General features: G+C 71.9%; 102 protein-coding genes, 3 tRNA genes, 1 pseudogene and 1 riboswitch (1 of these 107 only partly in view). Of the genes and pseudogenes, 44 read left to right on the forward strand and 62 right to left on the reverse strand.

Translation table 11 applies throughout. The features are described from left to right. The 9 genes from ptsP to KIK05_RS17120 form a co-directional block, all read right to left on the reverse strand. On the reverse strand, positions 1–1,368 hold the 5' portion of the coding sequence (gene ptsP / locus KIK05_RS17080) for a phosphoenolpyruvate--protein phosphotransferase (RefSeq protein WP_214411713.1). Its footprint begins 306 nt before the window's first position; 1,368 of the gene's 1,674 nt are visible here — the first part of the coding sequence; its start codon is at positions 1,366–1,368; its stop codon lies off the left edge, out of view. A gap of 86 nt (positions 1,369–1,454) precedes the next feature. Continuing rightward, the gene (locus tag KIK05_RS17085) at positions 1,455–1,739 is read right to left on the reverse strand and encodes an HPr family phosphocarrier protein (protein WP_214411714.1); all 285 of its coding nucleotides are present in this window, start codon (positions 1,737–1,739) and stop codon (positions 1,455–1,457) included. Between the two features lie 284 nt (positions 1,740–2,023). Continuing rightward, complete coding sequence (locus tag KIK05_RS48880; RefSeq protein ID WP_214411715.1) at positions 2,024–3,064, reverse strand: zinc-dependent dehydrogenase; 1,041 nt, start codon at positions 3,062–3,064, stop codon at positions 2,024–2,026. Then, positions 3,061–3,525, reverse strand: a complete 465-nt coding sequence (locus KIK05_RS17095; RefSeq protein ID WP_214411716.1) for a PTS mannitol transporter subunit IIA — start codon at positions 3,523–3,525, stop codon at positions 3,061–3,063. Before KIK05_RS17095 ends, KIK05_RS48880 begins: the two co-directional genes overlap by 4 nt. Then, entirely contained in the window at positions 3,518–3,826 is a 309-nt protein-coding gene (locus KIK05_RS17100; protein ID WP_214411717.1) for a PTS lactose transporter subunit IIB, read from the reverse strand. The genes KIK05_RS17095 and KIK05_RS17100 overlap by 8 nt, the downstream gene beginning before the upstream one ends. A 5-nt stretch (positions 3,827–3,831) precedes the next feature. Then, positions 3,832–5,088 carry a mannitol-specific PTS transporter subunit IIC gene (gene mtlA, locus KIK05_RS17105; protein WP_214411718.1) on the reverse strand — a complete coding sequence of 419 codons (1,257 nt, stop codon included), beginning with the start codon at positions 5,086–5,088 and terminating at the stop codon, positions 3,832–3,834. A 60-nt stretch (positions 5,089–5,148) separates the two neighbouring features. Further along, the gene (gene pfkB, locus KIK05_RS17110; protein ID WP_214411719.1) at positions 5,149–6,090 is read right to left on the reverse strand and encodes a 1-phosphofructokinase; all 942 of its coding nucleotides are present in this window, start codon (positions 6,088–6,090) and stop codon (positions 5,149–5,151) included. Further along, entirely contained in the window at positions 6,087–6,848 is a 762-nt protein-coding gene (locus KIK05_RS17115) for a DeoR/GlpR family DNA-binding transcription regulator (RefSeq protein ID WP_214411720.1), read from the reverse strand. Before KIK05_RS17115 ends, pfkB begins: the two co-directional genes overlap by 4 nt. 183 nt (positions 6,849–7,031) lie before the next feature. Further along, positions 7,032–7,667, reverse strand: a complete 636-nt coding sequence (locus tag KIK05_RS17120; protein WP_250562938.1) for a hypothetical protein — start codon at positions 7,665–7,667, stop codon at positions 7,032–7,034. Positions 7,668–7,814: 147 nt separating this feature from the next. Between KIK05_RS17120 and KIK05_RS17125 the strand changes: the two genes are divergently transcribed. Continuing rightward, positions 7,815–8,927: an N-acetylglucosamine kinase gene (locus KIK05_RS17125; protein WP_214411721.1), complete on the forward strand. Its 1,113-nt coding sequence runs from the start codon at positions 7,815–7,817 to the stop codon at positions 8,925–8,927. A gap of 115 nt (positions 8,928–9,042) precedes the next feature. Here the strand turns inward: KIK05_RS17125 and KIK05_RS17130 are convergent, their stop codons facing one another. Next, positions 9,043–10,740, reverse strand: coding sequence for a glycoside hydrolase family 10-like protein (locus tag KIK05_RS17130; protein ID WP_214411722.1), 1,698 nt, complete (start codon positions 10,738–10,740; stop codon positions 9,043–9,045). Between the two features lie 264 nt (positions 10,741–11,004). Between KIK05_RS17130 and KIK05_RS17135 the strand changes: the two genes are divergently transcribed. Then, positions 11,005–12,498 (forward strand): glycoside hydrolase family 3 protein, encoded by a 1,494-nt coding sequence (locus KIK05_RS17135; RefSeq protein ID WP_214411723.1) that lies wholly within the window; start codon positions 11,005–11,007, stop codon positions 12,496–12,498. Positions 12,499–12,586: 88 nt separating this feature from the next. Then, the gene (locus KIK05_RS17140) at positions 12,587–13,498 is read left to right on the forward strand and encodes a MurR/RpiR family transcriptional regulator (protein ID WP_214411724.1); all 912 of its coding nucleotides are present in this window, start codon (positions 12,587–12,589) and stop codon (positions 13,496–13,498) included. Positions 13,499–13,524: 26 nt separating this feature from the next. Here KIK05_RS17140 and KIK05_RS17145 read toward each other — a convergent pair whose 3' ends face one another. From KIK05_RS17145 to KIK05_RS17190, 10 genes are all read right to left on the reverse strand, one after another. Continuing rightward, the gene (locus KIK05_RS17145) at positions 13,525–13,959 is read right to left on the reverse strand and encodes a hypothetical protein (RefSeq protein WP_214411725.1); all 435 of its coding nucleotides are present in this window, start codon (positions 13,957–13,959) and stop codon (positions 13,525–13,527) included. 147 nt (positions 13,960–14,106) lie between these two features. Next, on the reverse strand, positions 14,107–14,274 hold the full coding sequence (locus tag KIK05_RS17150; protein ID WP_214411726.1) for a hypothetical protein: 168 nt from the start codon (positions 14,272–14,274) through the stop codon (positions 14,107–14,109). A gap of 173 nt (positions 14,275–14,447) precedes the next feature. Continuing rightward, positions 14,448–15,161 carry a hypothetical protein gene (locus KIK05_RS17155; protein ID WP_214411727.1) on the reverse strand — a complete coding sequence of 238 codons (714 nt, stop codon included), beginning with the start codon at positions 15,159–15,161 and terminating at the stop codon, positions 14,448–14,450. 182 nt (positions 15,162–15,343) lie between these two features. Further along, positions 15,344–18,424 (reverse strand): glycosyl hydrolase 2 galactose-binding domain-containing protein, encoded by a 3,081-nt coding sequence (locus KIK05_RS17160; protein WP_214411728.1) that lies wholly within the window; start codon positions 18,422–18,424, stop codon positions 15,344–15,346. A gap of 94 nt (positions 18,425–18,518) precedes the next feature. After that, positions 18,519–19,577, reverse strand: coding sequence for a hypothetical protein (locus KIK05_RS17165; RefSeq protein ID WP_214411729.1), 1,059 nt, complete (start codon positions 19,575–19,577; stop codon positions 18,519–18,521). Between the two features lie 123 nt (positions 19,578–19,700). Beyond that, positions 19,701–20,675 (reverse strand): helix-turn-helix domain-containing protein, encoded by a 975-nt coding sequence (locus KIK05_RS17170; RefSeq protein WP_214411730.1) that lies wholly within the window; start codon positions 20,673–20,675, stop codon positions 19,701–19,703. A gap of 48 nt (positions 20,676–20,723) precedes the next feature. After that, positions 20,724–21,467 carry an SDR family NAD(P)-dependent oxidoreductase gene (locus KIK05_RS17175; protein WP_214411731.1) on the reverse strand — a complete coding sequence of 248 codons (744 nt, stop codon included), beginning with the start codon at positions 21,465–21,467 and terminating at the stop codon, positions 20,724–20,726. Then, entirely contained in the window at positions 21,464–22,531 is a 1,068-nt protein-coding gene (locus KIK05_RS48885; RefSeq protein WP_214411732.1) for a 2,3-butanediol dehydrogenase, read from the reverse strand. The genes KIK05_RS17175 and KIK05_RS48885 overlap by 4 nt, the downstream gene beginning before the upstream one ends. Further along, positions 22,528–23,826, reverse strand: a complete 1,299-nt coding sequence (locus KIK05_RS17185) for an MFS transporter (RefSeq protein ID WP_214411733.1) — start codon at positions 23,824–23,826, stop codon at positions 22,528–22,530. The genes KIK05_RS48885 and KIK05_RS17185 overlap by 4 nt, the downstream gene beginning before the upstream one ends. Before the next feature lie 34 nt (positions 23,827–23,860). Beyond that, positions 23,861–24,394 carry a 2,4'-dihydroxyacetophenone dioxygenase family protein gene (locus KIK05_RS17190; protein WP_214411734.1) on the reverse strand — a complete coding sequence of 178 codons (534 nt, stop codon included), beginning with the start codon at positions 24,392–24,394 and terminating at the stop codon, positions 23,861–23,863. A gap of 241 nt (positions 24,395–24,635) precedes the next feature. On the opposite strand from KIK05_RS17190, the gene KIK05_RS17195 reads away from it, so the two are divergent. Beyond that, positions 24,636–26,171, forward strand: a complete 1,536-nt coding sequence (locus KIK05_RS17195; protein ID WP_214411735.1) for an alpha/beta fold hydrolase — start codon at positions 24,636–24,638, stop codon at positions 26,169–26,171. A gap of 201 nt (positions 26,172–26,372) precedes the next feature. After that, the gene (locus tag KIK05_RS17200; RefSeq protein WP_214411736.1) at positions 26,373–28,214 is read left to right on the forward strand and encodes a serine hydrolase domain-containing protein; all 1,842 of its coding nucleotides are present in this window, start codon (positions 26,373–26,375) and stop codon (positions 28,212–28,214) included. Between the two features lie 68 nt (positions 28,215–28,282). Here KIK05_RS17200 and KIK05_RS17205 read toward each other — a convergent pair whose 3' ends face one another. The 5 genes from KIK05_RS17205 to KIK05_RS17225 form a co-directional block, all read right to left on the reverse strand. After that, on the reverse strand, positions 28,283–31,450 hold the full coding sequence (locus tag KIK05_RS17205; protein ID WP_214411841.1) for an ATP-binding protein: 3,168 nt from the start codon (positions 31,448–31,450) through the stop codon (positions 28,283–28,285). After that, positions 31,450–32,112, reverse strand: a complete 663-nt coding sequence (locus KIK05_RS17210; protein ID WP_214411737.1) for a hypothetical protein — start codon at positions 32,110–32,112, stop codon at positions 31,450–31,452. Before KIK05_RS17210 ends, KIK05_RS17205 begins: the two co-directional genes overlap by 1 nt. Continuing rightward, positions 32,112–32,993: an endonuclease domain-containing protein gene (locus tag KIK05_RS17215; protein ID WP_214411738.1), complete on the reverse strand. Its 882-nt coding sequence runs from the start codon at positions 32,991–32,993 to the stop codon at positions 32,112–32,114. The genes KIK05_RS17210 and KIK05_RS17215 overlap by 1 nt, the downstream gene beginning before the upstream one ends. Before the next feature lie 343 nt (positions 32,994–33,336). Next, positions 33,337–34,443: a glycoside hydrolase family 12 protein gene (locus tag KIK05_RS17220; RefSeq protein WP_214411739.1), complete on the reverse strand. Its 1,107-nt coding sequence runs from the start codon at positions 34,441–34,443 to the stop codon at positions 33,337–33,339. An 89-nt stretch (positions 34,444–34,532) separates the two neighbouring features. Continuing rightward, positions 34,533–36,059 carry an SDR family oxidoreductase gene (locus tag KIK05_RS17225; protein ID WP_214411740.1) on the reverse strand — a complete coding sequence of 509 codons (1,527 nt, stop codon included), beginning with the start codon at positions 36,057–36,059 and terminating at the stop codon, positions 34,533–34,535. Between the two features lie 181 nt (positions 36,060–36,240). On the opposite strand from KIK05_RS17225, the gene KIK05_RS17230 reads away from it, so the two are divergent. Next, complete coding sequence (locus KIK05_RS17230; protein WP_214411741.1) at positions 36,241–36,957, forward strand: rhomboid family intramembrane serine protease; 717 nt, start codon at positions 36,241–36,243, stop codon at positions 36,955–36,957. Between the two features lie 21 nt (positions 36,958–36,978). On the opposite strand, the gene KIK05_RS17235 is transcribed toward KIK05_RS17230, so the two are convergent. Continuing rightward, positions 36,979–37,398 (reverse strand): VOC family protein, encoded by a 420-nt coding sequence (locus tag KIK05_RS17235; RefSeq protein ID WP_308249962.1) that lies wholly within the window; start codon positions 37,396–37,398, stop codon positions 36,979–36,981. A gap of 30 nt (positions 37,399–37,428) precedes the next feature. Between KIK05_RS17235 and KIK05_RS17240 the strand changes: the two genes are divergently transcribed. Together KIK05_RS17240 and KIK05_RS17245 are read left to right on the forward strand one after the other, a co-directional pair. Continuing rightward, a complete protein-coding gene (locus KIK05_RS17240) occupies positions 37,429–37,914 on the forward strand; it encodes a MarR family winged helix-turn-helix transcriptional regulator (RefSeq protein WP_214411742.1) in 486 nt (161 codons plus the stop codon). After that, entirely contained in the window at positions 37,911–38,177 is a 267-nt protein-coding gene (locus KIK05_RS17245) for a DUF4031 domain-containing protein (protein WP_214411743.1), read from the forward strand. Before KIK05_RS17240 ends, KIK05_RS17245 begins: the two co-directional genes overlap by 4 nt. A gap of 73 nt (positions 38,178–38,250) precedes the next feature. Here the strand turns inward: KIK05_RS17245 and KIK05_RS17250 are convergent, their stop codons facing one another. Then, positions 38,251–38,868: an HD domain-containing protein gene (locus KIK05_RS17250; protein WP_214411744.1), complete on the reverse strand. Its 618-nt coding sequence runs from the start codon at positions 38,866–38,868 to the stop codon at positions 38,251–38,253. A 21-nt stretch (positions 38,869–38,889) separates the two neighbouring features. Beyond that, the gene (locus KIK05_RS17255) at positions 38,890–39,540 is read right to left on the reverse strand and encodes a hypothetical protein (protein WP_214411745.1); all 651 of its coding nucleotides are present in this window, start codon (positions 39,538–39,540) and stop codon (positions 38,890–38,892) included. A gap of 270 nt (positions 39,541–39,810) precedes the next feature. Between KIK05_RS17255 and KIK05_RS17260 the strand changes: the two genes are divergently transcribed. The 5 genes from KIK05_RS17260 (at position 39,811) to KIK05_RS17280 (ending at position 45,956) form a co-directional block, all read left to right on the forward strand. Continuing rightward, complete coding sequence (locus KIK05_RS17260) at positions 39,811–40,734, forward strand: NADP-dependent oxidoreductase (protein WP_214411746.1); 924 nt, start codon at positions 39,811–39,813, stop codon at positions 40,732–40,734. Positions 40,735–40,973: 239 nt separating this feature from the next. Continuing rightward, the gene (locus tag KIK05_RS17265) at positions 40,974–41,438 is read left to right on the forward strand and encodes a cupin domain-containing protein (protein WP_250562939.1); all 465 of its coding nucleotides are present in this window, start codon (positions 40,974–40,976) and stop codon (positions 41,436–41,438) included. A 120-nt stretch (positions 41,439–41,558) separates the two neighbouring features. Beyond that, the gene (locus KIK05_RS17270) at positions 41,559–42,149 is read left to right on the forward strand and encodes an HD domain-containing protein (protein ID WP_214411747.1); all 591 of its coding nucleotides are present in this window, start codon (positions 41,559–41,561) and stop codon (positions 42,147–42,149) included. Between the two features lie 198 nt (positions 42,150–42,347). Beyond that, positions 42,348–43,316, forward strand: a complete 969-nt coding sequence (locus tag KIK05_RS17275) for an acetylxylan esterase (RefSeq protein WP_214411748.1) — start codon at positions 42,348–42,350, stop codon at positions 43,314–43,316. Between the two features lie 147 nt (positions 43,317–43,463). Beyond that, complete coding sequence (locus KIK05_RS17280) at positions 43,464–45,956, forward strand: DEAD/DEAH box helicase (protein WP_214411844.1); 2,493 nt, start codon at positions 43,464–43,466, stop codon at positions 45,954–45,956. 39 nt (positions 45,957–45,995) lie between these two features. Here the strand turns inward: KIK05_RS17280 and dusB are convergent, their stop codons facing one another. Beyond that, complete coding sequence (gene dusB / locus KIK05_RS17285; RefSeq protein WP_308249963.1) at positions 45,996–47,111, reverse strand: tRNA dihydrouridine synthase DusB; 1,116 nt, start codon at positions 47,109–47,111, stop codon at positions 45,996–45,998. A gap of 131 nt (positions 47,112–47,242) precedes the next feature. Between dusB and KIK05_RS17290 the strand changes: the two genes are divergently transcribed. From KIK05_RS17290 to KIK05_RS17315, 6 genes are all read left to right on the forward strand, one after another. Next, positions 47,243–47,902: an ACT domain-containing protein gene (locus KIK05_RS17290; protein WP_214411749.1), complete on the forward strand. Its 660-nt coding sequence runs from the start codon at positions 47,243–47,245 to the stop codon at positions 47,900–47,902. A gap of 111 nt (positions 47,903–48,013) precedes the next feature. Then, positions 48,014–48,086: transfer RNA gene (locus KIK05_RS17295), tRNA-Gly, on the forward strand. Between the two features lie 30 nt (positions 48,087–48,116). Then, a tRNA-Cys gene (locus tag KIK05_RS17300) sits at positions 48,117–48,187 on the forward strand. Positions 48,188–48,207: 20 nt separating this feature from the next. Further along, positions 48,208–48,282, forward strand: a tRNA-Val gene (locus KIK05_RS17305). A 223-nt stretch (positions 48,283–48,505) separates the two neighbouring features. Next, entirely contained in the window at positions 48,506–49,063 is a 558-nt protein-coding gene (locus KIK05_RS17310; protein ID WP_214411750.1) for an NADPH-dependent FMN reductase, read from the forward strand. Between the two features lie 89 nt (positions 49,064–49,152). Continuing rightward, a complete protein-coding gene (locus KIK05_RS17315) occupies positions 49,153–49,542 on the forward strand; it encodes a winged helix-turn-helix transcriptional regulator (protein WP_214411751.1) in 390 nt (129 codons plus the stop codon). Positions 49,543–49,599: 57 nt separating this feature from the next. On the opposite strand, the gene KIK05_RS48890 is transcribed toward KIK05_RS17315, so the two are convergent. Both KIK05_RS48890 and KIK05_RS17320 read right to left on the reverse strand, forming a co-directional pair. After that, positions 49,600–49,956 carry an AAA family ATPase gene (locus KIK05_RS48890; RefSeq protein WP_308249964.1) on the reverse strand — a complete coding sequence of 119 codons (357 nt, stop codon included), beginning with the start codon at positions 49,954–49,956 and terminating at the stop codon, positions 49,600–49,602. 118 nt (positions 49,957–50,074) lie between these two features. Next, positions 50,075–51,070, reverse strand: a pseudogene (locus tag KIK05_RS17320) (AAA family ATPase); the annotation flags it as partial. A gap of 214 nt (positions 51,071–51,284) precedes the next feature. Between KIK05_RS17320 and KIK05_RS17325 the strand changes: the two are divergent. Further along, complete coding sequence (locus KIK05_RS17325; protein WP_214411752.1) at positions 51,285–51,776, forward strand: CBS domain-containing protein; 492 nt, start codon at positions 51,285–51,287, stop codon at positions 51,774–51,776. Positions 51,777–51,791: 15 nt separating this feature from the next. On the opposite strand, the gene KIK05_RS17330 is transcribed toward KIK05_RS17325, so the two are convergent. Then, on the reverse strand, positions 51,792–53,036 hold the full coding sequence (locus KIK05_RS17330) for an MFS transporter (protein WP_214411753.1): 1,245 nt from the start codon (positions 53,034–53,036) through the stop codon (positions 51,792–51,794). A gap of 217 nt (positions 53,037–53,253) precedes the next feature. Here KIK05_RS17330 and KIK05_RS17335 point away from each other — a divergent pair, with 217 nt between their 5' ends. Further along, the gene (locus KIK05_RS17335; protein WP_214411754.1) at positions 53,254–54,114 is read left to right on the forward strand and encodes a LysR family transcriptional regulator; all 861 of its coding nucleotides are present in this window, start codon (positions 53,254–53,256) and stop codon (positions 54,112–54,114) included. Positions 54,115–54,582: 468 nt separating this feature from the next. Next, positions 54,583–55,404, forward strand: coding sequence for an SDR family oxidoreductase (locus KIK05_RS17340; protein ID WP_214411755.1), 822 nt, complete (start codon positions 54,583–54,585; stop codon positions 55,402–55,404). A 63-nt stretch (positions 55,405–55,467) separates the two neighbouring features. Here KIK05_RS17340 and rnhB read toward each other — a convergent pair whose 3' ends face one another. The 4 genes from rnhB to KIK05_RS17360 form a co-directional block, all read right to left on the reverse strand. Further along, positions 55,468–56,217, reverse strand: coding sequence for a ribonuclease HII (rnhB, locus tag KIK05_RS17345; RefSeq protein ID WP_214411756.1), 750 nt, complete (start codon positions 56,215–56,217; stop codon positions 55,468–55,470). A gap of 91 nt (positions 56,218–56,308) precedes the next feature. After that, entirely contained in the window at positions 56,309–57,700 is a 1,392-nt protein-coding gene (locus tag KIK05_RS17350; RefSeq protein ID WP_214411757.1) for an FAD-binding oxidoreductase, read from the reverse strand. A gap of 297 nt (positions 57,701–57,997) precedes the next feature. Further along, on the reverse strand, positions 57,998–58,264 hold the full coding sequence (locus KIK05_RS17355) for a hypothetical protein (protein WP_214411846.1): 267 nt from the start codon (positions 58,262–58,264) through the stop codon (positions 57,998–58,000). Positions 58,265–58,509: 245 nt separating this feature from the next. Continuing rightward, on the reverse strand, positions 58,510–59,250 hold the full coding sequence (locus KIK05_RS17360; RefSeq protein ID WP_214411758.1) for an SRPBCC family protein: 741 nt from the start codon (positions 59,248–59,250) through the stop codon (positions 58,510–58,512). A 240-nt stretch (positions 59,251–59,490) separates the two neighbouring features. On the opposite strand from KIK05_RS17360, the gene KIK05_RS17365 reads away from it, so the two are divergent. The 4 genes from KIK05_RS17365 to KIK05_RS17380 all read left to right on the forward strand — a co-directional run bounded on the left by KIK05_RS17365 (position 59,491) and on the right by KIK05_RS17380 (position 64,374). Beyond that, complete coding sequence (locus KIK05_RS17365) at positions 59,491–61,263, forward strand: bifunctional metallophosphatase/5'-nucleotidase (protein WP_214411759.1); 1,773 nt, start codon at positions 59,491–59,493, stop codon at positions 61,261–61,263. 164 nt (positions 61,264–61,427) lie between these two features. Next, the gene (locus tag KIK05_RS48895) at positions 61,428–62,663 is read left to right on the forward strand and encodes a cytochrome P450 (protein ID WP_308249965.1); all 1,236 of its coding nucleotides are present in this window, start codon (positions 61,428–61,430) and stop codon (positions 62,661–62,663) included. A 127-nt stretch (positions 62,664–62,790) separates the two neighbouring features. Next, entirely contained in the window at positions 62,791–63,870 is a 1,080-nt protein-coding gene (locus tag KIK05_RS17375; protein ID WP_214411761.1) for a sporulation protein, read from the forward strand. Between the two features lie 132 nt (positions 63,871–64,002). After that, the gene (locus KIK05_RS17380; RefSeq protein WP_214411762.1) at positions 64,003–64,374 is read left to right on the forward strand and encodes an STAS domain-containing protein; all 372 of its coding nucleotides are present in this window, start codon (positions 64,003–64,005) and stop codon (positions 64,372–64,374) included. Positions 64,375–64,398: 24 nt separating this feature from the next. On the opposite strand, the gene KIK05_RS17385 is transcribed toward KIK05_RS17380, so the two are convergent. The 3 genes from KIK05_RS17385 to KIK05_RS17395 form a co-directional block, all read right to left on the reverse strand. Then, on the reverse strand, positions 64,399–66,282 hold the full coding sequence (locus KIK05_RS17385; protein ID WP_214411763.1) for an ABC transporter ATP-binding protein: 1,884 nt from the start codon (positions 66,280–66,282) through the stop codon (positions 64,399–64,401). Positions 66,283–66,378: 96 nt separating this feature from the next. Then, on the reverse strand, positions 66,379–67,392 hold the full coding sequence (locus KIK05_RS17390; protein WP_214411764.1) for a cytochrome d ubiquinol oxidase subunit II: 1,014 nt from the start codon (positions 67,390–67,392) through the stop codon (positions 66,379–66,381). Beyond that, positions 67,392–68,858, reverse strand: a complete 1,467-nt coding sequence (locus KIK05_RS17395) for a cytochrome ubiquinol oxidase subunit I (protein ID WP_214411765.1) — start codon at positions 68,856–68,858, stop codon at positions 67,392–67,394. The genes KIK05_RS17390 and KIK05_RS17395 overlap by 1 nt, the downstream gene beginning before the upstream one ends. 353 nt (positions 68,859–69,211) lie before the next feature. Here KIK05_RS17395 and KIK05_RS48140 point away from each other — a divergent pair, with 353 nt between their 5' ends. Then, positions 69,212–69,337, forward strand: a complete 126-nt coding sequence (locus KIK05_RS48140) for a hypothetical protein (RefSeq protein WP_284681342.1) — start codon at positions 69,212–69,214, stop codon at positions 69,335–69,337. Positions 69,338–69,534: 197 nt separating this feature from the next. On the opposite strand, the gene KIK05_RS17400 is transcribed toward KIK05_RS48140, so the two are convergent. Further along, positions 69,535–71,571 (reverse strand): DUF1996 domain-containing protein, encoded by a 2,037-nt coding sequence (locus KIK05_RS17400; RefSeq protein ID WP_250562941.1) that lies wholly within the window; start codon positions 71,569–71,571, stop codon positions 69,535–69,537. 270 nt (positions 71,572–71,841) lie between these two features. Between KIK05_RS17400 and KIK05_RS17405 the strand changes: the two genes are divergently transcribed. Then, positions 71,842–72,276 (forward strand): hypothetical protein, encoded by a 435-nt coding sequence (locus KIK05_RS17405; RefSeq protein WP_214411766.1) that lies wholly within the window; start codon positions 71,842–71,844, stop codon positions 72,274–72,276. Next, positions 72,273–72,779, forward strand: coding sequence for a hypothetical protein (locus tag KIK05_RS17410; RefSeq protein ID WP_214411767.1), 507 nt, complete (start codon positions 72,273–72,275; stop codon positions 72,777–72,779). The genes KIK05_RS17405 and KIK05_RS17410 overlap by 4 nt, the downstream gene beginning before the upstream one ends. A gap of 94 nt (positions 72,780–72,873) precedes the next feature. On the opposite strand, the gene KIK05_RS17415 is transcribed toward KIK05_RS17410, so the two are convergent. Together KIK05_RS17415 and KIK05_RS17420 are read right to left on the reverse strand one after the other, a co-directional pair. After that, the gene (locus KIK05_RS17415) at positions 72,874–73,065 is read right to left on the reverse strand and encodes a ferredoxin (protein ID WP_214411768.1); all 192 of its coding nucleotides are present in this window, start codon (positions 73,063–73,065) and stop codon (positions 72,874–72,876) included. A gap of 13 nt (positions 73,066–73,078) precedes the next feature. Beyond that, positions 73,079–74,278 (reverse strand): cytochrome P450, encoded by a 1,200-nt coding sequence (locus tag KIK05_RS17420; RefSeq protein ID WP_250562942.1) that lies wholly within the window; start codon positions 74,276–74,278, stop codon positions 73,079–73,081. A 117-nt stretch (positions 74,279–74,395) separates the two neighbouring features. On the opposite strand from KIK05_RS17420, the gene KIK05_RS17425 reads away from it, so the two are divergent. From KIK05_RS17425 to KIK05_RS17440, 4 genes are all read left to right on the forward strand, one after another. Next, a complete protein-coding gene (locus KIK05_RS17425) occupies positions 74,396–75,031 on the forward strand; it encodes a TetR family transcriptional regulator (protein ID WP_214411769.1) in 636 nt (211 codons plus the stop codon). Between the two features lie 258 nt (positions 75,032–75,289). Beyond that, the gene (locus tag KIK05_RS17430; RefSeq protein ID WP_214411770.1) at positions 75,290–78,214 is read left to right on the forward strand and encodes a helix-turn-helix transcriptional regulator; all 2,925 of its coding nucleotides are present in this window, start codon (positions 75,290–75,292) and stop codon (positions 78,212–78,214) included. Positions 78,215–78,324: 110 nt separating this feature from the next. After that, positions 78,325–79,425 (forward strand): alpha/beta fold hydrolase, encoded by a 1,101-nt coding sequence (locus tag KIK05_RS17435; RefSeq protein ID WP_214411771.1) that lies wholly within the window; start codon positions 78,325–78,327, stop codon positions 79,423–79,425. Between the two features lie 71 nt (positions 79,426–79,496). Beyond that, a complete protein-coding gene (locus KIK05_RS17440; RefSeq protein ID WP_214411772.1) occupies positions 79,497–81,863 on the forward strand; it encodes a GMC oxidoreductase in 2,367 nt (788 codons plus the stop codon). 83 nt (positions 81,864–81,946) lie between these two features. On the opposite strand, the gene KIK05_RS17445 is transcribed toward KIK05_RS17440, so the two are convergent. Continuing rightward, positions 81,947–82,579 (reverse strand): DUF4142 domain-containing protein, encoded by a 633-nt coding sequence (locus KIK05_RS17445; RefSeq protein WP_214411773.1) that lies wholly within the window; start codon positions 82,577–82,579, stop codon positions 81,947–81,949. A 159-nt stretch (positions 82,580–82,738) separates the two neighbouring features. On the opposite strand from KIK05_RS17445, the gene KIK05_RS17450 reads away from it, so the two are divergent. Both KIK05_RS17450 and KIK05_RS17455 read left to right on the forward strand, forming a co-directional pair. Beyond that, entirely contained in the window at positions 82,739–83,293 is a 555-nt protein-coding gene (locus KIK05_RS17450; protein WP_372455595.1) for a sigma-70 family RNA polymerase sigma factor, read from the forward strand. Beyond that, positions 83,290–84,138, forward strand: coding sequence for an anti-sigma factor family protein (locus KIK05_RS17455; protein ID WP_214411774.1), 849 nt, complete (start codon positions 83,290–83,292; stop codon positions 84,136–84,138). The genes KIK05_RS17450 and KIK05_RS17455 overlap by 4 nt, the downstream gene beginning before the upstream one ends. A gap of 149 nt (positions 84,139–84,287) precedes the next feature. Here KIK05_RS17455 and KIK05_RS17460 read toward each other — a convergent pair whose 3' ends face one another. Further along, positions 84,288–85,784 carry an NADH-ubiquinone oxidoreductase-F iron-sulfur binding region domain-containing protein gene (locus tag KIK05_RS17460; protein ID WP_308249966.1) on the reverse strand — a complete coding sequence of 499 codons (1,497 nt, stop codon included), beginning with the start codon at positions 85,782–85,784 and terminating at the stop codon, positions 84,288–84,290. Then, on the reverse strand, positions 85,781–86,365 hold the full coding sequence (locus tag KIK05_RS17465; protein ID WP_214411775.1) for a ferric reductase-like transmembrane domain-containing protein: 585 nt from the start codon (positions 86,363–86,365) through the stop codon (positions 85,781–85,783). Before KIK05_RS17465 ends, KIK05_RS17460 begins: the two co-directional genes overlap by 4 nt. A 463-nt stretch (positions 86,366–86,828) precedes the next feature. Between KIK05_RS17465 and KIK05_RS17470 the strand changes: the two genes are divergently transcribed. Next, positions 86,829–87,575 (forward strand): GNAT family N-acetyltransferase, encoded by a 747-nt coding sequence (locus KIK05_RS17470; protein WP_214411776.1) that lies wholly within the window; start codon positions 86,829–86,831, stop codon positions 87,573–87,575. A 20-nt stretch (positions 87,576–87,595) separates the two neighbouring features. Here KIK05_RS17470 and KIK05_RS17475 read toward each other — a convergent pair whose 3' ends face one another. Together KIK05_RS17475 and KIK05_RS17480 are read right to left on the reverse strand one after the other, a co-directional pair. Next, complete coding sequence (locus tag KIK05_RS17475) at positions 87,596–88,003, reverse strand: LuxR C-terminal-related transcriptional regulator (RefSeq protein WP_372455596.1); 408 nt, start codon at positions 88,001–88,003, stop codon at positions 87,596–87,598. Next, a complete protein-coding gene (locus tag KIK05_RS17480; protein ID WP_214411777.1) occupies positions 88,000–88,389 on the reverse strand; it encodes a RidA family protein in 390 nt (129 codons plus the stop codon). Before KIK05_RS17480 ends, KIK05_RS17475 begins: the two co-directional genes overlap by 4 nt. Before the next feature lie 66 nt (positions 88,390–88,455). Here KIK05_RS17480 and KIK05_RS17485 point away from each other — a divergent pair, with 66 nt between their 5' ends. Next, complete coding sequence (locus KIK05_RS17485; protein ID WP_250562943.1) at positions 88,456–89,058, forward strand: CGNR zinc finger domain-containing protein; 603 nt, start codon at positions 88,456–88,458, stop codon at positions 89,056–89,058. A 155-nt stretch (positions 89,059–89,213) separates the two neighbouring features. On the opposite strand, the gene KIK05_RS17490 is transcribed toward KIK05_RS17485, so the two are convergent. Both KIK05_RS17490 and KIK05_RS17495 read right to left on the reverse strand, forming a co-directional pair. After that, positions 89,214–89,861 (reverse strand): response regulator, encoded by a 648-nt coding sequence (locus KIK05_RS17490; protein WP_214411778.1) that lies wholly within the window; start codon positions 89,859–89,861, stop codon positions 89,214–89,216. Beyond that, the gene (locus KIK05_RS17495; protein ID WP_214411779.1) at positions 89,852–91,099 is read right to left on the reverse strand and encodes a sensor histidine kinase; all 1,248 of its coding nucleotides are present in this window, start codon (positions 91,097–91,099) and stop codon (positions 89,852–89,854) included. The genes KIK05_RS17490 and KIK05_RS17495 overlap by 10 nt, the downstream gene beginning before the upstream one ends. Positions 91,100–91,298: 199 nt before the next feature. Between KIK05_RS17495 and KIK05_RS17500 the strand changes: the two genes are divergently transcribed. Then, positions 91,299–92,780, forward strand: coding sequence for an acyltransferase family protein (locus tag KIK05_RS17500; protein ID WP_308249967.1), 1,482 nt, complete (start codon positions 91,299–91,301; stop codon positions 92,778–92,780). Positions 92,781–92,790: 10 nt separating this feature from the next. Here KIK05_RS17500 and KIK05_RS17505 read toward each other — a convergent pair whose 3' ends face one another. From KIK05_RS17505 to KIK05_RS17515, 3 genes are all read right to left on the reverse strand, one after another. Further along, the gene (locus KIK05_RS17505; protein ID WP_443729121.1) at positions 92,791–93,660 is read right to left on the reverse strand and encodes a phosphotransferase; all 870 of its coding nucleotides are present in this window, start codon (positions 93,658–93,660) and stop codon (positions 92,791–92,793) included. Continuing rightward, positions 93,552–93,824, reverse strand: coding sequence for a hypothetical protein (locus KIK05_RS17510; RefSeq protein ID WP_214411781.1), 273 nt, complete (start codon positions 93,822–93,824; stop codon positions 93,552–93,554). Before KIK05_RS17510 ends, KIK05_RS17505 begins: the two co-directional genes overlap by 109 nt. A gap of 113 nt (positions 93,825–93,937) precedes the next feature. Beyond that, positions 93,938–94,381: an ATP-binding protein gene (locus KIK05_RS17515; RefSeq protein WP_214411782.1), complete on the reverse strand. Its 444-nt coding sequence runs from the start codon at positions 94,379–94,381 to the stop codon at positions 93,938–93,940. A gap of 149 nt (positions 94,382–94,530) precedes the next feature. Between KIK05_RS17515 and KIK05_RS17520 the strand changes: the two genes are divergently transcribed. Together KIK05_RS17520 and KIK05_RS17525 are read left to right on the forward strand one after the other, a co-directional pair. Next, entirely contained in the window at positions 94,531–95,355 is an 825-nt protein-coding gene (locus KIK05_RS17520) for a helix-turn-helix domain-containing protein (protein ID WP_214411783.1), read from the forward strand. Continuing rightward, positions 95,345–95,551: a DUF397 domain-containing protein gene (locus KIK05_RS17525; protein ID WP_214411784.1), complete on the forward strand. Its 207-nt coding sequence runs from the start codon at positions 95,345–95,347 to the stop codon at positions 95,549–95,551. Before KIK05_RS17520 ends, KIK05_RS17525 begins: the two co-directional genes overlap by 11 nt. 225 nt (positions 95,552–95,776) lie before the next feature. On the opposite strand, the gene KIK05_RS17530 is transcribed toward KIK05_RS17525, so the two are convergent. The 6 genes from KIK05_RS17530 to glgA all read right to left on the reverse strand — a co-directional run bounded on the left by KIK05_RS17530 (position 95,777) and on the right by glgA (position 101,567). Then, positions 95,777–96,643 carry a GNAT family N-acetyltransferase gene (locus KIK05_RS17530; RefSeq protein ID WP_250562944.1) on the reverse strand — a complete coding sequence of 289 codons (867 nt, stop codon included), beginning with the start codon at positions 96,641–96,643 and terminating at the stop codon, positions 95,777–95,779. Positions 96,644–96,792: 149 nt separating this feature from the next. Further along, positions 96,793–97,797, reverse strand: coding sequence for a HEAT repeat domain-containing protein (locus KIK05_RS17535; protein ID WP_214411785.1), 1,005 nt, complete (start codon positions 97,795–97,797; stop codon positions 96,793–96,795). 6 nt (positions 97,798–97,803) lie between these two features. Continuing rightward, a complete protein-coding gene (locus KIK05_RS17540) occupies positions 97,804–98,472 on the reverse strand; it encodes a HEAT repeat domain-containing protein (RefSeq protein ID WP_214411786.1) in 669 nt (222 codons plus the stop codon). A 193-nt stretch (positions 98,473–98,665) separates the two neighbouring features. Further along, on the reverse strand, positions 98,666–99,358 hold the full coding sequence (gene pgeF, locus KIK05_RS17545; RefSeq protein WP_214411854.1) for a peptidoglycan editing factor PgeF: 693 nt from the start codon (positions 99,356–99,358) through the stop codon (positions 98,666–98,668). Between the two features lie 340 nt (positions 99,359–99,698). Then, positions 99,699–100,328 (reverse strand): DUF4232 domain-containing protein, encoded by a 630-nt coding sequence (locus KIK05_RS17550; protein ID WP_214411787.1) that lies wholly within the window; start codon positions 100,326–100,328, stop codon positions 99,699–99,701. Positions 100,329–100,388: 60 nt separating this feature from the next. After that, positions 100,389–101,567: a glycogen synthase gene (glgA, locus tag KIK05_RS17555; protein ID WP_214411788.1), complete on the reverse strand. Its 1,179-nt coding sequence runs from the start codon at positions 101,565–101,567 to the stop codon at positions 100,389–100,391. 67 nt (positions 101,568–101,634) lie between these two features. On the opposite strand from glgA, the gene glgC reads away from it, so the two are divergent. Together glgC and KIK05_RS17565 are read left to right on the forward strand one after the other, a co-directional pair. Then, positions 101,635–102,870, forward strand: a complete 1,236-nt coding sequence (gene glgC / locus KIK05_RS17560) for a glucose-1-phosphate adenylyltransferase (RefSeq protein ID WP_214411789.1) — start codon at positions 101,635–101,637, stop codon at positions 102,868–102,870. Between the two features lie 22 nt (positions 102,871–102,892). Then, complete coding sequence (locus tag KIK05_RS17565) at positions 102,893–104,461, forward strand: pentapeptide repeat-containing protein (protein WP_214411790.1); 1,569 nt, start codon at positions 102,893–102,895, stop codon at positions 104,459–104,461. Positions 104,462–104,550: 89 nt separating this feature from the next. On the opposite strand, the gene KIK05_RS17570 is transcribed toward KIK05_RS17565, so the two are convergent. From KIK05_RS17570 to KIK05_RS17585, 4 genes are all read right to left on the reverse strand, one after another. Further along, positions 104,551–105,831, reverse strand: coding sequence for a mechanosensitive ion channel family protein (locus tag KIK05_RS17570; protein ID WP_214411855.1), 1,281 nt, complete (start codon positions 105,829–105,831; stop codon positions 104,551–104,553). A 181-nt stretch (positions 105,832–106,012) separates the two neighbouring features. Then, positions 106,013–107,008, reverse strand: a complete 996-nt coding sequence (locus tag KIK05_RS17575; RefSeq protein WP_214411791.1) for a ribonucleotide-diphosphate reductase subunit beta — start codon at positions 107,006–107,008, stop codon at positions 106,013–106,015. Beyond that, positions 107,008–109,236, reverse strand: coding sequence for a ribonucleoside-diphosphate reductase subunit alpha (locus KIK05_RS17580; protein WP_308249968.1), 2,229 nt, complete (start codon positions 109,234–109,236; stop codon positions 107,008–107,010). Before KIK05_RS17580 ends, KIK05_RS17575 begins: the two co-directional genes overlap by 1 nt. A 116-nt stretch (positions 109,237–109,352) precedes the next feature. Beyond that, a riboswitch (cobalamin riboswitch) is annotated at positions 109,353–109,553 on the reverse strand. A 223-nt stretch (positions 109,554–109,776) separates the two neighbouring features. After that, entirely contained in the window at positions 109,777–110,739 is a 963-nt protein-coding gene (locus KIK05_RS17585; RefSeq protein ID WP_214411792.1) for a Bug family tripartite tricarboxylate transporter substrate binding protein, read from the reverse strand. 344 nt (positions 110,740–111,083) lie between these two features. On the opposite strand from KIK05_RS17585, the gene KIK05_RS17590 reads away from it, so the two are divergent. Together KIK05_RS17590 and KIK05_RS17595 are read left to right on the forward strand one after the other, a co-directional pair. Then, positions 111,084–112,181 (forward strand): hypothetical protein, encoded by a 1,098-nt coding sequence (locus KIK05_RS17590; RefSeq protein WP_214411793.1) that lies wholly within the window; start codon positions 111,084–111,086, stop codon positions 112,179–112,181. A 128-nt stretch (positions 112,182–112,309) separates the two neighbouring features. After that, entirely contained in the window at positions 112,310–113,404 is a 1,095-nt protein-coding gene (locus KIK05_RS17595; protein WP_214411794.1) for a polyprenyl synthetase family protein, read from the forward strand. Positions 113,405–113,592 lie beyond the last annotated feature (188 nt).

The following is a 113,592-nucleotide window of genomic DNA, read 5'->3' on the forward strand; positions in this document are numbered from 1 at the left end:
CTGCCACGGGTCGAGCAGGTCGGCCAGGTCCCCGTGCTGGCGGTCGGCGGCGAAGGTGTACTGGCCGAGGTCGTTGGTGCCGACACTGAGGAAGTCGACCTCCTCCAGCAGCCGCCGGGCCTGCAGCGCGGCGGACGGCACCTCGACCATCACCCCGACGCGGCGCAGCCCCCGCCCCCGCGCGCGCTCGGCGAAACCGGCCGCCTCCCCCACCGTGCCGACCATGGGGGCCATCACCCACGGCTCGGCGCCGCACGCGCGCGCCGCCGCGGCGATCGCGTCCAGCTGGGTGTCCAGCACCTCCGGCCGGACCCTGCCGGTGCGCAGGCCCCGGAGGCCGAGAGCCGGGTTGGACTCCTCGGGGAGACCCAGGAACGGCAGAGGCTTGTCCGACCCGGCGTCCAGGGTACGGATCACCACCCGCCCGTCCGGGACCGCCCGGAGGACCGCGGTGTAGGCGGCCACCTGTTCCTCGGCGGACGGCGGGTCGTGCCGGTCGAGGAACAGGAACTCCGTGCGGAACAGGCCGACGCCCTCCGCCGCGCCCGGCCGGACGTCGAGCGCCGAGCCGATGTTGAGCAGCAGCGGGACCGGGTGCCCGTCGGCCGTCCGCCCGGCGCCCCGGCTGGTGAAGGCGCGTTCCCTGGCCGCCTCGGCCTCCCGGCGTACCGCGGCGACGGCGTCCTCACCGATGCCCGCCTCGACCTCCCCGGTGACGCCGTCGACCTGGATCAACGTGCCGTCGGGGATGCCGGTGGCGTCCCGGCAGGCGACCACGGCCGGCAGGCCGAGGCCGCGGGCGAGGATCGCGGTGTGGCTCGTCGGGCCGCCCTTCTCGGTGACGATGGCGAGGACGGTGTCCGTGTCGAGGCTCGCGGTGTCGGCCGGCGCGAGGTCGTCGGCGACCAGGACGTACGGGTGGCCCGGGTCGGGCACCCCCGGCATGGGCAGGCCGAGCACGAGGGCGACGGCGCGGTTGCGGATGTCGTCCAGGTCGCCCGCCCGGTCGGCGAAGTATCCGCCGGCCGCCAGCAGCGCCTCCCGGTGGTGGGCGCACGCCGCGTCGATCGCGTGCGCGGCGGCGAGGCCGGAGTGTACGGCCTGCTCGACCGACTCGCGGAGGGTGACGTCCGCCGCCATGAAGCTCTGGGCTTCGAGAATGTCGCGGGCTTCGCCTTCGCGGGCGGTGGCGGCCTGCCGTTCGAGGTGCCCGGCGACGGCGGCCAGGGCTCGCGTGGCGGCGCCGATCTCCTCGGCGGCGTCGGTGACCGGGGCGGGCGGGGGCAGCACCGGCGGCCTCGCCATTCGGAACGCCGGCCCGGCCGCGCGTCCGGGACTCACCCCGATGCCGCGCAGGATCTCAGCCATCCCGTCCTTCTTCCACCGGCACCCGCGACCGCCCCGGCCGGACGTGAGGCACGCGCGTCCGTCCCGGCCCGGTGTGAGGCGCGGGGTCACGCATCGGTCGTCTCCTCGGCGTCCAGGTCGCGGGACAGCAGCTCGGCGAGCGCGGAGAGGGCCTCCTCGGCGCCGTCCCCCTCGGCTTGGAGCGTCACCGCCGCGCCGTGTCCGACCCCGAGGGAGAGGACGGCGAGCATGCTGGTGGCGGGTACGGCGGGCCGGTCCCCGACCTTGATCCGCACGGCCGCGCCGTGACGCGCGGCCTCCTGGACGAACAGCTTCGCGGGCCGCGCGTGCAACCCACTCCGGGAGCCGACGGTGACGGTTCTCTCAGGCATGGCGGGGGGTTCCTTACCGATTCGAGGGAGCATGTGAATTGCAGGGGTTCGCCGGCGCGCCCCGGGCCCGCCGCCGTACGACGGCGCCGGATTCACCGGCCCACGTCCCGCCGCCACGGCGCCGGAGGAACCGACACCCAGCGGACGGAGGACGAGAGCGCCAGGTGGACGAACTCGACATCCAGCGGAGGGAGGGCGGGAGCGCCGGGTGGGCGAGCGTGGCAGCAGGGGTGGCCTGCCGTGGCCGGCCGGGAAGTGCGCCGGGTGGGGCGAGGGCGGGGTTGTCAGGGTTCGACGGTGACCTTTATGGCGGTTCCTCGGGCGACGGTGTCGATGCCGGTCAGGACCTCGGTGAGGGGGATCCGGTGGGTGATGAGGTCGGCGACCGGGACCGCGCCGGTGGCGATCAGGTCGAGGGCCCTGGCGTTGTGCCGGGGGCTCGAGCCGTTCGCGCCGACGATGGTCAGCTCCCGGTAGTGCACGAGGTTGGAGTCGAGCGCGATGATCGGGTCGTCCTTGGGCAGGCCGCCGAAGAAGCTGATCCTTCCCTGGCGCGCCGCCATCTGGAGCGCCTGCTGCTGGGCGGCTCCGGACGCGGCGGCCGTGATGACGACGTCGGCGCCCCGGCCGCCGGTGAGCTTGAGCACCTCGTCCACGACGTCGGTGTCCCGGCCGCTGATCACCGCGTCCGGCTTCACCCGTTCGGCGGCCATGGCGAGCCGTTCGGGGTTGAGGTCGGCGAGGACGACCCTGCCCGCGCCGAGCGACCGGGCGAGCCGCACGTGGAGGCACCCGATGGGGCCGGCGCCGAGGATCACCACGTCGTCCCCGTCGCCGACGCGCGCCAGTTCCTGGCCGTTGAGCACGCAGGCGAGCGGTTCGGCGACCGACGCCTCGGCGAAGCCGACCCCGTCGGGGATGCGGTTGAGGCCGTCGACGGCGAGCACCTTGGCGGGCACGATGGTGTACTGGGCGAACCCGCCCTCGTAGTGGTAGCCCATCGACTCCTGGTCGGGGCAGACGGTCCACCTGCCGCGCAGGCAGTCGTCGCAGCGGCCGCACGGGATCGCGGCGATCACCTGGACCCGGTCGCCCGCCGCCCAGCCCGTCACCCCCTCGCCGACCTCGGCGATCTCCCCGGCGATCTCGTGACCCATCACGCGCGGCGGCCGGATGTGGTGGTGGCCGTGCTTGAAGATCTTGACGTCGGTGCCGCAGGTGGAGCAGTTGCGGACGCGGATCTTCACCTCGCCGGGTCCCGGGGAGGGTTCGGGGGCGTCCTCCACGCGGATGTCACCGGGGGCGTGGAAGCGGGCGACCTTCACTGTGGTGTTTCCTCTCCGTGGGCTTGGGGGTTGAGCAGCCGGAGGACCGTCTCCGGGTCGGTCGTCTCGCGCAGCGTCCTCGCGCGGTCGGCGTCGAGCAGGATCTGCGCCAGCTCCGACAGCAGCCGTACGTGCCCGTCGCCCCGGGCGGCGATGCCGACGCACAGGACGACCCGCTCGCCGTCCCAGTCGACCCCGCCGGGGAAGCGCAGCACGCTGACGGCGTCGTGGTGGACGGCGTCCTTGCCGGCGAGGGTGCCGTGGGGGATGGCGACGCCCTCGCCGACGTAGGTCGAGACGGACCTCTCGCGTTCGATCATGGTGTCGATGTACGGCTCGTCGATGGCGCCGACGGCCAGCAGGGCTTCGCCGCACTGGCGGATGGCGTCGTCGCGGGACGCCGCCTCGGCGGTGAGCCGGATGGCCCTGGGGTCGAGCGGCAGCGGCGCCGTCTCAGGCATGGACGGTCCCGCCGTTCTTGATGGTGGTGATGAGCTTGGTCACGGCCGGGTCGCCGATGAACACCTGGAAGGGGACGAGCACCCTGCCGGGGGCGGTGGCCCGGGCGCGGTCGGCGAGCCCGGCGTGGCACACGATGACGTCGGCGTCGGCCGGGATCGAGTTGACCGGGGTGTGCTTCACCTCGACCTGAAGTCCCGACAGGGCCTTGCGCAGCTGTGTGGCCAGCATGACGCTGCTGCCCATGCCCGCGTCACAGGCGACGACGATCTTGTGGACGTCCTTGCTCTCGATGCTCGGCATCGCGTTCACACCTCTCTGGTGACGGGCTGGATTTCCTTCTCGTCCCCGGCGGGCGTCTCGGCGCCCTCGCCGGCCTGGACGGCGGGCGGCCCGGCCTCGGCGTCCTGTCCGGGGCCGGCGGTGGGGACGGCGCCGGCGGTGGGGACGGCGCCGGCGGTGGGGACGGCGCCGGCGGTGGGGACGGCGCCGGCGTCCGAGGTCTCGGGCTCGTCGCCGTTGGCGCGGCCGAAGCCGAGCAGCGCCGAGGCCACCGCGAACGACACCGCCGTGGCCACCACCACTCCGGCGATGACGCCGAACCAGCCGCCCTTGGGGGTGACCGCGAGGTAGGCGAAGATGCTGCCCGGGGACGGGGTGGCCACCAGTCCCGCGCCGGTGAGCCAGAAGGTGGTGATCCCCGCGGCCCCGCCGGCCATCGTCGCGAGGATGAGGCGCGGCCTCATCAGCACGTACGGGAAGTAGATCTCGTGGATGCCGCCGAGGAAGTGGATGATGATCGCCGCGGGGGTGCTGGGGCGCAGCAGCCGGGGGCCGAACAGCAGGTAGGCCAGGAGCAGGCCGAGGCCCGGCCCCGGGTTGGACTCCATCATGAACAGGATCGACTTGCCGTGCTTGAGCGCCTCCGCCGCGCCGAGCGGGCCGAGGACGCCGTGGTTGATCGCGTTGTTGAGGAACAGCACCTTGGCGGGCTCGATGAACACCGAGGCGAGCGGCAGCAGGCCGTGGTCGAGCAGCCAGGCGACGGCGTTCCCGGCCACGTCGGTGATCACCCGGACGATGGGCCCGATGCCCCAGACGCCGACGACGGCCATCGCCGCGCCGACGATGCCGGCGCTGAAGTTGTCGACCAGCATCTCGAACCCGGCCTTGGTGTGCCGCTCGGTGAAGCGGTCGACCTGCTTGAGCACGAAGGCCGCGAGCGGGCCGACGGCCATGGCGCCGAGGAACATGGGGCTCGTCGCTCCGACGACGACTCCCATGGTGGCGACGGCGCCGACCACCGCGCCGCGCTGGCCGTGGACCATGCGCCCGCCGGTGTATCCGATGAGGATGGGCAGCAGGACGGTGACGATGGGGCCGACGAGGGCGCCGAGGGTCTTGTTGGGCAGCCATCCGGTGGGGATGAACAGCGCGGTGATCAGACCCCAGGCGATGAAGGCGCCGATGTTGGGCATGATCATGCCGGCCAGGTGGCCGCCGAAGCGTTGGATACTCGCCTTGAGGCCGGTCCCATGGACCGTGGGGGTGTAGGCGTCGGCCATGTGGTGCTCCTTCCGGGGCTGCCGGCGTGGCGCCGGCGTGGGGGTGTGAACGAGCCGCTGTCAGCCCCCGGACGTCAACGGCTTGGTCGGATCGGGCGTGCGGACGCGGACGGCGCCGCGCCTGATGTCGGCGGGTGAGGGCATGCGGCTGCCGGGCAGCGCCACGGCGGCGGACGCCCAGGCGAGGGCCTCGACCAGCGCCTCCTCGCCTCGCGCCCCGGCCGCCAGGAATCCGGCGAGCATGGCGTCGCCCGCGCCGACCGCGCTGCGCGGCTCGGGTACGGGGCACTCGCCGTACCAGGCGTGATCGTCCTCGACCAGGAGCGCGCCGTCGGGGCCGAGGCTCGCGAGCACGGATCTCGCGCCCATGGCCCGCAGCTTGCCCACGGCGTCGAGCGCGTCGCCGACGGTGGAGACGGACGTGCCCGTGGCCTCGGCGAGCTCCTCCCGGTTGGGCTTGACCAGGGCGGGAGCCGCGGCCACCGCGGACACCAGGGCGGGCCCGCTGGTGTCGACGGCGACGTTGATGCCCGCGTGGGCGAAGCGCAGGCACAGGCGGGCGTACATGTCGACGGGGACGCCGGGCGGGAGGCTCCCGGAGACGACGACCCAGTCGGCCGACTCGGCGGCGCCGAGCACCGCGTCGGCGACGGCGTCCAGCTCGGCGGGCGTCAGGGCCGTCCCCGGCTCGTTGATCTTGGTGATGGTGCCGTCCGGCTCGGCCAGGGCGACGTTGGACCGCGTGGGCCCGGCCACCGGCACTGTGATCATCTGGATGCCCTCGGCCGACAGAAGCTCGAGCAGGTGGCCGCCGTCGGCGCCGCCGTAGGGGACGACCGCGCACGAGCGCACCCGGTTGGCCAGGAGCGCGCGGGACACGTTGACACCCTTGCCACCCGGGTCGAGGTGGGCGTTCGCGGCGCGGATGACCGCGCCCCGCGAGAGTTCGGCGATCTCGATGGTGCGGTCGAGGCTCGGGTTGAGGGTCAGGGTGAGGATCATGCCCGTACCACCTCCGGTCCCGCCGCCGCCATCTCGGCGGCGGACGCGGGGTCGAGCCCCGTGTCGGTGATCACGACGTCGATCTCCTGCAGGGACGCGAACCGGGCGAGGTAGGTGTCGCCGAACTTGGTGTGGTCGGCCAGCAGCACGCTGCGCTTCGCCGCCTTGATCATCGCCCGCTTGATCGCGGCCTCGGCTGGGTCGGGGGTCGTGAGCCCCTTCTCCACCGAGCAGCCGTTGGCGGCCATGAAGGCGACGTCGACGTTCAGCATCGACAGCGGGCGCAGCGCCCAGTCGTCGACGGTGGCGAGGGTACGTCCCCGCAGCCGGCCGCCCAGCATGATCACGCTCAGGTTGGGCCGGGCCGCGAGCGCCGTGGCCAGCGGCGGGGAGTTGACGATGACCGTGAGCTCGCGGTCGGCGGGCAGGATCCGGACGAGCCGGCCGGTGGTGGACCCGGCGTCGATGATGACGGCGCCGTCCTCCGGCAGCTCGGCCAGCGCGGCCTTGGCGATGCGTTCCTTCTCCGCCGTCATGACCTCGTCGCGCGTGGCGAGGGCGGGTTCGAAGCCCAGGCGCTCCACCGGGATCGCGCCCCCGTGCACGCGGCGCAGCACGCCGGCACGCTCCAGAGCGGTCAGGTCGCGGCGGATCGTCTCGGTGGTGACCGAGAACTCCTCGGCCAGGGTCACCACGTCCACGCGGCCGACGGCCCGCGCCCGGCGGAGGATCTCCTGCTGCCGCTCCTCGGCGTACATCGTGTTGATTCACCGCCGTTTCGTGTTGGTTTCGCCTTTGTTTATACCCGACCATGTGGGGTGGTCAAGAGTGTTCGGGGCATTGACCACAGGCGAAGGCGGAGGTCCCCACACGGCCGGCGAAGAACGGGCATGCCGAAGAGGCCCCCGCCACGCTCCGGCGAGGGCCCAGGGGGCGGGAGGTCAGACGCCGAAAAGCGTCAGGATCACCCAGGCCGAGCAGGCCCCGGCCACCGCTCCGGCCGCGACCTGGGCCGCGGTGTGGTGGGCCAGCCGTACCCGCGCCCAGCACACCAGGACCACCACGACCGCCCCGCAGGCGAGCGTCGGCGCCGCCGGGAGCACGCGGGCCAGCACGAGCACCGTGCCCGCGGACACGGCGGCATGGAAGGAGATCTTCCACTTCAGGGTCACCGGCACGGTGACCGTCAGCCCGGCGAGCATCGCGGCGACCGTGGCCACCAGGAACCGCGGGGCCCCGAGCCCCGCCAGCAGCAGGAGCGCCGCGAACACCGCCACGACGGCCACCAGCAGCGGCACCGTCCTTCGCGATCGGTCCACGATGTGCCGGGAGTCGAGGCGCCCGGAGCGGACGCCGAGGGCGATGACCCCCGCCGGGATCCCCCCGCACAGGGCCGAGGCCACGAGCCCCCACCAGAAACCCGGCCATCCGTCGGAGACCAGGCCCACCACCGGCGGCAGCCCGATGACCAGCACCTGCGGCGCGAAGATCTCGGTGAGCCAGCGGGCGGCCCGATCGGGCACGCCGGTGGCCCCGACGGCCCCTTCCCCGGCACTCGCCACCCGCTGGTCGTCCATGAAACCCTCCCGCGCACGATCCTGGAGATCGCAGACTCCCACATCCGGGAGCACGCCCGCGCCCCGCGACGCGAGCGACGGGCCGGGACGATGGCGAAATCCTCCGCCTGCCGATAGGTTCAGGGAAATAAGCGTCATAGGAGGCGTATGCGCGCGATGGAGTCCCTGGTCGTCGGCGTGGACGGTGGTGGTACGAGCACGCGCTGCGTGATCGCCACACTCGACGGCGAGATCGTCGCACGGGGCCACGCGGGAGGGGCCAACCCGCGCTCCGTCCGCGACCCGGCCGCCAACCTGGCGCGCGCGCTCACCGAGGCGCTCTCCCTGATCGGCCCGCGCTTCACTCCCGGCGACGTGGTGGGCGGCGTGTTCGGGCTGGCCGGGGCGGGCGAGGCCGGCCGCAGGCAGTCCCACCGGATGACCGGCGAGGCCTGGCACGCCGCCGGGCTGAACGGGGAGCCCGCCGTGGTCCCCGACATCGTGGTGGCCTTCGCGGGCGCCACCCCCGCCGCCTCGGGCACCGTCGTCATCGCCGGAACCGGCGCGGTCGCCGCCCGGATCGAGGACCGCCGCATCCTGCGGCGGTGCGACGGTCACGGGTGGCTCCTGGGCGACCGCGGCTCCGGGGTGTGGATCGGGCGCCGCGCCGTCCAGGCCGCGCTGGCGGCCATCGACGGAACGGGCCCGGCGACGGCGCTCACCGGCCGCGTCCTCCCGGCCCTGCGGGCGGCGCCACCCTCTTCCCCCGCGGCGGCCTCAGGCGACGGCGAGGCCGAGTCTCCGGAAGGCGACACCGCCCTCTCGGCGGGCGCGGTGAGCTCTTCGGGGGGCGAGACGGGGCCGCCGGCGGGGACGACGGCTCCGCTCGCCGGTGACGCGCTGTCCCAGGCGATCATCTCCGCGGTGTACGAGGGCGAACCCGCGCGCCTCGGGATCCTGAGCCCCGTCGTCGAGTCGACCGCGCGCGAGGGCGACCCGGTGGCCCTGGCCATCGTCGAGGACGCCGCCCGCCACCTCGTCACGACCCTGGAGGCCGTGGGCGAGGGCGCCCGCGAGCTGCCCGTCGTGCTCGCCGGGTCGCTGCTGACCCACCCGACGCTGGTCGCCGGGCGGGTCAGGGAGTCGCTGGCCGGCCGCACGGTCGTACCGGCCAGGGACGGCGCGGCCGGGGCCGCCGCCCTGGCGCTCCGCGCCGCCGTCCCCGCCGGTGGGGTTCCCGGCGCGGCGGAGGCGGCCCACCGCCGCCTCCTCGCGAGCTGACCCGCTACGGCTCCTCGAGAGGGCCGCGTACGGCCGGGCTGTCGCCGGGGTCGCCGGCTCGGAGTGCGCACACGTGCCGCCGGCCGCCCAGGGGCGGCCAGGCCCGGCCGGCGGGTCAGTGGGATCTGTGCGACCTGCTCGGGGCGCTCTGGCGGGCGGCCTTGTCGAGGGCCGTCACGCGGTAGCGGCTGCCGCGCCGTCCCTCCGGGTCGGTGTACGCGGCGCGGTGCCCGCCGGGGACCACCGCGACCAGCCGCCACGCGCGGCCGTCCTTCTCGAGTGCCTCCTCGCCGCCGGCGTCCGCCGTGAGCGCGAGATCGTCGCCGCCCTCCGGCGCCTCGCCGGCCTGGTCGGCGGCCATCTCGCGCCTGGTGTCCGCCCCCGGCTCGAGACGGTAGATCGCGTACAGCCGCGGCTCGGCGTGTCCGGTGGCGTGGAAGTCGAGCTCGACGCCGTCCGCAGTGCGGCGCACGCGGGTCAGGACGGGACGGCGGGGCGCGGCACCGGCGGCCAGGCGCGGCAGGAGCGGAGGAAGGGCGGGTGAGGTGTAGTGGTCGGCCAGCAGCCGGGTGGTGGACCCGAGCCGGTCGGCCCGAAGGTCTCCGGCGCTGTAGTAGATGTCGCCGCCGATCTGCGGATGGTCGCGGTTCAGCGTGAGGTGACGCGAGAGCTCGGCCGGGTCCTGCCAGGCCGCCGGCTGCCCGGCGACGCCGACCTTGTAGGCCGCCTGCCCGATCCACAGCTGGGTGCCGGTGCCGGCGACGACCTGCGCCCACCAGGGGGCCAGCACGGCGTAGTCGGCCACCGGGAGCCCGATGTTCCAGTAGACCTGCGGCGCGATGTAGTCCAGCCAGCCCTTCTTCACCCAGCCGCGGGTGTCGGCGTGCTGGTTGTCGTACGACTGCGAGCCGGAGGTGGCGGAGCCGAGCGGGTCGGTGGAGGCGTTGCGCCAGATGCCGAAGGGGCTCACCCCCCACTGGACCTCGGGCCTGGCCGCCCGGATCCGCTCCCCCATCTCCTTGATCAGCAGGTCCACGTTGTTCCGGCGCCACGCCGCGCGGTCGGGGAAGCCGGACCCGTAGCGGGCGTAGGCGGCGGCGTCGTCGAACTCCTGGCCCGCGACCGGGTAGGGGTAGAAGTAGTCGTCGAAGTGCACGCCGTCGATGTCGTACCGGGTGACGGCGTCCATGATCGCGTCCTCGACGAACGCGCGCACCTCCGGCAGGCCGGGGTTGTAGTACAGCTTGCCGCCGTAGGCCACGCCCCACTCGGGGTGGCGGCGCACGGGGTGCTCGGGTACGAGCTTGGCGGGGTCGGGCTGCATGGAGACGCGGTACGGGTTGAACCACGCGTGGAAGGCCAGGCCGCGGGCGTGGGCGGCCTCGACCATGAAGGCGAGCGGGTCGTACCCGGGGTCGCGGCCCTGCACGCCGGTGAGGTACTGCGACCAGGGCTCGAAGCGGGAGGGCCAGAAGGCGTCGGCGGTCGGCCTGATCTGCACGAACACCGCGTTCAGCCGGTGGGAGGCCGCGTAGTCGAGCCAGGAGACGAACTCCTTCCTCTGCTCCTCGGGGGTCAGGCCGGTGCGCGAGGGCCAGTTGATGTTGGCCACGGAGGCGATCCACATGCCGCGCATCTGCCGCAGCCCGGCGCCGGCCGCCGTGGCCGCGCCCTCGCCGTCGAGGGCGTCGGCGGTCCCCGCGGGCGGCACGCCGACGGCGTACGCGGCGGCCTGCGTGAGCGCGAGCGGGGCGAGCGTGGCCGCGGCGAGCCCGCCGAGGACGGACCGGCGGGTCAGCGGACGGCGGTTCATACGGCCTCCAGTCGGCGTCGGCACGTTGGTGCCCGCAGGGCACCGGCGTTCGGGCCGCCCGGACGACCGCGGCGGGCGCCTCGACCGCGGCCCTCGGCGTGAAGATGACAGAAAACTTCTACGCGATCAATGGCCCTGAAGAAACTCGTCATCAGGCCGTGACCTAACCGGGAGCTTGTGAAGGAAAGCTTCATAGAAGATACGACCGAGCCGCACTCTCGCCGGGAGAACCGCGCTCCGGCCGGAAAGGAAACCGTGTCGCGCATGCCGCACAGCCCCGAACTCGACCTCCTCGCCGCCACCGTGCTCCAGCCGGGGTTCGACGGCACCACTCCGCCCGGCTGGCTGCTCGGGCAGCTCGCCGAGGGGCTCGGCGGGGTGGTGCTCTTCGCCCGCAACATCTCCGCCGACACCGCGGGCCTCGTACGACGCCTGCGCGAGGAGAACCCCCGGGTCGTGGTCGCGATCGACGAGGAGGGCGGCACCGTCACCCGCCTGGAGGCGGTCACCGGCAGCTCCTGGCCGGGCAACGCGGCACTCGGCGTGGTCGACGACACCGGGCGCACCGAGCGCACCGGCCGGGAGATCGGCGCGGTGCTGCGCGCGGTCGGCGTCAGCCTCGACTACGCGCCGGACGCCGACGTCAACGCCGATCCCGCCAACCCGGTGATCGGCATCCGGTCGTTCGGCGCCGAGGCGGACCTCGTCGCCCGGCACACCGCCGCCTGGATCACCGGCTTGCAGGCCGCCGGCGTCGCCGCCTGCGCCAAGCACTTCCCCGGGCACGGCGACACCGTGACCGACTCCCACCTCGCGCTGCCCACCGTCCACGCCTCGCGGGAGGTGCTGGAGCGCCGCGACCTGCCCCCGTTCCGCGCCGCCGTGGCCGCCGGCGTTCAGTCGATCATGTGCGGCCACCTCATGGTGCCGTCCCTGGATCCGGAGCTGCCCGCCACCCTCAGCCGGCGGATCCTGACGGGGTTGCTGCGCGAGGAGCTGGGGTTCGGCGGCGTGGTGGTGACCGACGCGATCGAGATGAAGGCGGTCGCGGCGCTCCTCCCCCAGACCGAGATCGCCGTGCGGGCGCTCGCGGCGGGCGCGGACGCGATCTGCGTCGGCGCGTCCTCCCCCGGAGGTGAGAGCGTCACCGAGCTGCGGCGGGCGATAGTCCGGGCCGTGCACGAAGGCGTCCTCGCGGAGTCGCGCCTCGCCGAGGCGGCGGACCGGGTGCTCGCCCTGTCGGCCTGGTACGACGCCCGCTCGGCGGAACACGCGCCCGCGGGGCCGCTCGACCCGGAGCACGGCGTCTCGGCGCTCGGGCTGGACACCGCGCGGCGGGCGCTGCGCGTCACCCTCGGCGAGCCTCCGGAGGGACGTCCCGTCCTCACCCGGGCCCCGTTCGTCGTCGAGATGACCGCCCGGCCCCACCAGGCGATCGGCCAGGCCGCGCCGTACGGGGTGGGCGCGGCCCTTGCGGCGCGGCTGCCCGGCACCCGGCGCGCGGTCCTCACCCCGGACGGGCACGAGCCGCCCGGCCCCGATGAGCTGGCCGGCCGGCCTGTGGTTTTGGTCACCCACGACGCCCACCGGCACGGATGGATGCGGGACGGCGTGGAGCAGGTGCTGCGGGCCCGCCCGGACGCCCTCGTCGTCGAGACCGGCCTGCCCGGCCCGGCTACCGGGGCCGTCCACCTCGCCACCAACGGCAACTCGAGGGTCTCGGCGATCGCCGCCGCCGAGTGGCTGACAGGCGAGTGAACCGGAACGTGAAGCCACACTTGAGGGGCGACGAGGGGTTCGAAACCGCCAGGATTGAGTAATCTGTCGGCAACAGCAAAGGAACCCCATGATCGACCCGCAGCTACCGACCCCCGAGAACCTGGTCGCCCGGGTGCGGGCCGTGTTCCCCTCGCTCACGCCGTCCGCACAGATCATCGCCAGTCTGATCCTCGACGACCCGGCGACGGTCGCCCGGAACACCATCACCGAGCTGAGCGCCGCCTCCGGCACCAGCGAGGCGACCATCGTGCGCACCGCCCGTGTGCTCGGCTTCTCCGGCTACTCCCAGCTCAGGCTGGCGCTCGCCGCCGCGGCCGCCACCACCCGGCAGACGGGGCCCGACCGGCTCGTACCCGGCGACCTCGCCCCCGACGACCCGCTGTCCGACGTGATCGCCAAGGTCACCAGGGCCGAGACGGAGGCGCTGGAGGACACCGCGGCGCAGCTGTCCCCCGAGCGGCTCGGCGAGGTGGTCGACGCCATCACCGCGGCCCGCCGCATCGACGTGTACGGCGTCGCCGCCTCCGGGCTGGTGGCGATGGACATGGCGCAGAAGCTCCTGCGCATCGGCCTGTCGGCCCACGCCTTCACCGACGCGCACCTGGCCATGACCAGCGCCGTCCTGCTGAAGCCGGGTGACGTCGCCGTCGGCGTGAGCTGCACGGGCGAGACGCCGGACGTGCTGGAACCGATGCGCCGGGCGCGAAAGGCGGGCGTCACCACGGTGGCGATCACCAACAACCCCCGGTCGGCGCTGGCCGAGACCTCGACCCACGTGCTGATCTCCGCCGGCCGGGAGACCGCCTTCCGTCCCGGGGCGCTGGCCAGCAGGATCAGCCAGCTCCTCCTCGTCGACTACGTCTTCGTCGGCGTCGCCCAGCGCACCTCCGAACTCTCCAACGAGGCCCTGCGCGCCACCCGCGCCGCCCTGGAACAGTTCGTCTCGGAATCCCGCCCCAAGAGCCGCCGCCCCTCGTAGCCCTCCCACCCGACACCCGTGGCGTCTCAGCAGGGGATCTCGGTGAGTTCATCGACCACCAGGCCGGCGCCGATGCCGAGCAGCCAGACGTCCTTGACGAGGGCGGTGCCCTCCGGGGTCGGGCGCAGGCCTCTCAGGCCGCCCGTCTGGCGCATGCCGGGCGTCCGGAGGTACAGGCCCAGCAGCCCCGCGGCGAAACCCGTGAGCGCCGCGCCCGCGACCAGCGAGGGCACGACCGGCAGGATCAGCGCCGCACCGAGGGCGATCTCGGTCGTGGACAGCGTCCGGACGAACAGCACGGGGTCCAGGCGCTTGAGGAACGGGTAGGTGCCGGCGGCCATCTGGTGCAGCCCCGCCGCCGTCCGCTCGTCCGCTCCGATCTTGGAGATGCCGGAGTTGAGGATGACGGCGCCCGCGGCGATCCGCGGGGGAATCTGATGGGGACGTGCGAGAAACCGCATGGCTCCTCCCGGTGCTCTCGGGAGCGTGTGCACCAACCCCATACCCCGTCCGCCACCGGGCCTACCGGCTGACCTGCGCCTTCACGTCCGCGCCGGCCCCCGGCGGCGGCGCGGACGGTTCCGCGCCGCCCGCGCTCCCGTGGCGGGTCACCTGACGTCGGAGGAGCGGAAGATCCGGGTCAGGGCGGTGACGGCGAGCACGATCAGGCCGATGACCAGCGCCCACTTGAGGAGGCCGCCGATCAGGCTGAGCACGGTGCCGAGGAGGAAGAAGACGGCGATGGCTGCTACGACGAGAAGAAGAATGCGTCCCATGGCGTACACGCTAGGGCGTTGTCAGGCGCCGCGATATGGGAGGAAGCGGACTTCAGGGGCGAGTCAGGGTCGGCCCTGAGAGCAGGATGAGGGTCCACACCGGGGGCCCGGCGGGGCCGCGGGCACGCGTATGCGGATCACCGCCCGCGGCGGCGGTGATCCGCATTTCCCGGTCAGAGGACGGCGCAGCCGACGCGGACGGGGACCCTGGCCGACCAGCGGCCGGAGAGGACGTCCTGCGCCTGCGCGTAGCCGTTGGCGGGCCGCCCCGTCGCCGAGCAGTCGAAGATCCCGGTCTTCTTGCCGAAGCTGCCCGCGACGAAGCCGCCGTGCGCGCTGGCGTTCACGGTGCCGCTCCACAGCAGGCGGCCGGTGTTGTAGCGGATGTAGAGCCTGACCTGGCCGAAGTTGTAGTGGTCGCCGCTGAGCTTGATGCGGGGGATGTCGTCGACGGAGGTCGTGGTGGAGGTGCCGTCCCCGTTGTCGCGCGGCGGAACGGTGTAGCGGTTGATCCACAGCCGCACCGACACCTTCCGGTCGGCCGCCTGGCGGTTGTCGGCGGCGGCCTGGGAGCGGACGGCCGAGGTGACGCAGACGTCGTCGCCGGTGAAGGCCTCGCGCCAGACGTAGCCGTTGACGCAGGTGTGCGGGCCGAAGGCGCCGGAGGTCCAGCGGCTCGCCGCGGCGGCGTTGTCGGCGCGGGTCTGGTTGCGGGTCGCCGAGGTGACGCACACGTGGTCGGACGGACGGGCCTCGCGCCAGACGTAGCCCTCCAGGCAGGTGTCGGCGCCGAAGTCACCGGACGCGGCGGAGGCGGAGGTGGCCGGGACGGTGATCGACAGGCCGGCCACCGCGGCGACGGCGAGGCCGAGAAGGGTGCGCTTCATCGTTCTGCTCCTGGGTGCGAGTGGGTCCCGGGTCCGGTCGGTTCCGGGTGGCGCACATCCAGTAGAGACGCGACCGCCTGCACACTCATTGACGGTCACTTGACGTCACACCGTGCAAGCCGTCTGCAAGGAACGCAAGCGCCACATCGAGGGTTCCCCGCCGTACGACGGCGCGAGTGGGGTCAGGAGGGGGTGAGGGTGAGTTCGTCGATGTTGGGGCCGCCGTTGGCGGTGGTGGCGGTCGCGCGGATCCTGTTCGTGCCCGCCGTCAGGGTGACGGTGACGGTCCTGTCCGCCCAGGTGTCCCAGTCGGCGGTGCCGTTGAAGGCGACGCCTGGGACCGCCGTGGCGCCGTTCACCGAGACGTCCAGCGGGCGGTTGACGGTGGTGCCGTTGGCGTACCGGAAGGTGACGGTGGCGGGGCCGGCCGAGGCGGCCTCGACGGTCCACTCGATGGAGCCGCCGGTGACGTTGACGTAGTCGACGAAGCCGCTGCCGGTGTAGCCGGTGTGGTCGGTGGCCACGGTGGCCTGGGAGAGGGTGGCTTCCTCGGCCTGGTAGTCGGTGCTCGGGCCCGGTCCTCCGGACCCGTCGGCCGGGACGGTCCGGGTGGTGACGTTCCACCCCGACACCCGCACGCTCGGCGCGGACCCCTTCAGGTCGGAGGTCCGGTAGGTGGCGGTGAGGGTCGTGGACTCGCCCGGCCAGAGGCTGACCGCGTTGTCCGACCACTGCACCGGCAGCACCGGCCTGCCCGCCGAGTCGACCACATGGGCGTCGAGGTAGAACGCGGGGACCTTGCCCGTGCCGGTGTTCGTCAGCGTCACCGTGGTCGTGGTGGTGGGACCGGAGGACGAGGACGAGGCGGACGCCGACAGCGGCGACCGCGCCATCCCGGCCAGGCCGGTCAGGTCGGCGTAGCTGCTGGTCGGCACGTAGTACCAGTCGTTCTTGGCCCAGTCGATCACGTCGGCCTTGGTGGACAGCCAGTACACGTTCCTGTCGATCTCGCGGCCGCCGTCGCTCAGGGTGAGGCGCACGAGGTAGGTCGTGGACAGGCCGCTGATCGACGGGATGGTGACGGCCGTGGCGTTGCCGCCGTCGCCCGGCACGGTGACCGTGGCGGTGTTGGTGTACTTGTTCGTGCCGTCGAGGTTGCAGACGTCGGTGCGCACCGTCAGGCCCGGGGCCGCCGCGTGGTTCTGGTTCACCACGACGACCTTCTTGTTGTCGTAGGAGTACAGCACGTGGAGCGGTTTGTTGGCCTCGCGGGCGCCGTGGTACGACCCGCCCTGGTCGAGGTAGGTGTCGAACAGTTGCCAGTGCAGGGAGCTCCAGCCGCTGTTGAGCATCCAGTAGATCACCCCGGTGGAGGGGTCGCCGGAGTCGGTGAAGTTGCGCCGGTAGGCCTCGTACTGCGCCCTGATGTTCTCGTACTGCTGCAGCTGGGCCTTGCGGACGTAGTCGTCCAGGCTGGTGGCGGTGCCGTACCTGCCGTTGATCGCGTTGTCGAAGATCTTGAGGGTGTTGAAGGTGCCGGACGGCGAGCGGTGGTACTGGGCCGCGTTCGGGCTCTTCCACAGCGTGTCGAGCTCGCCGGCGGACATCATCCGCTTCAGTGAGTCGAGGGTGGGGACGTCGGGCCCGGCGCCGGTCTCGGAGTTGAAGCCGAACGCGCCGCCCTCCCGTTTGGTGAACCAGTAGTTCGGCGGCACCCAGTCGTACGGGCCGGTCATCTTCATGCCGGAGGAGCCCAGGGTGGGTGAGGACTTGTCGGAGGCGGCGGCGACGACGGGGGTCTTCCAGTCGGCGGCGTCCAGCGCGGCCAGGTAGTTCGTCTCCTGCTGGGCGTTGGGGGCGAAGTCGCTGCCGATCAGGAAGGTGAAGACGCTCGGGTGGTCGCGCAGCCGGACGGCCTCGGCGGTCATGGAGTCCTTGGCGACGGTGTAGTCGGTGGGGTTCCAGGTGTCGCCGGGCTCGCTCCCGTTGGTCTGGCCCTCCCACTTGTCGCAGCACTCCCAGCCGGCCATGACGAGGATGCCCATCTGGTCGGTCAGGTCGAACAGCTCGTCGTTCTCCAGGTGGCCTTCGAGCCGGATGGTGTTGAGGCCGAGGTCGCGGACGTACCGGAGCTTGTCCTGCGCGTACACCGGGTCCCAGCGCAGGAACAGGTCCGGCGACCAGCCGCCGCCGCGGATGAGCAGCGGCCTGCCGTTGATCTTGTAGAGGCGGTGGCCGCTGCCGTCCAGGGACGAGGTCACCGAGCGGATCCCGAACCGGGTGTGCGCGGTGTCGCTGGCGGCGCCGCCGACCGTGGCGGTGAGGTCCAGGTCGTACAGCGGCTGCCCGCCCATGCCGTACGGCCACCAGACCTGCGGCGAGGTGATGGACTGCGTGAAGGTCAGGGTCTTGGTCTGCCCGGCCGCGAGGTCGACGTCCTGGCTGAGCCGGGAGGAGCCGAGGGTGCCGGACACGGTCGCGTGGACGGGGGCGCCGGAGTCGTTGCGCGCGTCGACCTTGACGGTGAGGTCGGCCCGGTCGAGCCCGGAGGTGAGGCCGGTCACCACGTGGGCGCCGCGCAGGGCGACGGGCCCGCCGCGCCGGACGACCACGTCGCGGAAGATGCCCATGTTCTTGTCGGGCGGGGTCTGCACCCAGTCGATCCAGCCCATGGTGAGGTGCTTGTTGGGGTCGTTGGGGTTGACCTTGAAGGCGACGGAGTTGACGCCGGGGTGCACGAGCGAGGTGACGTCCAGTTCGTGCCGGGTGTAGGCGCCGGTCACCTCGGCCGCCGTCGCCACCTGGCTTCCGTTGACCCACACGTCGGCACTGGAGATCACGCCGGTGACGTCGAGGAAGGTCTTCAGGCCGGTCTCACCGCCGAGGGTGAAGTCCGACCGGTACCACCAGGGGACGGCGAAGTCCGCGGCGGGGATGTTCTTCATGTTCGTGGAGTAGAACGGGTCGGCGTACTTGCCGTTCTTCAGCAGCCCGGCGAGCACGGTGGAGCGCGGGCCCACGGGATACCAGCCGGAGGCCGCGTAGCCGGGCGTGGAGATCGCCGCTCCGGAGTCGGCGACCGCGGACGACGACTGGATCCGGTATCCGTCGAGGGGCGAGGCGGCGACGGCGGCCCGGACCGCCGCGCCGCCTCCCGGCGTGGTGGCCGCCAGGGCCGGGACCCCTCCCCCGGCGGCCAGCGCCGACACGATCGCGGCCAGCAGCCGCGCTCTCACCCAGGTACGCCTGCCAACTGTGACCATCGGTAGCTCCGGTGGGGCAAGGTTAGTTAAGGAGCCTCCTTAACCATTGCCCTGGATTTTGAGCCCACCCGATGGATCAGTCAAGGCCACCGGCTCAGAGCGGCACGGCGAACACGACGCGGCGGTGCCGGAACTCGGTCAGACTCCAGAGCTGCCCCTTCTCGCTCCAGCACGTCAGGTCTTCGGGGCCGACCGGGAACCTGCGCACCGCGGTCGTCTTCCCGCCCTCCACCACCAGCAGCGAGCCGTTGCTCGCGGCGGAGGCGGCCTGGCTGAGGTACCAGCGGCCGCCGCGCGACAGCGCGCCCTGGATCTTCGCGGCCGGGAGGGCGTAGGCGTCCGAGGCCGCCACCCGGCCGTCGGCCCCCGCCGCGAGGGTGCCGTCCGCCGCGATCGGCCAGCGCGCCACCCGTCCCACCTTGCCCGGCTCCTCGGCCGGGTCGACGTACTCACCGGAGACCAGCGTGTGGGGGCTCGTGCTCCGGTCGACGGCCGCGAAGGAGAACCTCGCCGATCCGGTGCCCGTCCAGGTGTCCACCTGCGGCATCACGTACCGGTAGCCGTAGGCGTGGTACCGCCCGCCCTGCAGCCCGATCTTGTCGTCGTCGCCCTTCACCTCGTAGATGTGCCGGGTGTCGAACACCCGCAGGCCGCGGGAGGTGTCGGCGACGTAGATCAGGTCGCCGTACCAGGCGATGCCGCCCGCGTGGATGTCGATCGCGCCGTACGACGAGCCCTTGGGCAGGACCAGCAGGACGTGCCGGTACTTCTTCGTCGCCGGGCTGAGGAACGACAGCCGGATGCCGCGCTCGGGCTTCGGCCCGTCCGGCTTCCAGTACCAGCTGACGGCCAGCGCCTGCACGTCCTTACGCCCGGCCTCGGAAGTCGCGGTCACGCCCTGCGGGTACCAGTCGGGGGTGTCGTCGTCGCCGTCCTCCCAGCAGTACCAGTCGGCGGGCCGGGGGTCCATGGAGCCGAACGCCGTCGTCCTGCCCTTGTGAGCGGCGTCGCGGTTGGCGTCGGCCAGCACGGTGGCGAGATCACGTCTCGGCAGGGCCTTGGCCAGCGTCTCCACCGCCTGTGGAAGGTCGCCGGTGTTCCGCCGGAGCAGGAACGGCGCCGGGTCGGTCGCGGTCATCAGGCTGGAACTCACGCGGATGTCCCCCCGTCGTGGGTCAGGAGCGGGAGGCCACCTCACCCCACTCGGCGGCGTCCCCGCTCAACCGAAGATCAACCCCGACAGTCTCCCCCAGGCGCGACATATCCGTCTACGCAATCAGGAATTCGGCATACCGGTGAGCCCTGCCCTGGCCTCACGGGGCGTGCGGCCGTACCGGCCCCGGAAGACGCGGGCGAAGTGGGCCTGGCTGGAGAATCCCCAGCGATAGGCGACGTCGGCGATCCTCGTCCCCGCCGCGCCCGGTGCCGAGAGCTCGGCGGCGGCCCGCTCCAGCCGGCGGTCGAGGATGTACCGGGCCGGCGTGGTCCCGGCCGGCTCGAAGACGCGGGAAAGCTGCCGGACGGAGATCCCGAGCGTGCGGGCGACCTCGGCCGCGTTGAGCCGGGGATCGTGCAGGTGCCGTTCGATGTGCTCCTTGGCCGTGAGGAGCTGGGCCGGCGGGGAGGCGGGGCCGCCGGACCGCTCCAGCGCGAGCAGGCGGATCAGCCCGAGCACCGCCTGCCGGGTCTCCTCCGGGCTGTGGCCGCCGCGCATGGCGACCAGGTCGCCGAGCAGCGAGCGCAGGCTCGACACGAGCCTGCCCTCCTGGACGGACCCCCTGCCGAACAGCGTCGGCACGGGGACGCCGCCGGGCAGGCACACCTCAGTGAACACCTCGCGGGGGATGTCCACCAGGATCTGGCCCATGGAGGAGGAGAAGCCGAACAGGTACGGCCGCCGCGTGTCGTACAGCACGAGGTCGCCGGCGGTGGCGGCCAGGCAACCGTTCTCGTGCAGGAAGACCGCCTCGCCCCTGAGCAGCAGGCTGGCGAACACCGAGTCCTTGGGGGTGGACCTCGCCATCTGCGGCGTCCGCTCGATCACGTGCGCGTTGCCGGCGATGTGCGCGAGCCGGACGTCGGCGAGCCGGATGTTGGTCTGCGAGGCCAGCAGGCCGCTGTCGGAGTAGGACCTGCAGGACAGGCCCACCAGCTCCCTGCGGTTGTACTCTTCCCAGTAGTCGATGCGCTCCGCGGGCGCGACGTGTTCCGTCGTCGCCCGGGAGATCACGGAGACGGCGTTCGGTGGCATTACCGGCCTCCTGGTTGCCCAACACCTAACGCAGAAGTATGTCCGGTTTTATACGCAAAGATAGCCTCCGTCCACTGGGAGGACCGCCCCCGTGACGTAGGACGCGGCGGGCGAGCACAGGAACGCGATCACCGAGGCGACGTCCCGGGGCCGGCCGTAGCGCCCGAGCGGGATGCGGGCCAGCACCTCCGCGGCGGCCCTGGGGTCGTCCAGCAGGCCGCGGGCGAGCGGGGTCTCGACGAACCCCGGGGCGACCGCGTTGACCCGCACGCCCTGGGGCGCGTACTCGGCGGCGAGCGAGCGGGTGAGCTGTGAGATCCCTCCCTTGCTGGCACTGTACGCCGGGCGGTCCCTGCTGCCGAAGAAGGCGAACATGGAGGAGACGTTCACGACGCTGCCGCCCGTGCTCGCCAGACCGGGCCGGGCGGCCTCGCAGGCGACCATGGTGGCGGTCAGGTTGACGTCGATGACGCGAAGCCACCGGTCGAGGTCGTACTCGCCGCGGTCGTGGCTGACGCCGGCGCAGTTGACGAGGACGCCGATCGGCCCCTCGCCGGCGATGAGCCGGGCCAGGCCGTCCCGGTCGAGGACGTCGTGCTCGACCGTGCGCACGCGCGGGTGCGCGGGCCGCTCGGCGGCCACGCGGGGCGCGAGGCCGAGGGCCACGACGTCCGCGCCGAGTTCGGCGAACAGGGTCGCCGTCGCCGCGCCGATCCCCGAGGTGCCGCCGGTGACGACCACGGTGCGGCCGGCGAACAGGTCGTCCCGCAGGCCCGCCGACATGTCGATCATGGACGTACGCCCCCTCCGCCCGGCCGTACCAGGACCTTGATCTGGTCGCCGCCGCGCAGCAGGGCCTCGAACCCGTCGCGCACGACGTCCTCCAGCGCGATGGTGGAGGTGACGATCGCGGCCAGGTCGACGCCCTCCTCGACGAGCCGGACCAGCTCCGGATAGACGTCCCGGTACCCCACGGTCGCGATGATCGACTGCTCGTTGTTGACCAGGGCGAACGCGTCGAGGCCGACCGTCCCGCCGAGGCCCGCCAGCACGACCCTGCCGCCCTTCCTGGTCGCCGCGAGGCAGGTGCCCAGCGTGCCCTCGGCGCCGACGACCTCGAACGCCACGTCCACGCCCTCGCCGCCGGTCGCCCGCCGGATCAGGTCCGGGACGCCCTCGCCCGCGCGGACGTCCACCAGGTCCGTGGCGCCGACCCTGCCCGCCAGGGCGAGCCGGGCGGGCGAGAGGTCGGCGGCGATGACGCGGCCCGCGCCCTGCCGCGCCGCGAGCATCACGATCAGCAGCCCGATCGGGCCGAGGCCGAGGACCGCGATCGTCTCGCCGGGACGGATCGCGGCCCGGCGCAGGGCGTGCAGCGAGACGGCCGCGGGCTCGAACACCGCCGCCTGCTCCAGCGGCACCGAGTCCGGCAGCCTGTGCAGCATGTACGCGGGCACGGTGGCGCGCTCGGCCATCCCGCCGTTCCCCATCAGGCCGGCGAAACCGAAGTGGCGGCAGATGTTGTACTCGCCGTCGCGGCAGCGCGGGCAGGTGCCGCACCGGTAGTGCGGCTCCACCGCCACCCGGTCGCCCGGCGCGAGCCCCGTCACCCCGGGGCCGACCTCGGTCACTGTGCCGCAGAACTCGTGGCCGAGCACCAGCGGCGCGACCGCCCCGGACTCGGGGTGCGGCTCGGTGACCGGGATGGCGTGCGGGCCGTCGGCGTACTCGTGGAGGTCGCTGCCGCAGATCCCGCAGTAGGCCACCGCGACGGTCGCCTCCCCGGGGCCGGGCGCGGCGACCTCCACGTCGACGACGCGGACGTCGCGCGCCCCGTACCAGACGGCGGCCTTCACGCCGCCCCTCCTTCCACCAGGGCGGTCTCCCCCGCCGTACCGCGGCGGCGCAGTACGGCCGGAGCGGTCTCCCGCAGGCCGAACGCGAGCAGGACGACGGCGACCGCCCCGCCGGTCGCGATGAACATGGCGGTCTGCAGGCCCCACAGGTCCGAGGCCCAGCCGGAGATCATCGGGCCGAGGAACCCGCCCGCGAGCTCGCCCACGCCCATGATCAGGCCGAGCGCGGTCGCCAGCGCGCCGGGCGGCACGGTCTCGGCCGGGATCGTCGCCATGAACAGCGTGAAGCATCCCAGACCGGTGTAGGTGAGGAGCATCAGCGCGCCGAGCGCCAGCGGGCTGGACACGTACACGATGGCGATCGGGCAGAACACCGCGAGCGTGGTGAAGCCGATGAGCGCGGGCTTGCGGCCGATCCGGTCGGAGATGCCCGGCGTGGCGAAGCCCCAGAGCACCCACGCGACGCCGAGGCAGGTCATGACGCCGCTCATCGCCCCCGGCGTGAAGCCCTTCACCTGTGTCAGGTAGGTGGGGGTGAAGGTGATGAGAGTGACGAACCAGGTGAGGTAGCAGCAGGCGATCAGCATGCAGATCACGACGTTCCGCTGCTTGATCACATCCCGCAGGGCGGCCCTGGGCGGGGCGGCCACCGGCGCCGCGGCCGGCGCCGGCCCGCCCTGCGGGGGCCGTTCACGGACGAACTTCGCGATCAGCGCCGCCACCACCAGGCCGGGGACGATGGTGACGTAGAAGGCGGTGCGCCAGCCGAAGGCCTCCGCGACCCAGACCACGGCGATCGGCGCCACGATTCCGCCGAGCAGACCGGCGGACGAGCCCTGCAGCAGGCCCATGTTCAGCCCGCGCCGGTTCTCCCGCGACGCCTCGACCATCAGCGACTGGGCCATCGGGAGGACCGCCCCCTCGGCCGTGCCCATCAGGGCCCGCGCGGCGAGCAGGCCGGCGAACCCCGACATCAGGCCGGACACCGAGGAGAAGAGCGAGAAGAGCACCACGGCGCCGATGAGGATCGGCTTGCGGCGGCCGAGCCTGTCGGACAGCCGCCCGGCGATCATCCCGGACACCGCCCACGTCAGCGCCAGCACGCCCGACAGGGTGCCCAGCTCGCCGTTGGACAGGCCGAAGTCCTTGTCCATGTAGGGCGCGAGGAAGGCGAGGGCCTGCCGGTCGAAGAAGACGAAGCCGAAGGCCAGGAACAGGAGAAGGAGGAGAAGGTTCTCGTACCGCCGGGCCGCGCGTTCCGCTGCCGCCGGGGCCGACGAGGTGATGCGGGTCATCACGGTCTTCCAGAGGAGAAGGCCACGCGGGCGGTCAGCGGAACAGCGAGTTGACGTAGTCGGCGCCGATGCCGACCTTCTCGTAGTGCTCGCGGCACATGGCGATGTAGTCGTGGACGTCGAAGATGCCCTCGGGCTCGCCGTTCTCGTCCAGCCAGACCAGCGGGCCCTTGACGATGAAGTACGTCTTCATCGGCTCGCCGCTGTCGTAGGCGACCAGCGTGTGCCCCTCGCCCGGCGCCTCGTAGACGAAGTCGCCCGCCGTGGCCGTCCAGTCGCGCTCCAGGTACCCCCACTTGCCGGAGATGGTGTAGGCGAACACCTCGTGCGGGTGGTAGTGCCGGTTGACCAGCCCGGCCTCCTTGGCGCGGAGGATGTCGGCCCAGCTGTTGTCCTTGACGTTGATCCAGAGGGGCCGCGACCCGACGGTCTCGCTGAACGGGACGTAGTAGCGGTCGTCGTCGGTGGCGACCTTGGAAAGATAGACTTCCGGCAGCGCGTCCGGCTTCTGCGAGTTCTCGATCGGCTTGAGGTCGTGCCAGAACTCCGAGGTGGGCTTTTCGGGCATGTTTCCAACTCCTTACAGGTGTTGGAGAGAGTGAACTCTGACGTGCCGCCCGTGTCTTTCCCATCCCGGACGTCGCGGTTTGCCCATTCGGGACATGCCTCGGCCCAGCAGGGCACCTCGAACGACGTCAGCACCACGTCCACGTGGGCGCCCTGGTCCTCCCGCATCGCGGACACCCGGTGCGGCGCCGCCGTTGCCGCCTTACGCTTTTTGAGCACCCGCGGCGGTAGGCATAGGCCGCATGACGAACCGAACATCGTTGGCGGCACTGACGCTGGCCCTGACGGCGCTGGTGGCGCAGCCTTCCGCGGCGGGCGCCACCACCGTCTCCAGCCCGAGCGTGTCGTGGAAGTCCTGCCCCACCTACTCCGACGAGGTGATCCGGAGCCTGGGTGTGGCGCAGGATCACGTCGCGAACTTCCGTACCCTGATGAAACGCCTGGAGTGCGGGACGGTCAGCGCGCCGCTGAACCACGATGACCCCGGTGGGCCGAAGATCGACATCGCTGTGACCCGGCTGGCCGCCACGGACGAGGACCACCGGCTGGGCACTGTCGCCGTCCTGCCGGGAGGGCCGGGCGGCAGTGGATATCTGGACCCGATCCTGCGGGCCGCGCTCAGAAACGATGAGATGGCCGAGCTGAACGAGCGGTACGACATCATCGGCTTCGACCCTCGCGGGGTCGGGTACAGCACCAAGGTCGTCTGCGAGCCCGGCCCGAGAGGCCCGGACAAGCCGGGCCCGCTGACCGAGGAGTCGGCCAGGAAGATCTACGACCACCAGGTCGCGGCCAACCTGAAGTGCGCGAACTCCGACCCGGACTTCCTGCGGCAGCTCACCACCGACACCGTGGCCAGAGACCTGGACCAGGTACGGACCGCACTGGGCGACCGCGCGCTCAACCTGCTCGGTTTCTCCTGGGGCACCTATCTGGGCGCTGCGTACCGGAGCCTGTTCCCCACTCACACCGGACGGGTCTTCCTGGACAGCCCGGCGCCGCCGTGGACCCGTTTCGACAGGCACATCGAGGAGAGCGCCGCGGCGGTCGAGCGCGACTTCGGCCGCATGGCCACCTGGCTGGCACGCCGTGAGGCGATCTACGGCCTGGGCACCACCGCCAAGCAGGTGCGTGAGCAGGTGGTGAAGCTCGTCACCGCCTACGACAAGAACCCCAAGACTTATACCGACCTGCCGCAGCCGATCGATGGCTCGGCCGTCGCCAACCTGGCCGGGCGCAACTCGACTGAGTGGGCACGCGCGGGCAAGGCCCTCTCCGAGCTGCGGACGGCGACGGCCACCACCGCCCCGCCCACCGTCAAGGAGCTGCTCGGCGCCCAGATGAGAGCACCTCTGCCCGGCACGCCCGAAATGACGAACATGACCATGAACTGGGCGGTCACGTGCAACGAGGACAGCAGCCGGCCGAGTTTCGCCACCGCCTGGCATGACTACCAGCGGCTCCAGAAGCGTTTTCCGGCGACCGGCCGCGCCTGGGGCACGACCGCGCTGTGTTCCGGCTGGCCGCTGCCGGTGCGGCAGGCCACGCTGAAGCGGGACGGCGGATCGCTGGTGCTGGCCGCGCACCTGTACGAGTACATGTCCGTCTACGACTGGGCGCTGCAGACGCGCCGCGTCATCGGTGGCACCGTCTACAAGGTGGCCGACGACGTGCACGTCTCGACCACCAAGGTGCCTGAGTGCGCCGCCGAGGTGGTGAAGTACTTCGAGACGGGCCGGATCGACGCGGGCTGCCCGGGCCTCAAGCCCCCGAGCTGACCTCGGCCATGGCGGCGAGCCGCTCGGCCGCGGCGGGCCGGCCGGCGCGCTGAGGGATGTCCCTGGCCGCCCGCCTGCTGCGCCGCGCTCTGACCTGAGGCATGACGAGGATGTCCCGGACGTCTGCAAAGATGCGGGGAGTCCACGATCGCGCGCGCCCCCCACGGGGCGCGTTTCAGTGCCGCCCTGAGGAGTTTCTGGATGAACCGGAGAGGTTTTCTCGCGCTGGCCGGCGCCGCCGGCCTGGCCGCCCCGACTTTCAGCCGGCCGGCGTACGCCGCGAGCTACCCCTTCGCCGCCCGCCGCATCCCCGCCGAGGCCCAGACGAAGCTGAAGGAGCTGGCCCCCCGCGGCATCACGTCGTTCGCCTTCACACCGTCCAACGGCTGGGTCATCGTCACCCAGGACGGCCACTACTTCGCCCGGGGCATTCCCGACGAGTGCTTCACCGAGCTGGGCAAGCGCATCGCCGCCGGCTGGCGGATCCACTGCGTCGCCTTCCCCGCCGAAGGCGGGAACCGCTGGGTGATCACCGGGGACAAGGGGGTGTCCGCGCGCGGCATCCCGCAGGCGTGCTACCAGCGGGTCCTCGACTGTTACAAGGCCGGGCAGCAGGTCGTCGACGTCGCCTTCCCGCCGGCGGGCGGCGACCGCTGGGTGGTGGCGGCCACCAAGGACTTCTTCGCCCACGGCGTCGACGACGAGTGCTACCAGATGATGCGCAACCTGACGCAGGGCGGACGCCGGGTGACGCGCGTCGCCTTCCCCCGCGCCGGAGGGTGGGTGGTCGTCGCACAGGACGACTTCTACGCGCGCGGCATCGACGACGAGTGCTTCACCCAAATGAAGAGCCTGGCCGCCGGCGGCTGGCAACTGCACAACCTGGCCTTCTCCCCCGTCAACACCGGCTGGTCGATCGCCTCCCGGGGCAAGGTGCCGGCGCTGCCCGCCGACCGCCCGCGGCAGGTCGAGAACGCCGTGGGCGGCTCGACCATCTGGCAGCGGATGAGCTACTGGAAGACACCGGGCGTCGCGATCGCGGTCGTGGTCGGCAACAAGATCGCCTGGTCCACCGGCTACGGGCGGCTGGAGGCGGGCGGCGCGGGCGCCGCGCACCCCGAGAGCGCCTTCCAGGCCGCCTCGATCAGCAAGGCCGTGAGCGCCATCGGCGTGCTGCGTCTCATGCAGACGCTCAAGCGGCCGCTGACCGACGACATCGGCCCCTACCTCGACTGGACCCTGCAGCGCCGCTCGTGCGTCTCACCGACGGCGGTGCCGACGATCGACCGCGTGCTGGCCCACCGGGGCGGCGTCATCGGGCGCGGCTCCACCTCCCCGGCGGACGCCTGTTCCGGCTTCAGCGCCGGAGGCGGCGGCTTCGCCGGTTACGGCCCGAACGCGACCGTGCCCTCACTGCTCCAGGTCATGAACGGCGAGGGCAATTCCCCCAAGATCGAGCTCACCACCGATCCCGGCGCCGAGTACCACTACTCGGGGGCGGGGTTCGTGCTGCTGCAGCGGATGGTGGAGCAGCAGAGCGGCCTGTCGCTGGCCGAGTACATGGACAAGGAGGTGTTCGGGCCGCTCGGCATGAAGACCAGCTCCTACGCGCTGTCCCCCTCGTTCGAGCTCGCCGCCGGCCACACCACCGCCGGCGCCGTGATCCCCGGCAAGCGGTACCGCTACCCCGAGTCCGCCGCCGCCGGCCTCTACACCAACGTCCTCGACCTGTGCCGCCTGGTGTGCTACCTGAACAAGGCCTGGACCGCCTCCGGCGACATCGCGGGCCCGCTCACCAGGTCCTCCGTGCGGACACTGCTCAGCCCGGGCCCCCAGCCGGACATGGGCCGGGGCTTCTTCATCGCCGGCTCGGGCACCAAGCAGTTCTCCTACGGCCACGACGGCTCCAACTACGGCTTCAAATCCGTGTTCAAGGGCTACCCCGAACTCGGCGCCGGCTACGCCGTCATGGTCAACGGCGACAACACGCCCCTGGTCAACGAGATCGCCGCCGCCATCAGAAAGGTCTACGGCTGGGCCTGACCCCACCCGGCGGGGCCGCCGAGCCGCGGCCCCGCCGACACACCCCCGCCGCCGGCCGGCGGAGGCCGTCACCTGCCTGTCCTCCTGGACCTCTGGATCACCTCTTCGGTCGTCAGCGGGCTCTTCGGGTGGTGCGTGAGGCACAGCGAGGCCTGGATCCGCTCGAAGGGACCGCCCTCGACGGCCGCGTAGAACTGCCCCGCGCCCAGCCTCCCGATGTGGGGGACGTCGCCGCCCTTCACCCGGGCCATCTCCCTGGCCGCGCTGATCTGGATGGGACTGTTCAGCAGCCCGAAGAACTGGGTGGCGGCGTTCCCCGGGATGCGGTTGTGCAGCCCCTTCGGCGCCTGCGTCGCGAACACCAGGCCGAGGCCGTACTTGCGCGCCTGCGATGCCAGGGCCAGCGTGCTGTGGGTGCAGGCGGTCATCGCCCCGGACGGCGCGAAGGTCTGCGCCTCGTCCATGACGAACAGGCCGCCGAGCGGCCGGTCTCCCGCCGGGTGCTTCTTGATCCAGGCGAACAGCGCCATCTGCAGCTGGTTGACGAAGCTCTGCCGCTGCTCGTCCGACTGCAGCCCGATCAGGCTGACGACCGAGACCCTGGCCCGCCTGCCCTCGGGCGGGGTCAGCAGGATCCCCGGGTCCATGGCCGTGCCGGAACCCCCCAGCAGCGGGTCGTTCACCATGGCCGCGGTGAGGTTCTGAGCTATGTCGGCGGCGAGCCTTCCGGCGTGCAGCAGCTCGCTCACCCCGTCCGGCAGCGAGGACAGCACCTCGATCAGCCCTCGCAGGCTCGTGTGGCCGCGGCGCCCGTAGTAGGTCAGCGTCTCCCGCAGCACGGCGAGGCCCTGGTGCACCTTGTTGGTCGTGCCCACCAGCTTGGCCCGGGGGGCGAGGGACGCGACGGCGGTGTCCACGGCCTCGCGGAACTCGTCGGGGTCGTCCGCCACCCCGCCGAAGTCGGGGAGCGGCTGGAAGGAGAGCGGGCGCCCTCCGTCCCGCAACGGCGTCCAGACGGCCACGTCGGTGTTCGCCAGGTACTCCTCGGCTCGCGCCGCGTCGCCCGGGGCCCACTGGGCCAGCTCCTCCGGCCATCGGTCGCCGAGCCGCGCCAGGTCGTTGTTCGGGTCCAGCACGATGGCCGAGACCCCCTGAAGCGCGCACTCCTCGACCAAACGGCGCAGAAGCACCGTCTTGCCGGACCCCGACCCGGCGAAGACGGCGGTGTGCTTGCGCAGCGCCTCCAGCTGAACGGCGACCGGGCCGCCCCCGTCCGCGGCCCGGCCGACCACGATCGACGGCCCCGCCCCGCCGGCGCCCCGCCCCCGCGACGACGCGGCGGCCTCCCGGATGGTGGGAACGGATCCGGCGTCGATCCGCCCGTCCGTCCCCTCTTTCGTCGGCTCGGGCCCCTCGGCGAGACCGGCCCACACGTCCGCCAGCGCCTCGTTCAGCAGCTTGATCTCCCCGGTCGGCCTCCTGGCCACCAGCCAGGCCCGCAGGTCCGGCGGGTTGTCGGCCATCAGGTCCCGGAGGGCGGCCAGCGCCTTGAGGTCCTGCTCGTCCACCGGGAGCGTCCTGCCACCCGCCCGCTCGAACGCCGCCAGAGCCTCCCTGGTCCGCGGCCCGGACCCCCACGGCGCGTTGCGCAGCAGGAACAGCCGCCGCTGGGGGGCCTCGGCGTCGAGCCCCGCCGCCAGGCACGCCGTACGCAGCCGGTGCAGCGCGGCGACGGCGTTCTCGGCGGCGATCGCCCGGAACGCCCAGTGGGCCTCGTCTCCGATGGACTCGTCCAGCGTGCGGCGAAGCCGCGCGTGGAGGGAGGGTTTGGAACTCGGCGGAGGATCCAGGGTCAGCGCCTGCCCGGCTTCGCCCCGCTCCATGATCCAGGCGGTGAGCCCGGCGGCGAGGAGCACAGGGACCACCGCGTCCTCGCTCGCGGGGGCGAGGGCGTCGGCGACCTCGGCCGCGTCCCGGAGCGCCGCGAAGCGGGCGTCGAGGGCGTCCAGCCGCTGGGGGGCCACCGCGCCGTCGTCACCGCCCGCGACCGGCGCCGTGCCGGCCAGGGTCCCCAGCTCGGTGACGCGGCCGTTCACCCGGCAGGACTGGATGTGGGCGTCGACCTTCATCAGCAGCTGCCGGGGCGTGTAATCGGGGGCGTCGTCGAAGGCCGACGGCAGCACCGGCCAGGTCGGGTACGGCGGCCGGAACCCGAGCGCGCGGAACCGCGCCGCGAACCGCTTCTCGACCAGTTCCCGGCCGATCTTGGAGTCCGGGACCGTCATGAGCGGAACGGCCTCCCGGAACCGGTCGCGGATCGTGTCGGTCGCCGCCTTCTGGATCAGCACCCAGGTGAGGGGAAGGCAGGACAGCACGGTGAGCGTCCGGGAGGTGTACTCGCGCAGCCCCATCAGGCCGCCCGCGATCTGCTCCAGCACGAGGGACTGGCGCCAGTCGAGCTCGGCGTTGTGCATCATGCTGATGGACGCCTGCGTGACCAGCGGATCGAACTGGTCGACCGCGATGACCGACGGGCCGGTGAAGGCGAGCAGCCGGGAGACGTCCTGGACGATCTCCTGCGCCGACTTGCCGCGGCGTCGCATCCCCCAGGCCGCGCGCTCCCCCGGTTCCTCCTCCGGCTCCGACAGCAGGTAGGTGTGCCCGACGTCCTGTGCCCGCAGGTCGTCCGACGCCCGCAGGACCAGGGCCCGCAGCGTGTCCTGGGCCTCTGTGCCCACCCGCCCGTCGAACCGGCGAAGGCCTTCCACGAAGACGTCCAGCGCGGCCTTCGTTAGCGGAGCCTTGCCGACCAGTTCCCGGCGCACCATGCGCGGCACGCCGACGTACGACGACAGGCGCAGCAGGAACATCCGCAGCTGGCTCTCACCGTCGACCTGCCGGGCCAGGCTGTCGAGCATCGAGACCAGCACGCTCTGCCAGAAGTCCCTGGCGTCGAGCAGCCCGACGAGGAAGAAGTAGCCGCCGTCCTCCTGGACCCTCTCGCGCACCCAGCCGAGCAGGTGGGTCTTCCCGGTGCCGCGCTGCCCCTGCAGGACGAGCCCGAGCGGGCTCGCCTCCACGCTGTCGCCCACTTCTGAGAGCCCGTCGAGGATCATCTGCGCGGTGCGGCGGTTCAGCCCGTCGACATGGACCTCAGAGGGCCGCCACACGTCCCCCGGCCCCTCGGTGTAGTTGAACCTCAACGCCTCCAGCGCGCGGCGCTCGTCGTCCGTCATCACGCTCCGATCCACAGGACGTGCTTCTCCTGGTCGCCGATGGTCACCGCCGCCTCGCGGTCCTCCGGGGTGAGGGTCTTCTGGTTGGACTCGGGGACGATGTTCACGTCGGGGAGACGGTTCATCGCCCTGAGGGCCCGGTCCACCTCCGCTCTCGGCACCTCTCCCAGGCGCCTGCGAAGCTCGGTCAGGCCGACGTACGCACCGGGCCGGCCGCCGATCTCGGCATAGGCGGCCCTGATCCGGGCCTGGACGTCCTGCTCGGGGGAGGCGGGCGGGGACGGAACCGGGGGTCCGGCCGGGGCGAGGTCGCCGGCCGGGGCGAACACGTCGGCCAGGACGTGTCCCGTGCGCTGCATGAGCTGCTGGAGGCCCTGGGCCAGCACGTAGGCGAGGGCGCCCGCCGATCCCGCCGGCCGGGCGACGCCGACGCGGAGCTCCTCCCCGAGCCGCGCCCATCCCGCCTCGGTCAGCACGTGTCCGTACGCCCGTCCCCGCTTGTGGCTTTCGACGAGCTTCATGGCGTTCAGCCGCTTGCGAGGCGTCCCCGTCAGCGTCAGGCCGTAGGCCTTCTCGAGCTCGGGGTTGGAGACCTCTCTCGCCTCGCGCATCAGGACCACCAGGGCGGTCAGTTCGGGCAAGGACAGTTTCTCGTCGGGCACTACCCGTTCCTTTCCAACGTTCCAAAACGGCGGTCGCGCAGGAACCCCTCCAGCACGCCGACGACGGCGCCGACGTCGTCCAGGACCTGCGTGTTGGTGAAGCGGAGCACAACGAAGCCGTCCGCGCGCAGTCGCGCGTCACGCAGGTGGTCGTCGGCCTGGCGCCCTCCGCGCCAGTGCTCCCGGCCGTCGATCTCCACCACGCACCGCGCGTCCCGCCAGAGCAGATCGACCCTTATCGGGGTGGCGAGCGGATGCGGGCGGTAGGTCTGGTTCCAGGCCCGCCCCCACGCCCAAGGGAGCGGCGCCAGGGCGGCCTCCAGCGCCTTCTCGGCCCTGCTGCCCGGATGCGGTTCGCCCGCGACCGGCGGGTAGGCGATGGGCGGCCGGGGGGCCTGTTCCCCCGCCGCGATAGGGGCGTTCTCGGTGGGGCATCCCGGCACGTGGATGGTCGCGACACGGTCGACGTACGCGAGCGGGGCGCCGGCGAGCCAGACGGCGAAGTCGCCGTGTCCGGCCAGCCACTCGCATCCCGCCACGAGCACTTCCTCCTCCAGCGGGGAGAACCCCGCGGGCACCCGCACGAGCAGCGCGGCCCCAGGCCGTCCGGATGCCGCCGCTAGCACTCGCGCGAGCCCCGCCGCCCGCACCTCCGGGCCGAACCGGGTCGGCCGGCGGGGTCGTCCGGTCAGAGCGGCTTCGGACAGGTCGGCGAGGAACGGTCCAAAGTGTGCGCCGGCGGAACTCATGCGCACCGCGAGGGACCGGACGGCGGCCACTCCCCCGCCGCCGGGGTGGTGGACGCCCTCGGCGCCCGGGAGCCAGGCCGGGAAGCATTCCATGGCGGCCGATTCGAGCTCGCGCAGGACCGTGGCGACCATTTCCGCGACGGACGGCGCGGGGGTGGCGTAGTAGGTCAGAATCGCCGGCGAACCCTCGGGGAGCGGACCGGCGGCCGATACCGGGCTCCCTTCACCGGATCCGCTGAGGCGGACGACTCGCCCTGCCGGCACTTCCGCCCACCCATCCGCCATGCCGGTTCCCTTTGCTCTGACCAGACCGCGTCCGCAGAGAGTATCCGTCTTTTCACGTGTTGCACATGTATTTACCGAAAGCTCAGTTGTTTTCCGGAATAATGCGCGCCTTATTCAAGAAACGGTCTGCCCTAAAAAGGGTGGGCCCGACGTACGGCGGTGCCGTACGTCGGGGGCCTGGGTCGGGTGGTCAGGTGGTCGTGCAGGTCGTTCCGTTCAGGGTGTAGGCGGCCGGGGTGCTGTCGTTGGCGGACCAGGTGCCCTGGAAGCCGAAGGACGTGGTGCCGCCCGCGGGGATGGAGGCGTTGTGGGCGGCGTTCCTGGCGGTGACGGAGGTGCCGCTCTGGCTCACGGTGGCGTTCCAGGCGTTGGTGATCTTCTGGTCGCCGGGGAAGGCGAAGGCGAGGGTCCAGCCGTTCACCGCGGTGCCGCCGCTGTTGGTGATGGTCACGTTGGCCGTGAAGCCGCCGGGCCACTCCTGCTTGGCGTAGGCGACCTTGCAGGCGGCCCCGCCACCGCCGTCGCCGGAGCCGCCGACGCTGTAGGAGAAGTCGTTCACCGCCAGGCCCGCGCCCCCGACCCAGGGCTCGAAGCCCGCCTGGACGCTCGTCATGTACCAGGAGCTCTGCGCGTATCCCCGGGCGAGCATGTCGTCGTAGAAGGCGCTGACGGGGAAGCTGATCGAACTGGTGGGCGTGGTGCGGACGTAGGAGACGACGTTCCAGCCGGTGTTGCCGAACCAGACGTCCCACGTGCCGCCCGCGAGGCTGACGGTGGCGACCCGGGAACCCACCGGCTGGACGCTGCCGGTGCGGTTGAGCCAGACCATCAGCTCCGCGCCGGTGTTCTGCCCGTCGGTGCGCGCGGTCGGGTCGAACCAGATGTCGTAGGAGGCGTCGTAGACCCCCGTGGAGGGGTAGGTCATTCTCACGCTGGTCTGGACGCTCCGGAACCGGCTGTCGGACACCCGCATGGGGAGCCCACTGCCGGTGGAGCAGTTCGCGTAGTGGCAGCCGGCGTAGATCGAGGGGTAGGAGCCGGGCGCGCCGTTCTGCGGCTTGTTGTGGCTCGCCTGGGTGACGGTGAACCCGGTCCCGGTGACATTGATGCACTGCTGGGTGTCGTCGCCCCAGTTGTTGTTCTGCACGACGTACTTGCCGCCGGCGATGGTGGTGGAGCCGTACTTCTGGCAGATCGCGGTGTCCGCGCGGGCCGGGCCCGCGACCGCGACGCCCGTGAGGGCCGAGGCGGCGACGGCGAGGACGGCCGCCAGGGCTCGGAGTGCTCGACGTTTCATCTTCGCTCCGGGGACGAGAAGGGTGGGTGGGAGCGCTCCCATATTCCTCGTGACCCTAGGTCCGCCGGACGTCCCCGCGACAGCGCCCGTCAGGAAGGCCGCCCCTCCCCTGCCGTCTGACCAGGCGTCATGCCCGTGCGGGAGCTGAAAGTTTCAGCGGAGCCCAGCGCGCGGGCGGCCTCGGCCACGTTGCCCGGCATACGGCCGAAGATCAGGCCGTGGAAGGGGCGCAGCGCCTGCCAGTACAGGTGCCCGAGCAGGCCGTGCGGGTGGAAGATCGCCCGCTGGCCGTACACCGTCCTGCCGTCCTCGCGCCGGCACGTCAGCTCCAGCCAGGCCAGCCCGGGCAGCAGCATCTCGGCGCGCAACCGGAGCAGGCGGCCCGGCTGGACCTCCTCCACGCGCCAGAAGTCCAGGGCGTCGCCCACGCGCAGCCGCGCCGGGTCACGCCTGCCCCTGCGCAGCCCCACCCCGCCCACCACACGGTCGAGCAGCCCGCGGAGCCGCCAGGCGCCCGGCAGCGAGTACCACCCGTTGTCTCCCCCGATGCCCTCGATCACCCGCCACAGCGCCTCGGGCGGCGCGTCGACGACGGCGCCGCGCTCCTCGACGTACAGGCTGCCGCCCGCCCAGTCGGGGTCGGTCGGCAGCGGGTCGCTCGGGGCGCCGGGCGTGGAGGCGGACGACCAGCGCGTCACCACGTCGGCCTCCTTGATGCGGCGCAGGGCCAGCATCACCGCCTCCCGGAACCCGATGAGGCCCTCGGGCGGGTCCGGGACGTACCGGGCGATGTCGTGCTCGCGGCACACCGCCTCGTTGCGCAGCGACTCCACCAGCGGCCGCGCCACCCCGGAGGGCACCGGGGTGACCAGCCCCACCCAGTAGCTCGACAGCCTGGGCGTCAGCACCGCGACCGGGATGATCAGCCGGGGAGGCAGGCCCGCGACGGCGGCGTAGCCCTGCATCATGTCGGCGTAGGTCATGACGTCCGGGCCGCCGATGTCGAACGCGCGGTTCACCTCGCCGGGGACGCCGACTGCCGCCACCAGGTAGCGCAGCACGTCCCTGATCGCGATGGGCTGGGTGCGGGTGCGCACCCAGCGGGGCGTGGTCATGGCCGGCAGCCGTTCGGTGAGGTACCGCAGCATCTCGAACGAGACCGACCCCGAGCCGATGATCATCGAGGCCCGGTACGCGACGGCGGGCACCGGCGAGTCGAGCAGGATCCGCTCCACCTCGGCGCGCGAGCGCATGTGCGGCGAGGGCCGCTCCCCCGGGGAGAGCCCGCCCAGGTAGACGATGCGGCGCACCCCCGCCTCCGCCGCCGCCCGCGCGAAGATCCTGGCCGCCTCGCGGTCCTTCTCGGCGAAGTCGCGGCCGGAGGCCATCGTGTGGATCAGGTAGAAGGCGACCTCGACCCCTTCGAGCGCGGCCCTGGTCTCCTCGCGCCGGGTGGCGTCCGCCTCGGCCAGTTGCACGCGGCCGTACCAGTCGTGGTCGCGCAGCCGGCCGGGCGATCGCGCCATGCAGCGCACCTCGTGCCCGGCCTCCAGCAGCCGCGGCACCAGCCTGCCGCCGATGTAACCGGTCGCGCCGGTCACCAGGCACAGCGTCATGTGACCACCCCCGCCTTCCTTCGTACCGGAGGCCCTACCCGGTCGCGGGCCGCCACGTGGGGCGAACTCCGCCGAGGTGGCCTCGCCGGGCGGGATGGGTCAAAATACGTGCGCGGGTGGGCGCGACCCTCCGGCCGTCCAGGTGCCGGGCAGGGGACGCGAGCGGGTCAGGGGAGGCGGCGTGGGCACCGAGAGGCAGACGGCCGAGATCATGGTCGCGGAGGCCCGGAAGGCGTTCTGGGTCATGGTCGGGTTCCTGGCGTTCATCTGGCTGGTCCAGATCGCCAACTGGGCCGGCGGGTACGCCCTGAGCAGGTCCTTCGGCATCGTCGCCCGCGATCCCTCCGGGCTGCCGGGCATCATCTCGGCGCCGTTCCTGCACTGGAGCTGGGAGCACATCGAGGGCAACTCCGGGCCGCTGTTCGTCTTCGGCTTCCTCGCGGCCTACCGCGGCGTGGTGAGGTTCCTCGGCGTGACGGCCCTGATCGCGCTGGCCAGCGGCCTCGGGGTGTGGTTCGTGGCGAGCGGGCACAGCGTCACGGCGGGCGCGAGCGGGGTCGTGTTCGGCTACTTCGGCTACATCCTGGTGCGCGGCCTGTTCGACCGGCACGGCATCGACATCGTCGTCGGCCTGGTGATGGCGCTGTGCTTCGCCTACCAGTTCACCGGGCTGCTGCCGTCCGACGAGTTCAGCTGGCAGGGGCACCTGTTCGGCTTCGTGGGCGGCATCCTGGGCGGATGGCTGTTCCGTGACCGGCGTCCCCGGGCCGCGGCGCAGGGCGAGGCGGCGCGCGGGGTCGCCGGCTCGGCCCCCAAGGGCCTGGGCCGGCCCGACGTCACCAGCGGCGACCCCTCCCGCGCCGCGCTGCTCAAGGAGCTCGACGACCTCGGTCTGTGAGGCCGCCGGACGGCGGTGCCGTCAGTACGACTGGAACTCCACCAGGTTGCCCTCGGGGTCGCGCAGGTGGGCGGTGCGTGCCGTCGGGCCCCATTCGGGCCGGTCGGCCGGCGGCGCGACGACCCGGCCGCCGTACTTCACGCCCGTCTCGGCGGCCAGCGCCACGTCGTCGACCTTCAGCACGATCATGACCGAGTCGCCGGCGGCCGGCGGCGCGAGTTCGGTGAGCCGCTCCATCATCGACCGGTCCAGCAGCGCCAGCAGGGCCTCCTCGCCGAGGTCCCAGTTGGCGTACGGGCCGGACGGCTCACCCTTCACGCGTGTTCCGCCGGCGACCTCGGTCAGCACGCCGTCGTAGAAGCGGAAGCTGTCGGCGAAGCGCGAGACCAGCAGGCGGGGATACAGGGCGTCCATCGTCGCCTCCAAATGATTGGTCGTCACCAATGATTGGTATGGCCCTATCCTGTCGGGGTGACCGATATCGCGCAACTGCCGCCGTCCCTGCTGGGGATCACCCCGTTCCTGCTGTCCAAGACCGGGCTCGCCGGGCGGCGCGGCATGGGCGAGCGGCTGGAGTCGGTGGGGCTCGGCCTGTGGCATCTGGCGGTCCTCGCCGCCCTCGCCGACTTCGGCCCCTCCTCCCAGCGCGACCTCGGCAGGCGGCTCGGCATCGACCCGAGCGACCTGGTCGCCGTGATGGACACCCTGCTCCCCCGCGACCTGGTCGTACGCGACCGCGACCCCGCCGACCGGCGCCGCTACTCCGTCTCCATCAGCCCCGCGGGGCGGGAGGCGCTCGCCGAGGCGCTGCGCCTGGCCCGGCAGGTGCGCGACGACCTGCTGGCCGGGCTGGACGAGGACGAGCGCGAGACGCTGCACCACCTGCTGCGCAAGGCCTACGCGGCGCTGGACGCCCGCGCGGCGTACTCACCCGGCACCGGTATCGTGCCGGTGTGACCGTCCTGATCGATCCCCCGAACTGGCCGGGGCCGCGCGGCCTGCTGTGGTCGCATCTGGTCAGCGACAGCTCGCTGGAGGAGTTGCACGCCTTCGCCGCCCGGCTCGGCGTCCCGCCCCGCGCGTTCGACCGCGACCACTACGACGTGCCGGAGACGGTGTACGACCGGGCGATCACCCTGGGAGCGGACCCCGTCTCGTCCCAGACGCTGGTGAAACGCCTGATCGGCGCCGGCCTGCGACGGCGGCGCACCCGCGCCTGAACCACCCGGAACCCGGGGAGGCGCCGGGTCACCCTTGTGCCGGACGGCCACCGGTGAACCGCCGGGCGTCCGGTCAGGACGGCACGCCGAGCGCGGCGAGTTCGGCGCGGACGTTCGCGCGGGCCGCGGCCTCCCACAGCTCCCGGCCCGGCGGCGTGCGGTACAGGCGCGGCATGGCGAGCAGCGTCCCCAGCACATGCGCCCGGCCCGCCCTGAACGCCTCGTCCGGCACGTGGCGGTACTCCTCGCGCACGGCGCGGGCGTAGGCGCCGTAGTCCGGCCCGGCGAGCACGGCGAGGTCGGCGTCGCACAGCACCTCGCCGTCGCGGTCGCCGGGCGCCGGGTCGTGGCCCGCCGTCAGCCGCACCAGCCGCGCCACCTCGGCCACCCGTCCGGCGGCGGCCGGCAGCCTCGGCAGCCGGGCCTCGGCCAGCTGGGCGCTGCGCTCCTCGTCCCAGCCGGGCCGCCCGTCGTACACCGCGTCGTGGAACCAGGCCGCCAGCCGCACCGCCACCGGGTCGCCCGCGAAGCCCGCGAGCGGCTCGATCGCGTCGAGCACCGCCCTCAGATGGCCGAGGGTGTGGTAGCGCCGGTGCGGCTCGGCCCAGCGGGCGGCCAGCTCGGCGCCGAGCGCCTCGGCCGCCGGAGTGCCGCCCGCCGTCGCACGCCATCGGGCCGCGAGATCACGCATGCCCTCATCGTGCCACGTGGGTCAGTCGGCGACGTACGAGACCGACCTCACCTCGTACCCGCGCGCCGCCCCGCCACGGACGTGCATCAGCATGGCGCCGCCCTCGTAGGAGTACGCGCAGGCCTGGCCGCCCTTCTCGGGGTTGCAGCCCTGGAAGGTGTAGCCGGTGCCGCCGAACTTCGTGGTGAACAGCTTCTTCACGGCCGCCGTGGAGGCGATCTCCAGGCCTCGGGTGCGGTCCCCGGCCTTCCACGCCGCGAAGAGGTACTTGGCGGCCTTGGGCGCGGAGGTGAGGTGCCGCGACTCGTACACCTTCGTCACGGTGCCGCCGGAGACGACCATGAAGATGCCGTTGAGGCCGCCCGGCACGCGCACGCTGGTGTGCACGAACCGGCACGCGTTCGCGGCGCAGCCGGCGAAACGGTCCGGCGTCCGGTAGGCATAGGCGAACAGGGTCGTGACGGCGGCGGGCGTCGCGACGGCGGCCGCGGCCTTCTTGTCCCGCCGTGCCCACGCGGCCAGCAGCTTCTTCGCCACCGCCGCCGGCGCGGTCCGGATTCCGCCCTCGGCCGAACCGGGCACGGCCACCGTCTTCCCCTGTGCCAGCGCGGGCGCGGGAAGCGCGAGCATCCCCGCGATCACCGCCGTCGCGGCCGCCATCGATCCACGCATGTCGCTAACTCCGTTTCCCCCCGGAAAGCCCCTGTGGCTCCCACGGAAGGACGCCCGGCCGCACGCCCTGGTTCACCTCACCCGCGCGGCTCGCCCAGCAGCGCGCCGCGCCGGCGGCCCTCGCTGGTGGCGGGCTTGCGTCCCGGTGGCCGGGGAAGGTCGTCATGAAAGGGACAGTGGCCCCTTCACTCCACGGAAGGGACGCGTCCGGGAGGAGAACGCCTGAACGTTCGTCCTGTTCGATATCTCCCCCACCAGCGAGGACCCGTCATGCGAGCCATCACCGTTCGAGACCGCGCCGCCGGTCTGGCCGGGCTTTCCCTGACGGAAGAGCCATACCCGCACGCCGCCGAGAACGACGTCGTCGTCCGGGTGCATGCCGCAGGTTTCACCCCCGGAGAGCTCGACTGGCCGGGAACGTGGTTCGATCGCGCCGGCCACGACCGGACGCCCAGTGTGCCCGGGCATGAGGTGTCGGGTATCGTCGCCGAGCTGGGATACGGGACAGCCGGTCTGACCGTCGGCCAGAGGGTGTTCGGGATGACCGACTGGACCCGTAACGGCTCACTGGCCGAGTACGTGGCGGTGGAGGCCCGCGACCTCGCGCCGCTGCCGGCCGGCATCGACCACACCGTGGCGGCCGCACTGCCGATCTCGGGACTGACCGCGTGGCAGGGCCTGTTCGACCACGGCCGCCTGGCTGCCGGCCAGACCGTCCTGATCCACGGTAGCGCGGGCGGTGTCGGTTCTGTCGCGGTGCAGCTCGCACGCGAGGCAGGAGCCCGGGTGATCGGCACCGGCAGGGCCGGCGACAGGGAGACCGCACTCGGCCTCGGCGTGGACGCCTTCCTGGACCTGCAGGCCGATCCTCTTGAAGATGCCGGTCAGGTCGACGTGGTGTTCGACGTGATCGGCGGTGACATCCTGGACCGCTCGGCCGCGCTGGTGCGCGCCGGCGGCACACTCGTCACCATCGTCTCGCCGCCCACCGTCCGGCCCCGTGACGGGCAGGCGATCTTCTTCGTCGTCGAGTCCGATCGTGCCCGGCTCACGGAACTGGCACGGCGGGTCCGGGACGGACGGCTCCGTCCGATCGTCGGGGCCGTGCGGACGCTCGCCGAGGCGCCGTCCGCGTTCACGCCCGCCCAGCGCACCCACGGCAAGACGATCATCCGGGTCACGGAAGGCGAATAGCCGGCAGGCCGGCTCAGTCGGCCGGTGACGTCGCGTCGGCTCGGCCGCATTTGAGCAGGCCATCACCAAGGCTTGAATCAGCCCCTGGTTGGGCTCCGAAATCCCGGACAGCCTAATCATCACTCCTCCTGACCGATGCCCATCCCCAGGTGAACCACTTCAGCTGTGTGGGCGGAATCCGGGACGCCTCGCGATCACCCGGTGCGCCTGAGAGGTCCAAGCAGGATAGGAGAGCCGTCATGATTCGAGTACCGTTCGCCGGTGGCCTTCTGGCTGCCGGAATGTTGACCGCGTCCGTCGCATGCGCGCCCCCAGCAGAACGCGCGACCGGCCAGGTGCCGGTGGCCGCCACGGTTTCGCAGCCGCCGTCCGAGACGCTGTCGCCTCTCTTGGAACGGGCGCTTCCAAACGTCAAGGGCAAGACGTTCACCTCAGCGATCGTGAAGTTCCCGCCCGCCGCACGCGCGGTGCCGCATCGGCACGGCAAGGCTTTCGTCTACGCCTACGTTCTCGAGGGCACTGTGCGCAGCCGGCTCGAAGGCGAGCCGGTGCGCACGTACCGCCGAGGGGAGAACTGGGTCGAGCAGCCGGGCGCCCACCATGTGCTCACGGAGAACACCAGCCGGACGCGACCGGCGAAGCTGTTGGTCGTCTTCATCTCCGATACGGGAGACAAACTCAAGGTCGACGATCCGCCAAGGTAGGGCTGTCGGCTGGGCGCTACGGCGCGGGTTCGGCCAGCGTCATTCCCGCATCGGATATCGGCGCCGGCATGCGGCCGATATTGGAAACCGAGACCTGACGACCAGATGAAAGCCGGCCCCATGTTCCCGGAGACTCCCGCCGCCTCGGCGGCGCTGGCAGTGGCCACCCGTTTCTGCTCGCCCGCGCTGTTCAACCACTGCGTCCGCTCCTACCTGTGGGGAGCGGCGTACGGCACGGCGCACGGGATCGGCTTCGATGACGAGCTCTACTACGTCTCGGCGCTCCTCCACGACATCGGGCTGACGGAGGCTTTCGACAGCCATCGGCTGCCGTTCGAGGAGACGGGAGGGCAGCTGGCCTGGGTCGTCGGCGTGGCGGCCGGCTGGTCGGCGGAGCGGGCCGCCAGGGTCACCGAGATCATCGTGCTGCACATGCGCGACGACGTGTCCCCGGCCACCGACCCCGAGTCCCACCTGCTGCAGGTCGCCACAAGCTGGGAGGTGGTCGGACGGCGGCCGGAGGAGTTCTCCCCCGACGCCAGGACGGAGATGCTCGCCCGCTATCCCCGGCTGGGATTCGGCGCGGAGTTCCTCGCGTGCTTCGAGGACCAGGCGAGGCGCAAGCCGGACAGCGCCGCCGCCGCGTCCGTCAGGAACGACGTCGCGGGGCGGATCGCCGCCAACCCTCTCGAAGGCCGTCCACCCGCCTGACCTCCAAGATCGCCGACTTCGCCGTCAGCCCTGCTTCGATTCGAAGAGATCTCGGTGGAGGGCGAACCGAGGTCCTGGACAAGCACCGGGTAGTACGTGGGCACAGCGGCTCCCCTGTGGACGGTGAGGGTGGTGATGAGTTGGGATATCACCAGTGCCGTGAAGACCCGGATGGGCTTCCCTCCGAAAGGACGCCGCATGCCTCATTTCGACATGCCCCTCGACCGGCTGCGCGAATACCGCCCCGACCTCCAGGTGCCCCACGACTTCGACGAGTTCTGGAGCGAGACGCTGCGCGAGGCGCGGGCGTACGATTTGGGCGCCGTGTTCGAACCGGTCGACAGCGGGCTGGCCGTCATCGAGACGTTCGACGTCCGGTACGCGGGCTTCGGCGGGCAGGAGATCCGGGGCTGGCTGCACCTGCCGGCGAACCGGCCGGGCCCGCTGCCGGCGGTGGTGGAGTACATCGGGTACGGCGGCGGACGCGGCCTGCCGCACGAGCGCGTCCTGTACGCGGCCGCGGGATACGCCCACTTCGTGATGGACACCCGAGGCCAGGGCTCCGGCGGGGGCGTCGGCGACACGCCCGACGCAGGGGCGAACGGTGATCCGCAGCACCCGGGCTTCATGACGCGCGGCGTGCTGGACCCGCGTGAGTACTACTACCGGAGGGTCTTCACCGACGGTGTCCGCGCGGTCGACGCCGTGCGCGCCCATCCCGCGGTCGACGCCACCCGGGTCGCGCTCACCGGAGGCAGCCAGGGCGGCGCCATCACGATCGCCGTCGCCGGACTGGCCGACGACGTGGTGGCCGCCGCGCCCGACGTGCCCTTCCTGTCCGACTTCCCGCGGGCGACGACCCTCGTGGACACCAATCCCTACGCCGAGGTCGCCCGGTACCTCAAGGTGCACCGCGACCATGTCGACCGGGTCTACCGGACACTGTCCTACTTCGACGTCTCGAACCTCGGGCGCGGGGCCACGGCGCCGGCGCTGTTCTCGGTCGCGCTGATGGACGAGATCACCCCGCCCTCGACGGTGTTCTCCGCCTACAACCACTACGCGGGGAGCAAGGAGATCGAGGTGTACCCGTTCAACGGCCACGAGGGCGGTCAGGCCTTCCACGACGTGGCCAAGCTGCGCTGGCTCGCCAAGCACCTGCGCTAACGCCCCGGTGGCCCGGGTCTCTCCCGGCGCGCGGGCGCCGGGAGAGGCGGGCCGTCGTTCACGCGGGCCGTCCTCGGGCTGCGGCGCGAGCCGTACGGCGATCCCCGCGCCCGGAGATGGACCGACCACCTCGCGACTTTCGGCAGTATTGAAGGCGTGACCCTCCTCGAGCACCTCCCCCAGGACACCGGCCCCGACGCGCTCTTCGAGGCGTTCGTCGAATGGAACACCGAGCGCGGGCTGACGCTGTACCCCGCGCAGGAGGAGGCGCTCATCGAGGTCGTCTCCGGGAACAACGTGATCCTCTCGACGCCCACCGGGTCCGGCAAGAGCCTGGTCGCGGCGGGCGCGCACTTCGCGGCGATCGCCACCGGGAGGCGCACCTTCTACACCGCCCCGATCAAGGCCCTGGTCTCGGAGAAGTTCTTCGACCTGTGCGCGATCTTCGGCACCGACAACGTCGGCATGATGACCGGCGACGCCGCCGTCAACGCCTCGGCGCCCATCATCTGCTGCACGGCCGAGATCCTGGCCAACATCGCGCTGCGCGACGGCACGGAGGCCGACATCGGCCAGGTCGTCATGGACGAGTTCCACTTCTACGCCGAGCCCGACCGCGGGTGGGCCTGGCAGGTGCCGCTGCTGGAGCTGCCGCAGGCGCAGTTCGTCCTGATGTCGGCGACGCTGGGCGACGTCACGCGGTTCGAGACCGACCTGACCCGGCGCACCGGGCGCGAGACGGCCGTGGTGCGCTCGGCCACCCGCCCGGTGCCGCTGTTCTACAGCTACCGCACCACGCCGCTGCACGAGACCCTCGAAGAGCTGCTGAAGACCCAGCAGGCGCCGGTGTACGTCGTCCACTTCACGCAGGCGGCGGCCATGGAGCGGGCGCAGGCGCTGATGAGCGTCAACATGTCGTCCAAGTCCGAGAAGGACGCGATCGCCGCGCTCATCGGCAACTTCCGGTTCACCACGAAGTTCGGGCGGGCGCTGTCGCGGCTGGTGCGGCACGGCATCGGCGTCCACCACGCCGGCATGCTGCCGAAGTACCGCCGCCTGGTCGAGCGGCTCGCCCAGGCCGGGCTGCTGAAGGTCATCTGCGGCACCGACACCCTCGGCGTGGGCGTCAACGTCCCGATCCGGACGGTGCTGTTCACCGCGCTCAGCAAGTACGACGGCAACCGCGTCCGGCTGCTGCGCGCCCGCGAGTTCCACCAGATCGCCGGACGGGCGGGGCGGGCGGGCTTCGACACCCTCGGCTACGTCGTCTGCCAGGCGCCCGACCACGTCGTGGAGAACGAGAAGGCCCTGGCCAAGGCCGGAGACGACCCCAAGAAGCGGCGCAGGGTCGTGCGCAAGAAGGCCCCCGAGGGCTTCGTGAACTGGAGCGAGGAGACCTTCGAGCGCCTCCAGAAGGCCGAGCCCGAGCCGCTGAACTCGCGGTTCAAGGTCAGCAACGCCATGCTGCTGGCCGTGATCAACCGGCCGGGCGACTGCTTCGCGGCCATGAAGCGCCTGCTGACCGACAACCACGAGGACCGCAAGGCCCAGCGGCGGCACATCAGCCACGCCATCGCGATCTACCGTTCCCTGCTGGCCGGCGGGGTGGTCGAGAAGCTGCGCGAGCCCGACGAGTACGGCCGCATGGCGCGCCTCACCGTCGACCTCCAGGAGGACTTCGCGCTCAACCAGGCCCTGTCGACGTTCGCGCTCGCGGCGTTCGAGCTGCTCGACGCCGCCTCGCCGACGTACGCCCTCGACATCGTCTCGATCGTCGAGTCGACGCTCGACGATCCCCGGCAGATCCTGCACTCCCAGCTCAACAAGGCCCGCGGCGAGGCGGTCGCCCAGATGAAGGCCGACGGGGTGGAGTACGAAGAGCGCATGGAGCTGCTCACCGAGGTCACCTACCCCATGCCCCTGGAGGACCTGCTGTTCGGGGCGTACGAGACCTACCGGCGGGGCCACCCGTGGGTGGGCGACCACTCGGTCAGCCCGAAGTCGGTGGTGCGCGACATGTACGAGCGGGCGATGACCTTCACCGAGTACGTCCAGTTCTACGAGCTGGCCCGCTCGGAGGGCACCGTGCTGCGCTACCTGGCCGACGCCTACCGGACGCTGAGCCGCACCGTCCCCGACCACATGAAGACCGAGGAGCTGCAGGACCTCATCGAGTGGCTGGGCGAGCTGGTCCGCCAGGTCGACTCCAGCCTGCTCGACGAGTGGGAGCAGCTGCAGAACCCCTCCGAGGAGCTCGAACGCCCCGGCCTGGAGGAGAACACCAAGCCCGTCACCGGCAACCACCGGGCGTTCCGGGTGCTGGTGCGCAACGCGATGTTCCGCCTGGTGGAGCTCGCCGCGCTGGAGAAGTACGACGAGCTGCACGAGCTGGCCGACATCGACTGGGAGGAGGCGCTCGACTCCTACTTCGAGGACCACGACGAGATCCGCACCGGCCCCGACGCCCGTGGCCCGTCGCTGCTGCACATCGAGGAGGAGAAGGAGCTCTGGCGGGTGCGCCAGGTCATCCACGACCCGGCCGACGACCACGACTGGGGCATCGACGCCCAGGTCGACCTCGCCGCCTCCGACGAGGAAGGCCGCGCCGTGATCCACGTGACCGGCCTCACCCGCCTCTGATCACCTTCACGACCACACCGACCCACCCCGGAACCAAGGTCAGCCGCCGGAGGTGTCCAGTTCGGCCGACTCCGGGACGGCGGGGGTGTCGTAGGGGTCGTCGAGCCAGCCGTCGGGGAGGTGGACCCGCTCACGGGCGGTGGACTTGCCGCGCGGGCCGTCGGCGGCCTCCCCCGGCCAGGGCTGGTCGGCGGGCAGGCGGGCCAGGTGCTCGCCCAGCTCGGCCAGGGAGCCGGCCGTGGCGAGCTCGCGGCGCAGCTGCGCGCCGACGGTGAAGCCCTTGAGGTACCACCCGACGTGCTTGCGGAAGTCGAGGACGCCATGGGTCTCGCTGCCGAAGCACTCCACCAGCAGCCGCGCGTGCCGCGCCATCGTGGCGGCGACCTCCCCCAGCGTGGGCCGCGCCCGCTCGGGCCGCCCCTCGAAGGCGTTGTCGAGGTCGCCGAACAGCCAGGGGCGGCCCAGGCAGCCCCGGCCGACCACCACGCCGTCGCAGCCGGTGCGCTCGGTCATGCGGATGGCGTCGTCGGCGCTCCAGATGTCGCCGTTGCCGAGCACGGGGATCTCCGGGACGGCGTCCTTGAGCCGGGCGATGGCGTCCCAGTCGGCGGTGCCGCCGTAGTGCTGCACGGCCGTGCGCCCGTGGAGGGCGACGGCGCTCACGCCCTCCTGCACGGCGATGCGGCCGGCGTCGAGGTAGGTGAGGTGGTCGTCGTCGATGCCCTTGCGCATCTTCATGGTCACCGGCAGCGTGCCGGCGTTCGCGACGGCGGCCCGCAGGATCCGGCGCAGCAGGTCGCGCTTGTACGGCAGCGCCGAGCCGCCTCCGCGCCGCGTGACCTTGGGCACCGGGCAGCCGAAGTTCAGGTCGACGTGGTCGGCCAGGCCCTCCTCCGCGATGATCTTGACAGCCCTGCCCACGATGTCCGGGTCGACCCCGTACAACTGGATGCTCCGCGGCCGCTCACCGGGCTCGAAGCGGATCATGGCCATGGTCTTGGCGTTGCGCTCCACCAGGGCCCGGGTGGTGATCATCTCCGAGACGTAGAGGCCGCCGCCCTGCTCCCGGCACAGGGTGCGGAAGGGCGCGTTGGTGACGCCCGCCATGGGGGCGAGCACCACGGGGGGCCAGACCTCGATCGCACCGATTTTCACCCGCCCTTTCTACCCGAACGCCGCACCCGGCGCGCCGGCCGCCCGGTCGGGCCCTCCCGCGTGGACCGGGGGCGGCGCGGGCGGTTAGATTGGCATCAGGTGCCGCTTCCTGCGACGTTGGAGGCCCCGGAATGCTGCTGAGGTTGCGTATCTCACTGCCCGACCGCCCCGGGTCCCTGAGCCAGGTCACGCGCGTCCTCGGAGTGGCGGGGGCCGACATCATCCAGCTCGTGGTGCTGGAGCGGGGCGAGGGGCGCGCCGTGGACGACCTCACGGTGTTCTGGCCCGACTCGGCGCCGCGCGCCGACCTGCTGCACGGGCTCGAAGGCGTCTCCGGCGTCACCGTCGAAGGGGTCTGGGGCACCAGAGAGGCGCCGGGCACCTACCCCGAGCTGGAGATCCTCAAGTACATCACCACGGCCGGCGACCGGGCCCTGGCCACGCTGATCGACTCGCTGCCGGTGCTGTTCAGCGCCGACTGGGCCGCCGCCGCGACCGAGGACTCGCCGCGAGCGGTGGTGCACTCGAGCTGGCGGGCCCCGAAGGACGACATCCCGTTCCCGCCGATCACGCCGCCCCGGCCACAGGCCCACACCCTGCCCTCGGGGCTGCACATCGTCTCGGCGCCGCTGCCGCCGCTGGCGCTGACATTCATGCTGGCCAGGTCCGAGGGGCCGCCCTTCCACCGCATCGAGGTCCACCGGCTCACCCGCATCCTCGAGATCTTCCTGACCCTGCCGGCGGTGGAGCGCGGCATCGCCCGCACCTTCCGCGGGTCGCCCGCCCGCTGAGCGCGCCGACGGCCCGGACGCCGCCGATCGCCCTCCGGTTAGGCACCGGAGCGGAAAACCCGCTAGAGTTCCTTCTCGTCGCCGAGGGAGGGCAACCTCCCCGCACGACACGCGGACGTGGCTCAGCTGGTAGAGCATCACCTTGCCAAGGTGAGGGTCGCGGGTTCGAATCCCGTCGTCCGCTCGGAGAGGTCTCCGCGCAGAGGCCTCGCCCGGTGGAGTGGCCGAGAGGCGAGGCAGCGGCCTGCAAAGCCGCGTACACGGGTTCAAATCCCGTCTCCACCTCGGCGCGTAGATCAAAGCAAGGGCGATTAGCTCAGTGGGAGAGCGCTACCTTGACACGGTAGAGGTCACTGGTTCAATCCCAGTATCGCCCACCACACCGATCACAGACCCCGCTTCTCCTCCGAGAGGCGGGGTTTCGGCTTGTCCGGCCGAGGCGCACGGTCACCTGTTCAGCTCCTTTCATGTCCATTGTCCAGGCTGGCGGCGGATCTGGCCAGAAGGCACATTCGCGTAACCACGGGAGGGAAATGTGCCTTCTTCCCTCCTTACGGCGAACCGGTGAATCATCTGGGTCAACCGAATCGGAAGGACCTGGAAATGACGAGAATCGCCATTGTCGTCGGCAGCACACGGCCGGGCCGGATCGGCCGGAACGTGGCCGAGTGGGCGCACAGGATCGCCTCGAAGCGCACCGAGGCCGAGTACGAGATCGTCGACCTCGCCGACCAGAACCTGCCGCTCTACGACGAGGAGATCCCGGCCGCCGTCGGCCGGTACGCCGGGGAGCACACCAGGCGCTGGGCCGAGATCGTCCGCCGGTACGACGGCTACCTCGTGGTCACGCCGGAGTACAACCACGCCCCGCCCGCCGCATTGAAGAACGCATTCGACTTCGTGCACGCCGAATGGCGCAACAAGGCCATCGGTTTCGTGGGTTACGGGGCGGCGGGCGGCGCGCGTGCCGTCGAGCACCTGAAGCTGGTGGCGGTCGAGTTGAGCATCGCTCCGGTCTCCGCCCAACTCGGGCTGCTGATACCAGGGGATTTCCCGAATTACCCCGAGTTCGGGCCGCTCGAAATCCGTGAATCCGAACTGCACCGCGTGCTCGACCAGCTCGAGTCCTGGTCGAAGGCGCTGGCCACCGTTTCCGCCTGAACGGCGCGGCCCCCTGCCGTCCGACCGGCGGGGATGGCGGAACGACCGCTCACGTGGAAAAATCGTGTTCTCTCGGGAAAGGGAGCACGATGCCGGCAGAGTCCCGACTTTCCGACGGCGTGGAGCCGGACGTGTGCGCGGCCTTCCGTGACGCGCTCGACCGGGTCGGGAGCAAGTGGGGGCTGGCGATCCTCGCGGCCGCGAGCGAAGGCCCTGTCCGTTTCGCCGAGCTCAACCGCATGATCCCCGGCATCAGCCGCCGCATGCTCACCCTCACCCTGCGCACCCTCGAACGCGACGGCATGCTCGTCCGCACGGTGCACCCCACGGTGCCCCCGCAGGTCGAGTACACGGCCACGTCCCTGGCCAAAGATCTCTTCGCCTCCACCCGCGCCCTGTCGGCCTGGGCGGAGAACAACCACGAGAAGATCGCCGCCGCCCGCGCCGCCTACGACGACGCCGAGGCCGCCCGCCAGTAGGAGCCGTGTCCGGCTCCGGCCGGCACGGTGGACGGTCCCGGTGCCGCCCACCGCCGCTCAGCCGGGTTCGATCACCGGGCGGCGGAAGCGGCGGGGCCCCGGCTCCTCCGGGGGACGCAGTGCCGAAAGGGCCTGGTCAAGCGCACGCTCGACGGCTCCCCCGGTGTCGATCTCCACGGCCTTCGGCCACGGGGCCGCCGCGGCGGCCATGGCCTCGCCGACGGCCCGGCCGGCGTCCGAGATCCCGCCGACGCGCCCGGCCAGACGTCCGGCCGTGACCTCCGGTGGCGCCGAGCAGCGCAGGGCGACCAGGTCGCTCGCGGTCCCGTCCGCGACCCGCGCCGCGGCGGCCCGGCCCTCGGCGCCGGTCCACGACGCGTCCACGATGACCGGCTCTCCGTGGCCGAGCAGCATCCGGGCCCGCGCCAGCAGCTCGCCGTACGTCGATCCCTTCCCCGAACGCCGCCCGGGCGGCCTGGGTGGGCGCGAGGCCGGCGAGCTCCTTCCGGACGCGGTCGCTGCTCAGCAGCGTGTACCCGAGCCGGTCGGCGAGGGCGGCGGCCAGGGTCGACTTGCCCGACCCGGGCGGTCCCCCGACGAGGACGAGCCTGACGGCCCCCGCCCGCAGGTGGCGCAGGGCGAGCGCGGCCAGCTCACGCGCCTCGGACGCCGCGGCGTCCGCCCCCTGCCCGTGCCGCAGGCAGGCCACCTTGGCGCGGACGAACGCCCGGTAGGCCACGTAGTGGTGCCACAGCGACGGCGGCGCGGGGTCGCCGGAGAACTCCGCGTACCAGTGCAGGAACCGCTCGGCCTGCCGGGGGACGCCGAGCCGTTCCAGGTCCATGGCCAGGAACGCGGCGTCGTCCAGGCCGTCGAGGAAGCGCAGCCGTTCGTCGAATTCCAGGCAGTCGAGGATCCTCGGCCCGTCGTCCAGGCAGAAGACGTCCTCGGCCATCAGGTCGCCGTGGCCGTCGACGATCCTGCCCTCGGCCACGCGGGCGGCCAGCAGCGGCCCCCGGCCGTCGAGGAACCGCAGCGTGAGCCGTTCGATCCCGGCGGCCACCTCGGGGGCGAGCACCGGGTCGGGCAGCCCGCGCACCTGGTCGAAGCTCGCCGTCCACCGGGATCGCAGCGCCGCCGCGCCGCCCTGCTCGTCGACCTCCGGGCCGCGCCGCGCCCGCGAGTGCATGCTCGCCAGCGTCCGCGCGACCAGCCGCAGGTGGTCGTCCACCGGCTCCCCCGAGCGGATCAACGTGGACAGGCGCCGCTCCTCGGGCATGCGGCGCATCACCACGAGGTGCTCGCAGGGCCGCCCGTCGGGGCCGAGAACGTCGGCGACGCCCTCGTAGACGTCGGGGGCGAGCCGCCGGTTCAGCTCGACCTCCTCCCGGCAGACCCGGCGCCGGGTCTCCCGGCGGGTGAAGTCGAGGAAGCCGAGGTCCACCGGCTTCTTCAGCTTGTACGCGCGATCACCGAGGAGCAGCACGACACCGGCGTGCGTCTCCTTCATCTCCGCCCACGGCCTCATCGGTGGTCCCCCCGCGATCGGCCCGCCCGGCGGGCTCCGCTCCCCGGATACCTACCTTCCCCGGCCCGAGGCCGTCAGGCCACGGCGGGACGACCGGCGCGGTCGGGCCGGAGGTCCCTCCATCGCGGGACGTTCGGCCGCTGCGTCCCTCCGCCGCCGCGTAGTGCGATGAGGTGGACGGGCGGAACCGCCCTCGCCCTCCGGAGGAGGCACGATGAAGCTCGAGAGCATGACCGCGGCCGACGTCATGAGCCGGATGCTCATCACCGTGAAGCCGGACGAGTCTCCCCTGATGGCCTGGGAGCTGATGCGCCGCGGCGGCATCCACCACCTGCCCGTGGTGGATTCGCGGTCGCGGGTCGTCGGTGTGCTGAAACAGGCGGACATCGCCGAGCACTGGTCGGGCGGCCCGGCCGAGCAGTCCAAGGTGGGGGTGGGGCGCCTGCTGGCCCGGCGCAGGTGCCCGCACGTGCCGCCGGACGCCTCGATCAGCGAGGTGGCCGCCATGATGATCGATCTGGACGTCGACGTGGTGCCCGTGATCGGCGACTCCCAGAGGCTCGAGGGGCTGATCACGGCCACCGACGTGCTGCGGGCGGTCGCGGGACGCGACATGCCCTCGCGCCCCTCCAACGTGGTCACCGGGCTCTTCCACCTGGAGCCGGTCCTGCCGCCCCAGCCGGGCGCCCCGTTCGAGGAGCTCTGAGAACGGCCCCGGCGCTCAGCTCTCGGGGACGGCCCTGACCAGGCGGCGCGCCACGACGGCGGCCGCGGCCAGCAGGACGACGGTGAAGACGAGGACGGCGTCCCGTACGGGCGCCAGCTGCACCGCCAGCCCGAGTCCGAGCACCGGGACGGACAGCCCCAGGTAGGCCGCCAGGAACAGGCCCGTCAGCGTCTCCCCGCGCCGCTGCGGCTCGGCCAGGGCCATGGTCGTGGAGGCGCTGCCCTTGAAGACCGTCCCGGCGGCGGCCCCGGACACGGCCCCGCCTGCCAGGAACATCGTGGCCGCGGACAGCCAGATCGCGGCGGTCAGCATGACGAGCCCGGCCGCGAGCAGGGACAGCCCGAGCAGCAGCTGGGTACGGGCGGGGCGGCGGGCCAGCAGGATCTGCGCGGTGGCGGCCGAGCCGAAGACCAGGAACGTGGCCAGGCCCGCGACGGCCGGCGAGGCGACGTGCAGGCTCTTCAGCACGACGGGCGCGAGCGAGGTGAACAGCCCGAAGACCGCGAAGGCGATCAGCGCCGCCATGGCCGCCCCGAAGAACTCACGCCGGGCGTGGGCCGGGACGCTGGTCCGCTGCGGGCGGTACCGCGGCCGGGGGCCGGGACGGTCGACCGTCTCGGGGGCCACCAGCACCGCGACGACGCCGAGGCCGAGCAGGACGAGGAACACCAGGTACGGCGTGCGCAGCGACCCGGACGAGTGCTCCACGAGAAGGCCCGACATCAGCGTCCCGAGGCCGAGCCCGCCGAGGTTGGCGGCGGTCGCCACGACGTTGGCCCGCGTGCCGGAGGTGCCCGGCCTCGCGCGGCGGTGCAGATCGTCCAGGTAGGCCGTGGCGGTCGCCGTCAGCAGGCCTACGCTGAGCCCTGACAGCAGCCGCCCCGCGATCAGCGCGGGAACGGACGTCCCGAGCGCGAACACGACCCCCGAGGCGATGCTCAGCGCGATGGACGGGAGCAGCAGCCTGCGGCGTCCGAACCAGTCCGACAGGTGCCCGGCCAGGAACAGCGAGACCAGCACGCCGAGGGCGTAGACCGCGAACACGATCGTGAGCATGAACGTGCCGAACCCGTTCACGTGCTGGTAGAGCGGGTACAAAGGCGTCGGAACGGTCGAGAACGCCATGGTCAGCGTGAACGCGGCCGCCACGGTCCAGAACCCGAGACGGTGACGCGAGGCCGCAGGCTCATCCTTCGCGGGAAGTTCCTTCGTGGCCTGGCCTGCCGTGAACAGGGTCATCACTTCGTCCAATCTCCTGCGGCCCGGGAGCGCCCTGAGGCGACGGCGGGGCCGGCGGGGCCGGCGAGCCCGGCGAGGGCCCGACCGAGGGCCTTCCGGCCCTTCATGGGGACTCGAACGTGGAGGTCAGCGGCCGTGATTCCTGCTTGGATGCGATAATCAGCGAAGACTGTCATCTCCCAACGAGATGACCCCACGTGTCAGCGGAGTGAGGGGCATGGACCTGCGGCAGATGGAGGTCGCCGTCGCGGTCGCCGACGAGGGAGGGTTCACGGCCGCGGCGCGGCGCCTCCACGTCGTCCAGTCCGCGATCTCCAGCACCGTGCGCGCCCTCGAACGCGACCTCGGCGCCCAGCTGTTCGAGCGCACCACCCACCGGGTGGCGCTCACGCCCGCGGGTGAGGCGTTCCTGCCGGCCGCGCGGGCGGCACTGCGGGCCGCCGACCAGGCGCGCGCCGCGGTGGAGGTCGCCAGGGGGCACCTGCGCGGGAACATCACGGTCGGCACGATGCAGGGCGTCTGGGCGGGACTCGACCGGGCCCTGGCCCGCATGCGCGAGGAGCACCCGGGGGTGGTGGTCCGGCTGCGGCAGTCGGCCGTCGCCGACATCCGGCAGTGGCTGCGCGAGGGCACGGTCGACCTCGCCGTGGTCGCGCTCGACCGCCAGCAGCAGCGGGGGCTGTCGACGCGGCTGCTGGCGCGCGAGCAGATGGTGCTGGTGACCGCGCCGGAGTTCCCCGTGGCGGGCGAGGGCCCGCTCACGCTGGCGGACGCGGCGGCCCTGCCGCTGGTGGAGTTCCGGCCCGGCTGGGCGATCCGCAACTCGGTCGACCGCGCCTTCCGGGCGGCGGCCGTCGAGCGGGGCGCCGCCTTCGAGGTGAACGACATCCTGGCGGCGGCCGAGATCGTCCGTCAGGGGCTGGCCGCCTGCATCATGCCGGAGTCGATCGCCGCCCGGTTCCCCTCTCTGGCCACTCGCGGGTTCGCCCAGCACGCGCCCAGCTGGAAGATCATGCTGGTCCGCCCCCGCAGCGAGCCCACCCCCGCCGTCGCCGCCCTCCTCCACCACATCCCCTGACCCCCCGGCTCGACGATCAGCCACACCGCTCGCCCAGCGGCCACGAACCCCGCCGCCACCAGGCTGATCTCGGAGCTCACCGCCTCCCCGCCCGGCGCGGCTCCTCCTCATCGGCGCCGCGACGGCGGGGTGGGGTACGGCGAATCCGACGCCGTTGTGCGGGTGGGCTGCCGTCGTTGTCCGCTGTAGGTGAGCCACCGTCGTCCGGGGGTCGTGGAGGTGGGTGTCGCGGTGCGGTGGCCCGGCGTTCGGTGTCAGGCGCCCCGGCTTGACACCTGGCACCTCCATGGCCCAAATTAACTTCGCCACACAGTAACTTCGTGATGCAGCATCTGCGTCACGATGCATTCCGGCCGTCCCCGGCGTCGCCGCCCGTGCGGCGGCCGGGCCGCCCTCGTCCAGGCCCGCGCACCGGCCGTTCTCGCGGCCGGTTCGCCGCGCGGGCTCCCACCGAAAGGAACCCTTCCCGTGACCGTTCTCGTCACCGGCGGCCGCGGCTCCGTCGCCCGGCACCTCGTCACCCTGCTGCGCGAGCGAGGCCTGGACGTACGCGCCGCGTCCAGCGCCCCTACGGACCCCTCGATCGTCAAGTGCGACCTGACCGACCCCGCCACGTTCCCCGCCGCGCTGGCCGGCGTGACGTCGGTGTTCCTCTACGCCGAGGCTTCCGGCGCCGAGGCCTTCGCCAAGGAGGCGGTGGCCGCGGGGGTGGAGCACGTCGTGCTGCTGTCCTCCTCCGCCGTCCTCGCCCCCGACGCCGAGACCAACCTCCTCGCCAGGTCCCACCTCGACGTCGAGAAGATCCTCAAGGCCTCCCCGCTGCGCGTCACGGTGCTGCGTCCGGGCACGTTCGCGGGCAACGCGAGGGCGTGGTCCTGGCCGATCAGGTCGGGCGCCCCGGTCAGCCTGCCCTTCCCCGGCGCCCACAACGACCCCCTCCACGAGGCCGACCTCGCGGAGGCGGCCCTCGCCGTGCTCACCGACCCCGGGCTCGGCGGGCGCACGTACACCCTGACGGGACCGCGGTCGATGACCGCGGCCGAGCAGATCGACATCCTCGCCCGCGTGACGGGTCGCGCCGTCGAGATCAGGCGCGTCACCCGCGAGGAGTGGAAGCGGGAGATGGCCGAGTACATCTCCGACGGGTACGCCGAGGCGCTGCTGAACTGGATGGAGTACAGCGACGGCCGTCCGATGGAGATCCTCCCGACGGTGGAGGAACTGACCGGTCACCCGGCACGGACGTTCGAGCAGTGGGCCGAGGAGCACAGGCAGGACTTCACGAGCTGAGCCGTCGTCCGGTTCCGACGCGAGGACGTCCCCGCCTGCCCGGCAGCGGCAGGCACGTCCCCGTCACAGCAACGACAACTGACCCGACCCGGCGAGCGGATCGCGGCGCTTCCTGAGATGCCGCCACTGGGGCAGGTCGTCGAGGTAGGACCATGACAGCCGGTGGTGCGGGGTCGGCCCGAGCTCGGCCAGGGCCTGCTGGTGGTCGGGGGCGGGGTAGCCCGCGTTGCCGGCGAAGCCGTACCGCGGGTGCTCCTCGCCGACGGCCGCCATCATGCGGTCGCGGCGCACCTTGGCGAGCACCGACGCGGCGGCCACGCTCACCGACCGCTGGTCGGCCTTGATCTCGCACCGTACCCGCCAGGGCCTGCCCAGGAAGTCGTGCTTGCCGTCGAGGATCACCACGTCGGGCCGCGCCGGCAGGCCCTCCAGCGCCCGCACCGCGGCCCGGCGCAGCGCCTCGGTCATGCCGACCTCGTCGATCTCCTCGGGGCCCGCCTCGCCGAAGGCGTGACCGGCGAGCCAGCCCGGCAGCGTCTCGGCGAACGCCTCGCGGTGGGCGGACGCCAGCAGCTTGGAGTCGGTCAGCCGCACGGGACGCCCGCCGCGGCCGGGCAGCTCGGGCGGCGGGCCGAGCTCGGTGACCGCCGCGCAGACCACGACCGGCCCGGCCCACGCGCCCCTGCCCACCTCGTCGACGCCGGCGATCAGCACGGCCCCGGCGGCGCGGAGCTCCTGCTCGATCTCGTATCCGGCGGCACGGCGCGGCGCGACCCGCTCCGGCCCCTCGAGCCCGGGCAACGCCTCGCTCATGACGTCCCTCCCATTCCCCGTACCCCGGCCGGCGGGCCGGCCCCGTACGATCACCGGGCCCATCATCCCAGCACGGGGACGCCACTCCGCCTCACGCGCGGGCGGCCCTGCGCGACGCCTCGGGGGCCGGGGCGATGTTGAGGTTGCGGCGGAAGACGTTGTCGGGGTCGTAGGCGCGCTTGACCTCGGTGAGGCGCCGGTGGTCCTGTGCGGTGTACGCGGTGGCGGTCCTCGACGGGTCGGAGAGGAAGTTGAGGAACGAGCCGCCGGTGGCGTGCGGGCGCAGGGATTCCACCAGGTCGGGCACCCGGGCGTCGACGATGACGGAGAAGCGGGTCGCGCGGTCGCCGACGGGGCCGGCGTCGGGCGCCGGGCGGGTCAGCGCGCCTCCCCAGTGCCGGATCTCGACGGCCGAGATCGGGGAGCCGTCCCGGGCCTCGGCCTCGACCAGGGCGTCGATCACCGGGTCGGGCAGTTCCTCGAACAGGTCGAGGTGCCGGCAGGCCGTGCCGCCCATGGCCGCCTTGGCGTAGGGGGTCACCCGGAACTCGTCCAGCAGGTGGGGTCCGGCGGCCTCGCGCAGCGGCCGCAGCAGCCGCTCGGCGTCCCCGGGGTCCCCGTCGTACATCGCCTTGATCGCCAGCACCCGCCTGCCGCGCACCGCGGCGGGGACGTCCTCGGTGCCGGGCATGCGCCGCAGCAGGACGGCGGTGCTCATCGCGTCGGGGGCCCCGGCGGCGAAGGCGCGGTAGCGGGCGAGGGTCTCGGCGGCCCGCTCGATCGGGAAGTACGCGACCCCGGCGTAGACGCTCGTGACCGGGTACAGGCGGAACTCCAGCGAGGTCACCACGCCGAAGTTGCCGCCGCCTCCGCGCAGCGCCCAGAACAGCTCGGGGTCGCGGTCGGCGCTCGCGGTCACCGTCCCGCCGTCCGCGGTGACCACCTCGGCACGCACCACGCTGTCGGCGGCGAAGCCGTGCTCGCGGGCCAGCCATCCGAGCCCGCCGCCGAGGGTGTAGCCGACGACGCCGACCGCCGGGGAGGAGCCCGACAGCGGCGCGAGGCCGAACGGGGCGGCCGCGGCGAGCACGTCGGCCCACCGGGCGCCCGCGCCGACGCGGGCGACGCGCCGTGCGGGGTCGACCATGACGGCGGCCATCGCCGAGGTCTTCAGCAGGACGCCGCCGCCGCACGCGACGTGCGTGCCGTGCCCGGTGGCCTGCACGGCGAGCGGCAGACCGTGCTCGCGCGCCGCGGTCACCGCCGCCCGCACGTCCGCTGGGCCCGTGGCCTCGGCGACGACGGCCGGGCGCGGGTCGATGCTCGGGAACAGCGGCCGGCGCGCCGCCTCGTATCCCTCCTCGCCGGGCAGGTGCAGCGCCCCGCCGAACCCTCGCCGGAGCCGGCGCCCGACCGCCCCGATGCCGTCGTCCCCGGCGGAAGTCACGGAACGGACCTCGTACGGCTGCACCTGAGCGCTCATCTGAATATCCCCCTTCGTGCGAATCCCGCCTGGCCGGCGGCCTCGGATGACCGTTGCTTCGAGACATCCGCAGCCTTCCACCGACAATCTTTCTTGTCAAGGACATTCGATTGTTCGGCCGGACGGCGCCTCACCCCTACGTCGAATCAGGTGAGCGGTTCTCGACATCCGGCCGGAAGGAAGTTCGCGCGCGCGACGGACGACGGCCCGGAGGGAGAGCGGGGGCGCCGGAACGACGAAGACCGCGTCCGGCGGGGCCGTACGCGGTCGGGAAACGCTGGGTGGAAGCCTGGGGGCCTACGCCGCGCCGGGGGGCAGGGCGTGGCAGGTGCGCAGCTCCCAGTGGCTGATGGCCGGATCGGTGAGCACCTCGGTCACCATGGCCGCGATCTGCGCGCTGGTGGACTCGTCGGCGGTGTCGACGCGGATGACGATCTCTCCGTTGGCCTGTCTCAGGTCCTTGCGCCATCCGTCGGGCAGCAGGGCCATGATGCGGATGCCGTCGATCGGGGAAGCGGCCGGCGCGCCTGACGTCGTCTGGCGCATCGTCAGCTCGACCAGCATCGTCACACGTCCTTGCTCAGTCCCAGGTGGTGCCTGGAGTCGTCGTGGTGTAACCGCCTACGCCGATGCTACCGAAAACAAAGGCGGTCGAAGGCGTACCGACGACATCAGCCGCGTGCGTCATTTCACTGTCTCTTTCGTGCTGTTCGGGGGCCCACCCGCGCGGGGGACGAGGACGGCGATCGCCGTGGAGCCGGCGTCCCACCCTCCTCGTCGCCCGGGGTGGTGGTCACGGTCTCGGCGGCTCAGCCGAACACCTTGCCGAGCCATTCCTGCCAGGCCTGCTCGGTCTTCGCCGGGTCGGCGCCGTCGGCGAAGATGTGGTGCCCCACGAGCACCGTGTCGTGGAGCCCCTGGACGAACCGGTACAGCCCGTCCCCGCTGCGCACCCCGAGGAACCCGGGGGCGACGTAGTCGGCGACGCCCTCGACCGGCTCGAAGCCCTCGGGGGTCAGCCGCACCCGATCTCCCTGCACCACCTCGCCCTCCAGCCCGAGGGCGCGGTGCAGCCGGGTCCACACCGGCTCCTCACCGCCGGCCTGCGGCCTGGCGGCGAACACCACCAGCGCGAACTGGCCCGGGAAGTGGGTCAGGTACTGGTCGAGCGTGTGCAGATACATGTCCCAGCCTCTGTTCAACGCCTCGTACTCCTCCTTCCAGCCTTCGCCGAGGACACCGGTCTGTACGAGCCGCAGCACGCTTCCCCTCTGCCCCCGATCCTCGATCTCGAACTCGAACGCCATGAACATCTCGCCCTCGCCCTCGCCGCGGTAGGCGAAGCGCTTGCGCGGCTCCCAGGCGGTGATCGTTGCCTCCACCGGGAAGTCGCCGAAGAACTGCACGGCCTTGCCGCCCTCGCGGGGCTCGATCTCGTTGCGGCCGAGGTACCAGGAGTTCAGGCCGGGCCCGGTGGCGACGGCGTCCCACACCAGCTCGGCGCCGGCCTTGAGCTCGATCTCCTTGCGCAGTTCGAAACGGTGGCTCATCTCGTGACTCCTTGTTCTGTGTCGTCGTGTCCGTCCGATCCCGGGGCGGTTTCCCGCGGCCCCGATCTCGACCTGACTCAACGTTCTCACCGAACACTTTTTTTGTCAAGACCGATCGAGTTGTCGGACTGAGAGACGGCTCAGTCTGCACGGGTTCGTGCAGGTCAACAGGGAAGAGAGAGTTCACCGGGGCGTGTCTCGTGATCCGCGGGTGACCTACCGCGGCTACCGTCCCGGGCCATGAGTTCCAGAATCGGCCGGGCCCTCGCCGCCTGCGCCACCGCCGCGGTGGCCATCGGTGTGCTCGCACCCGCCACACTTGCCTCCGCGCAGCCGGACCACACGGTGAAGATCACCGTGATGGCCAGCTCGGACATCCACGGTAACGCCCTGAACTGGGACTACTTCAAGAACGCCGAGTACGACGACAGCGCCCACAACGACGTCGGCCTCGCCAAGGTGTCGACCCTCGTCAACCAGATCCGGGCCCAGCGCGGCGTCGGCCACACGCTGCTGTTCGACTCCGGCGACACGATCCAGGGCACGCCCCTGGACTACTACTACGCCAAGGTCGAGCCCATCACCGAGACCGGGCGGACCCACCCCATGGCCACGGCCATGAACGCCATCGGGTACGACGCGGTGACCCTCGGCAACCACGAGTTCAACTACGGCCTGCCGCTGCTCGCCACCTGGGTCAAGCAGATGAAGGCCCCCGTGCTCGGCGCGAACGCCGTCTCCGCCAGGACCGGCCTGCCGGCCTACCTGCCGTTCGTCATCAAGACGATGAAGGTCGCGGGCGACAAGCCCGTCAAGGTGGGCGTGCTCGGCCTCACCAACCCCGGGATCGCCATCTGGGACAAGGCCAACGTCGACGGCAAGCTGAAGTTCCTCGACCTGGTCGAGACCGCCAGGAAGTGGGTGCCCGTCATCCGCGGGCTCGGCGCCGACGTCGTCCTCGTCACCGCCCACGCCGGCGACAACGGCATCTCGTCCTACGGCTCCGACCTGCCGGTCGAGAACGCCTCCGCGCTCGTCGCCGAGCAGGTCCCCGGCATCGACGCCGTCCTGTTCGGCCACGCCCACAACGACGTCCCGCAGAGGTTCGTCACCAACAAGGCGACCGGGCGGCAGGTGCTGCTCACCGAGCCGAGCAAGTGGGGTCAGCGCCTGTCGGTGGTCGACTTCACCCTCGCCAAGCGGCAGGGCAGGTGGACCGTCACGGACAAGTCCTCCACCACGGTGAACACCAACACCGTCCCCGAGGACCCGAAGATCGTCGCGCTCATGCGCGAGCAGCACGACAAGACGGTCGGCTACGTCAACCGGGTCATCGCCCAGTCGAAGGAGGAGCTGTCGGCGGCCGAGTCGCCGTACAAGGACACCCCGATCCTCGACTACATCCAGAAGGTGCAGACCGACCTGGTCGGCAAGGCCGTCGCCGGCACCGCAGACGCCTCGCTGCCGGTGCTGTCGATCGCCGCGCCGTTCAGCCGCACCGCCGTCTTCCCGTCCGGACCGGTGAGCGTGCGCGACATGGCGGGCCTGTACGTGTACGACAACACGCTGCTCGGGGTGAAGCTGACCGGCGCGCAGATCAAGGGCTACCTGGAGTACTCGGCGAAGTACTTCGCCCAGGTGGCCCCCGGCGCGCCGATCGACCTCGCCACCCTCACCAACGCGCAGGGCACCCCCGACTACAACTACGACCAGCTGTCCGGCGTGTCGTACGACATCGACATCTCCCAGCCGGTCGGGCAGCGCATCGTCGACCTGTCCTACCAGGGCAGGCCCGTGACCGCCGACCAGCAGTTCGTGGTGGCCGTCAACAACTACAGGCAGTCGGGCGGCGGCGGGTTCCCGCACGTCAAGACCGCGCCCGTGGTCTACAACGCCCAGGTGGAGATCCGGCAGGCGCTGATCGAGTACGCCACCGTCGCCGGCACCATCGACCCGGCGACCTTCGCCGAGTCCAACTGGAAGCTGGTACGCGCCGGCGTCCCGGTCTTCTAGCCCTCCCCGCGGCCCGCCCGGCGTCCCCGGGCGGGCCGTCCGCGCACATGGGCGGCGGCCGCGGCGGCGAGGACGCGGCCCCGTCACCCGATCGCGTCACACGCCGGCCGGGAGATCGATCTAACATGGCTGCCTGCGATGTCGGCCGATTCCGGGGAGGCGCCGTGACGGGGTCCATCAGCGAGCAGCCCGCTTTACCAGGCGGGATCACGGCGTTCCGGCGCGACCCGTACCCCGTGTACGCCCGCGCGCGGCGGACGCCCGGCGTGGTGTACGAGCCGGAGCTGGGCGCGTGGCTGGTCAGCCGGTACGACGACGTCCGGGAGGTGCTGCGGCGGCCCGACGACTTCTCCTCGAAAGGGGTCCTGCGGCCGGACGTCCTGCCGGGGCCGCACGCCCTGGCCGAGATGGCCTCGGCGCCCGGCGGCTCCCCCACCGTGGTGAGCAGCGACGGCGCGGCGCACCAGCGGTACCGCGCGCCGCTGGTCAAGGGCCTGTCCCCCACGCGCGTCGCCGCGCTGGCGCCGTTCGCCGACGAGCGGGCCGAGGCCCTGGTCGACGGCTTCGCCGAGGACGGCCGCGTGGAGCTGGTGGAGGCGTACGCCAAGCGGCTGCCCGGCGAGGTGATCGGGCGGGTGCTGGGGCTGGACGCCGGCGACGTGCCGCAGGCACTGTCGGCCAGCCACCGCGCCGAGGAGCTGCTGTTCCAGCCGATGCCGCCGGACGAGCAGGTGCGGGCGGCGCGCGAGGTGGCGGCGCTGCGGCACGTGTTCGACCGCTACGCGCGAAGCCGCCGCGAGAGCCCGCGCGACGACATGATCACCGAGATGGTGCGCGCTCTCGCGCCCGGTGACGGGGAGCCGACGGACGAGCAGCGCAACGAAGTGGTGTCCAACCTGGCCAACTTCCTGCTCGCCGGCCACCTGACGACGACCGCGCTCATCGGCACCGCCGTGCTGAACCTGCTGCGGCACCGCGACCAGTGGGAGCTGCTGTGCGAGCGTCCCGAGCTGGCCCCGGCCGCCGTCGAGGAGGCCGCCCGGTTCGACGCCCCCGTGCAGGCGTTCCACCGCACCGTCGCGCGGCCGGTCACGCTCGCGGGGGTCGAGCTGCCGGCCGGGGCGTCGGTGCTGGTGGCATTCGGCTCGGCGAACCGGGACGAGACGCGCTTCGACCGGCCGGACGTCTTCGACATCACCCGGCGGCCGGTCCGCCACGTGGCCTTCGGCCACGGGGTGCACGCCTGCCCCGGCTCCCAGCTCGCCCGTGAGCAGGTGCGCGTCACGCTGGAGACGCTGGCGCGCCGCCTGCCGGGGCTGCGGCTCGCGCCGGGCGAGCCCGTCGTCATGCAGCCCACGCTGATCCACCGGTCCCCGGAGGCGCTCCACCTCGTCTGGTGAGCCGGCCCCGCCGCGCCACCGGTTCCGGACCGCGACGACGCGTCCGGCGTCGAGACGGGAACCACCGGCGGCGCACCGGACGTTGCCTGTTCGATCTACTCACGCGGACACATCAGGAGAGGAAGCCGTGGTCTTCAAAAGGATGCTGGGAGCCCTGGGTGTGGGGGGTCCCTCGGTGGACACGGTCCTGGCCACGCCGCGGGTGCGGCCCGGCGGGATCCTGACCGGGGAGGTGCGCGTCAAGGGCGGCGACTTCGCCTCCGAGATCGAGTACGTCGCCCTGGGCCTGGTCACCCGCGTGGAGATCGAGGCCGGCGACGCCGAGCACACCGGCACCACGGAGTTCTTCCACGCCCATGTGTCGGGGCCGTTCCTGCTGGGCGAGGGCGAGTACCGCACCATCCCGTTCCAGCTGCACGTGCCGTGGGAGACGCCGGTCACCGAGATCCACGGCCGGCACCTGCACGGCGCGTCGGTCGGCGTGCGCACCGAGCTCTCGGTCGCCAAGGCCGTCGACAAGGGCGACCTCGACCCGGTGTCGGTCGCGCCGCTCCCCTCGCAGGAGCAGGTGCTGGAGGCGTTCGCGCGCCTGGGCTTCCACTTCAGGAGCGCCGACCTGGAGGCCGGCCACATCCACGGGGTGCACCAGCAACTGCCGTTCTACCAGGAGATCGAGTTCCACCCGCCGGGCGAGTGGGCCGGGCGCGTCAACGAGGTCGAGCTCACCTTCGTCGCGAGCCCGGGCGGCCTCGACGTGGTGCTGGAGGCCGACAAGCGGGCCCGCCTGTTCAGCCCCGGTCACGACGTCGTGGGGCGGTTCCAGGTGACCCACGAGCAGGCGATGCGCATGGACTGGGCGGCCGAGATCGGCCGCTGGCTCGACGGCGTGGCGCACGGCGGCCACCGCGGACATCACGTGATGGGCCACGGGCCGTACGACCACCACGGCCACGTCGCGTACGAGCACCACGGCCACCCGCACCACGGGCACGGCGACCACCACGGCCACGGCGGCCCCGGCTGGGGAGCGGTCGCGGCGGCGGGGGCGGCGGGCCTGGTCGGCGGCTGGGTGGCGGCCGAGGTGGCCGACGAGATCGGCGACTTCTTCGAGGGGGACGACGACCGCGGCGGCGACGACGGCGGCCTCTTCGGCGGTGACTTCGGGGGCGGCGACTTCGGCGACGGCGGCAACGACGGCGACTGGTAGCCGGAGCCGACGAGGCGTGCGGGTGAACACTTGCCCGCACGCCTCATTCACGGTGTGTACACCCTTGTGCTCCGGTGTCCGGCAGGAACAGACTGGGGACGGGTGGTGCGTGCCCACCTCGGGGAGGTCGAGATGCCGTTGACGATACGGCGCGAGAGCCTTCGCGGATTCACCGTCATCACGGTCATCGGCGAAGTCGACAGGAACGAGACCTCCCGCCTCGGCGCCGACATCGACGAGGCGCTCAGGGAGTTCAGGCCGCGGCTGCTGTTCGACCTGTCCGACATGAGCTTCATCGACTCCTCGGGCCTGCGTCTGCTGGTGACCGCCTCCGCGAAGGCGCGCAGGTGCGGTGGCACCTGCGCGCTGTGCAGCCTCTGCCCGACCCCCAAGAAAATCATGAACCTGACGGGGCTGGCGGCGGCGTTCGACATCTACCCGACGATGGCCGCGGCCCTGGAAGGCGGCCCGCTGGAGAGCGCCGCCTCCCGTGCCCTTCCCTGACCGCGCGCGGCTCCGGGGCGGCGCTCACGCCACCTCGTCGAGCGTGAGCCGCTGGTCGAACTGGGTGCGGTACAGCTCCTCGTAACGGCCTCCGGCGGCCAGCAGCTCGTCGTGCGTGCCGCGCTCGACGACCCTGCCGTCCTCCACCACCAGGATGAGGTCGGCGGAGCGGATGGTGGAGAGCCGGTGGGCGATGATCACGGCGGTCCGCCCGTCGAGCGCCTCCCCCAGTGCCTCCTGCACCGCGGCCTCGGAGGTGGAGTCGAGGTGCGCGGTGGCCTCGTCGAGGATCACCACCCGCGGGCGGGCCAGCAGCAGCCGGGCGATGGTGAGCCGCTGCCGCTCGCCGCCCGACAGCCGGTAGCCGCGCTCGCCCACCACGGTGTCCAGCCCGTCGGGTAGCGCCGCGACCAGATCGTCGAGCCGGGCGCGGCGCAGGGCGTCCCAGATCTCGTCCTCGCTCGCCTCCGGCCGGGCGAGCGTGAGGTTCGACCGCACCGACTCGTGGAACAGGTGCCCGTCCTGGGTCACCATGCCGACCGTCTCCCGGACCGAGTCCGACGACAGGTCGCGCACGTCGACGCCCGACAGCCGTACGGCGCCGGCGTCCACGTCGTACAGGCGGACCAGCAGCTGGGCGATCGTCGACTTGCCCGCGCCCGACGAGCCGACCAGCGCCACCATCTGCCCCGGCTCGGCGCGGAAGGACACCTCGTGCAGCACCTCGGCGCCGCCCCTGGTGTCCAGGCCCGCCACCTCTTCCAGCGACGCGAGCGACACCTTGTCGGCCGACGGGTAGGCGAACCGCACGCCCTCGAACTCCACCGACACCGGGCCGTCGGGGACGGGCAGCGCGCCGGGCCTGTCCTCGATCATCGGCTTGAGGTCGAGGACCTCGAAGACCCGCTCGAAGCTCACCAGCGCGCTCATCACCTCGACACGGGCCCCGGCCAGCGCGGTCAGCGGCGCGTACAGCCGGGTGAGCAGCAGCGCGAGCGCGACGACCGCGCCCGCCTCGAGCCGGCCCTGCAGCGAGTAGAAGCCGCCGAGCGCGTAGACGATGGCCAGCGCGAGGGCGGAGACCAGTGTCAGTGCCGTGAGGAAGACCGATCGCACCATCGCGGTGCGCACCCCGATGTCGCGCACCCGCCGCGCCCGCATGGCGAACTCCGCCGACTCGCGTGCGGGCCGGCCGAACAGCTTGATGAGCGTCGCGCCCGGCGCCGAGAAGCGCTCGGTCATCTGGTTGCCCATCGCGGCGTTGTGGTCGGCCGCCTCCCGCTCCAGGCGCGCCATGCGCGAGCCCATCCGCCGCGCGGGCAGCACGAACATGGGCAGCAGCACCAGCGTGAGCAGGGTGACCTGCCAGGAGATGCCGACCATCACCGCCAGTGTGAGGGCGAGCGTCACGATGTTGCTGACCACCCCTGACAGGGTGTTGCTGAACGCCCGCTGGGCGCCGATGACGTCGTTGTTGAGCCTGCTCACCAGCGCGCCCGTCCTGGTGCGCGTGAAGAAGGCCACCGGCATGCGCTGGACGTGGTCGAACACCGCCGTCCGCAGATCGAGGATCAGGCCCTCACCGATGCTCGCCGACAGCCAGCGCGTCAGCAGGCCGAGCCCCGCGTCGGCCAGGGCGATGGCGGCGATGAGCGCGGCCGAGGTCAGCACCGTCGAAAGTGCCGCATGGTGCACGATGGCGTCGACCACGCGGCCGGCCAGCATGGGCGCGGCGACCGCGAGCACCGCGGACACCACGCTGAGCACGAGGAACCAGGCGAGCATCGCGCGGTGCGGCCGGGCGAACGCGCCGATGCGGCGCAGCGTCGCCCTGGAGAACGGCCAGCGCTCGTCCTGCGCGTGCATGGCGTTGTACATGGAGTTCCAGGCGGTCATTTCCATGCTCATTCGGGCACCACCGCATTCCAGGAGAAGTAAGCCAAGCCGAACACCACCGTCACCGGTGACGCTCCCAGAACGCTAAGACCTCAACCTAAGTTGAGGTCAAGGCCGTTCACCCGAGTCGCGCAGCTCCCGGCGCTGGACGGCGATCAGCCAGGCCATGGACGGCCCGATGAGCGCGACCCCGACGGCCGTGACCACCAGCGTGGCGACGAGCACCGAGGACTCGGCGGCGGCCTGCCGGTAGGTCAGCGACGGCGGGAGCATGACGGGGTACTGCGCGAGCGCCCACCCCCACAGGACCGCGATGACGCCGAGCATCGCCGACGCGCGGGCGATCGAATGGACGCGCCGCCACAGCATGACAAGCGAGAGGATACCGAAGATCGCGCTCGCCACCACCAGGGGCAGCGCGCGGCCGGTGAGACCGGTGAACAGCATCGGGGCGTCGAAGCGCAGCACGGCGATGCCACCGAGCGCCACCACGCCGATGACCACGGCCGCGACCAGCGCCCGTGGCCGGAACCACTCCGCCAGCTCGGTACACCGGGCCGCCCCGGCGTCGTCGCACAGGTAGGCCCCCGCCAGGTAGGCGCACACCAGCACCGCGAGCACCCCGCCCAGCAGGGACGTGGGGTTGAGCCAGCTCGTCACGATGTTCCCCCTGGCGAGCCCGAACGGCACCCGCCCGGAGGCGATGGCCCCGGCGACCGTGCCCATGAAGAAGGGGGTCAGCACCGACGAGACGGCGAACGCGGCGCCGAACAGGCGTCGCTGCCACAGCTCCTTGGCGGCCTTGCGGAAGGCGAAGGCGGTGCCGCGCGCGATGATGCCGAGCGCGGCCAGCGTCAGCGGGATGTACAGCGTCGACATGACCGAGGCGAACACCCCCGAGAACGCCGTCCACAGCAGCACGAGCACGAAGATCAGCCAGACGTGGTTGGCCTCCCACACCGGCCCGATCGACCGTTCGATGAGGTGGCGCCGGGTCATGCCGGGCCCGCTGCGCCCGGCGAGCAGGTCCCAGATGCCGCCACCGAAGTCGGCCCCGGCCAGCAGCGCGTAGAGCGTGAGCCCCGCCCACATCACGGCCAGCACGACCTGCGCGAGGTCCATCAGGCGGCTCCCGGCCCGCCCGGCTCACGGGCGAGCTCGGACTCCTGGGGCGCGACCGGCTCCTCCCCCGACCGCACCAGCCGCAGGACGTACAGCGTGACGACGGTGAGCACCAGGTAGACGAGGGTGACGACGACGAACCCGGTCCACAGGCCGGGGGCGGGGTTCACCGCGTCACGCGTGCGGAGGTGGCCGTACACCGTCCAGGGCTGCCTGCCGACCTCGGTGACGGTCCAGCCGGCCTCCACCGCGATGACGGCGGCCACCCCGGACAAGGCGGCCGGCCACAGGAACCACCGCGTGCCGGGCAGCCGGCGCCGGCGCCACCACACCAGGGCGAGCCAGGCCGACAGCAGGAGCAGCAGGAAGGCCATCGCCACCATGAGGTCGAAGGCCACGTGGACGATCGGCACCGGGGGCCGATCCCCCCGGGGCACCTTGTCGAGGCCCTGCACGACGGCGTCGAAACCGCCCTTGGCGAGGAACGACAGGCCGGAGGGGATCTCGAACGCGTAGCGCAGTTCGTCGCCGACGACGATGCCGCCGACGCTCAGTGGAGCCCGGGCCGTGGTGCGGAAGAGGCCTTCGGCGGCGGCGAGCTTGGCGGGCTGGAGTTCGGCGACCCGCTTGCCGGCGAAGTCGCCCACGATGATCTGGACGGGCGTGAACGCCGCCGCCATGGTGAACGGCACGAGGAAGCCGAGCAGGTGGTAGCGGTCGCGGCGCCCGCGCAGCATGCCCGCCGCGTACACCCCGGCCACGAGGAAACCGGTCACCATGAACGCGGCCACGATCATGTGCAGGGTCTCGTGCGGTACGGCCGGGTTGAACATCGCCCGCCACGGGCGCACGTTCCCCACCGCCGGCCCGGCGCGGACGAACCCCCGCGGCTGGTTCATCCAGGCGTTGGCGCAGATGACCAGGAACGCCGACAGGACGCCCGCGACCAGCACCGTGAGCCCGCTGAGCAGGTGCAGCCGCGGCGGGATCCGGTCCCAGCTGTACAGGTACACCCCGAGGAAGATGGCCTCGATGAAGAAGGCGATGCCCTCGGCCGCGAACGGCAGCCCGACGACCTGCCCGTACAGGCCCATCATGCCGGGCCAGAGCAACCCCAGCTCGAAGCTGAGGATCGTGCCGGACACCGCGCCCGCCGCGAACAGCACACCGACCGCCTTGGCCCAGTGACGGGCGAGGCGCATGTAGGCGGCGTCGCCGGTGCGCAGGGCGCGCCATTCGGTGACCACCATCAGCGCCGGCATGCCGATGCCCAGGCAGGCCAGCACGATGTGCCATCCGAGCGACACGGCCATCTGCGTGCGCGCGGCGAGCAGGTCGCCCGGGGTCGCGGGGCCCAGGAGGCCGAGGAGCTCCACCAGCCGTGGCGGGCCCGCGATCGGTGACGGGACCAGTCCGGCCGGGGCCGCCGGGCCTGCGGCCAGCGCCGCCACCTGCAACGTCGCCATCCGCGCCCCCCAACGCGCCCGATCACATCGGATGCCGACGGTAACACTGCGTACGCCTGATCAGCCCCGGGTGACCGCTGCGTCCGAATGGTCCGGCGACCGTGTCGGTGCCGGGCGCGGCGAGCCGTCGCCGCGTCGCGCGGCGGCGGGGGGGGACATGGCAGGGACGCGCCGGGTTTGCCCGAACCCATGCTGCGGATTTGCCTCCGCCCTGGTGACACGTCCGGGGAGGCGCTGGCTACTGTGAGATTCGTACCGCGCCGTCTTGGCGTATCCCGGGAAGCCATCTCGACGCTCCGTTCCGGCCCAGGCAGATCCTCAGGGCCGCAGAAGAGGGTTACGGAGTGATTCTCATGCTCGGACGACTCATCGCCACCGGCCTCCTGCTGACGGCGGCGCTGCTCACGGCGGCGGCCCCGGCCTCGCGCCTCAGTCGGGGTGGCGACGACGACGACTGGGACGACGACGACGATTACTGATCGTCGCCACGCGGCCTCCCGGCCGCACGGCTCAGCCGGTCGGCGGGGGTGAGACCCCCGCCGACCGCCTCGGGACCGATCCGCCTGCTCGGCGGCCCGGATACCCGGACGCGAACGCGTCGCCCCGCGAGGGTCTCGCGGGGCGACGGTTTTTTGCGCGCTTTATCCGATTGATCCGGCTATTCGGTCCTCCTGGGTCAGCCGCAGCGCCTGCCGCTGTTGATGCAGTTCACGGCCTGCTTCATCAGTGCTTCGGGCATGACGTTGATGAAGTCACCATGGTCGGTCACCGGCTTGTGCAACTGCTCCGGGAAACTGTCGACGGCGAAGCCGGGGCCCGGCGGCACGTTGTAGGTGATGCGCTGCTCCAGGGCGGGGATGGCCTGGAACCCGTTCGGGCACGAGCCGTCGGCGTTGATGAACGCCACGTGGGTGCGGTGGTTGGCGCTGTCGATGTTCTTGCCGTCCCAGCAGCTCTGGAACTTGAACTTGCGCACGACCTGGCTGCCGCGAGGGCAGATCGGGTACTTGTCCCGCAGCTCACGATTCTCGAAGCCGGTGCACGTCCAGCGGGCGTTGGCGTTGGTCGTGCCGTTGGTGAACGACTTGGCGTCACCGGTGATGATGCGCAGGAAGACCGGCATCGGGACGACCTTGCTGGTGGCGTTGCCGCTGAAGCTCAGGGTGACGCTGGCGGGACGGACGATGGTGCCGACGTTGCCGTCGAGGCCGCCGCCGGCCTTGTCGGCGTCGTTGCCCTTGCCGTTCTGCAGGCGCAGCACCGGCCAGTAGTGGGCGGACTTGTCGCCGTTGGAGCAGGTCGTCCCGGCCGCCTGGAGGCTCTCATTCGTGGAGAAGCCGCTGGTGTCCAGATTGCCCACGTAGTCGTGGACGTGGTGAGCGCCGTTGGTCACACCGGGGGCCACGATGACGTTGTCGGAGTTGAAGTGGCCGTTCTCGTTGCGGCCGCACCGGGTGACGAACGAGCCGCGTGAGCCGTTGCCCTGGAAGCGCGGCTGGTTCACGTTGGGCTGGACGCTGCGGATGTCGACGAAGTCCTCCGGCGACGGGCCGGAGGGCTTGCCCCCACCGTTGCCGTTGCCGTTGCCGTTGCCGTTGCCGTTTCCGTTGGTCGCGGTCGGCGTGGGCGAGGCGCCGCCGTTGTTGCCACCGCCGTTCTGCCCGCCGTTGTTGCCGTTGTTTCCGCCACCGTTGTTGTTTCCGCCGTTTCCGCCGTTCTGGCCGCCGTTGTTGAGCGAGCAGGTGGCGAGGTTCAGCAGGTTCGGACGACGGCCGCCGGCGCGGGCGATGGCGATCGAGATTCGCTGCAGGGTGGCGAAGCGCTTGGCCCTCAGCGGGCCGAGGATCGCGTTCTGGATGAAGTTGCGGCCCCCCTGCCCGCGCGTGGCGGCCAGGCGCCGGTTCGCCTCCGCGATCTGGGTGTCCAGCAGGTTCAGGTTCCGCTGCACCTCGGCCTGAGCGGCCGCGGGGACGTCGCCCAGCTTGTCGGCCACCGACGGGCAGTTCACGGTCTGCCCGTTGCCGTTCTGGCCGCCGTTGTTCCCCTGGCCGCCGTTGTTGTTCTGCCCGTTGTTGCCCTGGCCGTTGTTGTTCTGGCCGTTGTTGTTCTGGCCGTTGTTGTTCTGGCCGTTGTTGTTCTGGCCGCCGTTGTTACCGTTCTGGCCGCCGTTGTTACCGCCGTTCTGGCCGTTGTTACCACCGTTCTGGTTGTCGCCCTGCTGGGCGCCACCGTTGTTACCGCTGGCGTTGTTCAGGCCACAGGCCGCGAGGTTCTGCAGGTTCGGACGCTGACCACCGGCCCGTCCGATCGCGATGGTGATGCGGTCCAGTGTCGAGGCGCGCTTGTCCTTCAACGGACCGAGGATGGCGTTCTGGATGAAGTTCGGACCACCCTGCCCCTGCGAGGTCACCAGCCGCCGGTTCGCCTCCGCGATCTGGGTGTCCAGCAGGTTCAGGTTCCGCTGCACCTCGGCCTGAGCCGCGGCGGGGACGCCCTGCAGCTTGTCGGCGACGGACGGGCAGTTCACCGTCGGGGCCGCGGCCGCGGTCGTCAAGGTGGAGGCGCTGACGGAGTAGGCCGACAGCGACACCTCCGGGCTCATCCCCTGCCCAGCCGGGGTCAAGCTCGCCACGACGAGACCGACCCCCGCCCCACCCAGGGCAAGGACGCTCAGGACGGGCCTGAACCGCCGTCTGTGCTGGATTTGGATCATTCGAACTCCTCCCGGAGTCAGTGCTCATGGCGGCATAGGTTGGTGCCCCATCGGAGCGAGGTACGCGGGCTGCGCCGGGACAGTTCAGACAAATCCAAGAATTCTTCACGGGGAGTCGACGCCCCCGGTCTTCACCAGGTCAGAGGCTTCCGCCTCCCTCCGGACGGCCGCGGTCGCGCGCACTCCGGAACACCGGATGAACCGAACCGGCGCACGCGCCGTACTCGCCTGGCGGTGACACCTACAGGCACGCCGGATGGGAGATCTGCCATGAGACGCCTCAGCCTCACCACACGCGCGACCGGCCTCGTCGGCTCGGTGTTCGCGCTCACGCTCCTCACGGGATGCGGTGGCGGCGCGAGCCCCGAGGCGCCGGCCCTGGCCGCGGCCGGCGCCGCCGCCCCCGCCGACGCGGGGCAGCCGCTCACGCTCAAGGAACTCGCCGGCAGGACCGGCTGCGCGAAGCCCCAGATCCAGACCGACAGCGACGAGCTACGCCAGGGCGTGTGCAAGACCGACAAGGGCCAGTACGCCCTGGTCACCTTCTCCACCGACCAGGGGAAGCGGGACTGGCTGACCGAGGCCAAGGAATGGGGAGGCAACTACCTCGTCGGCAACAAGTGGGTCATCTCCGGCAACGACCCGGCGCTGCTGCAGTCGTTCAGCCAGGAGGTCGGCGGGAGCCTGGAGACGACGGCGCCGTGACGAACCGCAGGCACATCGCCGCCCTCGCCGTCGCGGCCGGACTCCTCGCCGGGTGCGGCGTCGCCCGGGGCGCCACCGCCGCGCCGCCCGCCGCGACGCCGGGGACGGTGGAGCAGATCTCGGCCAAGACGGGCTGCGCCGAGCCCCAGATCCAGGTGCAGGCCACCGAACTGCGGCAGGGCATGTGCAGGACGGCGGCCGGCCAGTACTCCGTCACCACCTTCGCCACCGACCAGGGCCAGAAGGAGTGGCTGGACGACGCGCTCAGCTACGGGGGCGCCTACCTGGTGGGCGCCCGGTGGATCGTCCTGGGGAACACCCGCGAGATGCTCGAACCGTTCCGCGCGAAGCTCGGCGGCACGATCACGATGGGGCACACCATGCCGATGCCCGAGGGGCAGCCGACGTCCCCGGGGCACCCCATGCCCGAGGGGCACCCGATGGACCACGGGCAGATGCCGGCCGGGCACTCGATGCCGTCCGGCGAGCACGCCATGCCCTGACCGGGAACGCGCCGTGCCGGACGCCGGAAGGCACGCGGGGCCGGACCGGCGAGGGGACTCCTCGCCAGCCCAGCCCTGCGCGGACGGCGAACCGTCAGGAGATGGACAGGGCGCCCGACGGGCACACCTGCACCGCGCGGCGGACGGCCGCCTCCTGGTCGACGGGCGGCTCCGGCTCGAGCACCACCACGGTGCCGTCGTCCTCGCTCTGGTCGAACACCTTGGCGGCGGTCAGGACGCACATCCCGGCCCCGATGCACACCTCGGTGTCCGCTTTGATCCGCATGAGTGGAAACCTCCTACCAGGCCACCGGGAGCCGGTGTACGCCGTAGATTGCCATGTCGGAGCGCATCGCGACCTCCTCCGGAGGTATGGCGAGACGCAGGTGCGGGAATCGCCGCAGCAGGGCAGGGTACGCGATGCGCATCTCGATCCGGGCGAGCTGCTGCCCCAGGCACTGGTGGATGCCGTGGCCGAAGGACAGGTGCCCGGTCGCCTGCCGCGTGATGTCCAGCGTGTCAGGATCCTCGAACTTCGACGGGTCGCGGTTGGCGGCGCTGACCGACATCGTCACCGACTCGCCCGCCTTGATCATATAGCCCTCGATCTCCACATCTTCCAGGGCCGTCCGGATGGTGCCGATGTGGATGATCGTGAGGTACCTGAGGAGTTCCTCGACGGCGGTGTCCGCCAGCGAGGGGTCCTCGCGGAGGGCGGCGAGCTGCTCGGGGTTGTTCAGCAGGGTGTAGGTGCCGAGGGCCAGCATGTTGGCGGTGGTCTCGTGCCCGGCGATCAACAGGAGCGTGGAGACGCCGACGAGCTCCTCGTCGGTGAGCTTCCCCGTCTCGATCAGACCGCTGATCAGGGCGTCGTCCGGCTCGGAGCGCTTGCGGACGACCAGGTCGTACAGGTAGGCCAGCAGCCGGTCGATCGCGGCCTGCGTCTCCTCGAAGGAGGACTCGAGGTTGAGCAGGGCGGACGAGTCGCGCTGGAAGCGGTCGTGGTCGGAGTAGGGCACGCCGAGGAGCTCGCAGATCACCAGGGAGGGGATCGGCAGCGAGAAGGCCTTCACCAGGTCGGTCGGTGAGCCCTCCCGCTCCATGGCGTCGAGCCGGTCATTGGTGATCTTCTCGATGCGCGGCTCGAGCTGCTTCATCCGGCGGACGGTGAACTGCCCGGTCAGGAGCTTGCGGAACCGGGTGTGCTCGGGAGGGTCTTCCCGCAGGAAGAACCCGGGCCGCCTGGTCAAGGCCTGCTGCTGCCGCAGCCGCTGGGGGATCGGCGGGTGCAGCAGCTCGACCCGGCTGCTGAAGCGGGGGTCGGCGAGGATCGCCCGGACCGCGGAGTAGCCCGTGGCCAGCCAGCCGACGTGGCCGTCGGCGTACAGCATCGGCCGTAACGGGCCTTCCTCTCGCCATTTGCCCAGGACTTGCGGCGGATCGAGGGCCTGCTCGCGGGCGAGCGGGAGGGTTACGGGCTCGGGCATCGCGTTGGGCATGACGCGCTCCTTGACAGAGGTCGAAACCGGGCGTCGTTCCTTGTTCTTACAGAAAACAGTACCTCCTGTTGAATTGCAACGGATGAAAAAAATCAGCTGATGCAGTAAAGTTCCGGCATGGCGGGCGGTACAGGTCTGAGGGAACGCAAGAAGCTGCGCACGCGCCGGCTGCTCATCGAGGAGGCGCTGCGCCTGTTCGAGGAGAAAGGCTTCGACGAGACGACCGTGGCCGAGATCGCGGCGGCGGCCGAGGTCTCCACCCGCACGTTCTTCAGCTACTTCGTGAGCAAGGAGGACGTCGTCTTCTTCGACACCCCCTCGCGGGTCGGCCGGGTGCTCGCCGTGATCGCCGACCGCCGGCCCGGTGAGCCGGTGGTCGACCTGCTGGGCCGGGTGGCCGATTCGGTGCTGGCCTTCGACGCCGAGGACGTCCAGCTCGCCATGGAGCTCGCCCCGGCCCGCCTCCGCCTGATCATGTCCGTCCCCGCCCTCCAGGCGCGGGCGCTGCACCAGCTGTTCGACGTGCAGAGGCGCGTGGCCGAGGCGTTGCGGGACGCCTACGCCGGGGAGCTCGATCCCGTCGAGGCCGCGGCCGCGCTCGGGGCGTTCGTAGGCGCGGTGAAGATGGCGCTCATGGCGAGCAGGGACGCCGGCGACCCGCCGGAGCGGATGTGGGCGGCGGCACGCAGGGGCATCGAGATAGCGGTGCACGGCCTGCGCTCACTGGAGACGGGCGACCGGCCCCACATGTGACGCTGGAATGCCGGAATAGGGAACAAAAGGGTAACCGATCCGGGTATCGCGTGCGTGTTTCACCTCAAAAGGGTTTGATCGGGTCGGAGAGCTCGCCACCAGGGTTTTTTACGACAAAATCATGCCCCGAGGGCACCGGCATGGCGGCCCTCGACCGTGAGCATCCCGGCTCCTCCCGGAGTCCCGCGCCAAGTCCGTCTCGGAATTGGATTGCGGCGCGGCTGTTCCTGGTGTTCCGTCTCGCTGTGGGGTACAGACATGAGAAGTCGTGAGACTCTGCCATTCGGCGAGGGCGCCGGGACCGCCCTTTCCGGCGGAGCCCCGCTCGTCGGCCGCCGCGACGCCCTCGAGGCCTTCGCCCAGACGGTCGGCGCGACGTTCACCGAAGGGTTCCAGTTCCTCGCGGTGGTCGGCGAACCCGGCGCCGGCAAGACACGGTTGCTGGCGGAGCTCGCCACCATCGCGTCCGGCCGCGGACTGACGACACTGTGGGGCAGGGCGGCCGAGTTCGAGCAGGTCCTGCCGTTCAGCGCGTTGATCGACGCCCTGGACGACCACCTCGAGGCGCGGCGCGACGAGCTACCCGGCCGGCTGGGAGCCGGGCAGACCCGCCTGCTGGCCACCGTGTTCCCGGCGCTGGCGGGCAAGATGCCCGACGAGCCCGGGGAACGGGGCCACGCCGAGGACGCCGACCTCAGCGGCATGCTCCGCTACCGGCTCTACCGGGCGTTGCGGCAGCTCATCGACGAGCTGTCCACCCCCGGCGGGCTCGCGCTGATCCTCGACGACGTGCACTGGGCCGACGACAGCTCCGCCGAGTTCCTCGACCACCTCGTCCGCCACCCTCCGCGCGGGAAGGTGCTGGTCGCCGTGGCCTACCGTCCCGCCCAGGTCACCGCGCGCCTGGCGGCCCTGGCGCTCAGCACGGGCGGGCACGGACGGCAGGTCACGGTCGGGCCGCTCGACCGGGCGGAGGTGGAGGAGTTCCTCGGGCCGGACGTCAACCGCTCCCGGGGACGGGCACTGTACGAGGCGAGTGGCGGCAACCCGTTCTACCTGGAGGCCCTGGCCCGCATGAGCCGCCTCGACGTGAACGAGCTGCCCGCGACCGTGCGCGCCGCGCTCCAGGTCGAGCTCGGCGACCTGTCCCCCGGCTCGCTGCTGGTCGCGCAGGCGGCCGCGGTGACCGCCGACGAGTTCGACCCCGCGCTCGCCGCCGTGGCCGCGCAGGTCTCGGAGGCCGGCGCGCTGGAGGCCCTCAGCGAGCTGGTGGCCCGCGACATCGTCCGCCCCGCCGCGGCGGGCCGGTTCCGGTTCCGACATCCGCTGGTGAGACGGGCGGCGTACGAGTCGGCGGCGGCGGGCTGGCAGCTCGCCGCGCACGCGCGGCTGGGCGCCTACCTGGCGAGCGTCGGCGCGCCCGCGACCGTCCAGGCCCACCACTTCGAACGGGCCGGGTCATTCGGCGACCAGCGGGCGATCGCCACCCTGGTGGACGCGGCCCGCGCGGTCGCCCCCCAGGCGCCGGCGACCGCCGCCCACTGGCTGCGCAAGGCCCTGGACCTCATGCCCGACGAGCCCGGCACGCTCGACCAACGGCTCGAACTGCTCCTGGAGCTCAGCCGGACGCAGGGGGTGAGCGGCCGGCTGGCCGAGGGCCGCGACACCGCCCGCGAGCTGCTGCGCCTGCTCCCCCCGGACGACTACACGCGCCGGGCGAGGGCCGCGCGCATCTGTGCCCTGATGGAACGCCAGCTCGACCGGCCCCACGAGGCGCGTGCCCTGCTGCTGGACGAGCTGCGCCGGATGCCGCACCCCCGCGCCGCCGCCGCGATCCCCCTGCGGATGCGCCTGGTCGCCGAGAGCATGATGCGCGTCGACTTCCGCGCCGCGCAGGCCGTGCTCGACCTGATGCCCGACTCCGAGGACGACTGGGAGCCGGGCCTGGCGATGGCGGTGGCGGCGTTGCGGCCGATGCCGGCGTTCGCGGCGGGACGGATGGCCGAGGCGCTGCGCAGCGCGGACGCCGCCGACCGGCTCATCGCCACCGCCCTCGACGACCACCTCGCCGAGTGGCTGGACGCGGTCGCCTGGCTGTGCTGGGCCGAGACGAACATGGGACGTTACTCGGTGGCGCTGCGGCACTTCGAGCGTGCCGCCGCCGTCGCCCGCTCCACCGGCCAGACCTACATCCTGACCAACCTGCTGGCGGGCAAGGCCCGCACGCTGGCCATCCTCGGCCGGCTGACGGAGGCGCTGGACACCGTCGACGAGTCGGTGGAGGGGGCCCGGTTGCTGGAGTCGGGGCAGCAGCTGGTCTTCGCCCTCACCCAGCTGTGCCTGGCGACGGCCTGGTCGGGCGACCACGACGCCGCCGCACGGGCCGGCGACGAGGCGATCCAGGCGGGAGTGGGCGGCGGCGAGGTGTGGGGCGACATGGCCCGGCACGCGCGGGCGGTCGCGCTGCTGGCCGCCGGGCGCCTGGAGGAGGGCATCGAGGCCGTCCAGGCGGCCTGCCGCGGCTTCGACGACCCCCGGCTCGACCGCGGCAGCCTGCTGGGCAGCTGCGAACTGCTCGCGCAGGCCGAGGCCGCCCTCGGCCGGAGCGAGAAGGCGATGGGCTGGGCCGAGGTGGCGCAGGCCCTGGCCCATCCCGAACTACCGGCGTTCTCCGGCCTCATCCCGCTGGCCCGCTCCCACGCCCTCCGGGCCACCGACCCCGCCGCCGCCGGGCCGCTCGCCGACGAGGCGGCCGTCCTGCTGACCGCCGCCGAGCGGCGGATCGACGCCGGACGGGCGCTGCTGGCGGCGGGACTGGCCTACGGCGAGGCGGGCGAACGCCGTACCGCCCGGGAGCGGCTGCGCGACGCGACCGAGGTCTTCCGCTCCTGCGGGGCGCGGGCCCTGGAGGCGCAGGCCGTACGGGAGCAGCGCCGGCTCGGGGTGCGGGTGTCGACCGGCGGGGCGTCCGGGCAGGGCGCGCAGGGCCAAGGGTCGTACGGGCTGTCGCCCCGCGAGCTGGAGGTGGCCACCCTCGTCGCGGCGGGGCTGACCAACCAGGTGATCGCCGAGCAGCTGTTCCTCAGCGTGCGGACGGTGGAGACCCATCTGTCGCACGTCTTCGCCAAGCTCGGCGTCACCTCGCGCGTCGGCGTGGCGACCAAGCTGAACCGCGAGCGCTGAAACGGAGTCACACGTAGCGGGCCCCGCACGGATGTACGGGGTTTCCACGATGCCGCCCGCACCGCGCGATTGGCATTGTTGGACCCGTCACGAACAGGAGGACAGTGGGGATGGAACACCGCATACCGCGATACACGCTCGAGGGCGTGTCGGGCGCCGAGGTGTCGGTGCATCCCTTCTCGACCGAGGACGAGCTCGGCCTGACGTTGACGAGGTTCCGCGCCGCGGACTCCGACGACGTCGTGCTGCTGGTCCACGGGCTGACCTCGTCCAGCGACATGTTCATCATGCCCGAGCATCACAACCTGGTGAGCTACCTGCTGGACAGCGGTTTCGGGGACGTGTGGGCCCTCGACTTCCGGATGAGCAACCGGTTCCCCTACAACATGGAGACCCGGCGGCAGACCCTGGACGACATCGCCGCCTTCGACCACCCGGCAGCCATGCGCGAGCTCCGCCGTCACGTTGGGGCACGGCGGATCCACGTCATAGCGCACTGCCTGGGGTCGGTGTCGTTCCAGATGAGCCTGTTCGGCGGAGCCGTCGAGGGTGTCACGAGCATGGTGGCCAACAGCGTCGGGCTGACGCCGCGGGTCCCCCGGTGGGCGCGGCTCAAGCTCGGCGTCGGCCCGGCCCTCCTGGAGTACGGCCTCGGGCTGTCCTATCTCGACCCGAGGTTCGTCGACGCGCCGCCGCTGACGCGGCGGTGGCTGCTCTCGCGGGCGGTCTCGTTCTTCCACCCCGAGTGCCGGGAGCCGGCCTGCCACATGCAGAGCTTCATGTGGGGCAGCGGCCGGCCGGCCATGTACCGCCACCGCAACCTCGCGCCGCAGACCCACGTGCAGGAGCGGCTGGCCGACCTCAACGGCGCGGCGGACGTCAACTACTACCGTCACATCAACAAGATGGTGCGGGCGGGGCACGCCGTGAAGTGCGACCCCGGCAATTCCGCCCATTCCGCCCTGCCCGACGACTACCTCGCCGGAGCCGGCCGCGTCGAGACGCCGGTGCTGTTCATGACCGGTGACCACAACGACGTGTTCACCGACTCCAACATCGTCTGTCACCGCATCCTGTCCAAGCGGGCCCCGGGCCGGCACGAGCTGCAGATCCTCCCGGGGTACGGCCACATCGACCCCCTCATCGGCAAGAACGCCCATGTCGACGTCTTCCCGCGCGTCGTGGACTTCCTCAAGCGTCACGCGGGATGAAGAACGAGCGTCATGAGCAACGGCAACATGAGAATCCAAGGGCGATCGACCGCCGCGAGCGGAGCGAGCCGATGAGCACGGAGAACGTGGACGTCGTGGTCGTGGGATCCGGTTTCGGCGGGTCCGTCGCGGCGTACCGCCTGGCCTCGGCGGGGCTGTCGGTGGTGGTGCTCGAACGGGGACGTGCCTACGCACCGGGCATGTTCCCGCGCAGCCCCGCCGAGATGGGCCGGGCCTTCTGGGACCCCCAGGAGGGGCACTACGGGATGTACGACGTGTGGAGCTTCGGCGGCTGCGACTCCGTGGTCGCCAGCGGGCTCGGCGGCGGGTCCCTCATCTACGCCAACGTCATGCTCCGCAAGGACGAGCGCTGGTTCGTGCACGAGGAGCCGCTGGCGACCGGCGGTTACGAGACCTGGCCGGTGACCCGCGAGGACCTCGACCCGCACTACGACGCGGTCGAGGAAATGATCGGCACCACGCCGTACCCGCTCGACCACCAGCCGTACGAGGACACCCCGAAGACCCGTGCGATGCAGGACGCCGCCGCCGAGCTCGGCCTCGACTGGCGCCTGCCGCCGCTGGCGATCAGCTTCGCCCCCGCCAGGGGCGCCAGGCCCGGTCTCGGCCTGCCGATCGCCGACCCGGTGTACGGCAACGTGCACGGTGTGCCGCGCCGCACCTGCCGCCTGTGCGGCGAGTGCGACATCGGCTGCAACGACGGGTCGAAGAACAGCCTGGACCACACATACCTGTCCGCGGCCCGCCACCACGGTGCCGATCTGCGCACGCTTCACGAGGTACGATCCATCCGGCCGCGCGAGGGGGGCGGCTACGAGGTCGACTACGTGCGGCATCACCCGGCGAGCGGGCCGCGGACCATCGGCTGCGACCGGCTGGTGCTGGCCGCCGGCACCTACGGCACCACCTACCTGCTGCTGCGCAGCAAGCACGCGTTCCCCGGTCTCAGCGGCACGCTCGGCAGCCGGTTCTCCGGCAACGGCGACCTGCTGACGTTCCTGCTGCGGGCCAAGGACCGCAGCAGGACCCGCACGATCGACGCCAGCCGGGGGCCGGTGATCACCAGCGCGATCCGGCTGGCCGACGCCACCGACGGCACCCGCGAGAGCGGCCGGGGCGCCTACATCGAGGACGGCGGGTATCCCGCGTTCGTCGACTGGCTGGTGGAGGGCGCCGACGTCGGGCACGAGATCCGCCGGGCGGCCCGGTTCATCGCCGAGCGCATCCGCGCCCTGGTCACGCACGACACCAACCTGTCGGCGGAGATCGCCGACCTGGTCGGCGACGGCGAGCTCTCGGGTACGTCCCTTCCCCTGCTCGGCATGGGGAGGGACGTCCCGGACGGCGAGTTGCGGCTGCGCGACGGCAGGCTCGACGTGCAGTGGAACTCCGAGGCCAGTGAGGCGCACTTCGAACGGCTCCGCGCGACGATGCGCCGCATCGCCGACGTGCTCGGGGCCGAGCACTCCGGAATGCCGGCGTGGCTGGGCAAGCGAATCATCACCGTCCACCCGCTCGGCGGTGTGCCGATGGGACGGCATCCCGGCGAGGGCGTGTGCGACGCCTTCGGCGAGGTGTTCGACCATCCGGGGCTGTACATCGCCGACGGCGCCGCGCTGCCGGGCCCGGTGGGCGCCAATCCGTCGCTGACGATCGCCGCGCTCGCCGACCGCATGTGCACCCGGCTGCTCGAACGGCGGCCGGTGGGGGGAACAGGGCACACCAACAGAGGGAAGACGCACATGACCGTGGGGACCGGACGGGCGGGCGCCGCGCCGTCCGAGGAGGCGCGCGGCCTCGTGGCGGGGCGCCCCGCCGAGCGCACGTCTCTGTCGTTCACCGAGGAGATGGGGGGATACGTCTCCCTCGGGGCGACCGATCCGCGATCGGCCGACATCAGCGGCCGGTCGGAGGGTGACCGGCTGTCGTTCCGGCTCACCATCGTGGTCGACGACGTCGACCGGTTCCTGTCGGAGCCCGAGCACCGGGCGCGGGCCGAGGGCTGGGTGGAGGCCCCCTCCTGCGGGGGCAGGCGCCTGGTGGAGCGCGGCTGGTTCAACCTCTTCTCGCCCGGCGGGGCTCCCGACCGGCGCGAGATGCGGTACCGGCTGTGGTTCACCGACGGCCAGGGCCGCCCGTTCACGCTGGCGGGTGTCAAGGACGTTCATCACGGGCCCGCCACACGGCTGTGGCTCGACACCTCGACCCTCTTCACACGACTGCTGGAGGGTCACGTTCCGGATGGCGAGGACGAGACGGCGGTGGTGGCGGGGGCCGGGGCCCTGCACATCCAGCCGATGGACCTCGCCGCGACCCTGAAGAGCTTCCACACCGAAGGTCCGCACGGTCTGTCCGCGCTGACCCGGTTCGGGCGGTTCTTCGTGGGCGAGCTCTGGGACGTCTACGGACCGGGGTGAGGCGGAAACCCCGAGGCGGCCGATCGGTTGAGGGGGAGGTGGATCCCCCATCCGATCGGCCGCCGGCTCCGGGTTCGCGCCGCCTACTTCGAGGGGTACGGCGTGGGCGTCGGCGGCAGGGGCAGCGCGGGGAAGTCGACCCTGCCCGTGCTCTCGAGAAGGGTCATGTGCTTCATGACCACGTCGACGGCCGCCGAGGCGAAGGCCCTGATGTCGGAGTTGCGGGTGCCGGCCCGTACGGCGGAGACCACCGCGAACACCTTTCCGTGCGCGAAGCGCAGGCGGTTGGCGAAGGTCGCGTCGTAGTCGGCGCCCGTCTTTGTGGAGAGCTCGGCCATCCAGCCCTGCTGGTCGGCGTTGGGCGTGGAGGGAAGCACCACGCCGAGCTTGGCGGCGATGGCCCGCACCTGTTCGTCCAGCTTGGTGTGGTCGGCGACGAGCTGCAGGCCGACCTCCTTGACCCGCTGGCTTCCGGCTCGCTCCTGCGCCTGCTGGCCCGTCGGGATCTCCCAGAGCCCCGCCTGCCGGACCTTGATCAGGAAGTCGCGGTCGGCCGGCCCGAGGGGGCCGGTGGGGGTGTTGACGAAGTCGGCCGGTGACGCCCCGCTGGCCGCGCCTCCCGGCGCGATCGTGAAGACCGCCACGGTGGCGATCACCAGGAACGCGAGCGCCGCGAGAACTTCCACGACCCGCAGCGGCCTGAGTTGAAGGTTCACCGAATGTCTCTTCCTTCCGTGTCCCGGAGATCCCTGGGCGCGCTTGTCAGGGGGAGGTACGGGGGCAGGTCAGGAGCGGTTCACCTCAAGTGACGAAATTTTCGGATGTTGTGGAAGTTGTGAGTTTGGCTCGCGTGGCTGGTGATCGACTGTCAGTATGTGCGCGTGCAGCGTCATCGCAGCGTCCGGTCGTCGCTACCGGAGGAAGCACACGAAGAGTCGGGCGAGCAGCTGGTCACCACGCTCTACCGCGAGTTCGGCGGCCCCCTCCTCCGCAACGTTCGCAGATTGACCGGAGGCGACCAGCAGTGGGCAGAAGATGTGGTCCAGGAGACGGTCTTCCGTGCCTGGCGTAACGCCGGGAAGCTGAACAGGGAGCCTGGCCTCCTGTGGGCGTGGTTGATGACCGTCGCCCGCAGGATCGTCATCGACGCCCATCGTCAGCGCTCCGTGCGTCCGCAGGAGGTTGAACCGGACAGGCTCGACACCGTATCCATACCCGACGGGTCCGAGTCGATGCTGTCGAAGATGGTGGTGTCGGAGGCCCTCCACCAGCTCTCGGAGGAACACCGGGAGGCTCTGGTGCAGACCTACATCTACGACCGTACGATCAATGAGGCGGCCGAAGTGCTGGGAGTTCCCCCGGGGACCGTGAAGTCCCGGGTCTACTACGCGCTTCGCGCCCTGCAGAAGACGATGAAGGAGAGGGGGTGACCGGTCTGATGGATTCACCCCCTCATGTCGAAGTGGCGGCGTACGTCCTGGGCATCCTGAGTGAGGAGGACGCCGAGGAGTTCGACCGCCATCTGCTCGACTGCCCGAGCTGCCAGAAGGAGCTCGTGGAGATGTACGAGCTGCCCGACGCCCTCAACCTCATCAAGAGCGACCTCAAGAGGTCGGTGAACGGCGCGGCCCGGGGCCCGGCTGACGGGGCGGAGTACGGCGTGAACGGCAGGGCGGTCACCTCCGCCGACGGGGCCGTTCCGGACGGTGTGGTGAGGGACCTGTGGTCGCCCCGCTCGCACCGGAAGACCTCCTCCTCCCCCGGCCGGCGGCGCGCGACGCCGTCCGAGCCGGCCTTCGAGGTGCCGCACGACGTCGACGAGGTCGCCCTCGCCCGTGACCGGCGGCGCCGCAACGTGTTCCTGGCGGTCGCCGCGGCGGTGATCATCGGGGTCACCGGCACGGTGGCGGCGCAGCTGTGGCCGGGCGCCGGCTCCGGCCAGAACGTCGCCGTCCAGGTGTTCGACGGCCGTAACGGCAAGACCGGCGTGAACGGCTCGGTCGGCCTGGTCGAGAAGGAGTGGGGCACCGAGGTGTCCTTCAAGCTCGCCGGCGTCACCGGTCCCGAGCGGTGCAGCCTGGTGGCCGTGGGCCGCGACGGCGGCACCGACATCGTGTCGGGCTGGCGCGTGCCGGACGGCAAGGGGTACGGCGTGGCCGGACACCCCGGCCCGCTGACGATGACCGGCGGCACCGCGCTGGCCAGGAAGGACATCGTCCGGTTCGAGGTGCGCAGGGACGACGGCGAGCGCCTGCTGCAGATCCCGGTGGCCTGAGGCCGCGAAGGTTCTCGCAGGACGGGGACGAGGGGGGTGCGGCCAGGCGTGTCGGCCTGGCCGCCATCGCACCCTGAAGGAGGCCGTGCCCGTGGGGCACGGCCCGGATGTCGACGGAAGCGCCCGCCTCGGCGGGCGCTTCCGTCGTTCTACCGTCTTTCCGCCGGCGCCGGGTCCAGGCGCAGCGCGAGCGCGGGGCAGATCTCGATCGCCCGGCGCGCCTCGCCCTCCAGCCGCTTGGGCACCGACGCCTTGCTGACCACCGGGTATCCGTGCTGGTCGAGCGTGATCAGGTCGGGCACCTCCATCGAGCACAGCCCGTGCCCCTCGCACCTGGACCAGTCGAGGATGAGCTGCGCCTCGCTGGCGCGCTTGGCCGGCTCGGTCGGCATCGGCAGCACACCGCGCACGGGCAGCCCGCAGGTGCCGTACGCCGCGTGCGTCATGATGTCCTCGGCGAAGACGTCGATGGCCGACAGCACGAAGTTCGAGGTGCCGTCCGGGTGGCTGCACGCGCCGCGGCCCCTCATCGTGGACACCGCGCGCTGCACCGCCTCGATGTGCCCGTTGCCGTCGGCGAGCGCGCCGAAGGTCTGCGCGAGGTCGGGCAGGCCCATGTAGCAGGGGCCGCACTGGCCGGCCGTCTGCCCGGCCATGTACCTGGCGATCCTCGCGGTCTCGCCGAGCGGGCAGGAGTCCCAGCCGAGCGGCACCACGATGCCCGCGCCGAGCGCCCCGCCGAGGGCCTCGAACCCGGCGCGCGACACCTCGGCGCGCTCGACCGCCTCGGCGGACATCCACTTGCCGTGGTACCCGCCGAGCAGCACGCCCTGGCCGATCGTCGCCTCGCACAGGTCGAGCACCTCGCGCAGCCGCACGCCCGTGGGCACCTCGACGACGGCGGGGCGCCTGGCCGAGCCGGTGACGCTGAGCAGGACCGTTCCCGGCTCCGAGGGCAGGCCCACCGAGGAGTACATGTCCACCCCCAGCATCGCCATCAGGGCGAGCTGGGAATAGGTCTCGGCGTTGGACAGCAGCGTCGGCATCCCGCCCACGCCGCTGTCGCTGGAGCGGATCTTGCGTCCGGGCGGGATGGGACGCTGGCCGTTGATGCCGTTGATCAGCGCGCCGCCCTCACCGGAGATGAAGCGGTCGGGCATGCGGACCACCCGGACGGTGTCGGTCATGCCGCGCTCGTGGATGGCGTTGAGCAGCGAGCGCTCGCCGGGACCGCCGTGCGCCACGCCCACGACGATCTCGCGGGCGTTGAGCGCGCGGGCCACCAGGTCGGCGCCGTCCAGGATCAGGTGCGGCGCCCGGTTGAGGAGCATCTTGTCCTTGTGGGCCGCGGGCTCGCCCTCGGTGGCGTTGACGACCACCGTGATCGGCGCTCCGCGCCGGGCCGCCGAGTCGATCACCGCGCGGAGCTTGCGGGCGAAGGGGAAGCCCGCGCCGCCGCGTCCTCGCAGGTCACCGAGCTCGGCCAGCGCGATCAGGTCGTCCTTGGGCAGCCTGGGGAGCTGCCCGTGGACGCGGCGGTGGGTGTCGTAGTCGAGCCGCGGCGAGCTGTCGAGCCCGGCCGTGATGCGGCCCGGCCCGATCCGGAACACCTGCATGACACCTGTGGGGCTCTGCACCTGGCTCACCGCCGCACCTCCTTGCGCAGGGTCGTCCAGAACTCCTCGTCGAAGACGTCGTCCACCCGGATGGGCTCGGCCTTGCGCCCGACGTTGACGGCTCTGGCGCTGCCGATGGCCCCGTCCCTCGGGCGGACGGTGACGAACAGGCGCATGAGCACGCCGAGCGCCACGACGACTAGAGTGCCGATGTAGCACCAGGTCACCCAGTCACCGGAGACGGGGCGGCCCGCGAACAGGCCGTGCACGATGGCGACGGGCCAGGAGACGTAGGCCACCACGTGCAGGAAGCGCCACAGCCAGGGCCACCGGTGCCCGACGAACTTGGCGCGGAAGACGCCGGTCGCGAACACGATGATCATCAGGTCGGAGGCGATGGTGCCGAGCCCGACGTAGAAGCCGGCGCCGCTGGTGAAGGGGATGCCCGCGTCGATCCCGTGCACACGGCCCCGCATGATCTGCAGGATGACGTGTGTGATCAGGAATCCGACCGCGAACACGGCGAGGGCGCGGTGGAGCGCCTGGAGGAAGAAGCGGTGCCTGACCGCCAGGACGATGCGATCGGTGGCGGCCAGTCCGACCACCACCACACCAGTCAGTCCAAGGAGCGTGTACACCCCCGAGTAGAAGATGAGATAACTCTGAACCCAACTGAGAACCGCCGCTCCGAGGAGAGCGGTTCCTGCGAGCAGCGACGTCGTCGTCAGCAGTCCGACCATGATCGGGGCTCGTGATCGAGACCGCTTCGGGGCAGCACGTCGATGTCGCGTTTCTCTCATATCCCGTCCTCCGCCAGATGACGCACACCGGAACGAGCCGGGGAACGTGTTGCTGGGTGCCTACCGGGATCTATCGGGACATTTGCGCGCGCGATCACACTAGCGCCTCGACAGCCCCGCTGGTACCAGAACGTTACAGATTTTCGGCAGGTTGAATTTTGGACTACCGAAGGGCCTTCTTGGTTCCAGAAACCGCCTATATCCGCCCAGAGGTAGTCGAACCTCCAGAAAAACCGGTGGTCCGGCCTCGACGGCCCGCTCTACGTTTGACCACGTGGAGACTTCCTGCCGCCGGACGATCGCCGACCCAGCCGGCCGTCCGGTGCTCAGCTTCGTCGAAGGAACCCGCGCCGGACGCCCCTACGCCGACCTGTCCCAGGTGCTCGGCCCCGGAGCGGTCGAGGCGATCAGGCGCCACCTCCCCGGCTGGGTCGTCTCCGGCGACGAGGACCTCGGCCGCGCCCTGCTCGCCATCGGCGCGCGGCCGCTGCGTCACGCCCACGCGTACTCGCGCGACCTGCGCGCCGAACCCGCCCCCGCCGAGTGGGCCGAGACGGGGTACGGCGTGGTGTCCTGCGACGCGGTGCCCCCGGCCGAGGTGCTGCCGGCCTGGCTCGCGGCCTACCCTCCCGGCCATCCCGACCACACCCCGGGCGACGACGTCAACGGCCTGCGGCGCCACCTCGAGCCCCTGCTCCGGGGTGAGATCCTCGGCCCTCTGCTGCCCTGCGGCGGCCTGCTGCTCAAGGACGGCCGGGTCGTGGCCGGGGTGGTCGTCGGCACCGCCCCGGGCGAGCCGCCGTTCAGCGGGCCGTGGGTGCTCGACGCCTTCCGGGACCCGCGCCCGGAGTTCGCGGGCCTCGGCGCGGTGATGCTGCGCCGCGCCCTGGCCCTGGCCACCCTGCACGGCCAGCCCGCACTCGGCCTCGCCGTCACCGACGGCAACCCCGCCCGCCGCCTCTACGAACGCCTCGGCTTCCGCCATACCCTGACGTCGATGACAGTGATCGTTCCGGACTGACAGACCGCGGCGGTCACGCGTCAGCGCGAGCGCAGGAAGGTCAACGCCGCGAGCACTCTCCGGTGGTCGTCGGCGTCCGGCCCGAGGTCCAGCTTGATGTGGACGCCGCTGATGTGCTTGGCCACGGCGGCCTCCGACACGTGGAGACGCTGAGCGATCGCGCTGTTGGACCTGCCCTCGGCGACCAATGCGAGCACCTCCCGTTCGCGGGGCGTGAGCGCGTCCAGCGGATCGTGTGCGCGACGGTGGACCAGCAGCTGGTGGACCACGTCGGGATCGATGACCGTGCCGCCGGCGGCGATCTCGCGCACCGCCTCCACGAACTTGAATCCGGCCTTGCCGCCCACCTGTGCGACGGCTTCCCCGCTGCCGGCCTGGATCGTCCCCGTGGCGGCCGCGGCGGCTCGCCCGTCCCCGCCCCGCGTCACACGACGGCGACGGCGTCGATCTCGACGAGGCATCCGGGGTTCAGGCCGGCCACGACGTGGACCGTGATGGCCGGCGGCGGGTCGGCCCGGTTCCACACCTCCTGGAAGGCGGCCACGCCCTCGTCGAACGTGTTGCCCTCCACCACGGCGATGCGCCAGTGGACGATGTTCGCCAGGCTCGCCCCCTCGCTCTCCAGGATGGTGGCGAGGTTGCGGAACACCTGCCTGGCCTGCTCACCCACCGTGGGACCGACGACCTTTCCGTCCGGGCCGACGCCGTTCTGCCCGCCGATGTAGATCGTCTTCGCCGGCTGCTCGACCACGACGGCCTGGCTGAAGGCCGGGCTGCGGTGCATCCCGGCAGGGTTGACGTGTCGTACACCCATGTGACTCTCCTCTCGCGATGACACCAGTAATACAGGTGTCGTGACGACACCACTTATAGTGGTGTCATGCGAGCGAACGCAACCGGACGGATGCTGCACGACCCCAAGGGAGGGTCCTTCTGGTTCGACGCCGGCGCCGTCTGCCTGGACTTCGCCCACACCGGCGGCGAGGGCCCCTACGCGGTGTTCGAGACCCTCCACGAGCCTGCCGACCTGGCCGAATGGCTGGCCCAGCCGCCGATCACCGCGGTCATGACGGTCCCCGTGACGGCCCGCGAGCTCACCGCGGCCAAGGCCCTGCGCCAGGCGATCTGGGACGCGGCGCACGCCCGGGCGGCGCATCGGCCCCTCCCCGCCGAAGCGATCGAGACCATCAACCGGTCCGCGGCCGCGGCACCACTGGTCCCCGAGCTCGCCGCCGACGGCACCACCGCGGGCTGGGCGCCGCCGGTACGGGCCACGCAGGCGCTGTCGACACTGGCCCGGGAGATGATCGAGCTGCTGTCCGGGCCGCTCTCCGGACGCATCCGCGAATGCGCGAGCGACGACTGCCCGCTGGTGTTCGTCGACACCTCCCGCCCCGGCGCCCGGCGCTGGTGCGCCATGGAACGCTGCGGCAACCGCCACAAGCTCCGCGCCCTTCGCGCCCGGCGGGCCGCCGACCAGTGACGCGGCGTTCGCACCCGGCGGGCCGATCAGTGACGCGGCGTTCGCACCCGGCGGGCCGATCAGTGACGCGGCGTTCGCGTCCGGCGGGCGGGCCGATCAGGGACGTGGCGTTCGCGTCCGGCGGGCGGCCCGGTGACGCGGCCTCGGGCGCCCGTTCAGGAACGCAGGTAGGTCAGCACGGCGAGGACGCGGCGGTGCTGGTCGCCGTCGTCGGCGTGCAGGCCGAGCTTGTTGAAGATGCTCCTGACGTGCTTCTCCACCGCGCCGTCGGTGACGACGAGCTCGCGGCCGATCGCGGGGTTCGACTTGCCCTCCGCCATCAGCCCGAGCACCTCGCGCTCACGCGGGGTCAGCGAGGCCAGAGGGTCGTCGCGGCGCCGCCGTACCATCAACTGGGCCACCACCTGGGGATCGAACACGGTGCCGCCGGAGGCCACCCGGCGCAGCCCGTCGAGGAACTCCTCGACGTCGGCCACGCGGTCCTTCAGCAGGTAGCCGACCGCTCCCCTGGCATCGGCGAGCAGGTCGTCGGCGTAGGACACCTCGACGTACTGGGAGAGGATCATCACCGGGGAGCCGGGCACCTGACTCCGGGCCTCGACGGCCGCCCGCAGGCCCTCGTCGGTGAAGCTGGGCGGCATGCGGACGTCGACGATCGAGACGTCCGGCCGGTGCGTGGCGATGGCCTTCACCAGGGCCTCGCCGTCGCCGACCGCCGCCAACACCTCGAAGTCGAACTCCTCAAGGAGCCTGACCAGCCCTGATCGGATCAGGACGGCGTCATCGGCCACGACTACCCGCACGGCACCTCCGCGACGATCAATGTCGGCCCCCCGACCGGCGACTGCACCAGCAGCTCGCCGTCGACCGCGCGCAGCCGGTCGCCGAGGCCGGCGAGACCGTGTCCCTTGGCGGCGTGCGCGCCGCCGACCCCATCATCGCCGATCGCGAGCACCAGCGTGTCCCCCATCCGCATCAGTGACAAGGTGCAGAGCTGGGCCCTGCTGTGCTTGGCGATGTTGGTGAGCGTCTCGGCGGCGACGTAGTAGATCGTGTTCTCCACCACGGCGGTGTACCTCTCGGCGGTCTGCACGTCGAGGTCGACCGGGACGGTGCAGCGTCCGGCGAGCGCGGCGAGGGCGGGGGCCAGCCCGCGGTCGCTCAGGATGGGCGGGGCGATGCCCCGCGACAGCGCCCGCAGTTCGTCGAGCGTCTCACGGGTCGCCGTGATCGCCTCGCCGAGGGTGGCGTGCGCGGCCTGCGGGTCCTTCTTGAGCTGGCGCTGGGCCCTGGAGAGCTCCATCGCCAGGTGCACCAGGCGCTGCTGGGGCCCGTCGTGGATGTCGCGCTCCAGCCTGCGCAGCGCGCTCGCCTCGGCCGACACCGCGGCCGCGCGCCCCTCGGTGAGGTCGTCGATCCGCTCCTGCAGCTCGGCGACCCCCGTGAGCAGCGCCCTGCCGAGCCCGGCCCGGAGCAGCGCCGCCGCCCGGACGACCGGCAGCAGCGTGATGCCGAAGACCGCGCCGAGGATCACGTAGAACACGCTGTCGGTGACGTAGCCGCTGCCGATGCCGAGCAGTTCGGGCAGTTGCGTGTTGTGCGGGATCCGCTCGGTGACCAGCCCGTACAGCGGGTAGGTCAGCCCGGCGATCGTGACCGACCACCAGACGAGGGTGACCACGAACGACACCAGCGCGATCGGGAACACGAAGATGCCGTGCAGCAGGTCGAGCCAGGACTGCCCCCTGGTCAGCGGCTGCACCAGCCTGCGCATCCGTCCGGCGTTCGGCGGGGCGGCCTTGTAGCGCGGCCGGGGCACGGGACGGCCGAGGATCCCGGGAAGGGAGCTCCGCTCGATCTCGGCGAACCCCCTGGCCATCTGCAGGCTGCCCGCCATGATCGGCAGCCCTATCCACACCACCGTCGTGCCGAGCCCGGCGACGAAGCCCACGAGCAGAAGGCAGAAGCTGACCACGGCAAGGGGGAAGCCGAGCAAGGTGTAGCGCGTGTCGGCGCCGAGGCGGCTGAACGGGGATTTCATGCCGCCAAACCTATGGTGACGTACCGCCTGCATCGAACCTGCCGGCAGGCATCTCGGTGGTAGGGCCAGCCCTACCACGATGGTCGTGATTTCCCCGAGGAAGAGTCCCGCAGGCATGACTGCGCCGGCACCCCCTCCGGCGGGAGGCTCGGACCAGCTGATCTTCCGATGACCTTCCCCCGACGACGCGAGGTGTCCCGTGCCCGCTCTGCTCGACAGATCCCCCGAGGTGACCGGCGGGAGTACCGCCCACCGGTCGCCCGACGGACCCTCCACCGTGACCCGCACGGACGGGAACGGCGGCGGCACCGCGCACGCGTCGCCCGACGGGCCCCCCACCGCGACCCGCACGGAGGTGACCGGCGGCGGCACCACCCGCCCCGCCGCCGTCGGCACGGGCGCGCGCCGGCCCGGCCGCGATCTCTTCATCGATTTGCTGCGGCTGTTCGGCATCGCCATGGTCGTGCTGGAGCACTGGAGCATCCCGGTGCTGTCGTACGCCGACGGCCGCATCACCACCGGCAACGCCTTCGCCGCCCCGGGCGCCTTCGTGATCACCTGGATCAGCCAGGTGATGCCGCTGGTGTTCTTCGCGGGCGGCGCCGCCAACGCCATCAGCCACCGTTCGCACCGTTCGCGCGGCGGATCCGATCCGCTGTGGCTGGCGGGCCGGGTACGCCGCCTGGCCTGGCCGGTGCTCCCCCTGGCCGCGGTGTGGGTGCCGCTCCCCCACCTGCTTCTCGCCCTCGGCCTGCCCGAGCAGCCCGTGCAGACCGCCGCCCGCCTCGCCGGGCAGCTGCTGTGGTTCCTCGCGATCTACCTCGTCGCCGTGGCGCTGACGCCGGTCCTGCTGCGGCTCGGTGAGAGGTACGGCCGTCTCGTCCCGGCCGCGCTCGTCCTCGGGGCGGTCGTGGTGGACGTGGTCAGGTTCACCGGCTTCGAGGCGGCCGGGTTCCTCAACATCGCGCTCGTCTGGCTGGCGGTGCACCAGCTCGGCTTCCTCTACGCCGAGGGCAGGCTCGGCGGTTTCCGGCTGATGGCGTTCGGCGGGTTCGGCGCGGCCGTGGCGCTGGTCGCCTTCGGCCCCTACCCCGGCAGCATGATCGGGCTGCCGGGCGCGGCGACGTCGAACATGGCGCCCCCGACCCTCGCCCTGCTCGGCGTGGCGTTCGGCCAGATCGGGCTGGCGATGCTGCTGCGGCCCCGGATCGTGCGGCTGGCCGCCAGGCCCGCCGTCGCCCGTGTGGTGAGCTGGGCGGGCCCGCGGATGATGACGGTGTACCTGTGGCACATGAGCGCGCTGTTCGTCGTGGCGGGTGTGACCGTCGTCGGCCTCGGGGTCTCCACGCCCACGCCGGGCGGCGGCACGTGGCTCACCGGCTGGCCCCTCTGGCTGACCGCGCTCGCGCTGGTCCTGCGCCCGCTGATCCGCCTGTTCGCCCGCTTCGAGGAGGCGCCCGCCAAGCCGCACCGGCAGGTGAGCTGGACGCGGGCCGTCGCGGCGACGGCGCTGGCGGGCGCGGGCCTGCTCACCCTCACGATCACCGGCTTCGCCACGGGCCCGGCCCCCATGCTGGGCGCCGCCGCGATCGTCACCGCCCTGACGCTGGTGACCCCCTTGCCGGCCCGCCTCCAGCCGTCCCCCGCGAAGCCGCAGGGGGTACGGCGGGTCGCGGCCTGAGCGGCGGCTCTCAGAGCGGGAGCCGGGCGAGGACGCCTTCGAGGCCGCCGCGCACCGTGCCGGGGTCGCCGAGGTCGAGACCGTAGGTGACCTCGTACCACGGGCCGAGCCGGTGCCACAGCAGCGCCCGCTCGGCGAGCTCCGGAGTGGCGCCGTACTCGGCGGCCACCGCCCGGGCGAAGGGCGGCGGCGTACCGTGGAGCGCCCACGCCAGGTCGATCGCCGGGTCGCCGACGTGAGCGTCACCGAAGTCGATGATCCCGCTCAGCGCGCCGTCCCGCACCAGCACGTGCTCGGGCCCGAGGTCACCGTGCACCAGGACATGGGCGGGCAGCGCGGCCACGGCGTCCAGCAGAGCCGACGCGACGTCCCGCCGGTCGTCCGGCAGGAGCGGGACGACACGCGTACCGAAGTCCCGCACCGTCGCCACCCGCTCCCGCAGCACTTCCGGCACCGGCGGCGCGCCGCGCCGTACGGCTTCGGCGGGGTCGGCTCCGTGCAGGGCGCGAAGGAACGCGCCCAGCGTCCGGCCGTGCGCGGGGTCGAAGGTCTCGAGCGGGTCACCGGCGACCAGCTCGTGCCGTACGACCAGCGGCTCCTGGTGCAGGACGTGGGGCACCGGGACGGGCAGCGGCAGCCGCGGCGCGAGCCACGGCATCAGGCGGGTCTCCATGAGCAGCCGCGGGACCACCTCCGGCCGCCTGGGGCGGCGCTCCACCCACCGCCCCTGGACCAGACGCGCCCGGCTGTCCCACCCGCCGGTCGACATCGTCACGCCGCACTCCTCTCGCGCCGCCGGCCCGCCACCACGAGCCGGGCGGCGACGCCCAGGCAGACGGCGGCGAGCAGGGGCAGCAGCAGCAAGGCCGGGTTGCCCCATACCGGGACCAGGTCGAACGTGGCGCCGCACCTGTCGTGCAAGGGGAGCCACCGCCAGGCCTCCCGCCAGTGGACCGACCGGTAGGCCTTGTCGTAGGTGGCGCCGGCCCGATGGCAGGCCTCCTCCAGGGGCAGCAGGGGGATGGCGAGAACGAGGGTGTTCACGACGGCGTCGATCTTCAAGGACTTCTACCGGGGGTGGCTGAGGCGTCGCGGGCGGCTCATGCCGGAACCCTAGCCCAGTTCCCGCCGGCAGGCGCTCTCGACCGATCGGGAGATCATCCGGCCGGTGGCGGGTGGTCCTTCTTCCGCTCGTAGGTGACCTGGAACCACACGGTCCGCCCGGTGGCGTCCTGGCGTACGTCCCAGCGATGGGCGAGCATACGCACGATCCGGAGCCCCCGCCCGCCCTCGCCGGATTCGTCGTCGCGGATGCGCGGGACGTCGTCACCGCCCGCGTCCAGGACCTCGACGTGGATGAAGTCGTGGCAGTCGGCGAGCGCCAGGGTTATTCTGCCGCCGTTCCTGGAATCCGAATGGACGACCGCGTTGGTGACCACCTCGGAAACCAGCAATGTCACGTCGTCCAGAGCCGGGTGGTCTTCGCCCAGTTTCTCACCCACAAAGGCACGGGCCGATTTCGCCGACGCCGGATCACCCTTCAACTGCGTGACGCCTAACAGTCTTCCGGTTCGCATGTCCGCGGCCTTCTCCCTCGCCATTGAGACCCCGCGTCCTGGGGACTTCGCCTCACCAGCATGACCACGGAGAGCTACGATCGATAGCGCTAAGTGCTCACCTTGCTGCACAGCTGTGTACGCAGGCTTGTGAGCGAATCCGGAACCCCCGATTCGGACAGGATGGTGCGGTTTTGTCCCCCAAAAGAGAAATCGACCCGAACGAGTCACCACGCGCCCTTTTCGCAGCCGAGTTGCGTCGCTACCGGCAGGCCGCCGGGCTCACGCAAAGGGCGCTCGGGGCGCGAATGAGCTTCTCGGACAGCCAGGTCGCCATGGTGGAATCACTTCGTCGCGCCCCGACCGAGGAGTTCGCCCGGGAGTGCGACAAGGCCCTCCGACTGGACGGCACGATGACGGGCCTGTACCTCGCCACACTCTGGAAGCACGCACAGGAGCACATCCGGCCCTTCCTGGAGGAGGAGCAGGAGGCGACGGGGCTACGAAGCTGGGAGCCCGCACTCGTCCCGGGCCTATTGCAGACGGAGGCATATGCCCGCACAGTCATCGCCGCCTCCCCCGGAATCACCCCCGAAGAGGTGGACGAACGTCTCAAGAATCGCATGCAGCGACAGGGACTCCTACGCCGCGAAAACCCTCCGCTCATCAGCGCGATCATGGATGAGGCCGTGATTCGTCGCGTCATCGGCGACGCGGTCGTGATGAACGAGCAACTACGGCGCCTGCTCGAAGTGGCCCAGCACCCGAAGGTGACCATACAAATCGTCCCCTACGGGATTCCTGCTCACTGCGGAATGATGGGAGGTTTCATCATTGCCGAACGAAACGGAGTCCCGCAGGCGGCCTATGTCGAAGGGCAACCCAATGGGCGCACTGTGGACGACAGGGCGACGATCAACCGGCTGATGCTCCGATATGACGCAGTCAGAGCCGAGGCTCTATCGTTCAGACAATCTCTCAAACTCATTGAGGAAGTGGTGAACGGCTGTGTCTCGTGATCTGCGTGGTGGCGCTCACTGGCGCAAGAGCAGCTACAGCGGCGACGACGGCAACTGCGTGGAGGTGGCGTCGAACCTGCCCGGCCTCGTCGCCGTCAGGGACAGCAAGAACCCGGCCGGCCCGGCCCTGCTCTGCACGCCGGGCGAATGGCTCGCGTTCGTGAGCCAAGTCAAGATCGGCACCCTGGACGCCTGACGTCCCGGCCCGGCGTCCCCGGTACGAACGCGGTGTGGCCGGCTCCGGCGAGAGGCCCCCCAAGGGGGCGGGAGCCGGTGTCACCGCGAGGAAGGGGCGTGGCAACGAGGTCGAACTCCGCAAGCCTCCGGAAACGGTCGTCTCTGCGAACCCCGGAAGCGTCGTCTCTGCGAACCGCGGAAGCGGTCGTCTGTGCGAACCGCTCGGGGCCATCGAGCGCAGGAACTAGGCGTCCCGGTATTTGTCCCTGGCCTCGGGGAGTGGCTGGAAGCCGGCCGCCTGGTAGGTGGCGACGGCGCCGATGTTGGAGCTCGGGGTGCAGACGATCGCGCTGGAGGAGCCCAGTCGCTGGAGGGCGGCCGCCGCGGCGACGGTGATCGCCTTGCCGTGGCCGTGACCGCGATGTTCCCGGTGCACGCCCATCGGCTCGATCAGGCCGGGCCTACCCGGACCGGCCGACCACACCGTCACCGCCGCCACCGCGTCACCCTCGTCGTCGTACGCGACCAGACACCGGGCGTCGGCGTACGGCGATCCGGCCGCCATCGCGTGCCAGCGTTCCTCGGTGAACGTCGACCGATCGAACGATGCCCGCTGCACGGCGGCCCGCACGTGCGCCTGCTCCGGCCCGATCACCTCGATCCGCACGCCTGGGTCCTTCACCGGCTCCGTGAGGTCGCGGCGCAGCGGTGTCCACGGCTCGCCGGCGTTCCAGCCGTTCTCGGACAGCAGATCCTGGACCAGTGCGCGCATGGGCGCTTCGACGTTCACCTTCCCCTCGATCAGCACGCCGCGCGCCGGATCGGTCACGTCCTCGACCAGTCGCCGCGCCAGTTCCTCGTCGCGCTGGGCGTCCGGCGCGATCGCCAGCCGCAGCAGACCGGGATGGTCCAGCAGCCCGACGGCGAGAATGTGCCCCTCCCGGCTCCACGTCCGGACCGCCGCGGCCGTCGCCTCCGCCCCGAACCGCCAGAACCAGCCCAGGTCCCCCGGATGCAGTTGCATGGGCGCCCTGTCGTACTGCCACTCCCGCAGCACGCCCACGACCTCGCTCAGCCCGCCGACTCCCGGCTCACCCGACACGATCGCCATGCTCCCGATCACACACCACCGCACCGGCAGTGCGCATCCGGTTTCCGGGCCGGCCGGGTGCGGGCTTCTCGCCGGGTATCGCGGAGACGACCGATGATCGAAGTGACACGACCGGCTCTGCCGCCCCCTTGTCCAGGGCGAAAGATCCGTTACCGCCCGTCGCGTATCCGGAGAACGTACGCCGCGGTGAGCGCGACGGCACGGTCTTCGTCATGTGACAGATCTGCGAGGGCGCGTGACGCCACGGTTCCCGGGATGTCCGCGAGCGCCTGTGTCAGCCGTTGACGTGCGGGCGGTCCAACGGCGCGGTCGGCGAGGCGATCAACGAGCCTGGTGGCGATCTGGTCCGCCGACCCGAGACGACTCGCCAGCGCGCTCAGCGCATCGGCCGCGTCGACGTCGTTCGTCCCCTCGACGACCATGTCGATGAGCGTCGGGACCGCGTCGGCCACTCCGCGTGCACCCAGTGCCAGGGCCGCATACCTGCGGACCACGATGTCGGGGTTAGTGAGGGCGTCCTGCAGCAGCGCGGTGGCCGCACCGTCCGGAATCTCGGCGATGGACTGGACGGCCCGCTTGCGCACCTCGGCTGCCGGTGAGACGAGGCCCTCCGCCAGCAGCGCCGATCCGTCCTCGCCCGAGCGCGCCAGAGCCCAGCGGAGGGCTCCGGCGACGTTCGGGTCCGTCTCGCTCAGCACCGCCTCGACCAGTGCTTCCACTGGCACCGGAACCTCTCCGGCCGAGGACAGGGCCGCGCGCTGGCGCTTGCCGGCGCTCTTGGCCCCCAAGGCCTGGAGGAGCGCGACGACCTGGAGGACGTCCTCCCAGCCTTCGGGTTCCGCGGCACCGATCCGGCGGAGCCGGGTGAGCAGCTCCGTCTCGGCCGCGATGCGTTCTTGCGTCTGGCGGATGAGATCGTCGACGAGCTCGGAGGGCGTGAAGTCAGGGTCATCGAGCGCGCGCTTGACCTCACGCAGCGACAGCCCCAATGACCGCAGGCTCTCGATATGGAAGATCCGCCGGATGTCCTCGCAGGAGTACTCCCGATAGCCGGCCCCGGAACGACCCGTCGGCCGCACCAGGCCGAGCGAGTCGTAATGCCTGAGCATGCGGGCGCTGACCCCGGACCGCCGTGCCACATCACCGATCAACACTGGCCATCACTCCTCCTTGCCGGTGCCGCCGAGGGCCACGACGCGCTTCGCCTCCTCGATCGCGAACTCGAATCCCGCGTCCGGGTCGCGCAGCAGCCGTTCCGTGGCGATCGCGTGCCGACGCACGCGAGGGTCGAGATCCGTCATGGCGGCGCGCAGGGTCGGCTCGATCACCTTACCGAGCGCGATCAGCGCCCGGCTGAGGCTCAACTGTGTCTCACGCTCGCCGCGCCCGAGCTGTGTCGCCAGCACTCCGGCCAGTTCGGGCTCTTCACCTTCGGGCACGAGTACGACCGCTGTCCGCCAGGCGCTTCGCGCGACCTCGTCGTCGGCGTCGGTCAGAAGCGCCCGTGTGATCGACGGCCACGCCCGCCGGTCCCCGATCTTGGACAGCGTGTGCAAGGCCTGGCTCCGTGCCTGCGCCCGCTCCGAGCGGAGTTCGTCGATGAGCTTCGGGACCGTCGCCGACGCCGAGTGGCGGGTGAGTGCCCACGTGAGCATGTCGCGCACGTAGAACTCGGGCTCGATCGCGCACCGTTCGATGAGCTTGTCGATGAACCTCGGGTCAGGGGTCGTGCCCACCGCCAGCGCCGCCCGCAGCCGCACTGACGAGCTGCTGTGCTCCAGCCCCTGGAAAGCCTGGATCGTATCCGTGTCCTGTTTCGGCATGGCCATCGGGACCACCTCCTCGGCAGCAGTGAAGAGCTTGTCACCGTGTCAAGGTCAAGCGCGGTCTCTCCGATCCACAACTGGAACGAGCTCGGCATGGTCGCGTTGTCGATCACGCAAGAGCCGTTCGTGTGAACAGGAAGCCCGGCTGCGGCCGGCCGCGGCGGGTGAGGTCAGGCGCGAGGCGGCACCCGGCCCGTCAGGCTTCCGGGCTGAGCCAGACGTAGCCGGCGAAGCGGCCGGTCACCTGTTCTCTGCGGTAGGAGTACAGGTCGGCGGTCTCGATGGTGCAGCGGTCGTCGTGGCGGACGTCGCTGACCCCGGCCCTGGCGAGCTGCGCGGTGATCGCGGCCCGCAGGTCGAGCGCCGGGGTGCCGGCACGGGTGGCCGACCAGGCCTCGGGGAGGAGCGCGCCGACCTCCTCGCGCATCGCCGCGGGCACCTCGTAGCACTTGCCGCAGGCCAGCGGGCCGATCGCGGCGACCAGGTCGGTGGCGCCGCGCGAGCGCATCGCCTCCACCAGCGCCGGCACGACCCCGGCCACCGTGCCCGCCCGCCCGGAATGGGCGGCGCCGACCAGCCCGGCGACCGGATCGGCGAGCAGGACGGGCGCGCAGTCGGCGACCAGGACGGCGAGCGCGAGCCCCGGCCGGTCGGTGTGGACGCCGTCGAGCGGGGGCGCGTCGTCGCCGAACGGCTCGGTGACGTAGGCGACGTCGGGGCTGTGCACCTGCCGCATGAACACGACGCGTGCCGGGTCGAGACCGAAGCCCCTGGCGGTCAGGGCGCGGTTGTCGGCCACCGCCGAGGGGTCGTCGCCGACCCCGCCGCCGAGGTTCCTGCTGTCGTACGGCCCGGCGCTCACACCGCCGTGCCGGTCGGTGAACGCCATGGTGACCCGGTCGATCGAAAGCACCGCACCAGCCTACTGAGTTCGCCGTGCCGCGACCGCCGCCGCCGTCCCGGCCGTGCGGGCCGGCGACGGGACGCCGGGGGCATCGGTGAAGGTCAGAGCCGGCCCGGGAACCGCCGTACCGTTGAACCGCTCTTCGCACTCCTCCGTACCGTCCTGGGATTACCTTTGCTGTTTGTTACTCGGGAAGTGATGGGAGTCAAGGGCGGACATGGACGGCGTTCCCGGACTGGTTCCAGCGCTGCTGATCGCGGGCGCGATCTTCTTCGTCATCTGCCTGCTGCTCGGCGTGTTCGACCGCCCGTGACGCCATCGCTGCTCACAGACTCGCCCCGGCGGCCATGGGAGAGACGTCGATGCGGCCGTCGTCGCACGGGCCCGCCACGAACGGGATCTCCAGGTGGGTGCCGACCTCGTCGGGCGGCAGGATGATCAGCCGCGCCGACTCGGGACAGCGGGTCTCGCGTCCGACCGGCACCACCGTCCAGTGCATCTTGGCGTGGGCCGAGGCGCCCGGCCGAAGAGTGACGCGGACGGCCTTGCCGCCGTCCCTGCGGGTCCTGGTGCGCAGGACGTCCCCCTTGCCGTCGATCATGATCAGCCCGACGTAGCCGTAGAGCCGGCAGGCGCGCGCGGAGGTGTTGGTGAGGACGAGAGGGGCGTACCGCTGGCCGGCGCCGGCGTCCTGCCTGCCGACCCGGGCCGACAGGTCCGAGCTGTGGCACCGCCCGGCGGCGGCCGGCGTCATGGACACCCCCGCGGCGCGGAGCCCGCGGGGGGTGACCGAGGAGCCGGCCACCGCGGCGGAGGACGCGACGGGGCCGGGCACCTCGGCGGCGGCGCGCCCGGTAGGCGGGGGCGCGCCGCCGCAGGCGACCGATGCCGTCAGCATTCCCGCTGACAAGGCGAGGAGGATCGCGGGCTTGCGGACGTACTCGAATCGCTGCATGTCCCGTTAGACGCCGCCCCGCCGCGTTTTGTTGTCGCGGATCCGGGCGGTTTCCCGGAACTAGCGGGTCAGGGAGTCGTAGAGGGCCTGGGTGCGGGCGGCGATGGCGGGCCAGGAGAAGTGGTCGACGGCGCGGCGGCGGCCGGTCTTGCCCATGGTGGTGGCGAGTCCGGGGTCGGACAGCAGGGTGTTGACGCGGTCCGCGATGGCGGCGGCGAAGGCCCGCGGGTCGTGCGGTTCGCCGTCGGGGCCCTGGCCGACGGGGACGAGCAGCCCGGTGGCACCGTCGTCGACGACCTCGGGGATGCCGCCGGTCGCGGTCGCCACGACGGCGGTCTCGCAGGCCATGGCCTCGAGGTTGACGATGCCCATGGGCTCGTACACCGAGGGGCAGACGAAGACGGCGGCGTGCGTGAGGATCTGGATGACCTGGTTCCTCGGCAGCATCTCCGAGATCCAGACGACTCCCTCCCGGGCCCGCCGCAGCTCCTCCACCAGGCCGGTCACCTCGGCGGCGATCTCGGGGGTGTCGGGGGCGCCGGCGCACAGCACCAGCTGGGCGTCCGGGGCGAAGGAGCGCGCCGCGCGCAGCAGGTGGGCCAGGCCCTTCTGCCGGGTGATGCGCCCGACGAACACGACGTACGGCCTGGCCGGGTCGATGCCGTGCGCGAGCAGGACGTCGGTGCCGTGGTCGGGGGCGTACTGGGCCGTGTCGATGCCGTTGTGGATCACGGTGACGCGGTCCTCGGGGATCTCGGGGTAGCAGGCGAGCACGTCGCGCCGCATGCCCTCCGACACCGCGATCACCGCGTCGGCGGCGAGCAGGGCGGTGCGTTCGGCCCAGCTCGACAGGGTGTAGCCGCCGCCGAGCTGCTCGGCCTTCCACGGCCGCAGGGGCTCCAGGCTGTGGGTGGTGACCACGTGCGGGACGCCGTGGAGCATCTTGGCGACGTGACCGGCGAAGTTGGCGTACCAGGTGTGGCTGTGGACGACGTCGGCCCCCTCGCAGGCCGCGGCCATCTCCAGGTCGACGCCGAGCACCTGCAGGGCCGGGTTGGCCTCGCCCAGGCCGCCGGGCACGCCGTACACGTCCACCCCCTTCTCCTCGCGCGGCGCGCCGAAGCAGCGCACCCGCACGTCTGCCAGGTTCCGCAACTCGCGGGCGAGGTACTCGACATGGACCCCGGCACCGCCGTAGACCTCGGGTGGGTACTCACGGCTCAGCAGATCAACGCGCATGTTACGACCTTAGCGTTTGGGAGTGTTTATGCAGGTTTAGCAGGGCGAAGCCGGGTAACGTCGAGCTATGACGACGTCCAGAATCCTCGCGATCGTGCTGGCGGGTGGCGAGGGCAAGCGGCTGATGCCGCTCACGGCCGACCGCGCCAAGCCGGCCGTGCCCTTCGGAGGCATCTACCGCCTGGTCGACTTCGTGCTGTCCAACCTGACCAACGGCGGCTATCTCAGGATCGTCGTCTTGACGCAGTACAAGAGCCACAGCCTCGACCGGCACGTGACCCGCACCTGGCGGATGTCCACGATGCTCGGCAACTACGTCACGCCGGTGCCCGCGCAGCAGCGTCTCGGGCCGCGCTGGTTCGCCGGGTCCGCCGACGCGCTCTTCCAGAACCTCAACCTGATCTACGACGAGATGCCGGAGCACTGCATCGTCTTCGGCGCCGACCACATCTACCGCATGGACCCGCAGCAGATGGTGCGGCAGCACATCGACTCCGGGGCGGACGTGACGGTCGCGGCGATCCGCCAGCCGCTGTCGCTGGCCGACCAGTTCGGGGTGATCGAGACCGACCCGAGCGGGCGCCGGATCGCGGCCTTCCGCGAGAAGCCCAAGGACGCCGTCGGCCTGCCCGACGCGCCCGACCAGGTCTACGCCTCGATGGGCAACTACGTCTTCAAGACCCAGGCGATGATCGACGCGCTCCGGGAGGACGCGCTCGACCCGGCCAGCAAGCACGACCTGGGCGGGAACATCATCCCGATGTTCGTGAAGTCGGGGACGGCCGAGGTCTACGACTTCGCCGACAACGCGGTCCCCGGCTCCACCGAGCGCGACCGCGGCTACTGGCGGGACGTCGGGACCCTGGACGCCTACTACGAGGCCAACATGGACCTGGTGTCGGCCCATCCGATCTTCAACCTCTACAACGACCGCTGGCCGATCTACACCGGCCACGACCCGCTGCCGCCGGCGAAGTTCGTGCACAACGAGGGCGACCGGATCGGGCACGCCCTGGACTCGCTGGTGTCGCCCGGCGTGATCATCTCCGGCGGGACCGCCTCCCACTCGATCCTCTCGCCCGGCGTGGTGCTGCACTCCCACTCCCAGGTCGAGGACTCGGTGCTCATGGGCTCGGTGAAGGTCGGCCGGGGCGCGATCGTCCGGCGGGCGATCATCGACAAGAACGTCGTCATCCCCGACGGCGCCCGCATCGGCCTCGACCCCGAGTACGACCGGTCCCGCTTCGCCGTCACCAAGGGCGGCGTGGTCGTGATCGGAAAGAACGAGATCATCGAAAGGTAGCTCGACACGCTAAAGTCCGCATGTGCGGAGATCACGGCCATTCCGGCGGCTCACCCCGGCGGAACGACAGGTGTGGGACGCCTACCCCTCAGGAGCCTGGGTCGACCTGCGGACCGGTGACCCCGAACTGGACGACCCGGCGAAGGTCGAGCGGTGGGGGCCGGACCGCACCGTCCGTGCCCAGGTCCTGGCCTCCCTCATGCTCGGAGCCCACCCCTCCGAGCCCGGCCGGGTGCCGGGGCTGCGCCTGGCCGGTGCGCGGATCGTCGGCGAGCTGAACCTCTCCGACGCCACGCTCACCACCAAGCTGCACCTGCTGAACTGCCACCTCTCGGGCGCGGTCAGTCTCACCGACGCGACCACCAAGGGGGTGCGCTTCCGCGGCTGCCACATCCACCGCATCCGCGCGGCCCGCTGCACCGTGGACGGACTGTTCGAGCTCGACTCGTGCACGATCGAGGCGGGCATCCGGCTGGACAACGCCCACATCAGCGGGCAGCTGCGCCTGAGCCGGGCCCACCTGTACGCGCCGGGCACCACCCCGGCCGCCTCGGAGAACTACATGCAGGACCGGGGCCGCCTCTACACCGACGACGAGCGGCGCGAGCGGGGCTGGGACCACAGGTACTGGGCGCTGTGGGCGGGCGGCCTCATCGTGGACGGTGCGGCGTTCTGCCGGGACATGCGCGCCACCGGCGGGCTCCGCCTGCTCGGCGCCCGGTTCAACAGCGGCCTGTACCTGGAGCGGGCGGTCATCAAGGAAACGGGGCGGCAGGCGATCTACGCCGACCACCTGTCGGCGACCAGCGTCGAGTTCAGCGCCGGGTTCACCGCCGAGGGCACCGTACGGCTGCGCGGCGCGCGCATCCCGGGCGTGCTGTCGTTCAACCAGGCGAAGGTGAGCTCCCCCGACCGCTGCCTGCACCTGAGCCACATGCAGGTCGAGGAGCTCATCCTGAGCCCCGCCTCCGCCGAGGGCGAGGTCAACCTGGGGTACTCGCGGATCGGCGTGCTGCTGGACGACCCGAACGCCTATACGGGGCCGGTGCGCCTCAACGGGTTCACCTTCGAGTCGCTCAGAGGGAGCACCTCCCTCGCCGACCGCCTGTCGTGGCTGGGGCGCGACCCCGAGGGCTACCGGCCGCAGCCGTACGAGCAGCTCGCCTCCTGGTACCGCCGGATCGGGCACGACCAGGAGGCACGGGCCGTCCTTCTCGCCAAGCAGCGGGCCCGCCGCTCGACGCTGCGGATCCCCGGCCGCGTCGCGGGGTACCTGCTCGACCTCGTGGTCGGGTACGGGTACCGGCCGTGGCTGGCCGGGGTGTGGTTCGCCCTGCTGCTCGCCGTCGGCACGGCCGTCTTCGCCACCCATCCGCCCTCACAGGTCGGGCTGGACGAGCGGCGCGTCTTCCACGCCTTCCCCTACACGCTCGACCTGCTGGTACCGGTGAGCCTGTTCGAGCAGCGCGGCGCGTGGGAGCCGGTGGGGTGGACGCAGTGGCTGGCGAACTTCCTCATCGCCTCGGGGTGGATCCTCGCCACGGCCCTCATCGCGGGCGGCACCCGGGTCCTGCGCCCGCAGAGCAACTGACTCCAGGGGCCCACCGGCTCACCCGACCTCGGCAGCTCCGGTCGGTAGCCCCCCGGCCCGTCAGGGGCCGCAGGGAAGCGGGCGGCCTGTCAGGCGGACATGCGGCCGCTGTTGCGGGCCGCGCCGGTCCCCTGTGAGCCGTGGCTGTCGTTGGCGCGCGATCCATCGGCCGAGGCCTGGCGATGGCCGTCGCTGCCATCCGCCTGCGAGGCCTGGTGGAGGCCGTCGCCGTTGTTCGTCTGCGAGGCCTGGCCGGGGCCGTCGCCCTCGTTCGCCTGGGACGGCCCGGGCGTGGCGCCGTCCGCTTCGGGGCGGGGCGCGCCGGCTTCGCTCTCGGGCCGGGTGCCGGTGATCCGCTCGTTGGGGAGGTCCTCGACGCGGAAGCGGGGCAGGGCCTGGGGGTAGTTCTCGCGGATGAAGGTGACGAACATCTCGCGCATGTCGCACTTGAGGTCCCAGACGCTCGGCGCGTCGGAGGCGCTCATCAGCGCCCGCAGCTCCACCAGGCCGTTCGGCTGGATGTCGGTCACCTGGAGGGTCCAGTCCTTCTGGTCCCACAGCGGGTGGTCGCGCAGGCGCCGGTACAGCTCGGCCCGCAGCGCGTCGATGGGCACCGACCAGTCGACGTACAGCATCACGTGCCCGACCACCCGGCTCTCGTACCGGGTCCAGTTCTCGAACGGGGTGGTGGTGAAGTGCGACACCGGCAGGATGAGCCGCCGTTCGTCCCACAGCCGCACCACGACGTAGGTCAGCGTCAGTTCCTCGATGCGGCCCCACTCGCCGTCCACCACGACCGCGTCGTCCAGGCGGATGGCGTCACTGAAGGCCAGCTGCAGCCCCGCGATGAGGTTGCTCAGCGTGGACTGTGCGGCGATACCGGCGACCACACCGGCGATGCCGGCCGAGGCCAGCAGCCCGGCGCCGAGCGCGCGCACGGCCGGGAAGCTGAACAGCATGGCGCCCGTGGACACCACGATGATCACCGCGGCGGCCACCCGCCGTACGAGGGTGATCTGCGTGCGGATCCGGCGGGCCTTGCGGTTGGCCAGCCCCTCGACCTTGTTCAGCCGCGCGAGCACGACGTCGGTCACCGCGTAGGAGGCCTGGATCACCAGCCAGGCCACGCACGCGATCAGCAGCACGGTGACGGTCTGCTCGACCGCGTTGTCGGCGGTCCTGCCCGACATGCCCGGTACGTACACGGTGTTGAACGCCACCAGCGCCGCGGTGGCGAACCCCGGCCACGTGCAGCGTTCGACGAGCGGCCCGGCCAGCTGGAAACGGCCGTTCACCCGGCGGGATACCAGCAGGCGTCGGAGCAGCTCGACCGCCACGATCGCCGCGAGAACCGCGACGACCAGGACCATCCACTTCACTGCCGATGACACTAGGACGGCGCCCCCTTCGTCGTCTGTGAGGAGCCGGCCCGGGGGACCGGCTCCGGCGATCCATAACCAAACTTCGGACTATAAATCACCACAGATCGTCTATAGGGCCGAGACCTATCTCACATTGCGGGCCTGTCCCAGTAAACGCCCACAAAGTACCTTAAAACGCCTCGTCGAGGCTCACCTTCCCCTCCACCGCGACCTGGTAGGCCGAGACCCGGCGCTCGAAGAAGTTCGCCAGCTCCTGAACGTCCTGCAGTTCCATGAACGCGAAGGGGTTCGCCGTGCCGTACCTCGTGGGAAGACCGAGCCGTGCCAGGCGGCGGTCGGCGACGTACTCGAGGTACTCGCGCATCTGCTCGGCGCTCATGCCGGGCAGGCCCTCGCCGCACAGGTCGCGGGCGAACGCCAGCTCGGCCGCGACCGCCTCCTCCAGCATCTCGGTCACCTGGGCGCCGAGCTTGTCGTCGAAGAGATCGGGCTCCTCCGCCCGCACGGTGTCGACGACGGAGAAGGCGAACTCCATGTGCATGGACTCGTCGCGGAACACCCAGTTCGTCCCCGTGGCGAGCCCGCCCAGCAGGCCGCGCGAGCGCAGCCAGTACACGTAGGCGAACGCGCCGTAGAAGAACAGCCCCTCGATGCAGGCGGCGAAGCAGATCAGGTTGAGCAGGAAGGCCCGGCGGTCGTCCCGCGTCTCCAGCCTGGCCAGGCCGTTGATCGAGTCGATCCACTTGAAGCAGAACTCGGCCTTGTCCCTGATGGACGGGATGTGCTCGATCGCGGCGAACGCCTTGACCCGCTCGTCGTGGTCGGGCAGGTAGGTGTCGAGCAGCGTCAGGTAGAACTGCACGTGCACGGCCTCCTCGAACAGCTGCCGCGACAGGTACAGCCGCGCCTCGGGGGCGTTGACGTGCTGGTAGAGGTTCAGCACCAGGTTGTTGGCCACGATCGAGTCACCGGTGGCGAAGAACGCCACCAGGCGGTTGATCAGGTGCCGCTCCCCCGCGCTCAGCCTGGCGAGATCGGCGAGGTCGGAGTGCAGGTCGACCTCCTCGACCGTCCAGGTGTTGCGGATGGCGGCCCGGTACCGCTCGTAGAAGTCCGGGTACCGCATCGGGCGCAGCGTCAGGTCCATCCCAGGGTCGAGCAGCATTACTGGCACGCCTCACAGATCTCGGGGTTCTCAAGGGAGCAGGCGACCGCCTCGGGGTCGAGGACGGTGGTCTTCACGGCGGCGGTCGTCGCCGCCACGGTGGTCTGCGCGATGCGCGTGGCGGGGCGCGAGCGCAGGTAGTAGGTGGTCTTCAGCCCGGCGCGCCAGGCGTAGGCGTACATCGAGGAGAGCTTGCCGATCGTCGGGGTCGCCATGAAGAGGTTCAGCGACTGCGACTGGTCGATGTACGGCTGGCGGGCGGCGGCGAGGTCGATCAGGGCCTTCTGCGGCAGCTCCCAGGCCGTCCGGTACAGGGCCTTGAGGTCCTCGGGGACGGCGGGGATGTCCTGCACGGACCCGTCGGCGCGCTTGACGGCGTCCCGCACCTCCGGCGTCCACAGGCCCCGCTCCTGCAGGTCACGGACGAGATAGCGGTTGACCTGCAAGAACTCTCCCGACAGGGTCTCGCGCTTGAACACGTTGGACACCTGCGGCTCGATGCACTCGTAGCACCCGGCGATCGACGCGATCGTCGCCGTCGGCGCCACCGCGACCAGCAGCGAGTTGCGCAGGCCCGTGACAGCGATCCGCTCGCGCAGGGCGTCCCACTCGGCCGGGTGGACGGGGCCGGCGGCCGGGTAGTGGTCGAGGTGCAGCACCCCCTGCGCGGCGCGGGTGTCGGCGTACGACGGGTGGGCGCCGAGCCTCTCGGCCAGGTCCGCCGACGCGCCGTAGGCCGCCAGTGCGATCTCCTCGGCGACACGGGTGGACAGGGCGAGCGCCTCCGGCGAGTCGAACGGGAGCCGCAGCGTGAAGAACACGTCCGCCAGGCCCATCACGCCCAGCCCGACCGGCCGCCAGCGCTTGTTGGCCGCCTCCGCCTCGGGCGTCGGGTAGAAGCCCCGGTCGATCGACCGGTCGAGGAAGCGGACGGCCGTCGCGACCGTCGCGCGCAGCCGCGCCCAGTCGACGCCGCCGGCGGTGAGATGGGCGGCGAGGTTGATCGAGCCGAGGTTGCACACGGCGGTCTCGGCGTCGCTGGTCACCTCGAGGATCTCGGTGCACAGGTTGGACAGGTGGATGACGTTCTCCCGGCGCGCCGTCTGGTTGGAGGCGCGGTTGGAGGCGTCCTTGAAGGTCATCCACCCGTTGCCGGTCTGGGCGAGGGTGCGCATCATGCGGCCGTACAGCGTCCGCGCGGGCAGCTGCCTGACGTACCGGCCGGCCGCCTCCGCCGCGCGGTACGCCTCGTCGAACTCCGCCCCCCACAGGTCCACCAGCTCGGGGACCTCCTTGGGGTCGAACAGCGACCACATCCCGTCGTCCTCGACCCGGCGCATGAACTCGTCCGGGATCCAGTTGGCGAGGTTGAGGTTGTGGGTACGGCGGGCGTCCTCGCCGGTGTTGTCGCGCAGCTCCAGGAACTCCTCGACGTCGGCGTGCCAGGGCTCCAGGTAGACGCAGGCCGCGCCCTTGCGCCGTCCGCCCTGGTTCACCGCCGCCACGCTGGAGTCGAGCGTGCGCAGCCACGGGACGATGCCGTTGGAGTGCCCGTTGGTCCCCTTGATGAGCGAGCCGCGCGAGCGGACCCGCGTCCAGGAGATGCCGATGCCCCCGGCGTACTTCGACAGCCGCGCCACCTGGCCGTACCGCTCGTAGATCGCCTCCAGCTCGTCCCGTGGCGAGTCGAGCAGGAAGCACGACGACAACTGCGGGCGCCGGGCGCCGGAGTTGAAGAGGGTGGGCGAACTGGGCAGGTACGACAGGGTCGAGATCAGCCGGTAGAGCTCGGCCGCCTCCTCCACGGTCTCGGCCAGGCCGCAGGCCACCCGCAGGAAGAAGTGCTGCGGCCGCTCGAGCACGCCCCGCGTCACCGGGTGGCGCAGCAGGTAGCGGTCGTAGACGGTACGCAGGCCGAAGTACTCGAAACGGGCGTCGCCCTCGGGGTCGACCAGGCCGTCGAGCGCGGCCGCGTTGGCGCGGACGAACGCGGCCAGGGCGTCCTGGACCAGACCGGCCGCGTGGGTGGCCGCGACCGACTCGGAGAACGACCGCACGCCGTGCGCCGCCGCCTCCTCGGCGATCTCCTCGGCGAGCAGGCCGGCGGCGATCCGGGAGTTCGCGGGGTCGGTCACGACCCGCGCCGCCGCCTCCTCGATCGCCAGCCGCCGCGCGCCGGCCCGCGCGTCCCCCTGCTGCCGAACCGGCAAATCGCGTGTCACGGTCACGTGCTCTCTCCTCCATCGGGCTCGGAGCCCCGTGAGAGAGCGCGCGTCAGGGCGCGTCCGGACGACCCTGGACGCGGGCACGCCTGACCACGCCGCCGCGGCCCTCCCTCGAGGCCTGGACGACAACATCACCGGCAGGTCTTCGGACTCGCGGGCGCCCTTCTCGTGCCTACTGGCCGTCGCTTCCCAGGCCGCGTGCGGCCCAGTGCTCATGTGACGGCGGTCGTTCCCGCTCACCGCTGCGGGGCAGTCCCGGAATCACACCGGGTTCCCTCTTGCCTCGCCCCGAGGGGCGAACCAGCGACGAGCAGGATCCTACATCTAGTGGCCTCTCACGCAACCACCCCCACACCTTGTGCCGCCGGATGCCGTGATGCGCTATTGTGGCGACAGCCCCCAGGTGTCGGACACGCCCCTCCAGCGCCCCGCCGAACCACAGGCACTCCACACCACGGCGACAGCTCCCAGCTGTCGGACACGCCCCCTCCACCGCCCCGCCGAACCACAGGCACTCCACACCACGGCGGCAGCTCCCAGCTGTCAGACACGCACCCCGAGGTCCTCCAGCGCACGGCTGAGCCGCCGGCACTCCACGCGCAGCCACTGCCGGAGCTCCTCGCCGTCGAGGTACAGCGGCTCCCAGCCGTTGCGCGCGCACTGCTGCTGCCAGCGCGCCGACTCGGCGACCCCGCGGCACAGGTCGAGCAGCGCCGCCCGGTCGTCCTCCCGCAGGCCGCCCGGCCCGAGGAGGCCGCGCCAGTCGGCGCAGTACAGGTGCACGTCGCACTCCAGGAGGGTGGGGGCGTCCAGGCCGTCGATGCGGTCCGGGGCGGACACCGCCAGCACGTGCACGTCGCCGCTGCGCACCCGCTCACGCACCTCCGCGTGACTGCCGAGAACGGCCGCCACCCGCCCGGAGGCGAGCGCGGTGATGGCCTGGTCACTCGTCGGATAGGCCTCGTAGTGCAGCAGCCTCGGGTCCACCCCGAGGCTCTGGGCGAGCATGCCGAGGAGCAGGTGGTCCACCCCGCCCTTGGCCCTGCCCGCCACGGCGAGCCTGTCGGGGGCGCGGCGCATGGCGTCGGCGAACGCGCCGAACGTGCCGAGCCGCGAGGAGGACGGCACCACCAGCAGTTCCCACTCGCCGCACAGCCGAGCGAGCGGCGTCGTGCCGGCGAACGCGTGCGCCTGGCGGACGGGCCGGATCGTCCCGACCATGGCGGGACGCGCCAGCAGCACCTGGCCGGGGCGCCCGGCGCGGAGGAACTCGGTCAGCGCGGTCCGCAGCGGGCGGTTCACCACCTCGACCCCGCCGGTCAGCGACTCCTTCTCGGCCACCCCTTTCAGCGTGCGCGCCACCAGGTCCACGTCGCCGCCGGTCGGTCCCGGGGCGACCATCGATATCGTCGTCGACGAGAGCCTGCGGGAGCCGACGGGATTCCCGCATCCGGCGGCCAGCGCGAAGAGCCCCGCCCCGAGCGCGAGCACCTGCCGACGACGCATGGTTCACGCCCTTTCCCCCGTTATACGACTAAATGCCCATTTCGCTCCCCCTCCACACGACCGACTGTTCGGCGTGCGGCGGGTCGGCGTACGCGGCTCGGCGAATGAAAAACCGTTCCCAACACCCCGTGCACCTGTGGCCGACCCCGGTCCGGCATGCGGCGGGTCGATGTACGTGGCTCGGCGGATGGAGGTGGGCTCCCCCGCGTGGGGGATGCGGTTCACGTCGCGGGGGGAGTCGCCGAACCGTCCCAGGAAGAGATCGTGGAGGTGCGCTTCCCGGCGCTTCCTTCCAGAGCTACACGCGACGGGAAGGACACCTTCTCCTCCCAAAGGGGGCAATCGTGACATCCTCCACAGGGGACGCCGTCACGTCCTCACCCATCCCGATCTCCAGTGCCACCGCGGGACGATTCGAGTGGGCCGGGTACGCGGCCGCCCTCTGGGCCGCGACGTACGGTGTGGCCGCGCTCGTCTGGACCGTCACCGGCCACGGCTTCCCCTTCGGCACCAATGACAGCAACCAGATGGCGCTGCTGCGGAACATCCCGCCGGACGTCGGCGCCCCCGTCTTCGCCGGGGTCCTGCTCGCCACCGCGGTCGCCGCCTTCGCCATGGCGGGCCGGCACGCGGTACGGCTGCACGGCGCGCCCCGGATCCTGCTGCTGGGCCTGGGCTGGACGGTGGCCGCCGCCCTGCTCGTGATCGTGCCGACCGTGAGCGTGATGACACTGACGGGGTACGCGCCCATGCTCATCCTCGGCGCCCCCTTCGGCTGGCCCGACGTGGACTACTCCCGAGTGTTCACCTGGTCGCTGCTGAACCAGGCCTGGTGCATGATCGGCGGTTACCTCCTCGCGTTCGCCGTGCTGTCCTGGCAGCGCCGCGGCCGTGGCGCCTGCCCCCGGTGCGGCCGCGACCACGACGCCTCCCCGGCCGAGCGCGCCCGCGTCGTCACCTGGGGGCGCCGGGCGACGGCCGTCGCGGTCGTGGTCCCGCTGTTCTACGCCGTGAGCCGGTACGCGTGGGTGCTGCACATCCCCCTTGGCGCCGACCAGGCCTTGCTGCGTTCGCTGTGGGAGTCCGGCGCCGTCTGGGCGGGCGCGGGTCTCGCCACCTTCGCCGTCGTCGGCTCGGTCCTGACCCTCGGACTGGTCCAGCGCTGGGGCGAGGTGTTCCCCCGCTGGATGCCCGGCCTCGCGGGCCGCCGCGTGCCGGTCAAACTCGCGACGATCCCGGTGGCGTACGTGGCGCCCATCGTCGTCACCGGGGGCCTGGCCCTGGTGACCTCACCGCAGATGTGGCGGATGGTGGGCAACGACAAGGTCCTGATCTTCACGCACGCCCTGTGGCCCCTGTGGGGCATCGCGCTCGCCGTGGCCGGATACGGCTACTACCTGCGGCGACGTGGTGCCTGCCTCGCCTGCGGACGCAACGGCTGAGCACCACGCGAACCACCCCCGACCCGCCGAACGAGAGAACTGAACACCATGCGGACCACCCCTGAACACGAGAACCGAACACCCGCACACACCACCCCCGACACCCTCGGACGGGAGAGCTGAACACCATGTGGACCATCCCCGATGCCGGCCTGGCCGCCTGGACCGCCGGCAAGCTCACCGCCGTCGACGAGCTGCTGCGCGCCACCCTGCACACCCCGCACGACCCGTTCCTGACCAACGTGGCCACCCACCTGCTCGGCGCGGGCGGAAAGCGGCTGCGTCCGGCGCTCGTGCTGCTGTCCGCGCGGTTCGGTGAGGCCGACCACCCCTACGTCGTCCGGGCGGCGGCGTGCGTGGAACTCATGCACGTGGCCTCCCTCTACCACGACGACGTCATGGACGAGTCCGCCACCCGGCGCGGGGTGCCCAGCGTCAACGCGACGTGGGGCAACCGGGTGGCGATCCTCGCCGGCGACTACCTCGCCGCCAAGGCGGCCGAGATCGCCGCACCCCTGGGCACCGCGGCGCTGGAGGAGCAGGCCCGCATGCTCACCCGGCTGGTCACCGGGCAGCTCCACGAGACCGTGGGGGCGGGCCACGCCGACCCCGAGCAGTACTACATGAGCGTGATCGCCGACAAGACGGCGGCCCTGTTCGCGCTGGCGACCCGGCTCGGGGCTCGCGCGTCGGGGGCGCCGGCGGAGACGGGCGAGGCGCTCGGACGGTACGGCGAGGCCCTCGGGGTGGCGTTCCAGCTCGCCGACGACGTCCTCGACCTCGTCGAACCCTCCCAGGATCACACCCGCGCCCCGGGTGTCGACCTCCGCCAGGGCGTGGCCACTCTCCCCGTCCTACGCGCCCTACGCACCCGCCCCGCGACCAGATCCGGACGCTCTCCCAAGAGCGGATCCATGGAGGCACCCGAAGCCGAGCACTCCCGCCGGAACGGGGACGCAGGCCGGGCGAGGTACGGCATGCGGGACCGGGTGCGGCTCCGCCGGCTGCTGACCTCAGGGCCGATCACCGACGCCTCCGACCTGGCGACGGCGGCACGCCTCCTGCGTCGCTCCCCTGGCTTCGCCGAGACGCAGGCCGAGGTGCGACGCCACGCCGGCCTCGCCCGCCAGGCCCTCCTCCCCCTCCCCGCCACCCCGGCCCGCGAAGCCCTGACCGCGATGTGCGACTACATCGTCTCCCGCACCACCCCCACCCCCACCTGACCCCGTTCCTCTCCCCGACCCGTCGATCACCCACCCACACGAATCGCGCGGAGACCACCGCCTCACCTCCCACCACCCTCCCTCACAAGAAACACGGGATCGAGGGACCAGAGACCACCTAGAGCACAAGGACAACATCCCGCCTGCCCTTGAGCCCTCGATCACCCACCACGAATCGCGCGGATGAC

The organism is Sphaerisporangium fuscum (assembly GCF_018531465.1).
GTDB lineage: Bacteria > Actinomycetota > Actinomycetes > Streptosporangiales > Streptosporangiaceae > Sphaerisporangium > Sphaerisporangium fuscum.

Excerpts from the sequence above, each read along its gene's own strand:
- KIK05_RS17085 (WP_214411714.1), bottom strand. The coding sequence starts at position 1,739 with ATGCCTGAGAGAACCGTCACCGTCGGCTCCCGGAGTGGGTTGCACGCG.
- KIK05_RS17095 (WP_214411716.1), bottom strand. The coding sequence starts at position 3,525 with ATGCCTGAGACGGCGCCGCTGCCGCTCGACCCCAGGGCCATCCGGCTC.
- KIK05_RS17100 (WP_214411717.1), bottom strand. The coding sequence starts at position 3,826 with ATGCCGAGCATCGAGAGCAAGGACGTCCACAAGATCGTCGTCGCCTGT.
- mtlA (WP_214411718.1), bottom strand. The coding sequence starts at position 5,088 with ATGGCCGACGCCTACACCCCCACGGTCCATGGGACCGGCCTCAAGGCG.
- pfkB (WP_214411719.1), bottom strand. The coding sequence starts at position 6,090 with ATGATCCTCACCCTGACCCTCAACCCGAGCCTCGACCGCACCATCGAG.
- KIK05_RS17115 (WP_214411720.1), bottom strand. The coding sequence starts at position 6,848 with ATGTACGCCGAGGAGCGGCAGCAGGAGATCCTCCGCCGGGCGCGGGCC.
- KIK05_RS17120 (WP_250562938.1), bottom strand. The coding sequence starts at position 7,667 with ATGGACGACCAGCGGGTGGCGAGTGCCGGGGAAGGGGCCGTCGGGGCC.
- KIK05_RS17125 (WP_214411721.1), top strand. The coding sequence starts at position 7,815 with ATGCGCGCGATGGAGTCCCTGGTCGTCGGCGTGGACGGTGGTGGTACG.
- KIK05_RS17130 (WP_214411722.1), bottom strand. The coding sequence starts at position 10,740 with ATGAACCGCCGTCCGCTGACCCGCCGGTCCGTCCTCGGCGGGCTCGCC.
- KIK05_RS17135 (WP_214411723.1), top strand. The coding sequence starts at position 11,005 with ATGCCGCACAGCCCCGAACTCGACCTCCTCGCCGCCACCGTGCTCCAG.
- KIK05_RS17140 (WP_214411724.1), top strand. The coding sequence starts at position 12,587 with ATGATCGACCCGCAGCTACCGACCCCCGAGAACCTGGTCGCCCGGGTG.
- KIK05_RS17145 (WP_214411725.1), bottom strand. The coding sequence starts at position 13,959 with ATGCGGTTTCTCGCACGTCCCCATCAGATTCCCCCGCGGATCGCCGCG.
- KIK05_RS17150 (WP_214411726.1), bottom strand. The coding sequence starts at position 14,274 with ATGGGACGCATTCTTCTTCTCGTCGTAGCAGCCATCGCCGTCTTCTTC.
- KIK05_RS17155 (WP_214411727.1), bottom strand. The coding sequence starts at position 15,161 with ATGAAGCGCACCCTTCTCGGCCTCGCCGTCGCCGCGGTGGCCGGCCTG.
- KIK05_RS17160 (WP_214411728.1), bottom strand. The coding sequence starts at position 18,424 with ATGGTCACAGTTGGCAGGCGTACCTGGGTGAGAGCGCGGCTGCTGGCC.
- KIK05_RS17170 (WP_214411730.1), bottom strand. The coding sequence starts at position 20,675 with ATGCCACCGAACGCCGTCTCCGTGATCTCCCGGGCGACGACGGAACAC.
- KIK05_RS17175 (WP_214411731.1), bottom strand. The coding sequence starts at position 21,467 with ATGATCGACATGTCGGCGGGCCTGCGGGACGACCTGTTCGCCGGCCGC.
- KIK05_RS17185 (WP_214411733.1), bottom strand. The coding sequence starts at position 23,826 with ATGACCCGCATCACCTCGTCGGCCCCGGCGGCAGCGGAACGCGCGGCC.
- KIK05_RS17190 (WP_214411734.1), bottom strand. The coding sequence starts at position 24,394 with ATGCCCGAAAAGCCCACCTCGGAGTTCTGGCACGACCTCAAGCCGATC.
- KIK05_RS17195 (WP_214411735.1), top strand. The coding sequence starts at position 24,636 with ATGACGAACCGAACATCGTTGGCGGCACTGACGCTGGCCCTGACGGCG.
- KIK05_RS17200 (WP_214411736.1), top strand. The coding sequence starts at position 26,373 with ATGAACCGGAGAGGTTTTCTCGCGCTGGCCGGCGCCGCCGGCCTGGCC.
- KIK05_RS17205 (WP_214411841.1), bottom strand. The coding sequence starts at position 31,450 with ATGACGGACGACGAGCGCCGCGCGCTGGAGGCGTTGAGGTTCAACTAC.
- KIK05_RS17215 (WP_214411738.1), bottom strand. The coding sequence starts at position 32,993 with ATGGTCGCCACGGTCCTGCGCGAGCTCGAATCGGCCGCCATGGAATGC.
- KIK05_RS17220 (WP_214411739.1), bottom strand. The coding sequence starts at position 34,443 with ATGAAACGTCGAGCACTCCGAGCCCTGGCGGCCGTCCTCGCCGTCGCC.
- KIK05_RS17225 (WP_214411740.1), bottom strand. The coding sequence starts at position 36,059 with ATGACGCTGTGCCTGGTGACCGGCGCGACCGGTTACATCGGCGGCAGG.
- KIK05_RS17250 (WP_214411744.1), bottom strand. The coding sequence starts at position 38,868 with ATGCGTGATCTCGCGGCCCGATGGCGTGCGACGGCGGGCGGCACTCCG.
- KIK05_RS17255 (WP_214411745.1), bottom strand. The coding sequence starts at position 39,540 with ATGCGTGGATCGATGGCGGCCGCGACGGCGGTGATCGCGGGGATGCTC.
- KIK05_RS17260 (WP_214411746.1), top strand. The coding sequence starts at position 39,811 with ATGCGAGCCATCACCGTTCGAGACCGCGCCGCCGGTCTGGCCGGGCTT.
- KIK05_RS17265 (WP_250562939.1), top strand. The coding sequence starts at position 40,974 with ATGATTCGAGTACCGTTCGCCGGTGGCCTTCTGGCTGCCGGAATGTTG.
- KIK05_RS17270 (WP_214411747.1), top strand. The coding sequence starts at position 41,559 with ATGTTCCCGGAGACTCCCGCCGCCTCGGCGGCGCTGGCAGTGGCCACC.
- KIK05_RS17275 (WP_214411748.1), top strand. The coding sequence starts at position 42,348 with ATGCCTCATTTCGACATGCCCCTCGACCGGCTGCGCGAATACCGCCCC.
- KIK05_RS17290 (WP_214411749.1), top strand. The coding sequence starts at position 47,243 with ATGCTGCTGAGGTTGCGTATCTCACTGCCCGACCGCCCCGGGTCCCTG.
- KIK05_RS17310 (WP_214411750.1), top strand. The coding sequence starts at position 48,506 with ATGACGAGAATCGCCATTGTCGTCGGCAGCACACGGCCGGGCCGGATC.
- KIK05_RS17315 (WP_214411751.1), top strand. The coding sequence starts at position 49,153 with ATGCCGGCAGAGTCCCGACTTTCCGACGGCGTGGAGCCGGACGTGTGC.
- KIK05_RS48890 (WP_308249964.1), bottom strand. The coding sequence starts at position 49,956 with ATGCTGCTCGGCCACGGAGAGCCGGTCATCGTGGACGCGTCGTGGACC.
- KIK05_RS17325 (WP_214411752.1), top strand. The coding sequence starts at position 51,285 with ATGAAGCTCGAGAGCATGACCGCGGCCGACGTCATGAGCCGGATGCTC.
- KIK05_RS17330 (WP_214411753.1), bottom strand. The coding sequence starts at position 53,036 with ATGACCCTGTTCACGGCAGGCCAGGCCACGAAGGAACTTCCCGCGAAG.
- KIK05_RS17335 (WP_214411754.1), top strand. The coding sequence starts at position 53,254 with ATGGACCTGCGGCAGATGGAGGTCGCCGTCGCGGTCGCCGACGAGGGA.
- rnhB (WP_214411756.1), bottom strand. The coding sequence starts at position 56,217 with ATGAGCGAGGCGTTGCCCGGGCTCGAGGGGCCGGAGCGGGTCGCGCCG.
- KIK05_RS17350 (WP_214411757.1), bottom strand. The coding sequence starts at position 57,700 with ATGAGCGCTCAGGTGCAGCCGTACGAGGTCCGTTCCGTGACTTCCGCC.
- KIK05_RS17355 (WP_214411846.1), bottom strand. The coding sequence starts at position 58,264 with ATGCTGGTCGAGCTGACGATGCGCCAGACGACGTCAGGCGCGCCGGCC.
- KIK05_RS17360 (WP_214411758.1), bottom strand. The coding sequence starts at position 59,250 with ATGAGCCACCGTTTCGAACTGCGCAAGGAGATCGAGCTCAAGGCCGGC.
- KIK05_RS17365 (WP_214411759.1), top strand. The coding sequence starts at position 59,491 with ATGAGTTCCAGAATCGGCCGGGCCCTCGCCGCCTGCGCCACCGCCGCG.
- KIK05_RS17380 (WP_214411762.1), top strand. The coding sequence starts at position 64,003 with ATGCCGTTGACGATACGGCGCGAGAGCCTTCGCGGATTCACCGTCATC.
- KIK05_RS17385 (WP_214411763.1), bottom strand. The coding sequence starts at position 66,282 with ATGAGCATGGAAATGACCGCCTGGAACTCCATGTACAACGCCATGCAC.
- KIK05_RS17390 (WP_214411764.1), bottom strand. The coding sequence starts at position 67,392 with ATGGACCTCGCGCAGGTCGTGCTGGCCGTGATGTGGGCGGGGCTCACG.
- KIK05_RS17395 (WP_214411765.1), bottom strand. The coding sequence starts at position 68,858 with ATGGCGACGTTGCAGGTGGCGGCGCTGGCCGCAGGCCCGGCGGCCCCG.
- KIK05_RS48140 (WP_284681342.1), top strand. The coding sequence starts at position 69,212 with ATGCTCGGACGACTCATCGCCACCGGCCTCCTGCTGACGGCGGCGCTG.
- KIK05_RS17400 (WP_250562941.1), bottom strand. The coding sequence starts at position 71,571 with ATGATCCAAATCCAGCACAGACGGCGGTTCAGGCCCGTCCTGAGCGTC.
- KIK05_RS17405 (WP_214411766.1), top strand. The coding sequence starts at position 71,842 with ATGAGACGCCTCAGCCTCACCACACGCGCGACCGGCCTCGTCGGCTCG.
- KIK05_RS17415 (WP_214411768.1), bottom strand. The coding sequence starts at position 73,065 with ATGCGGATCAAAGCGGACACCGAGGTGTGCATCGGGGCCGGGATGTGC.
- KIK05_RS17420 (WP_250562942.1), bottom strand. The coding sequence starts at position 74,278 with ATGCCCAACGCGATGCCCGAGCCCGTAACCCTCCCGCTCGCCCGCGAG.
- KIK05_RS17425 (WP_214411769.1), top strand. The coding sequence starts at position 74,396 with ATGGCGGGCGGTACAGGTCTGAGGGAACGCAAGAAGCTGCGCACGCGC.
- KIK05_RS17430 (WP_214411770.1), top strand. The coding sequence starts at position 75,290 with ATGAGAAGTCGTGAGACTCTGCCATTCGGCGAGGGCGCCGGGACCGCC.
- KIK05_RS17435 (WP_214411771.1), top strand. The coding sequence starts at position 78,325 with ATGGAACACCGCATACCGCGATACACGCTCGAGGGCGTGTCGGGCGCC.
- KIK05_RS17440 (WP_214411772.1), top strand. The coding sequence starts at position 79,497 with ATGAGCACGGAGAACGTGGACGTCGTGGTCGTGGGATCCGGTTTCGGC.
- KIK05_RS17480 (WP_214411777.1), bottom strand. The coding sequence starts at position 88,389 with ATGGGTGTACGACACGTCAACCCTGCCGGGATGCACCGCAGCCCGGCC.
- KIK05_RS17485 (WP_250562943.1), top strand. The coding sequence starts at position 88,456 with ATGCGAGCGAACGCAACCGGACGGATGCTGCACGACCCCAAGGGAGGG.
- KIK05_RS17495 (WP_214411779.1), bottom strand. The coding sequence starts at position 91,099 with ATGAAATCCCCGTTCAGCCGCCTCGGCGCCGACACGCGCTACACCTTG.
- KIK05_RS17505 (WP_443729121.1), bottom strand. The coding sequence starts at position 93,660 with ATGGGGCAACCCGGCCTTGCTGCTGCTGCCCCTGCTCGCCGCCGTCTG.
- KIK05_RS17515 (WP_214411782.1), bottom strand. The coding sequence starts at position 94,381 with ATGGCGAGGGAGAAGGCCGCGGACATGCGAACCGGAAGACTGTTAGGC.
- KIK05_RS17530 (WP_250562944.1), bottom strand. The coding sequence starts at position 96,643 with ATGGCGATCGTGTCGGGTGAGCCGGGAGTCGGCGGGCTGAGCGAGGTC.
- KIK05_RS17540 (WP_214411786.1), bottom strand. The coding sequence starts at position 98,472 with ATGGCCATGCCGAAACAGGACACGGATACGATCCAGGCTTTCCAGGGG.
- pgeF (WP_214411854.1), bottom strand. The coding sequence starts at position 99,358 with ATGGCGTTCACCGACCGGCACGGCGGTGTGAGCGCCGGGCCGTACGAC.
- KIK05_RS17550 (WP_214411787.1), bottom strand. The coding sequence starts at position 100,328 with ATGCAGCGATTCGAGTACGTCCGCAAGCCCGCGATCCTCCTCGCCTTG.
- glgA (WP_214411788.1), bottom strand. The coding sequence starts at position 101,567 with ATGCGCGTTGATCTGCTGAGCCGTGAGTACCCACCCGAGGTCTACGGC.
- glgC (WP_214411789.1), top strand. The coding sequence starts at position 101,635 with ATGACGACGTCCAGAATCCTCGCGATCGTGCTGGCGGGTGGCGAGGGC.
- KIK05_RS17570 (WP_214411855.1), bottom strand. The coding sequence starts at position 105,831 with ATGGTCCTGGTCGTCGCGGTTCTCGCGGCGATCGTGGCGGTCGAGCTG.
- KIK05_RS17575 (WP_214411791.1), bottom strand. The coding sequence starts at position 107,008 with ATGCTGCTCGACCCTGGGATGGACCTGACGCTGCGCCCGATGCGGTAC.
- KIK05_RS17585 (WP_214411792.1), bottom strand. The coding sequence starts at position 110,739 with ATGCGTCGTCGGCAGGTGCTCGCGCTCGGGGCGGGGCTCTTCGCGCTG.
- KIK05_RS17595 (WP_214411794.1), top strand. The coding sequence starts at position 112,310 with ATGTGGACCATCCCCGATGCCGGCCTGGCCGCCTGGACCGCCGGCAAG.